The sequence below is a fragment of the Streptomyces lunaelactis genome (assembly GCF_003054555.1).
In the GTDB taxonomy this organism is placed as follows: domain Bacteria; phylum Actinomycetota; class Actinomycetes; order Streptomycetales; family Streptomycetaceae; genus Streptomyces; species Streptomyces lunaelactis.
This window is the reverse complement of the sequence record NZ_CP026304.1, coordinates 3,021,674-3,137,016: the sequence shown is the minus strand read 5'-3', so window position 1 is coordinate 3,137,016 and position 115,343 is coordinate 3,021,674. Positions and strand designations below refer to the sequence as shown.

Here is a 115,343-nt window from a genome sequence, read left to right as displayed (position 1 = left end):
TTCCGCGGTGGTGCCGTCGACGCCCGGGCCATCAGCTCCGCGCCGATCGTCGCGATGCCCCCTGGCGGCGGCGCCTCCGTGCCCATCGCCAGCCGGCCCGCCCGCGCCCCCGCCTCGTACAGCGGCAGTCGTACGGTCGTCAGCGCGGGCACCACGTCCACCGAGAACGGCAGGTCGTCGAAGCCGGCCACCGAGATGTCCTCAGGGATGCGCAGGCCCTGGTCGCGCAGGGCCGCGCAGGCGCCCAGCGCGACGGTGTCGTTGGCGGCCACGATCGCCGTCAACTCCGGGTCCCGGCGCAGCAGTTCGAGCGTCGCGTCGTAGCCGGAGCGGCGGGCGTACGGGCCGTGCACGGTCAGCCGGTCCTGCCCCTCGTCCAGCCCCGCGGCGGCCAGCGCGGACCGGTGGCCCTCCAACCGGTGCCGGGTCGTGGTGCGCTCCACGGGCCCCGCGACATATCCGATCCTGCGGTGCCCGAGGGCGAGCAGATGCTCGGTGAGCCGCCGCCCGCCGCCCCGGTTGTCGAAGGCGAGCGCGGCGACGATGGCGTCGTTCCCGGACAGTGGCGGCCGTCCGCACAGCACCACCCGGGTCCCCGCGTCCGCGAGCTTCGCCAGCTTCGAGGTCATCGCCGCGATGTGGTCCGGGTCCTCCAGTGCGCCGCCGGTCAGCACGACGGCCGCGGCCCGCTGCCGCTGGAGCAGGGTGAGATAGGTCAGTTCGCGCTCCGGCGAGCCTCCGGTGTTGCAGACGACGGCGAGCTTCTCGCCGCCCGCGCGCCCGGCCCCCTCCTGTCCGCCGATCTCGGTCTGGGCGGCCCCGGCCATGATCCCGAAGAAGGGGTCGGCGATGTCGTTGACGAGGATGCCGACCAGGTCGGAGGTGGCGGCGGCGAGCGAGCTGGCCGGGCCGTTCAGTACGTAGTCGAGGTCGTCGACGGCGCGCAGCACGCGTTCCCGCGTCGATGCCGCGACCGGATAGTTGCCGTTGAGCACACGGGAGACGGTGGCCGGGGACACCCGGGCGCGCGCCGCCACATCCGCCAGGGTGACTGTCATCGCTTTCCTCCACGGGAGATGGAACCGGGCCCTTGTCCGGGCCACTGTCGGCAGGCTAGCTTTCCTACCGTGTAGAAAGCGCTTGCTGCGGTCATAACGAGGGAACTCGGGACCATCGAGGGACATGGGGGCAACTTCGTGACACGCAGGACAGTGCGGATCGCCATGAACGGCGTCACCGGCCGGATGGGATACCGCCAGCATCTGGTGCGTTCCCTCCTCGCGATCCGCGAACAGGGCGGCCTCGACCTCGGCGACGGCGACGTCCTGTGGCCCGAGCCGGTCCTCGTCGGACGCCGCGAGCACGCCCTGCGCGAGATCGCCGAACGGCACGGCCTGGAACACTGGTCGACCGGCCTGGACGCGGTGCTCGCCGACGACGGCGTCGACATCTACTTCGACGCGCAGGTCACCTCCGCCCGCGTCACGGCGATCAAGCAGGCAATCGCGGCGGGCAAGCACATCTACACCGAGAAGCCGACCGCGACCGACCTCGCGGAAGCCCTGGAACTGGCCCGCCTCGCCGACACCGCCGGCATCAGGCACGGCGTCGTCCAGGACAAGATCTTCCTGCCGGGCCTGCTGAAGCTGAAGCGTCTCGTCGACGGCGGATTCTTCGGCGAAATCCTCTCCGTACGAGGGGAGTTCGGCTATTGGGTCTTCGAGGGCGACTGGCAGGAGGCGCAGCGCCCGAGCTGGAACTCCCGTGCCGAGGACGGCGGCGGCATCGTCGTCGACATGTTCCCGCACTGGGAGTACGTACTTCACGAGCTGTTCGGGCGGGTGACGAGCGTGACGGCGCAGGTCGCCACGCACATCCCGCAGCGCTGGGACGAGCGCGGCAAGCCGTACGCGGCGACCGCGGACGACTCCGCGTACGGCATCTTCCAGCTGGAGGGCGGGGCCGTCGCCCAGATCAACTCCTCCTGGGCGGTACGGGTGATGCGCGACGAACTCGTGGAGTTCCAGGTCGACGGCACCCACGGTTCGGCGGTCGCGGGGCTGCGCCGCTGCCGCGTCCAGCACCGTTCCGCCACTCCGAAGCCGGTGTGGAACCCGGACCTGCCCGCGACGGAGTCCTTCCGCGAGCAGTGGCAGGAGGTGCCGGACAACGGGGAGTTCGAGAACGGCTTCAAGGCGCAGTGGGAGCTGTTCCTGCGCCATGTCGCGCTCGGGGAGCCCTACCACTGGAACCTGCTGGCGGGGGCGCGCGGTGTGCAGCTCGCGGAGCTGGGACTGAGGTCGTCGGCGGAGGGCCGGCGGTTCGAGGTACCGGAGCTGTCGCTGTGACGATCCGACTGGTGGGTGTGGGCGGGGAGCTGTACGACTACGCACCGCGCGCGGAGCCCGCCCGCTTCGTGGCCGGCGGTTCGGGGCCGGCCTCCTTGGCCTCCCGTACGGTCTTCTCGGCGGCGCACGTCGTGGCCGATCCCTACGCCGATGCGGCGTGGGACTCGCCCGCCGCCGTCGACTGGGACGCCACGCTCGCCTTCCGCCGCCATCTGTGGTCGCACGGTCTCGGCGTCGCCGAGGCGATGGACACCGCGCAGCGGGGGATGGGCCTGGAGTGGCCGGCCGCGGCGGAGCTGATCCGGCGCTCGGCGGCCGAGGCGAAGGCGGTGGGGGGCGCGATCGCGTGCGGTGCCGGCACCGACCAACTCGGGCCCGGCGGCGGCTCGCTGGCCGAGGTGCGCGGTGCGTACGAGGAGCAGCTGGCGTGGGTCGAGGAGAGCGGCTCCCAGGCGATCCTGATGGCGTCGCGGGCGCTGACCTCCGCTGCGCGGGGAGCTGAGGACTACCTCTCGGTCTACTCCCATCTGCTGCGGCAGGCCTCGGAACCGGTGATCCTGCACTGGCTGGGCCCGATGTTCGACCCGGCGCTGGAGGGCTACTGGGGCTCCGCCGATCTGGACGCGGCCACGTCCGTCCTCCTCGACGTCATCGCCGCGCATCCCGGCAAGGTCGACGGCATCAAGATCTCGCTGCTGGACGCCCAGCGCGAGATCGACCTGCGCCGCCGGCTCCCGGAGGGCGTGCGGTGCTACACCGGCGACGACTTCAACTACCCGGAACTGATCGCGGGCGACGAGCGGGGCTTCAGCCACGCGCTGCTCGGGATCTTCGACCCGCTCGGCCCGACGGCGGCGGAGGCTGTACGGGTGCTGGACACGGGTGATGTGTCCGGGTTCCGGAAACTCCTCGACCCGACGGTCGAGCTGGCCCGGCATCTGTTCCGGCCGCCGACGCGCTTCTACAAGACGGGTGTGGTGCTGCTCGCGTGGCTGGCGGGGCACCAGTCGCACTTCACGATGGTGGGCGGCCTGCAGTCGGCGCGGTCGCTGCCGCATCTGTGCCGGGCGTACGAACTGGCGGACGGGCTCGGCCTGTTCCCGGATCCGGCGCTCGCGGAGGCACGTATGAAGGCCCTTCTCGCGGTGCATGGAGTCGTCCAGTGACTGATCTGACCCGCTTCAGCATCAACCAGATGACGGTGAAGCAGCTCACGCTGCCCGAACTCGTCGAGGCGTGCGGGGAGCTCGGCATCCCCGGCGTCGGCCTGTGGCGCGAACCGGTGCGGGCGTACGGGGTGGAGGCGGCGGCGAAGCTCGTACGGGAGGCGGGGCTGGCGGTCACGAGCCTGTGCCGGGGCGGCTTCCTGACGGCGATCGACACGGCGGAGCGGGCGCGGGCCCTGGACGACAACCGCGCGGCGATCGACGAGGCGGCGACGCTCGGTACGGACACGCTGGTCCTGGTCTCGGGCGGCCTCCCGCCGGGCAGCCGGGACCTGACGGCGGCGCGGTCACGCATCGGGGACGCGCTGGCGGTCCTGGCACCGTACGCGGGGGAGCGGGGCGTGAGGCTGGCGATCGAACCGCTGCACCCGATGTACGCGGCGGACCGGTGCGTGGTCTCGACGCTGACGCAGGCGCTGGACCTGGCGGAGGCGTTCCCGGCATCGCAGGTGGGCGTGGTGGTGGACACGTACCACATCTGGTGGGACGACAGGGCCCCGGAGGCTGTGTCGAGGGCGGGCGCGGCGGGCCGTATCCAGGCGTTCCAACTGGCGGACTGGACGACGCCCTTGCCGGCGGGAGTCCTGAACGGCCGGGGCCAGATCGGTGACGGTTCGATCGACATGAGGGAGTGGCGGCAGCGGGTGGACGCGGCGGGTACGGCGGCGCGATCGAGGTGGAGCTGTTCAACGAGGTGCTGTGGGGCGGGAGGGGGTGGAGGTACTGCGGGAGACGGTGGGGCGGTACCTGGACTTCGTGTTCCGATGAGACAACGGCTGCCCCGGCGGCGAACGCCGACCGCCGACGAAACCGCTTCAGCGGCCGGCCGGCCGGCCGGCATGCTGGGGGCACACCGCTGCCGACCGGGGTCCGGCGTCCGGCGTCCTAAAGTTTGGTGATGTCCAGCTCCTTGATGGTCCGCTCGGCGACCTCTCGGCCCCGCACTGTCAGATCGCCCTTGCCCGGGTACAGCACCGTCAGTTTGTACATGTCCCCGGAGTCGGTCTTGTAGTAGAAGATGCGGAACTCGCGCGGGGCGGGGTTGTCGCTGTCCGAGGTGTCGAGGTAGGTGCCCGAGTTCGTGGCGGCCTTCTTCCCCTTGTATGCGACGTCCGCCTTCGTCTGCATCTTCAGCCCGGAGCCGGAGCCGATGTCGAGTTTGGTGCTGCCGCTCTCGCGGTACGTCTCGGCGTCGTCATACGCCTCCGCAGCTGCCGAGCCGGCAATCCCAATCGGGTCGTCCTTGCGGATCAGATCCAGCCGGATCCAGACGGCGCCGCTCGGGTCCTCGTACCGGATCCACTCCTCGTTGCTGGTGGACTCCGCCGGCTGCCACCGCTTGTAGGCGTCGGGTACCGACAGCGTCGCGCCGAGCTGCTTCTCCGTCGCCTGCTTCCACTTGTCGCCCTGATCGGTGTCCGCCGCGAACGGGTTCGTCAGGACGAGGGCCATGGCGACGAACGCGGCGACCACCGCGCCGCCCGCGCCGAGCAGCGTCCTACGGCTCAGGGTCACGCCCTGTCGGCCACCTTCGCCCGACGACGGGGAGTGCACCACCGTCGGCGCAGGCGGCGGGGGCGCGGCGGCCTCCTCCAGAAGCAGGCGAACCCGGTCCGCGGACAACCGCTGGGACGGGTCCTTGAGGAGCAGGCCGTTGATGGCCTGAGCGAGCGGGCCTTGGGCGGCCGCCGGCGCAGCCGGGGTGGTGTTGAGAACGGCTTGCAGGGTTGCAGGGGTGTTGCCCCGTCGGAACGGGGACACGCCCTCCGTCGCCGCGTACAGCACCACGCCGAGCGACCAGAGATCGCTGGCCGGTCCGGGGCGCTGGCCCAGCACCCGCTCCGGCGCGATGAACTCCGGTGATCCGACGAAGCCGCCGGTGTCGGTCAGACTGGTCTCGCCCTCGATCTGGGCGATGCCGAAGTCGGCGAGGACCACGCGGTCGTGATGCCCGAGCAGGACGTTGTCAGGCTTGACGTCGCGATGCAGGATGCCGCCCTGATGGGCAGCCTCCAGGGCGCCGAGCACCTGCAGGCCGATTCGAGCGGCCTCGCGCGTGCCCAGCGTGCCCTCCTGAAGGACAGCTCCGAGCGAGTGGCCCCGCAGCAGCTCCATCACGATCCAGGGCTGACCGTCCTCGACAGCCACGTCGTGCACGTTGACCACCGCGGGGTGGTCGAGCCGCGCTGCGGCCCGTGCCTCGCGGCGCATCCGCTCGAAGGCGTTGGCACGTTCGCGCTCGGGAAGGTGGTCGGGGATCCGGGGCTCCTTGACGGCCACCTCGCGGCCGACCGTCTCGTCCTCGGCTCGCCACACGGTTCCCATGCCGCCGTGGCCCAGCTTGGCCAGCAGCCGGTATCGTCCGGCGATCAGCCGCCCCACACCGGGGTCCGAAGCGTCCACCTGCGGCTGCGCTGCCTGTTGCGTCGGCGCGGCGTACGGCGCGCCGGTCTGCGGAGCGCCTCGCTGTGGCAGACGGTGCGGCGCGTCGGGGTCAGGGTGGGGTGCGTCGGGCTGAGGCGGCCGGAGTATGAAGCTCGTCGGCTCACCGTTCCCGTGAGGGGATCCCCCGTAATTACTCATGCTGCTTGTCTATCGCGGATGGCAGCGCCAATTCCACTCCGGTCACGGGCGGTGACGCGAGGCCCCGCCGCGGATGGTTTCCGTGAACTCCTCGACTCGACGGTCGATCTCTCGCGCCGATCGGCTTCATCGAGCACTGCGCCTCGGAGGGACCAGGGATACGCCGCGGGTGGGGTAACAACCGCCGCCCCGCACCTACTTCTTCGCGCCGCCGCCCAGTACGTCCCCCAACCCACCCTGACACGGCCGTGACCGTCGTCTCGACGACACTCGTCGCGCCGGCCGCATTCGTCCCCAGCAACCCCGCGATCTCCTCGAACTTCTCGTCACCGAGCTCGTTCAGGACGTCCGTCTGCAAAGATTCATCGCTCATGGTCCGAAACGCTACGACTGCCCCGCTTCGTCGGCATTCCGAGATTCCGGAAAATAACTGCCCGCAGTCGTACAACCCTTTCCGCGTGACGCGGGTCGTACCTGTCATCAAGGCTCCCGGGGAGGGATCTGGGGGGATCGGGGAGCCCTTGACGGAGGGGGAGTGCGAGGGGCCCGGTCGTGAGACCGGGCCCCCTTGACTGTCCGGGGCTGTCCGGCCGCCTCTCCGGCCGACCATCCCAAACGGGGCTCCCCGCCGGCTCCGGCACGGAGTTGTCCACAGGCTGCCCGCATTGTCGGACCCCGGCGATAACGTCGGGTCATGTCCAGTCCGGTCGTATTCCAACCCGCCGTGCTCGAAGGCGTACTCGAGCGGATCACCTACGCCAACGAGGAGAACGGCTACACGGTCGCCCGCGTCGACACCGGGCGCGGCGGCGGTGACCTGCTCACCGTCGTCGGCTCGCTGCTCGGCGCGCAGCCGGGCGAGTCCCTGCGTATGGAGGGCCGCTGGGCCTCCCACCCCCAGTACGGCAAGCAGTTCACCGTCGAGAACTACACGACCGTCCTGCCGGCCACCATCCAGGGCATACGCCGCTATCTCGGCTCGGGCCTCATCAAGGGCATCGGCCCCCGTATCGCCGAGCGCATCGTCGAGCACTTCGGCATCGACACCCTCGACATCATCGAGCAGCAGCCGAAGAAGCTCATCGAGGTGCCCGGACTCGGCCCGAAGCGGACGAAGCTGATCGGCGCCGCCTGGGAGGAGCAGAAGGCCATCAAGGAGGTCATGATCTTCCTCCAGGGCGTCGGCGTCTCGACATCCATCGCGGTGCGTATCTACAAGAAGTACGAGGACGCCTCGATCTCGGTCGTGAAGAACCAGCCCTACCGCCTCGCCGCCGACGTCTGGGGCATCGGATTCCTCACCGCCGACAAGATCGCCCAGGCCGTCGGCATCCCGCACGACAGCCCGGAGCGGGTCAAGGCCGGGCTGCAGTACGCCCTTTCGCAATCCACCGACCAGGGGCACTGCTTCCTGCCCGAGGAACAGTTGATCAGCGACGGGGTGAAGCTGCTCCAGGTGGACACCGGCCTTGTCATCGAGTGCCTCGCCGAGCTCGCGGGCGATGCGGAGGGGGTCGTACGGGAGTCGGTGCCGGCGCCGGACGGCGGTGAGCCGGTGACCGCGGTCTATCTGGTGCCCTTCCACCGGGCCGAGATCTCCCTCGCCGCCCAGTTGCGGCGACTGCTGGGAGCCGCGGAGGACCGGATGCCGGGCTTCCAGGACGTCGTCTGGGACAAGGCGCTGGCCTGGCTCGCCGAGCGTACGGGCGCGGCGCTGGCGCCCGAGCAGGAGGCGGCGGTCCGGCTCGCGCTGACGGAGAAGGTCGCGGTCCTGACCGGCGGTCCGGGCTGCGGCAAGTCGTTCACGGTCCGCTCCATCGTGGAGCTGGCCCGCGCCAAGAAGGCGAAGGTGGTGCTGGCCGCCCCCACCGGGCGCGCGGCCAAGAGGCTCGCCGAGTTGACCGGAGCCGAGGCGTCCACCGTGCACCGGCTGCTGGAGCTCAAGCCCGGCGGGGACGCGGCGTACGACCGGGACCGCCCGCTCGACGCGGACCTGGTCGTCGTCGACGAGGCGTCCATGCTCGATCTGCTCCTCGCCAACAAGCTGGTCAAGGCTGTGGCCCCCGGCGCCCACCTGCTGCTGGTGGGAGACGTGGACCAGTTGCCGAGCGTCGGCGCCGGCGAGGTGCTGCGGGACCTGCTCGCGGACGACGGCCCGGTGCCGAACGTCCGGCTGACCCGGATCTTCCGGCAGGCCCAGCAGTCCGGTGTCGTCACCAACGCCCACCGCATCAACTCCGGGGTACAGCCCATCACTTCGGGCCTCTCCGACTTCTTTCTCTTCGTGGAGGAGGAGACGGAGGATGCCGGAAAGCTCACCGTTGACGTGGCGGCCCGCCGAATTCCGGCCCGATTCGGCCTGGATCCGCGGCGCGATGTGCAGGTGCTCGCGCCCATGCACCGTGGCCCGGCCGGAGCGGGGACGCTCAACGGACTGCTCCAGCAGGCGATTACGCCCGCGCGGCCCGATGTTCCCGAGAAGCGTCTCGGCGGCCGTGTCTTCCGCGTCGGCGACAAGGTCACCCAGATTCGCAACAATTACGAGAAGGGGAAGAACGGCGTCTTCAACGGCACGGTCGGCGTGGTCACCTCGCTCCAGCTGGACGATCAGCGGCTGACGGTGCTGACGGACGAGGACGAGGAGGTTCCGTACGACTTCGACGAGCTGGACGAGCTGGCCCATGCGTACGCCGTGACCATTCACCGCTCACAGGGCAGCGAGTACCCGGCGGTGGTGATCCCGGTCACGACAGGAGCCTGGATGATGCTCCAGCGGAACCTCCTCTACACGGCGGTCACCCGGGCCAAGAAGCTCGTCGTGCTGGTCGGCTCCCGTAAGGCGATAGGACAGGCAGTGCGCACTGTTTCCGCAGGCAGGCGCTTCACCGCGCTCGACCACCGGCTGACCGGCTGACCGGCGGCTGAGCGTGCGGTGCTCCGCCGCCCGGGCGTGACATCTGGGGTCCGTGGCGCGGCAAACGCCCCCCCGAGTTCCGGAGGCAGGGCGAAGGGGGCAAGATGAGCAGGTTGGCGGCACTCAGTGCCGCCAATAGGCCCAATGGTCGACCCCGAGTGCACTCTCCTGAGCCAAATGGGGGATGGTAGAGACAGTCAGGGCACCTCGAAGAAGAGGCACTACGTCGGTGAGGGATGACGTGAGCGACAACTCTGTAGTACTGCGGTACGCGGACGGTGAATACACCTACCCGGTGGTCGACAGCACCGTCGGTGACAAGGGCTTCGACATCGGGAAGCTCCGAGCCAATACCGGTCTGGTCACCCTGGACAGCGGATACGGCAATACCGCCGCCTATAAATCCGCGATCACCTACCTCGACGGCGAGCGGGGCATCCTGCGCTACCGCGGCTACCCGATCGAGCAGCTGGCCGAGCGGTCCACCTTCCTCGAGGTGGCGTACCTGCTGATCAACGGCGAGCTGCCGACGGTCGACGAGCTGGCGTCCTTCCGGGGCGAGATCACCCAGCACACGCTGCTGCACGAGGACGTCAAGCGGTTCTTCGGCGGATTCCCGCGCGACGCCCACCCGATGGCGATGCTGTCCTCCGTGGTCAGCGCGCTGTCGACGTTCTACCAGGACAGCCACAACCCGTTCGACGAGAAGCAGCGTCACCTTTCCACGGTCCGGCTGCTGGCCAAGCTGCCGACGATCGCGGCGTACGCGTACAAGAAGTCGATCGGCCACCCCTTCGTCTACCCGCGCAACGACCTCGGGTACGTGGAGAACTTCCTGCGGATGACCTTCTCGGTCCCCGCCCAGGAGTACGACCTGGACCCGGTCGTGGTCGCCGCGCTCGAGAAGCTGCTGATCCTGCACGCGGACCACGAGCAGAACTGTTCGACCTCCACCGTGCGTCTGGTCGGCTCCTCCCAGGCGAACATGTTCGCCTCGATCTCCGCCGGCATCAGCGCCCTGTGGGGCCCGCTGCACGGTGGCGCCAACCAATCGGTGCTGGAGATGCTCGAGGGCATCCAGGCCAACGGCGGCGATGTCGACTCCTTCATCCGCAAGGTGAAGAACAAGGAGGACGGCGTCCGTCTGATGGGCTTCGGCCACCGCGTCTACAAGAGCTTCGACCCCCGGGCGAAGATCATCAAGGACGCGGCGCACGATGTCCTCTCGGCGCTCGGCAAGTCCGACGAGCTGCTCGACATCGCGCTCAAGCTGGAGGAGCACGCGCTGTCCGACGACTATTTCGTCTCGCGCAACCTCTACCCGAACGTGGACTTCTACACCGGCCTGATCTACCGGGCCATGGGCTTCCCGACAGAGATGTTCACCGTGCTCTTCGCGATCGGCCGGCTGCCCGGCTGGATCGCCCAGTGGCACGAGATGATCAAGGAGCCGGGTTCCCGCATCGGCCGCCCGCGCCAGATCTACACCGGCGAGGTCCTGCGCGACTTCGTCCCGGTCGAGGCCCGCTGACACCGCGTCCGCGGCGGCCGGCGGGAGTACGGCACCAAGAGCCGGCCCTGCCCCGCTGAACGCCGCCGCGCAGAACGCGGAAAGCGCCCCGCTGCCGATCCCCCCACGGGTCGGCGGGCGGGGCGCTTCCCATATCCCCGGAGCGGATTCCCCCCACGGGATCCGGCCGGGCGTCTACTGGCCGCAGAAGCTACTCCGCGGTCTGCCGGGGTACGCACGCACGGGAGGGCCGCTCAAAGCTCCCCGGGCACGTGCCCCGGCCAACGCTTGCCTGGGACGTCCCCCAAGACATCCCATGAACGTCCCCCAAGACGTTCTCGGCATCGCCCATTCAGACTCGCGAGGAGCCGGAATGGTTACCCCTAAATATCTGTGATCTAGGTCTCCTTGTGAAGGTCTTGTGACCTACTTGTAGTCACCTGAAGGAGCGGAGCCGCAGGCTGTTGGTCACCACAAATACGGACGAAAAGGCCATCGCAAATCCGGCGATCATGGGGTTGAGCAGGCCTGATGCCGCCAGCGGCAGCGCGGCAATGTTGTAGGCAAAGGCCCAGAAAAGATTGCCCTTGATCGTGCCAAGGGTCCGCCGGGAGAGACGGATCGCGTCCGCCGCGACCCGCAGATCTCCGCGTACGAGGGTGAGGTCGCCGGCCTCGATCGCCGCGTCCGTGCCCGTGCCCATCGCCAGGCCCAGATCGGCGGTGGCGAGGGCGGCAGCGTCGTTCACGCCGTCGCCGACCATGGCGACCCTGCGGCCCTCGGCCTGAAGGCGCCTGACCACATCGACCTTGTCCTCGGGCATGACCTCGGCGTACACCTCGTCGATGCCGACCTCGGCCGCGACCGAGTCGGCCACCGCTCTGTTGTCGCCGGTCAGCAGAACCGGAGTGAGGCCGAGGGCGCGCAGGCTCGCGACCGCCTCTGCGCTGGTCTCCTTGACCGCGTCGGCGACGGTGAGGACGCCGAGCGCCTTTCCGTCGCCGGCCGCGAAGACCGCCGTACATCCCGCAGGGACGGCGGCGACGAGCTCGCGGGGCAGCTCCACACCCGCGTCTGTGAGCAGCTGCGCCCGGCCGACCAGCACCTGGTGCCCTTCGACGACACCGCGTACGCCGAGGCCGGGCACGTTCTCGAAGGCCTCGGGGACGGGGAGCGTGCCGACGCGTTCTTCGGCGCCCGCCGCGACGGCGCGGGCGATCGGGTGCTCCGAGGCGTGCTCCAATGCGCCCGCGAAGCGCAGCAGCTCGTGCTCCTCGGCGGTTTCGGCGGCGTACACGCCCTGAAGGCGCATCCGGCCGGTGGTGACCGTCCCCGTCTTGTCCAGGACGACGGTGTCGACCTTGCGGGTGGACTCCAGCACCTCCGGACCCTTGATGAGGATGCCGAGCTGGGCGCCGCGTCCCGTGCCGACCATGAGGGCGGTCGGGGTGGCCAGGCCCAGGGCGCAGGGGCAGGCGATGATCAGTACGGCGACGGCGGCGGTGAAGGCCGCGGTCGCGTCGTCCGTGACCAGCAGCCAGGTCACCAGCGTGCCGAGCGCGATCACCAGGACGACGGGCACGAAGACGGCGGAGATCCGGTCGGCGAGACGCTGGACCTCGGCCTTGCCGTTCTGGGCGTCCTCGACCAGCCGCGCCATCCGGGCGAGCTGGGTGTCGGCGCCGATCCGGGTGGCTTCGACGACGAGGCGGCCCGCGGTGTTGACGCAGCCGCCGGTGACCGGGTCGCCCGCCCGGACGTCGACCGGTACGGATTCGCCGGTGAGCATGGAGGCGTCGACGGCGGACGTGCCCTCGACGACCGTGCCGTCGGTGGCGATCTTCTCGCCGGGGCGTACGACGAAGCGGTCACCGACGACGAGCCGGGAGACCGGAACGCGTATCTCCGTACCGCCGCGCAGCACGGCGACGTCCTTGGCGCCCAGCTCCAGCAGGGCGCGCAGGGCCGCGCCGGCCTTCCGCTTGGAGCGCGCCTCCAGGTAGCGGCCGAGGAGTATGAAGGTGACCACACCCGCTGCGACCTCGAGATAGATGGTCGAGGCGCCGTCGGTACGGGAGACGGTGGGATCGAAGCCGTGACGCATATCAGGCATGCCCGCATCCCCGAGGAACAGCGCCCACAGCGACCAGCCGAAGGCGGCGAGCGTGCCGACCGAGACAAGGGTGTCCATGGTGGCGGCGCCGTGCCGCAGGTTGGTCCAGGCGGCCCGGTGGAAGGGCAGGGCGCCCCAGACGACGACCGGTGCGGCGAGGGTGAGGGAGAGCCACTGCCAGTTGTCGAACTGCAGGGCGGGGACCATCGCCATCAGCAGGACGGGCGCGGCGAGTACGGCGGAGACGATGACGCGCCGGCGCAGCGAGGCGGACTCGGCGTCGGCCTGCGGGGCGGAGGCCGTGGCAGGGGCCTCGTCGAGGTCGGGCTCGGGCTCGGGCGGCGGGGGCTGCTCGGCCGAGTAGCCGGTCTTGACGACGGTGGCGATGAGATCGGCGACCTCGACCCCGTGCGGGTAGGAGATCTTCGCCTTCTCGGTCGCGTAGTTGACCGCGGCGCTGACCCCGTCCATGCGATTGAGCTTCTTCTCGACGCGAGCGGCGCAGGAGGCGCAGGTCATCCCGCTGATGGTGAGCTCGACTTGGGACGTGTCCACTGTCGGATCCACTTTCGGAACTCCAGAAAACGGGGCCGGGCCGTACAGAACCGGTATCGGACCGGTTGGGTACGGCCCGGCGTGAGGGCCTTTCGGGGCAGGGCGGGCGGGGCCGAGTGCGCAGGCCCGGTGGTCGGGCGGTGTGCTCGGCCCGGGTGCTCAGGCCTGGGCCCGGCCGACCAGCTCGAACCCGGCCTCGTCGACGGCCTCGCGCACCGCGGTCTCCTCCAGCGGGGCGTCGGAGATCACGGCCACCTGGCCGGTGGAGGCGACGGCCTTCACCGAGGTGACGCCCGGCAGCCCGGAGATCTCGCTGGAGACGGCGCCTTCGCAGTGACCGCAGGTCATGCCGGTGACCTCGTAGACGGCTCTGACGCCGCCGATCCGCACGGTCTCGGTCTTCGTCTCGGCGGTCATGGGCGTTCTCCTCTTCGAGGTTCAACACGTACGAGGGTCATGGTGTACCGGAGGGTCATGGGAACGCGGTGGCTTCCCGACCCTCACTCACACTATACCCCTAGGGGGTAATGCGATCCTCGTTCAGGACCCCAGCCCGCCGCGTGCCGAAAAGGGTGGGCCCCGCACCGGAGCGGCCGGAGCGGCCGGAGCGGCCGGAGCGGTGCGGGGCCCGGCGGGCTTCGGTCCTGGCGGCGCTCACTCCCTGCGGCCCCTGTTTCCGGGGCGATTGGCCACCCACACGCGGATCGTGTCCGCGTACCAGTAGGGCTTGCCGGACTCCACATGGTCGGGCGGCGGGAGAAGGCCGTGCTTGCGGTACGAGCGGACCGTGTCCGGCTGCACCCGGATGTGCGCGGCGATTTCCTTGTAGGACCAGAGCTTTCTGTCCGTCATGGGTGTCCTCCCTGCGCGCGCGGCAGGGGCGGCGCGGGGGGCCGTCGGGGGAGCTGCTGCGGACGCTGGCGATCACTGAGCCTGTGCTCCCTTGAACGACGCCGAGTGGGCGCAGGGGTGGGGCTGTTGATCGTCTGTGACGGAAGACCCGCGTAATGGAGACATGCGTGACGAGAAGGCGACAACCGTGACAGAAGTGATGCGTGCGCTTCAGGCGCCACAAGAGCGCAGGAAACCCCGTGTCCGCTGCGCGATCGGGAAGGGTTTGTCGGGCGGGCACGGGTACATGTCCTGCTCGACGATGGCGAAGAGTTCGACGTCGAGCGCCTGGGCTGCGGCCAGTACGGGCTCCAGCGCGGGCACGCCGGCCGGCGGCTCGCACATCACGCCCCGGCCGACCGCCGGCCCGAACGGCACCTCGTCCGCGACCACTTCCGCCAGGATCTCCGGGTCCACCTGCTTGAGATGGAGATAGCCGATCCGCTCCCCGTAGGTCTCGATCAGCTTGACGCTGTCACCGCCGCAGTAGGCGTAGTGGCCGGTGTCCAGGCAGAGCGAGACCAGGTCCGGATCGGTGGCGTCGAGGAAACGGCTGACGTTCTCCTCGCTGTCGATATGGGTGTCGGCGTGCGGATGGACGACGATCTTCAGCCCGTGGCGCTCGCGCACCTCGCGGCCGAGCCGTTCGGTCTGTGCGGCGAGATCGCGCCACTGCGCGGGGGTGAGGGTGCTGTCCTCCAGCACCCGGCCGGTCTTGTCGTCGCGCCAGAAGGAGGGGATGACGACCAGGTGTTCCGCGCCCATGGCCCGGGTGAGTGCCGCGATGTCCGAGACATGCGCCCAGGTCTTCTCCCATACGGCGGGCCCGTGGTGCAGCCCGGTGAAGACCGTCCCGGCCGAGACCTTCAGCCCGCGCCGGGAGGTCTCCTCGGTGAGGCGGGCGGGGTCGCTCGGGAGATAGCCGTACGGGCCGAGCTCGATCCACTCGTATCCGGCGCCGGCGACCTCGTCGAGGAAACGCTGCCAGGGGACCTGCTGGGGATCGTCGGGGAACCACACCCCCCAGGAGTCGGGGGCCGAGCCGACCCGGATGCGGTTCAGGGTGGGGACGGAGGAGGTCATGCGGAGCAGCTTTCCGGCCACCGAAGAAGGGTGTCAAGCCTTCGTCCGAATGTCAGGACAAAATGTTGACAGGGTTCAGCAAGGAGCACTAGACCTGGGGACAGCCGGGCTCGAACCGAAGGGACGCGTATGCCTCAGCCGTACGACGTGATCACGATGGGCCGGATCGGGGTGGACCTCTATCCGCTGCGGACCGGGGTCCCGCTGGCACAGGTCGACACGTTCGGGAAGTTCCTCGGCGGCTCCGCCACGAACGTCGCGGTCGGGGCCGCCCGGCTGGGCCGGCGGACGGCGGTGATCACCCGCACCGGCAAGGACGCCTTCGGCGACTATCTCCACCAGGCGCTGGGGGAGTTCGGCGTCGACGACCGCTGGGTGACGCCGGTGGCCGCGTATCCGACCCCGGTCACCTTCTGCGAGATCTTCCCTCCGGACCACTTCCCGCTCTACTTCTACCGGCGGCCGAAGGCCCCCGATCTCGAGATCCATGAGCACGAGCTGGATCTCGCGGCGATCCGCGGGGCGCGGGTCTTCTGGATGACCGGTACGGGCCTGTGCGCGGAGCCCAGCCGCGGCGCGACGCTGGCCGCCCTCGCCCACCGGGACCGGTCCGGCATCACCGTCTTCGACCTCGACTGGCGGCCGATGTTCTGGAGCGATCCCGGCGAGGCACGGCCGTACTACGCCGAGGCGCTGGCGCATGCCACGGTCGCCGTCGGCAATCTCGAGGAGTGCGAGATCGCCACCGGTGAGCGGGATCCGTACGCGGCCGCGCGTGCGCTCCTCGCCGCCGGGGTCGAGCTCGCCGTCGTCAAGCAGGGCCCCAAGGGTGTCCTCGCCCTCCACCGGGACGGGACTCGGGCCGAGGTCCCGCCCGTACCCGTCGAGGTGGTCAACGGGCTGGGCGCGGGCGATGCGTTCGGTGGGGCGCTCTGTCACGGGCTGCTGGCGGGCTGGGAGTTGGAGCGCGTCATGCGGTACGCGAACGCGGCCGGAGCCATCGTCGCCGCCCGCCTCGCCTGCTCCACCGCGATGCCGTACGCGACGGAGGTCGACCAGGTCCTCGCGGGCGACCCCGTCCCGCCCGGCGCCCCTCCGCCCGCCGACGCGCCGCCCGTCCCCTCGGCGCCCTCCCGTCCCGCCCGGAGCCGCCTCGTGAGCCGCGTCGACATCGCCGAGCTCGTCGGGATCCGCACCCGGCACCCCGAGGCCGTCGCCGAGGCGGCCACCCGGCGGCGCAGGCGGCCCCGGCTCATCGGCGAGAGCGGCCGGCTGATGATCATCGCTGCCGACCACCCCGCCCGCGGCGCCCTCGCCGTCGGCGACCGCCCACTCGCCATGGCCAACCGCCTCGACCTGCTGGAGCGGCTCTGCCTCGCCCTCTCCCGCCCCGGCGTCGACGGCGTCCTCGCCACCGCCGACATCCTCGACGACCTGCTCCTCCTCGGCGCTCTCGAGGACAAGGTCGTCATGGGCTCCATGAACCGCGGCGGCCTCTCGGGCGCGGCCTTCGAGCTCGACGACCGGTTCACCGGTCACCGCGCCCAGGACCTGGACCGGCTCGGTTTCGACGCGGGCAAGCTGCTGCTCCGTATCGACTACCAGGACCCGGCGTCGCTCGACACCCTGCACGCCACCGCCCGTGCCGTCGACGAGATGGCGGAGCGTCAGCTTCCGGTCTTCGTCGAGCCGTTCATCTGTTACCGGGTCGACGGCATACTCCGCAACGATCTCAGCGCCGAGGCCGTCACCCGGTCGATCGCCATCGCCTCCGGACTGGCCGGCACCTCCGCGTACACCTGGCTGAAGGTCCCCGTGACCGACGACCCCGACGACATGGCGGCCGTGATGGAGACCTCGACGCTGCCGGCGGTCCTGCTCGGCGGCGAGATCGGCGACGACCAGGACGGCGCGTACGAGAAATGGCGTGGTGCCCTGCAACTGCCCACCGTCCAGGGACTGGTGGTGGGACGCTCGCTGCTCTATCCGGTCGACGGAGACGTCGCGGGGGCGGTCGATACGGCCGTCGGACTGCTGTAGGGGGTACGGAGACGTCATGAGCGACCACGACGAGCAGAAGCGGTACCTGCCGGCGGGCAGCACGGCCGACGGGCCGTACACCCTCCGGATCGACCCCGAACAGGCCGGCTGGGGGCACTCCGGTCTGCGCGTGCTGGAGCTGGAGCCCGGCGGCTCACACTCCCTCGCCGCCGGGGACAGTGAGTGGATCGTGCTGCCGCTCAGCGGCGGCTGCACGGTGCACACCCAAGGCGAGACCTTTGAACTGCGGGGCAGAGAAAGCGTGTTCAGCGGAGTGAGCGACTTCGTCTATGTGCCGCGCGATGCCCATGCACAGATCGCCTCCGGCGCGGGAGGCCGCTTCGCCCTGGCAGGAGCGAAGTGCGAGCGCCGACTCCCCGCTCGCTACGGCCCCGCGCCGGAGGTCCCCCTCGAGCTGCGCGGCTCGGGCAACTGCTCGCGCCAGGTGAACAACTTCGCCGCGGCCGACACCTTCGCCTGCGACAGGCTCATCGCTGTCGAGGTGCTCACCCCCGGCGGCAACTGGTCCTCCTACCCGCCGCACAAGCACGACGAGCACCGCCCCGGCATCGAGTCCGAGCTCGAGGAGATCTACTACTTCGAGATCGACCGCGGCGGGATGGGCTACCACCGGGTCTCCCCGTCGAGGCCCGGCGGTACGGACGTACTCGCCGAGGTCCGTACGGGTGACGCCGTCCTGATCCCCGACGGCTGGCACGGCCCGTCGATCGCAGCGCCCGGCCGGGACATGTACTACCTCAATGTCATGGCGGGCCCTGGCGCCACCCGGGAGTGGCTGATCAGCGACCACCCCGACCACGGCTGGATCCGCGACACCTGGCCGGAGCAGCCCGTCGACCCCCGACTGCCCCTGTACAAGGCCGAGGAGGGCCAGCAATGAGTTCGGATACGAGTACACGCCGGCTCACCGTCGCCCAGGCGCTCGTCGCCTTCCTCGCCCGCCAGTACACGGAGCGCGACGGCCACCGCCACCGCCTGATCAACGCCACCTGGGGCATCTTCGGCCACGGCAATGTGGCCGGACTCGGCCAGGCGCTCCTCGAGTCCGGCACGGCCGGCACATCTGCGACGTCCGACACGTCCGCCACCGGCATGCCGTACTTCCAGGGCCGCAACGAGCAGGCCATGGTGCACGCCGCCGTCGGCTACGCCCGCCAGTCCCGGCGGCTCTCCGCCCAGGCCGTCACCACCTCCATCGGTCCCGGCGCCACCAACCTCGTCACCGGCGCCGCCCTCGCCACCATCAACCGGCTGCCCGTTCTGCTGCTGCCCGGCGACGTCTTCGCGACCCGCCCCGCCGACCCGGTCCTCCAGCAGCTCGAAGTCCCGTACGCGGGCGATGTGTCGGTCAACGACGCCCTGCGCCCCGTCTCCCGCTACTTCGACCGCGTCACCCGCCCCGAGGCGCTCATCCCGGCCGCCCTGCAGGCGATGCGCGTGCTCTCCGACCCCGCGGCGACCGGCGCGGTCACGCTGGCGCTTCCGCAGGATGTGCAGGCCGAGGCGTACGACTGGCCGGAGGCGTTCTTCGCCGAGCGCGTCTGGCAAGTGCGCCGCCCGCGGCCCGACCTGGACGCCCTGGACGCGGCGCGCCGGGCGCTGACCGCGGCCCGCCGCCCCCTGATCGTGGCAGGCGGAGGCGTCCACCACAGTGAGGCCGAGGAGGCGCTGCGGGCCTTCGCCGACGCGACGGGCATCCCCGTCGCCTCCACCCAGGCCGGCAAGGGCTCGCTGCCCCACGACCACCCCTGCGATGTCGGCGGCATCGGCCACACCGGCACGGCGACCGCCGATGAACTGGCCCGTACGGCCGATCTGGTGATCGGCGTCGGCACCCGCTGGTCCGACTTCACCACCGCTTCCGCGACCCTCTTCCAGAACCCCGCCGTCCGCTTCCTGAACCTCAACATCACCGCCTTCGACGCCCACAAGATGGCGGGTCTCTCCCTGGTCGCGGACGCCCGTGCCGCCCTCGGTGAGCTGGCCGGGGCGCTGGGCACGCGCTTCCGCGTCGAGCCCGCGTACGCGACGGAGTACGGGGACGACAAGGAGCGCTGGGAGCACCGCGTGGACGCCGCGTTCGAGGCGGATGACCAGGACACCCGCCCCACCCAGCCCCAGGTGCTCGGCGCACTCGACACTCTGGTCACGGGGGACGACATCGTGATCAACGCCGCGGGCTCGCTCCCCGGCGACCTGCACAAGTTGTGGCGGGCGCGTTCCGCCGACCAGTACCACGTCGAGTACGGCTACTCCTGCATGGGATACGAGATCCCGGCGGCCATCGGCGTGGCGATGGCCGCTCCGGGCCGGCCCGTCTGGGCCCTCGTCGGCGACGGTACATACTTGATGAATCCCACCGAAATCGTCACGGCTGTCCAGGAGAACATCCCCATCAAGGTTGTCATCCTGCAGAACCACGGATACGCGTCGATCGGCGGCCTCTCCGAGTCGGTGGGCGCCGAGCGCTTTGGCACCGCCTACCGCCACCGGGCCCCGGACCGTACCTACACCGGCGCACCGCTCCCCGTGGACCTGGCCGCCAACGCAGCCTCCCTCGGGATGCGCGTGATCCGTGCCAAGACGGTGCGTGACCTGCGCGAAGCGCTCGCCGAGGCGCGTGGGGCGGACGTTCCCACATGTGTCTACGTCGAGACCGAAACGGCAGACACTGTGTCGGGCGCGCCTCCGGCGCAGGCGTGGTGGGATGTTCCGGTGGCCGAGACCGCGACCCGCCCGTCGGCGGTCAAGGCCCGGGAGGAGTACGACCGGCAAGTCGCCGCCCGACGCCGCCATCTGTAGAAGGAGCACGAAATGAAGACCGTCAACCACTGGATCGGTGGCAAGACCGTCGAGGGCGCTTCCGGCAACTGGGGCCCGGTCACCGACCCCGCGACCGGCGCCGTCACCACCCAGGTCGCGCTGGCCTCGGTGGAGGAGGTCGACACGGCCGTCGCGGCGGCGCAGGCGGCGTACGAGACATGGGGCACGTCCTCGCTCGCGCAGCGCACCTCGATCCTCTTCCGCTACCGCGCGCTGCTCGACGCGCACCGTGACGACATCGCCGCGCTGATCACCGCCGAGCACGGCAAGGTCCACTCCGACGCGCTCGGCGAGGTCGCCCGCGGCCTGGAGATCGTGGAGCTGGCCTGCGGCATCACGACCCAGCTCAAGGGCGAGCTGTCCACCCAGGTCTCCAGCCGGGTCGACGTCTCCTCGATCCGCCAGTCGCTCGGCGTGGTCGCCGGCATCACGCCGTTCAACTTCCCGGCGATGGTGCCGATGTGGATGTTCCCGCTGGCGATCGCCTGCGGAAACACCTTCGTACTCAAGCCCAGCGAGAAGGACCCCTCGGCGGCCAACCTCCTCGCGGAGCTGGCCTCGGAGGCCGGGCTGCCCGACGGTGTGCTCAATGTCGTCCACGGCGACAAGGTCGCGGTCGACGCGCTGCTGGCCCACCCGGACGTGACCGCGATCTCCTTCGTCGGCTCGACCCCGATCGCCCGCTACATCCACACCACCGCCTCCGCCAACCACAAGCGGGTCCAGGCGCTCGGCGGTGCGAAGAACCACATGCTGGTCCTCCCGGACGCGGACCTGGACGCGGCGGCGGACGCCGCGGTCTCGGCGGCGTACGGCTCGGCCGGCGAGCGCTGCATGGCCATCTCCGCGGTCGTCGCGGTCAGTTCCATCGCCGACGAGCTGGTCCAGAAGATCCGCGAGCGCGCCGAGAAGATCAAGATCGGCCCCGGCAACGACCCGGAGTCCGAGATGGGCCCGCTGATCACGGCCGCGCACCGGGACAAGGTCGCCTCCTACGTCACGGGCGCGGCGGCCCAGGGCGCGGAGGTCGTCCTGGACGGCACCGGGCACACGGTCGACGGCTTCGAGGACGGCCACTGGATCGGCCTGTCGCTCCTCGACCGCGTCTCGACCGACTCGGACGCCTACCGCGACGAGATCTTCGGTCCGGTGCTGTGCGTGCTGCGCGCGGAGACGTACGAGGAGGGCGTGGCGCTGATCAACGCGTCCCCCTTCGGCAACGGCACCGCGATCTTCACCCGCGACGGCGGCGCGGCGCGCCGCTTCCAGCTGGAGATCCAGGCGGGCATGGTCGGCGTGAACGTCCCGATCCCGGTGCCGGTGGGCTACCACTCCTTCGGCGGCTGGAAGGACTCGCTCTTCGGCGACCACCACATCTACGGCAACGACGGCGTGCACTTCTACACCCGCGGCAAGGTGGTCACGACCCGCTGGCCGGACCCGTCGGACGCGCCGACGGGCGTGGACCTGGGCTTCCCGCGCAACCACTGACGCCCCGGCGGAACACCCCTGGCCCGTAGTGACTCATCGTCCTTACGGGCCAGGGGTGTTCAGTACCGCTCGTCCAACGCGAGTACAAGAACCCGCAGTTCACGCCCGGCCCGTCGGGGCAGCGCCCGCATGGCGCCCTCGAGATTCTCGCGCGCCCGGATCGGATCCCCGCAGCACAGCCACTCGGTGCAGCCGGGATAACGGGGGTCCCAGAGCCGGTGGTTCGGCTCGTGAACGAAGCTCCGCCAGCGCCGCAGCGATTCGCTCACGGCGCCCGGCCAGAGGTAGTTACGGGTCTCCTCGACCCGGACGATCTCGTACAGAGTCCGTCGCGAGAGCCCGTGGATCGGATCCAGCTCGTTCTTCCGGCACCTGTGCCACACCGCGAGCCCGGCGCGTACCTGCCCGGGCCGCCTACGCGGCATGACCCCCAGGGTTGTTCATCGTCATGCGCGCGATGCTGTCACGCCCGTCCGGCCCGGACCAGTGGATTTCGGCCCCGTAGGGGAACCGGCTCCTGCCCGAGGAGCGCCCGTACCCGGCTGGGCTGGAGCTCCTCGGGCAGTTGCTCGGCCAGAACTCGGCTAGAACAGCGAGTACAGCAGCTTGTTCGGGGAACCCGTCCGCGGGTCCAGGACCTTGCCGTTCGTCGCGCCGTTCACGATCGCATCCCTGACCTGCGCCGGGGTCGCCGTCGCATGCGTCGCCAGATACAGCGCCGCGACGCCCGCCGTGTGCGGCGTGGCCATCGACGTGCCCGAGATCGTGTTCGTCGCCGTGTCGCTGTCCTTCCACGACGACGTGATGTTCACGCCCGGCGCGAACAGATCCAGGCACGTCCCGTAGTTGGAGAACGACGCCCGCCGGTCCGCGCTGTCCGTCGCGCCGACCGTGATCGCCTCGGGGACGCGGGCCGGCGAGTAGTTGCACGCGTTCGCCGGAAGCCCGAGGATCGGGAGCCCGTTGCCCGCCGCGATGGCGTAACTGACGCCCGAAGCAACGGACTTCTTCACCGCGCTGTCCAGGGACGTGTTCGCGCTGCCGCCCAGGCTCATGTTCGCCACGGCCGGCTTCTTCGCGTTGGCCGTCACCCAGTCGATGCCCGCGATGACCCCCGCCGTCGTCCCCGAGCCCTGGCAGTCCAGGACGCGTACGGCCACGAGCTTGACGGCCTTGGCGACGCCGTACGTCCTGCCGCCGACCGTGCCCGCGACGTGCGTGCCGTGGCCGTTGCAGTCCTGGCCGTTCTGGCCGCCGCCCACCGTGTCCGTGCCGACGCTCGCGCGGCCGCCGAACTCGCTGTGGGAGGTGCGGATTCCGGTGTCGATGATGTACGCGTTCACATTCGACGCGGACGTGTTGTGCGTGTAGGTCTTCGACAGCGGCAGAGCCCGCTGGTCGATGCGGTCGATGCCCCAGGTGGCGTTGGCCTGGGTGTCGTTGAGGCGGACGATGGCGTTCTGCTCGACATACGCCACCCGAGGATCGGCGGCGAGCCTGGCCGCCTTCGCTCCGGACATCGACGCGGAGAAGCCCTTGAGTGCGCTGCGGTAGGTATGGCCCGGCGTGACGCCCAGATCGGCGGCGCGCGTCGTGCCGTCCTTGAGGACGACAATCCAGCTGTTCTGTACGGCAGTTGCAGTGGGAGCGAGACGGAGATCGCCGAGGGACGCGCTCTGCGCGGTGGGGGAGGCGGCGAACTGGAGACCGGCGGCAAGGGCGACTGCGGGTATCAGCGCCCCGAAGCGTCGGGCAGTGGTTCTCATCTCGTGCACCTACCTTTCGTTGACCGTTGACGGACAAGTACGGGCGGCATGGTGTCAGGAGCTGCATATGCGCTGACCAGGGTCTCGTGACGTGACCTGCGACACAGGACAGCATCCCCATTGACTGCATGACGGATCCACACATTGTGAACACGCATCAGGCCGCGGCTCGGAACGGCTACGAGGGTCCACTGGGCCGACCATCACCGACCATCAGATCCGTTACGACGCCCTCAACGACCCCGCCAACACACCCTAGGACGCCGGGAACTCCCAGGTGAGCATCGCGAACACCCCGTCGTCCTTCGCCCCCGCCGACCGGTACGTCGCCAGCGCCGGACCGTTGTCCGTGTCCACACCCACCCACATGTCGTAACAGCCCCGCTCCCGCGCCACCTCGATCAGCGCCTCGGTCAGCGCCCGCCCGATGCCCCGCCTGCGGTACGCCTCGTCCACCGACAGCTCGTACAGACACATCTCCGTGCCCTTGTCGGGGTGGAGCATCTCGATGCCCGAGACCATCCCGGCCGGCGCCCCGTCGACGTAAGCGATCAGCATCAGATGCCCGGACGCGGCGAGAAAACGCTCTGCCCACTCCGCCCGCGCCGGGGCGTCGTAGAGATGCTCGGCCGCGATGAGCTCGGCCACGGTCGTCGCGCGCCGGATGTCCATGCGGATCCCTTCCCACGGGGGGTGCGTACACGGGGGCCGCATACCGCGTCTGGTGTACGGCGACCGTACTCCGTACTACTTGCGGAGGCTCGTGAGCTCCGCCTGGCGGCAGCCGAGACAGCACAGGGGAGCCGATTAGGGTTTCAAGCATGCAGATCCGACTTCCCCGGCCGCGCGGCCGATGGCTGACAGGCGTCGCCGCCTTCGCCGTCCTCGCCGGCGCCGGTACCTGGACCGCGGTCGCCGACGACCGCGCACCGGCTGTGCACCGTGAGGACCGGGTGCAGGTGATGCCCGGGGCGAAGATCGACACCTCGTACTTCACGACGGGCGGCAAGGAACGCCGGCCCGCCGTGCTCCTCGGGCACGGCTTCGGCGGCAGCAAGGACGATGTCCGCGCGCAGGCCGAGAAGCTGGCGCGCGACGGATACGCCGTGCTGACCTGGTCGGCACGCGGGTTCGGCACGTCCACCGGCCGGATCGGGCTCAACGACGCGGACTTCGAGGTCAAGGACGTCTCGCGGCTGATCGACTGGCTGGCGAAGCGGCCGGAGGTCCAGCTGGACGCGGACGGCGATCCGCGCGTCGGTGTCACCGGCGCCTCGTACGGCGGGGCGATCTCGCTGCTCGCGGCCGGCTACGACCAGCGGGTCGACGCGATCGCACCCCAGATCACCTACTGGAACCTGGCCGACGCGCTCTTCCCGGACGGCGTGTTCAAGAAACTGTGGGCCGGGATCTTCTTCTCGACAGGCTCGGTGTCCCCGACGGGTCCCCCGGCCGGGACGGGCACCGAGGCCCCGGCCGAGGAGCCCGCCCCCGACGCCCCGGCCGGCCAGGCGGCGCCCGGCGACGCGGCCAAGACGGGCGCGGCCAAGACCGACGCGGCAAAGGCGGTGGGCGCCTCCGGCCCGGCGAACCCCGGCGGCTGCGGACGCTTCGAGCCCGCGCTGTGCGCCATGTACGAGCGCGTCGCCGTCGCCGGAAAGCCCGACGCCGCCGCCCGTACGCTCCTGGAAGCCCGCAGCCCCTCCGCCGTCGGCGACCGCATCAAGGTGCCCGCGCTCATCGTGCAGGGCCAGGCCGACTCGCTCTTCCCGCTCTCGCACGCCGACGCCATGGCCAAGAAGATCAGCGCCAACGGCGCGCCCGTCTCGGTCGACTGGATCGCGGGCGGACACGACGGCGGCGACCGCGAGACCGGCCGCATCGAGGGCCGTATCGGCGACTGGTTCGACCGGTACCTCAAGCAGGACAAGGGCGCGGACACCGGACCCGCCTTCCGCGTCAGCCGGACCGGAGGAGTCGACTCCACCGACGGCCAGGCCCTGCTGCGCGGCGCGACCGGCGACACCTACCCGGGTCTCGAGAGCGGCACGCAACCGGTCACACTCACCGGCCGCGAGCAGACCTTCGCCAATCCGGCCGGCGCCAGCCCGCCCAACATCTCCGCGGTCCCCGGCCTGGGCGGCGGACTCGGTCAGCTCTCCTCCCTCGGCGTCGGACTCTCGCTCGACTTCCCCGGCCAGTACGCCCGCTTCGACTCCGCGCCGCTCGCCGGGTCGCTGCGGATCACCGGCTCGCCGACCGTCAAGGTCAAGGTGACCTCGAACAGCGGCGACGCCGTCCTCTTCGGGAAGGTGTACGACGTCGGGCCCGACGGCCGTCAGCAGGTACTCCCCTCCCAGCTCGTCGCCCCCGTACGCGTCGAGGGCGCCGAGCAGGGCAAGGCCGTCGAGCTGACCCTGCCGGCCGTCGACCACGCGGTCGACGCCGGACACCGGCTGCGCCTGGTCCTGTCCGCGACCGACCTGGCCTACGCGTCGCCGGCCGCCCCCGCCACGTACAGCGTCGAACTCCTCGACGCCGGCGCACTCGCCGTGCCCACCGCGCCCGACGTGAAGACCCAGGCAACGGGACTGCCCTGGTGGACCTGGGCGCTCCCGGCCGCGGGCGCACTCCTGGCGGCGGCCCTGCTGATCACCGCCCGCCGACGGGTGGCCGCCCCGGCGCCCGACCCCGAGCTCGCCGACGTGCCCCTGGAGATCACCGGGCTCACCAAGAAGTACGCCAAGTCCGCCGACCGGTACGCCGTACAGGAGCTGTCCTTCCGCGTCGAGAAGGGCCAGGTGCTCGGCCTCCTCGGACCCAACGGCGCGGGCAAGACCACCACCCTGCGCATGCTGATGGGGCTCATCCGGCCCGACGACGGCGAGATCCGCGTCTTCGGCCACGCCATCAGGCCCGGCGCGCCCGTCCTCTCCCGGGTCGGCGCCTTCGTCGAGGGCGCGGGCTTCCTGCCGCATCTGTCGGGACGCGACAACCTGGAGCTGTACTGGCGGGCCACCGGCCGCCCCGCGAGCGACGCGCACATCGAGGAGGCCCTGGAGATCGCCGGCCTCGGCGACGCCCTCGCCCGCGCCGTACGCACCTACTCGCAGGGCATGCGGCAGCGACTCGCCATCGCCCAGGCCATGCTCGGCATGCCGGATCTGCTCATCCTCGACGAGCCGACGAACGGTCTCGACCCGCCCCAGATCCGCGAGATGCGGGACGTGATGATCCGGTACGCGGCCGCGGGCCGGACCGTCATCGTCTCCAGTCACCTCCTCTCGGAGGTCGAGCAGTCCTGCACCCACCTGGTGGTCATGGACCACGGGCGGCTGGTGCAGGCAGGACCGGTCGCGGAGATCACCGGCGAGAGCGACACCCTGCTCGTCACCACCGCCGAGGAGGTGCCGGAGCCGTTGATCGAGAAGATCGCGGCGCTGCCGGGGATCGGCTCCGCTTCCCGTACGGACGACGGTCTGCTCGTACGCCTCGACGGAGCCACGGCGACCGCGATGATCGCCGAACTCGTCCGCCTGGACGTGCCGTTGACGGGCGTCGGCCCGCACCGCCGTCTCGAGGACGCCTTCCTCACCCTGATCGGAGGTCCCGCATGAGCACGCTGGTCGAGTCCGCCCCGGGCTACCGGGCGCGGCACACACTGCCGCTGCGCGTCGAGGCGGTACGCCAGCTGAAGCGCAGGCGGACGCTGGTGATGGCGGGGATCCTCGCCGCGCTGCCCTTCGTGCTGATCATCGCCTTCGCGATCGGCGGCACCCCGGGCGGCGACGACGGCGGCGGCGGCCGGGTGAACCTGATGGACACGGCCACCGCGTCGGGTGCCAACTTCGCCGCCACCTGCCTCTTTGTCTCGGCGGGCTTCCTGCTGGTGGTGCCGGTGGCGCTGTTCTGCGGGGACACCGTGGCCTCGGAGGCGAGCTGGGCCTCCCTTCGCTATCTGCTCGCCGCACCCGTCCCGCGCTCCCGGCTGCTGTGGTCCAAGCTGGCGGTGGCGCTCGGATTCAGCGCGGCGGCGATGCTGCTGCTGCCACTGGTCGCACTGGCGGCCGGCACGGCGGCGTACGGCTGGGGCCCGCTGGAGCTGCCCACGGGCGGCTCCCTGGCCGCCGGCGACACGGTGTCGCGGCTGGCGCTCGTCGTGGCGTTCATCTTTGTCTCCCAACTGGTCACCGCAGGGCTCGCGTTCTGGCTCTCCACCAAGACCGACGCCCCGCTGGGCGCGGTCGGCGGCGCGGTCGGCCTGACGATCATCGGCAATGTGCTGGACGCGGTCACCGCGCTCGGCTCCTGGCGGGATGTGCTGCCCGCGCACTGGCAGTTCGCCTGGATCGATGCGCTGCAGCCACAACTGGAGTGGAACGGCATGGTGAAGGGCGCGGCGGTCTCGGTGACGTACGCCCTGGTGCTGTTCGCGCTGGCCTTCCGGAACTTCTCCCGCAAGGACATCGTGTCCTAGTTAGCGGGCCGGGCGGGAGCGCGTCTGCTGTCGTCCTGGGCGGTGTCCTTGTCGCGTCACACCGCCCTGCGCGCCCTGCTGCGCATCCCTTGCCCCGGCCGAGGGTGCCCCGCGTACTCGGCGTCGACGACTTCGCCCTGAGGCTGCTCATTTGCATAGGTACAGGTACTCATGGGCTGTGTGTTGCTGGTGCGATGTAGTGTTCTTGGCTGGTGTGATCCGCAGGGGTGAACGGGGGCTACGCATGGCGTGGGACGAGTGGGAACAGATCAAAGCCGATGTGACCGATCGGCAGTCCGCAGCGATGCAGCTCAACCACGTTCCGGTTGAGCCCAGCTCCGGGCCCAGCGCCGTGACAGGCGGCCTGAAGTCCAGCAAGAAGGCGTGGGCCACGGCCGGCGAAGGGGTGGGCTCCCTTCGCCAGAGCATCGGCGCCGGGCTGACCAAACTGGAGGACGGCCAGGCAGGTCTCGGCGCAACCACGGGTTGTCTGAGCGCGGCCGCGCAGAAAGACGTGTACGACTCCTGGAAGAAGTACGCCGAAAGCGTCAGCGAGCGGTGCGGCTCACTCCAGAGCATCCTGGAGCAAGTGGGCCGCGACCTGTTGACGTCCGATGAGGCGGTCAAGGGCGAGATGGGCAAGCTGAACCTCAAGTACGCGGACACGGACGCCGTCGGCGGCCAGGCGAAGGGCCGGTGACGGACGGGATGGACTACGCCACCCTCAAGGCCTTCAAGCCCTCCGAGTACGAGGACGCCGCCGACGGATACCGCTCCATGGGCAACGTGGCCCAGGCAGCCAAGGATCGCGTCGAGAACACCGTGGCCGCAGGGATGCGCAAGACGTTGCAGGGTGACGCAGCGGAGGCGGCACAGAAGCAGCTTCAAGCCCTGACGAAGAACTTCCACTACATCCAGACCGAATGCGGCGTGATCAGCACGGCCCTCAACGGGTTCGCCTACGACATGGCGGCCGCCAAGCGGAAGCTGGACACGGCGATCGGGGACGCCCAGGGCTGCACGGTGAACCCGGACGGCTCGGTCACGTTTCCGGCGGGTCAGAAGCCAGGCGACGAGAAGGTCGCTGACGGCGGCACGGTGACGGGGAGTGCCGGAGGCAGCCCGACTTCCGATGCCGTGGAGCGCCAGGCGGCGAACATCCACCCGAACCCGAACTACGGCAAGGCGATGGGGTACGCGAACCGGATCGCCGACGCGGTGAGGGAAGCCACGGACGCGGACACGAAGTGGGCGCCGAAAATACAGGCCCTCAAGGCCGATGACGACCTGACAGTGTCCGCCCGGGACTGGACGGACGTCACGTCGGACACGGGGGGCGTACGCGACGCGGCCGATGCCTACCTCGACACGATCAAGCCACCGCCCAAGAACGATTTGCCCCAGGACAACGCCAACTGGTGGAACGGCCTCTCCGAGGAGCAGCGCGCAGCCTACGTCTCCATGCACCCCGCGAGCATCGGAGCGCTCGACGGCCTTCCCTCCGCCGTACGCGACGACGCGAACCGGATGGTGCTCGCCGAGGCCCGAGGTGCCGCGCAGGTCGAATACGACACGTGGCTCAAGAAGCATCCGGAGCCCACGCGGCACACGGACTACATCAACCCCATGACCGGCACCATCATGAAGGGCGTCAAGGTCGACAGCGTGGCGTGGAAGGAATGGGAAGAAGCACGGAAGAGCGCCCACAAATCCATCGACGGCATGGACGCGATCCAGAACCGCTTCGACCAGACCGGCACGAAAGGACTGCCCGAGGCGTATCTGCTGGGCTTCAGCACCGAGGGCGACGGGCGCGCGATCCTCGCCAACGGAAACCCGGACACCGCGGATCACCAGTCGGTCTACGTGCCGGGTACGACGGCGGAGCTCGGAAAGATCGAGGGCGACATCAACCGCTCGGTCAATGTGTGGAGATCGGCCGACGACAATGCCGATGGTGAGTCCGTCTCCTCCATCACCTGGCTCGGATACGACGCACCTGATTCCGTACCCAAGGACGCCCCGTTCGAGCACTACGCGTACGACGGCGCACCGGCGCTCAACCGGTTCCTGGACGGCCTGGAAACGTCACACACCGGCGATACGGCACCGCACCGTACCGTGATCAGCCATTCGTACGGGACGACCCTGGTCGGCGCAGCGGCCCAGGCAGGGGACCTCAACGCCGATGACGTCGTCTTCGCGGGCAGCCCCGGTGTCAAGGTGTCGGGTGCCGAGGAGATGGATGTCCCCAAGGGGCATGTGTGGAACGAGGAAGCCGAGGGGGACGTGGTCCCGGATCTCGGCCGCTATGGACACGGCGGGGACGGCTTCAGAATTCCCAGCGATGAGCAATTCGGTGCCAACCAGATGACCACGGACACTGAAGGCCACAGCGGTTACTGGGATGAGGGGTCGACAAGTCTGGAGAATCAGGCCCTGGTGGTTGTGGGGAAGGGGGAGGACGTGGCCTTGAAGCCGCCGCCCAACCCATTGACGAGTGAAGAAGTACTGCGTTCGAAGTAGGAGAGCTCAGACGTGAAGACCAGAATGCGTGCCTCCGTGCTCGCCGTACCCCTTGTACTCACTATCCTGACCGGATGTGGCATGACTGACGACAAGAGCGATGGCGTACCGTTCGCCGGCACGAGCACCTCGCTTGACGCCGCCGACACGATGGAAAGGGTCTCCAGCGAAATCTACGATCTGCTGGGCGTGAAGGGAAAGGCGTCAGATAGCCTTCCGGGAGTGATGGACTGCTCAGGCAAGGACACAAAGACATACTTCCGCATCTTCCATCCGTGGAGCTTCACCCCTGCCTCGGCGAGCGACCTCGACGAAGCGATGGAGCGACTCAAGGGAGAACTGCCCAAGCACGGGTGGGAGATCGTCGAATACGGACCGAATACCAGCAAGAACAAAAACATCACCCTGACCGCCGACAACGACAAGAAGAAGGTCAGCGTCAAGGTCACCAAAATGGCCAAGAATGACCCGCCGAAGCTGAGCCTGAACCTGGTGTCCGGTTGCTACAAGGTTCCGGACGGCGAAGAGGTCGAACGCTTCTGAGGATCGGACGGCTATTCATGGGCGCGTGGCCCTGGCACTCATTTGAGTGAGGGGCGTGCCCGATCATCGGCCCGGGCGGTTAGGGCAGCGACTCGATCAATTGTCGAGTCAGGCATGGTGTCGCCACCATCGCTGTCACGAATGTCGTCGATTTGGTGCGAAACGCGATCATGGGCGCCGAGGTGACTCTCGACAACGTGACCAGCGTTCTCCAGCCGACCCGGTCGGACAGCATCGCCCGCCTCTGCTCGGCTCAAGTCACGGCTGCAGGGCGGGCGTCGCCTTTCCCGGGCTACTCCTAACCAGGCCTTGTCTGACAAATCCCGCCTGGCGCACGCCAACTCCCACCCGCCGTTGCCACATTGAGATTCATCCGCAACGACTTCGTCTGCTCCTTCGGGCTGTCTCGCACGTCACATTCACAAGTGCTGACGATCCAGGGAGCCCAGATGAAGCTCGGCGCACGGACATACAGGGGAGTGGCGGCCGCGATGCTGGCCGGCGGCATGTTGCTGACCGCGGGCTGCGGGGCGGGTGCTCAGGCCGACCGGACCTCTGGCAGGGAGCGGGCGAACGACGGCGCGAACCCCGCTCCCCTCGCGCCCGACGGCGGAGGGGGCGCGCCCGCGCAGGGGGTTGACGGCGGGTCGGAGGGGCAGCGGAAGGGGGACGCGCTCCAGGACTCCAAGCCCGCGGCCGACTATCTGTCGACCTTCGCGCTCGACGTGGACACCGCCTCGTACGGCTATGCCCGCCGGACGCTGGAGGACGGACAGCGGCCGCAGGCGAGTGACATACGGCCCGAGGAGTTCATCAACAGCTTCCGTCAGGACTATCCGAGGCCGAAGAGCGACGGCTTCTCCGTGACGGTCGACGGCGCCCGCCCCCGGAGCGCGGAGGGCGAGATCAGCAGCGAGAGCGCGGGGGAGGGGAGCGGCGAGGACTGGTCGCTGGTACGGGTCGGACTCTCCACCCGCCCCACCGACCGCAAGGGCGAACGGCCGCCCGCCGCGCTCACCTTCGTGATCGACATCTCCGGTTCCATGGCCGAGCCCGGCCGGCTCGACCTGGTCAAGGAGTCGCTGGGCATCCTCACCGACCAACTGCGCGACGACGACTCGATCGCTCTGGTCACCTTCAGCGACAAGGCCGAGACCCGGCTGCCGATGACCCGGGTCGCCGACAGCCGCGACCGTATCCACACGGTGATCGACAGCCTCGAGCCGACCGATTCCACCAACGTCGAGGCGGGGGTGCGGACCGGCTACGACGAGGCGGTCGAGGGCCGTAGGCGCGGCGCTACCAACCGCGTCGTCCTCCTCTCCGACGCCCTCGCCAACACAGGCGAGACCAAGGCCGACGCGATCCTCGACCGGATCGACGACGCCCGCCGCGAGTACGGCATCACGCTCTTCGGTGTCGGCGTCGGCAGTGAGTACGGCGATGCGCTGATGGAGCGGCTCGCCGACAAGGGCGACGGCCACACCACGTATGTGTCCACCAGCGAGCAGGCCAGGAAGGTCTTCTGCGACCAACTGCCCGCCCATGTCGAGCTGCGCGCGCGGGACGCGAAGGCGCAGGTGGCCTTCGACCCGAAGACGGTCAAGCAGTTCCGGCTCATCGGGTACGAGAACCGCGCGGTCGCGGACGAGGACTTCCGCAACGACCGTGTGGACGGCGGCGAGATCGGCCCGGGGCACACGGTCACGGCGCTGTATGCCGTACGGCTCCGGGAAGGCGCGAGCGGGCATCTCGCGACGGCGACCGTGCGCTGGCTCGACCCGGGGACGCGCGCGCCGCACGAGCAGACGGGCTCGATCGAGGCGGACGCGGTCGACGGCGCGCTGTGGGACGGCGCGTCCAAGCGGCTCCAGGTCACGGCGGTCGCCGCGTACTTCGCGGAGTCGCTGCGGGGCGGCTCGATGCCGGGAGCACCGGGGCTCGGTGAGCTCGCAAAGCGGGCGAGGAACCTGGCGGAGTCGACGGAGGACAGCGCGGTGCGCGAGCTGGCGGACGCGATCGTTCAGGCGCAGCGGCTGCGGGACTGAGCTGTGCCGGGCGGGTGACGCGGCCGAGGCCGAGCGGTACCCGGGGCGGGCACCGCGGGTCGAGGGTGGGATCGCTCAGCCGGGCGACTTTCCCGCCGCGAGGCGGCTGCGCCGCCCGCCCCGTCACGCCATGATGTGCGCCATGGCCACCCTTCTCCTCGCCCTAGCCGTCATCTTCACGGGTCTGTACGCGGGCATGATGCTGATCTTCCAGACCGGCATCATGCCCGGGCTGGCCCGGCTGCCGGACGAACACTTCGTACCGGCCATGACCCGCATCAACGAGACCGTGCCGCGCCCACTCTTCGTCACGGTCTTCCTCGGGCTCATGGCGTTCCCCGCCGCGGCCCTCGCCGTCCCTGTGGACGGCCGCACCGACACCCAGCGCTGGCTGCTCATCGCGGGCCTGGTCTGCGCGGTCGTCAACAACCTCATCACCATCGCCGGCAACATCCCGCTGAACAACGCCCTCGCCGCTGCCGATTCGGCCTCCCCGGCCGTCCCCGCCAGCGAGGTCCGCGCGGCCTTCGAGTCCCCCTGGAACCGCCTCCACCTGATCCGCACCCTGTTCATCATCGCCTCGTTCGCTCTGGTGGTCAGCGCCGCGCTGTAGTCACCGCGAGCAGTCCAGGGGGCGGCGACATGTCTCGGCCATCGACGTATCCGCCGGATGTTGGGCGCGCGACACCGGGATGCCGTGAACTGGGGGCAGGTTCCCGGGAAGCCCTCCCGCCCGCACCGCGCTCGCGTTGCGTGACGTACCCCTGACGAAGGACGGCCCAGAGCGTGGCCATGCCCGAGACCCTCCCCCTGCGACGGCAGCCGCCGACCCGTTTGCGGCGGCTTCCCGTCCGGCAGATCATCTGCCTCGTCCCGTTCGCTCTGGTCGCCCTGTGGGCCGCCAACAACTGGTCGCTCGTGGCCTCCGGCGTCAGCCGCCTCGGCGGCGCCGACATCGGCTGGCTGCTCATGGGGGCCGCCACCACCGGCATGTGCTGGGTCGCGGCGTCCTGCGTACGGCAGGGGACCGTCGTGGAACGGCTGCCCGTCGCGCGGCTGCTGGCCTCGCAGTTCGCCGCCGGCGCCGCCAACCACCTGCTCCCGGCGGGACTCGGAGCGCATGTGGTCACGCTCCGCTTCATGCGGGGCTGCGGCATACCGCTGGACCGCTCGACGGCCGCGCTCGCCCTGTACTCGCTCGTCGAGGCGGTCGCCAGGATCGGACTGCTGCTGGCTCTGGTGCTGGCCTTTCCCGACGCGCTGCGGCTGAACGAACTCGTGCCGCCGGGGCGCGCCGTCCTGACGGCCCTCGTCGTGACGGTCGCCGTGATCGCCGTGGCGGCGATCACGCTGGCCGCCATCCCGCGGCTGCGCCGTTTCATCGCCGGCTTCCTGCGCACCGCGCTGACCGACGCACGCGCCCTGCACAAGAGGCCCTCCCGGGCGCTTGCCCTGTGGGGCGGCGCGCTGGCCTTCCCGCTCCTGCAGGCGGGAGTGCTGGTCTGTGTCGCGCTCGCGCTCGGGCTGCCGGTCTGGTGGCCGCACATCGTGGTCGCGTACCTCGCGGCGAGCATCGCGGCCGGGTTCATTCCGGCTCCGGGCGGCATCGGCTCGGTCGAGCCGGCCCTGGCCGTCGCGCTCGTCATGGTGGGCGCGCCGCTCGTCGTCGCCACCGCCACGGTGCTCGGCTTCCGCTTCCTCACCGTATGGCTGCCGCTGCTGCCCGGGGTGGCGGTACTGGCCGCGCTGGTGCGGTGGCGGGTGCTCTGAGACCGGCCCCACCAGGACGGATCCCGCCGCTTACGCCCGTGCTGCGGCGTCCTCGCTTGAGTTTCCGCGGTCTCTCTTTGTGTGTCGTCGAGGCGGCCGCCCATTGAAGTAAGATTCAATCTACGTAAGAATTCATCTACGTTAATTGGCCGGAGAGTGCTTCGTGGAGTTCCAAGGCCGGGCTGGGGATCTTGAGCTGCTCGCTGAGCAGTACCGGAGCGTCGCAGAAAGTGGTGGAGCCACTCGGGGGCGGGCCGTGATCATGACGGGTCGGCGTCGGGTGGGGAAGTCTCGGCTGGTTCAGGAGTTCTGCGACCGCTCGGGGCTGCCGTACGTGGTGTTCCAGGCCACCCGGGGGCGAAACCCGGTGGCAGAGCGCGCCGACTTCACCGCGGCCCTGGCGCAGTCGGCGCTGCCGGGTGCGGAGCTGGTCGCCGGCCTCCAGCCGCAGGACTGGAATCAGGCCCTGCGGTCGCTGGCACTCGCGGTCCCGGACGACGCGCCCAGCATCGCGGTGATTGACGAGGTGCCCTGGCTGGTCGAGCAGGATCAGGAATTCGAGGGCGCACTCCAGACCGTCTGGGACCGCCATCTGTCTTCCAAGCCGGTGTTCCTGTTGCTGGTCGGCAGCGATATGTCGGTAATGGAGGCATTGCAGTCGTACGGTAGACCGTTCTTCGGGCGGGCGGCGAAGATGACCATCCAGCCTCTGAATCTGGCCGATGTGCAGGCCATGACTGCGCTCGATGCGGCAGATGCCGTGGACGCCCAGCTGATCACCGGCGGATTCCCGGAGATCGTGCAGTCATGGCGGCCCGGGATGAGCCGGACGGACTTCCTGCAGACGTCGTTCGCCAATCCTCTCTCGCCCCTGCTGGTGGCCGGCGAGCTGTCCCTGCTGGGCGAGTTCCCTGAAGCCTCGCACTCCCGGGCGGTCCTGGAATCAGTCGGCAGCGGTGAGCGTACGTTCAGCGCGATCGCCGCCCAGGCCGGCGGGGCCGCCGCACTGCCGTCCGGCACGCTCTCCCCGCTGCTGACCACGCTGCAGGCCAAGCGAGTCCTGGCCGCTGATCTTCCCCTGTCCGTCAAACCGGACAGCAAGAACAAGCGCTACCGGATCGCCGACCCGTATCTGCGGTTCTGGCTGGCATTCCTGCAACGCGCGATCCCACTCATCGAGCGTGGCCGCGGCGACCTGGCGCTGGAACGCATCGAGCGGTCCTGGACCACCTGGCGTGGTCGAGCAGTCGAGCCGCTGATCCGCGAGTCCTTGCTGCGCCTGCTGCCCGATGACGATTGGCCCGAGACCGAGGCAGTCGGCGGCTGGTGGAACCGGCAGAACAACCCCGAGATCGACCTCATCGGCGCAGACCGTGAGCCGGTGGCGCGGCAGGTGCACTTCGTCGGATCAATCAAGTGGCTGGAGACCCAGCCTTTCGGTCGTCATGAGTACGACGCCCTGGTACGCGACATGCTCGCCGTCCCCGGCGCCGAACCCGACACCCCGCTGGTCGCGGTCTCCCGCTCCGGGGTGGCTGAGGGTCTGCCGCTGGCGGCGCACTGGGGGCCGGAGGACCTCGTACGGGCGTGGCAGCCGCGGTAGTCGCGGTGCCCGAGGTCCCTCACCTCGCGCCTGTCAGGGCAGTCCGCCGCTTACGCCCCCGCTGCGGCTTCCTCGTCAAAGTGTCCCTGACCTGCAATGCCGGCGAGTTAATGCATTGGTGCAGGTCAGGCTGGGTGCTTGGCAACTTTGAGCGTGTAGCTGACGTTACTGGGAGTGCGGGGCTGGTCCCGTTTTCTGACCTCGAAGGTGTTCTTGGTCGGCTTCTTGATGCGCTGGCACTGCCGGTTGCGCCGGGCCGGAAGGAGCGCGGCCGGCAGTTCGGCCACGGCCTCGCGGCGTGCGGTGCTCAGCGTGGTGACGTCGGCTGCGGCCTGGGCGGCGGCGGCCAGCCGGGCGAGCTGCACCGTGACGGTGAAGGAGATCCGGTCGGGATCGATCGCGCCGTTTTCTGCCGCGCGGATCTGCAATGCGCGGCCTGCCGGGCTGCGGTGACGGCGAGGTCGGGGGCGCGCGTCCCGGGGGGTGCGACGGTGGCGGCCAGCTGCTCGCTCCTGGCAGCCTCGTCCTGGCGGTAGAGGCCCTGGTCTATCGCGGTCCGGGTGCTGACCCGCGGGGGGAGACGCACTCCGGTGCCCGCGATGTAGACATTGTCCCAACGCATCGGAATTCTTCCCTTTCGTTACTGCCATGAGCTATCTACGGCATGGCAGTTGTGTGGCTATTTCGGCTCCCGTCACTGTCCCGCCAGCGGGACACCGGCGGGAGGAGGCAGCACCGGCAGCACCGAGTGGCCGCTGTGACGGGTGTGACGGGTGTGGCGGTGGTGACTGTTGAGGCCCCGACCAGCCCATTTTGATCGCGTTCAGCTGCCATCAAGACCGCTGTGCGAGTCTCCGACTCAAGGCGCAATGCGAAGTAAGGCGGTTGCAATGTCTGAGCTCATGCAGCGAGCTATGGTCGCTCCGGTGGCGGTTAAAGGGCGGGAAAAGCCCGAAAACATGGCCACCTGCGGGCAGGCGATGAAGCGGCGCACTTCCCTGTCCATCCCCCCTGGTATTCCGATCGGCGCTTGGCGCAATCTCGGCCAGCACATCCACTCCATCTCCAGCTCTTCGGCATGGTGGCTGGGGGACTGGCTGCTGTACGGGCAGGAGGAATACCCCAGCCGTTACAAGCACGCCGTGGCACAGACTTCGCTGGATTACCAGACGCTGCGGAATTACGCATGGGTCGCCCGGCGCTTCGAATCGCCGCAGCGGGTCTCGGGGCTGAGCTTCCAGCACCATGCGGAGGTGGCGGGACTCGCCGCCGATGAACGGTCCGGCCTGCTGAAGCGGGCCCTCGAACTCGGCTGGTCGCGCAACGAGTTGCGGCGGCAGGTCAAGGCGCGCAAGGAGCTCGCCGGGGTCGCCGACGGGAAGGTTCCCGCGCGGCTGAAGATGCGGCCGAACGACGATCAGCGTCAGCGCTGGCAGGAGGCGGCCGAGCACGAAGCAGTGGATCTGCTGGCGTGGATCACGAAGATTCTCGACGACGTTTCGTAGCCCCGGTGGTCGGGGTGCGGCTGAACTGAGCACTCCGGAAACCGAAGTGCTGTGTGCGGAGGAAGAGACGAGATGCGGGTCCAGGGAACAACGGAAACGAAGCCACCGCCGTCGGCGCTGGCCTCTCGTACCTCGGCAGCACACGTCCGGTCGCCGCTGCACCGGGTGGACCGCCGGGCCGTCCTCTGGTGGACGCTGCGGGCGCTGATCGGCGCGGCCCTCACGCTGGGGGCGCTGGGGGCGACGTATCTGTGGTGGGAGGAGTCCAGGACCTGGGTCGGGCCCGTGCTGATCGTGGCGGCGGCCGGGTTCCTGCTGACGCTGGCGCTCATGCCGGGCTGGCGGTACCGGGTCCACCGCTGGGAGTGCACGGAGAACGCCGTGTACGAACTCAAGGGCTGGCTGGTGCGGGAATGGCGGATCATCCCCGTCTCGCGCATCCAGAGCGTCGACATGGTGCGCGGCCCGTTGCAGCTCATGCTCGGTCTGGGCACCCTCCGGGTGATCACCGCTTCGCCGGAGGGCCGGATCAAGATCGTGGGCCTGGACGCGGACGTGGTGGCGAAGGAAGCGGCGGCGCTGACCGAGCTGACGCAGCAGAGTCCCGGGGACGCGACGTGAGTGCTGTGGATACCGCTGTTGGCGTCGTGCCGGCCGGGACGACGCCGCCCGGCGAGGACGCGTCCGAAGCTCCCTGGGAACGGCTGCATCCCAGGCTGATCTGGGTCAACCTGGCGCGCTTCGCGCTGTCCCTGGTGCCGACCCTGCTGTCGTTCTTCGTCTTCAAGACCGGCTCCGACCTGCTGGACAACTGGCCTGCCCTGATCATGACCGGGTTCGGCATCGCCGTCAGCGTCGGCGACGTCGTGCGCTGGCTGCGGACCCGGTACAGGGTCACCGAAGGGCTGGTGGAGATACGTACCGGACGCCTGGTGCGCGTCTACCGGCAGATCCCCCGGGACCGCATCCGGGCTGTCGACGTCAAGTCCCGGCTCCGGCACCGGTTCGCAGGGCTGCGCATCGTCTACATCAGCTCGGGCCGGAGCAAGCCCGCGGTCAAGCTCGACGCCGTCTCCAAGCAGATGGCGCTGACGCTTCAACGCGAGCTGATGCACGGCAACCGCGCGGCGGCCGAGGGGGAGGAAGGGGAGGAGGTCGCGGCGCCGAAGGAGACGCCGATCGCGGAGTTCCGCTGGCGGTGGCTCTTCTACCACGTCCTCAACTTCACCTGCGTGCTCGTCGGCGGCCTGCTGCTTTGGAGCCTCCACTCGATGCTGCTGATCGTCGGCCTCGACCTGGTCGGCTCCCTCAACGACCTGCGCAACTGGTTCGCACCGGACGGTGGCACCGCCGTCGCCTGGCTGTACTGGGGAGTTGTGGTCACGCTGCTCGGGTACGGCGCGCTGGCCGGCGGCTTCGTCATGGAGAACTGGGGGTTCCGGCTCGTTCGCGTACGCAAGGAGGACGGCACCGCCCTCCTCACCCGGCGCGGGCTGTTCTCGACCCGCGAGGTGCACCGGGACGACCGGCGGATGCGCGGCATCCAGATCAGCGAGCCGCTCCTGACGCGCTGGATCGGCCTCACCGAGACGACGGTCCTGTCGACCGGGCTGGCCATCATCTCCTTCAGCGGCGACCCGGCGACCAGCATCCTGCCGCGCGCACCCCTCTCGGAGGCCCGCCGGGTGGCCGCCCTGGTGCTGTCGGGACCGGTACGTCCCTTGGAGGCGCCGCTGCGACGGCACCCCCGTACGGCACTGGCCCGACGGCTGCTGTGGGCCCTGGTGACGCCGGTCGTCGTGGCCGGACTGCTGGTGTGGCTGTGGGCGACGGACGTGGTTCCGGGGTGGGTTCCGGCGGTGGTGGGGCCTGTGCTGTTCGCGGTGGCCGTGCCGCTGGCGGTGGTGGCGTACCGGGCGCTGGGGCACACCCTCGTGGACAACTACCTGGTGCTGCGGTGCGGGCTCTCGCGGCGCGTCACGGCGGCGTTGCGGACGGAGGCGGTCATCGGCGTGAAGGTGCGGCAGTCGCTGTTCCAGCGGCGGCTGGGACTGCTGACGGCGGGGCTCTCGACCGCGGCCGGCGAACGGTACTACCAGGCCCCTGACATGAGCGTCGACCAGTTCCTGGTATTCGCGACGGAAGCGGCTCCCGGGCTGCTGGAAGAATTCCTGGTCGAGCCAGAAATCGACGCCCAGCAGCTCCCCGCGCCCAGTCCGCATGCGTAATCATCGTGGCATCACTCTGAAGGCAGAAATTTCACATGCGCCCCGGCGAAAGGCGCCCGGCTTCTCTTGTCGGCAAGCCTTTGTTTGCAAGTGATTGCAAGCCTTTTGTCGGAGCGAATTTCTGGGAGTTGCAGTTTATGTGGGAAATAAAACTGGCCGACGGTTTCACCGTCAGCGCACTCGGTCTCGGTTGCAGTTCGATGTCCCATGGTTACGGTCCTGGCGACCGGGACGACGAGGAGTCAGCCAAAGTTCTCCACCGGGCGGTCGACCTGGGCATCACGCTCTTCGACACGGCAGACGTGTACGGGCCGTTCACCAACGAGGAACTGCTCGGCCGCACCCTTGAGCCGTACCGCGACCGCATCCGGTTCGCCACCAAGTGCGGCCTGATCGCCCGGCCGGACGGCAACCTGACCCGCAACGGCAGGCCCGAGCACCTCAGGGCCGCCTGCGAGGCGTCGCTGCGCAGGCTCCGTACGGACGCCATCGACCTCTACCAGCTGCACCGCATCGACCCCGACGTACCGCTGGCCGAGACCTGGGGCGCGCTGGGGGAACTGGTCACCGAGGGCAAGGTCCGCGCACTGGGGATCTCGCACGCCACCACGGCCGAACTCGACCTGGTGCACCGGGTCTTCCCGCTGACCACCGCACAGTACGAACTGTCCGTGTGGGCACCGGAGAACGGGGCGGAGGTCCTCCCCTGGTGCCGTGCCCACGGCGTGGGGTTCCTCGCCTTCGCCCCCATCGGGCGCGGATTCCTGTCGGGCAAGGTGTCCCACGACAGCCTCTACACCGGCGACTCGCGCAACCGCGACCCCCGCTTCGACCTGGACGCCATGCAGGCCAACGAGGTCATCCTCGCCGGACTGCGCGACGTCTGCGCCCGGCACGGCGGGGCCGTCACACCCTCCCAGGTGGCCATCGCGTGGGTGCTCGCACAGGGGCCCGACGTGGTGCCCATACCCGGGACCAGACGGCTGCGGTGGCTGGAGGAGAACGCCGCTGCGGCCGAACTGCGCCTGACGGAAGAGGACATGCAACAGCTAGACCGGCTGCCGTCGGCGATCGGCGAAATGCGCTGGGACGCCGTACGGCCGGACGGGGCCGACCTGAGCCGGACGGCCAGGACCACACAGGACTGACCGGACGGCCAGGCCAACACAGGACCGATTGGACCATTCACCGTGCTCTTTCCTCACACCAGGTCGCGACGGCTGGAGCTCCGTCCTGCGTCCGCCGACGACCGGTCGGAGTTCGTACGCACCCTGCTGCGGACCGGGATCGAGAGCGTCACCCCGGCGCGCGCCCGGGCCACGCTCGACTCCAGCGCCGCCTTCCTCGTCGCACTGCGGTCGAGCGGTGACGTCGTGGGGTTCTCCACCCTGCACGGGCTCGACCCCGCGGGGCACCTGCGGTCCGGGCTCTACCTCGATCCGGAGCGTGCCAAGTACGGGGTCGGGGCGGAGGGCATGTACCTGACGACCAACTACGCGTTCGCGGCGTTCCCCGTCGACAAGCTGCTGGGGCAGACCACCGAGGCGACCTTCGGGTCCATCGGCGTCACCAACGACGACGAGGCGAAGGGCGTGCTCGACGAGCACCTCTACTTCCAGGGCCGGCACTGGAACCTGCACAACTTCGAGGTCACCCGCAGCGAGTGGAACGTCCTCGTCGACGGCCGCCTCGGCAACGTGCTCGGCGAGGGCCTGAGCTGGCGGCACGACCCCAACAGGACGCCGCAGCGCGCTGTTTGACGCGCTCGAAGCCCTCACAACCACCACCACCGCAGCGAAGGGGGACCAGTGCCAGGTCCTGGAACGGACAACCTGATCACCGTGCTCGGTGCGTCGGGTCTGCTGGGCACCGCCGTCAGCAGGCAGCTCGCGAGCAGACCCGGACGGCTGCGGCTCGTGGGCCGCAGGCCGGTGACCGTACCCGAGCAGCCCGTCGCCGACGTCGAGGAACTGACCCTCGACCTGACCAGGCCCGGTGCCGTCGCGGAGGCGGTCGCCGGATCCGACGCTGTCGTCCACCTGGTGGCGCACACCGGGGGCCCCGGCACCTGGCGGGTCGCCGACGGGGACACCCTCGCCGAGCGCGTCAACCTCGGCCTGGTGCACGACGTGCTCGACGCGGTCAGGGCCGGTCGTACGGCGCCGCAGCCCGCCCTGCTGTTCGCGGGCTCCGTCTCGCAGGCGGCCCGGATGCCGGCGACGGGTGCCGGGGACACCCCTCCCGACCAGCCGCCCACCGCGTACGACCGCCACAAGCTCGCCGCCGAGCGGGCCATCGAGGCGGCCACTGCCGAGGGCATCGTCCGCGGCAGCACCCTGCGCCTGTCGACCCTCTACAGCCAGGGCACCGACAGCACCGACCTGGACCGGGGCGTGGTGTCGAGCATGATGCGGCGCGCCTTCGCCGGCGAGCCGCTCACGCTGTGGAACGGCGGCCGGGCCAAGCGGGACTTCCTCGGCGTGGACGACGCCGCCGCCGCTTTCACCGCTGCGCTGGACGGGCTGGATGCGGTCAGCGGGCGGCACTGGGACATCGGCACCGGTGAACGCACCAGCGTCGCCGAGCTGTTTACGTACATCGCCGAGACGGTGGCCAGGCACACCGGGAAGCCGCAGGTCGCGGTCGAGGAGACCGACCCGGCCGAGTACGCGATGCCGACCGACGAGATCGACTTCGTTCTCACCGAGTCCGGATTCCGGCAGGCGACGGGCTGGCGCGCCCAAGTGCCGCTGAGTGAAGGCCTGGACGGGCTGGCCGCCGCCGTGGCACACCAGCTGCCGGGCGCGGCGCGGCAGTTGCCGGGTACCGGGAACAGGGTCTAGGGGGCCGTACGGCATGCGAGTTCTGTTTACGACCACACCGGACAAGAGCCTCTTCCAGCAGATGGTGCCGCTGGCCTGGGCGCTGCGCACCGCCGGTCACGAGGTGCGGGTGGCCTGCCAGCCCTCGTTCGCCGACACCGTCACCCAGGCCGGCCTCACCGCCGTACCGGTGGGCAACGAGCGGTCCGTCTGGCGGCTGCCGCAGCTCACCCCGGAGCACACCGAGGCCGAACGCGACGGCCTCGGCTTCCCGTACAACGCCGCGGAGCGCGCACCGGAGGACCTGGACTGGACCACCATGCTGGAGGGCTATCAGCGCGTCGTCGGCCGGTGGCACAAGAGCGACAACTTCCCCGTGACCGCCGACCTGGTGGCCTTCTCCCGCGCCTGGCAGCCGGACCTGATCCTCTGGGAGCCGCTCTGCTACGCGGGTGCCATCGCAGCCAAGGCGTGCGGCGCCGCGCACGCACGGCTGCTCTGGAGCATCGACGTGCTCGGGCTGACCCGGGCCCGCTTCCTCGACCTCAAGCGGCAGCAGCCCCAGAGCGAGCAGGCCGATCCGCTCGCCGACTGGCTGGGCGGCTACGCCCGCAAGTACGGCGGCGAGTTCAGCGAGGACATGACGACCGGGCAGTTCAGCATCGACCAGTTCCCCTCCTCGCTGCGGATGACCGCCCCCGGCCACCGCTACATTCCGATGCGGTACGTGCCGTACGGCGGGCCGGTGTCGGTCCCGGCGTGGCTGCGGGAGCCGCCGACCAAACCCCGGGTCGCCCTGACTTTGGGTATCGCGGCGACGAACCGGTTCGCCGGTCATGTCGCCAACGTGCCCGACATCCTGGACTCGTTGGCGGATCTTGACATCGAGGTCGTCGCCACCCTCGCGCAGTCGGAGCAGGACAAGCTGACCCGGATACCCGACAACGTCCGGGTGGTCAGTTACGTACCGCTGCACGCCCTCGTCCAGACCTGCGACGCGGTCATCAACCACGCAGGGCCCGGCACCTTCCTCACCACGGCGATCAGCGCCGTGCCGCAGGTCGCGGTGCCGTGGGACTTCGACGAACCGGAGCTGGCCAGGCGGGCGGCGGCACAGGGCAGCGTCGTGGCGCTGCGGGCCGACCGCGCGACCGGGGAAGCGGTGCGCGAGGCCCTGCTGAAGGTGCTGTGCGAGCCGGGATACCGGACGGCTGCGGCCCAACTGGGCGCGCAGTTCCACGCGTTGCCGACGCCGAACGAGCTCGTGGTCCGGCTGGAGGAGCTGACGGAGAAGTACCGGACGCCGGAGAGCGCAGGCTTCCCGTCCTCGGTGGGTGCGGATCTGCTGTCGCTCGCGGGGGCGGGCCTCCCGTCGGGTGCGGGCCTCCCGGAGTCCGAGGCTGCGGGCTTCGCGGAGGCCGAGGGTGCCGACTTCGTGCCGGCCGCCGGTGTGGGGTCCTGATGCGGGTGCTGTTCGCGGTGAACCCGCACAAGAGCATCTTTCAGTATCTGGTGCCGATGGCGTGGGCGTTGCGTACGGCAGGTCATGAGGTACGGGTGGCCAGCCAGCCGTCGTTCGCCGACACCATCACCCGGGCCGGGCTGACCGCCGTGTCCGTCGGACGGGACCACGTCAGGCTCCTCGCGGGCCGTACCGTCGCCGACGAGTCCGCCGCCCGGGGGCGTGCCGGGATCGAGGCTCCGTACGACGCGTTCGACGACCCGGCGAAGGCAAACTGGGAGTACCTGTCCACCGGCATGGCCGAGACCGTCCGGGCACGGCACCACCTGTCGAACTTCCCGATCGTCAAGGACCTGGTGGAGTTCGCGCGGCAGTGGAAGCCCGACCTGGTGGTGTGGGATCCGCTGACGTACGCGGGTCCGATCGCGGCGAAGGCGTGCGGCGCGGCCCACACCCGGCTGCTGTTCGGGATCGATGTCTTCGGCGGCGTACGGGACGTGTACCTACGGCTCAAGGAGCAGCAGCCGGAGGGCGAGCGGGTCGATCCCCTCGCCGACTGGCTGGGGGGCTATGCGCGCAAGTACGGCGGCGAGTTCACCGAGGACATGGCGTCGGGGCACTTCACCGTCGACCAGTTTCCGCGCAGCCTCCAGGCGGTGGCTCCGGGGGTGTCGTACGAGCGGATGCAGTACGTCGGTTACGGCGGGCCGGCGGTGGTTCCGGGATGGCTGTGGAAGGAGCCGGAGCGGCCCCGGGTGGCGCTGACGATGGGGCTGAGCGCGACGGACGTGTTCAGCGGCTACACCATCGATACGCAGGAGGTGCTGGATTCGCTGGCGGATCTGGACATCGAGCTGGTCGCGACCATTGCGGATTCCGAGAAGGCCAAGTTGCGCCGGATACCGGACAACGCGCGGCTGGTGCCCTTCGTACCCATGCACGTTCTCGCGGAGCGGTGCAGTGCGGTGATCCACCATGCGGGGGCGGCGACCCTCGCCACGTTCGCACGGCATCCGGTGCCGCACCTCTCGCTGCACTACCACTTCGATCAGCCCTTCCTGGCAAAGAAGTTGACGGCCCACGGCGCGGGCTTGGATCTGCACACCAGTGAGGTGACGGGCCCGTTGCTGCGGGACCGGCTCCAGCGTCTGCTGACCGAGCCGTCGTTCGCGGCGCGGGCGGCGGACCTGCGCGACGAGATGTTGGCGTTGCCCACTCCCAACCAACTGGTGCCCCGCCTCGAAGAGTTGACCGACCTCCACCGCACCGCCGGCTGACCGAGGGAACACGACACACCATGCGAGTTCTGTTCACCACCTATCCGGAGCGCACGCACTTCCTGCTGATGGTGCCGCTGGCCTGGGCGCTGCGCACGGCGGGCCACGAGGTGCGGTTCGCCAGCCAGCCCAAGTTCGCCGACACGATCACCCAGGCCGGACTGACCGCCGTACCCGTCGGAAGCAACCGGGACCTGTGGCAGATCCTGTCCCGGGATCCGGGCTGGCTCGGCCCGATGGAGCAGGGCGGCATGCCGATGCCGTACGACGTGACCGGCCGGGAGCCCGAGGACATCTCCTGGGAGTACCTCAGCGAGGGTTTCACCCGGCAGGTCAGGCGCTGGCACATGGCCAGCAACCTGCCGATGGTTGCCGACCTGGTCGCCTTCGCGCAGGCGTGGAAGCCGGACCTGGTGATCTGGGACCCCCTCACCTACGCCGGATCGGTCGCCGCGAAGGCGTGCGGCGCCGCGCACGCCCGGCTGCTGTTCGGCACCGACATGTACGGGGTGACCCGCGACCACTTCCTGCGCCTCGCCTCCGACCAGCCCGAGGAGGACCGCATCGACCCGATGCGGGAGTGGCTGGAGGGGCACGCCGTGAAGTACGGGGCCACCTTCGACGAGACCATGATCACCGGCCAGGTCACCATCGACCTCGTCCCCGAATCCTTGCAGCAGCGCGCCAACCGCACCTACCTCCCCCTGCGGTACGTCCCCTACGGCGGCCCCGCCACCGTCCCCGCCTGGCTGCGTACCAAGCCCGCCAAACCGCGGGTGGCCCTCACCCTCGGGCTGAGCACCACCGGGCACGGCGGGGAGTACGCCGCCGGGGTCCAGGACATCCTCGACGGGCTTGCCGACCTGGACATCGAGGTCGTCGCCACCATCGCCGAGTCCGAGCAGACCAAGCTCACGCGCATCCCGGACAACGCCCGCGTCGTGTCCTTCGCACCGCTGGACGCGCTGGCCGCCACCTGCGACGCCGTGATCCACCACGCGGGATACGGAACCCTCGCCACCACCGCGCTGCGCGGGCTGCCGCACCTGATGCTGCCCTGGGACAACGACGGCCCGGCCCTCGCCGAAGCCGTCAGCGTGACCGGGGCGGGACTGGTGCTCAACCCGAAGGAGACCACCGGCGAAGCAGTCCGCGACGCCGTGCTGCGGCTGCTGTCGGAACCGGGCTTCCGCAAGGGCGCCGAGGCGCTCCGGGGCACCCTCCTGGACATGCCCACGCCCAACCAGCTGGTGCCCGAACTGGAGCAGTTCGTGGCCTCGCACCAGAAGACCCAGACCCAGACCCAGAAGACAGGGGAGTAACGGACCGTGCGAGTCCTCTTCGTCGCCAACCCCGAGAAGGCACACGTGCTCGCCATGGTGCCGCTGGCCTGGGCGCTGCGCACCGCCGGTCACGAGGTGCGGTTCGCCAGCACCCCCTGGTTCGCCGACACCCTCACCCAGGCGGGCCTCACCGCGGTCCCGGTCGGCCGGGACTCCGACCTGTGGGACCAGCTCCGCCGCGCCATGCCCAATGGGGAGTACCGGCCGGAATTCGGCCTTCCGGCGCCCTACGACGTCGTACAGGACCCGGAAAGGGTCGACTGGGCGCAGCTGCGCGACGGCTACGACCACATCGTGCAGTCGTGGCACCGGCCGGCCTGCTTCCCGATGATCAGCGCGCTGGTGGAGTTCGCGAGGGCGTGGCAGCCGGACCTCGTGCTGTGGGAGCCGCTGGCGTTCGGCGGGCCGGTGGCCGCCAAGGCGTGCGGCGCCGCGCACGGCAGGCTGCTGTGGAGTTACGACGCCTTCGGCGAGACCCGCGAGCACTTCCTGCGGTTGAAGGAACAGCAGCCGGAGGGGGAGCGTTCGGATCCGCTTGCCGAGTGGCTGGGCGGCTATGCGCGCAAGTACGGGGGGGAGTTCAGCGAGGACATGACCACCGGGCAGTTCACCGTCGACCAGCTCCCGGCGTCGCTCTCCGGGGAGAGCGCGCTGCCCAAGGTGCGCATGCGGTTCGAACCGTACGGTGGCCCCGCCGTGGTGCCCCGCTGGCTGTGGTCCGCGCCCGCGCGTGCCCGCGTCGCGCTCACCATGGGGGTGAGCGCCACCGACCACGGCGCCGGATACACGATCAGCATCCAGGACGTCCTGGACTCCCTGGCCGACCTGGACATCGAGGTCGTCGCCACCATCGCGGAGTCCGAGCAGGCCAAGCTCCAACGGGTCCCGGACAATGCCCGGTTGGTGAGTTACGTACCGCTCCAGGCGCTCGCGGCGACCTGCGACGCGGTCATCCACCACGCGGGCTTCGGCACCTTCCTGACGATGGCCCGCCACCATCCCGTGCCGCAACTCCTGCTGCCCTGGGACTTCGACGGTCCCGTGCTCGCGCGCAAGGCGCAGGAGCAGGGCGGCTCGCTTGTCGTACGGGCCGACAGGGCGACCGGCGCTTCGGTGCGGGAGGGCGTGCTGAGGCTGCTGTCCGAGCCGGCGTTCCGGGAACGGGCTGCGGCGCTGCGCGAGGAGATCGAGTCAACTCCCGGTCCGCACCAGGTGGTTGAGCAGCTGGAAGAACTCGTGGCCGCGCGCCGCGTCGCCGCCTGACCCTGAAACCCCACCCCACCCCCACCCCCACCACCGGCAAGAAAGGAAAGCGCTGTGCGCATCCTGTTCACCGTCAACCCAGGGACGAGCATCTTCCAGGCCATGGTCCCGCTGGCGTGGGCGCTGCGTACGGCGGGCCACGAGGTGCGGTTCGCCAGCAGGCCCGGGTTCGCCGACGAGATCACCCGGGCGGGCCTGACCGCAGTGCAGGCCGGACGGGACTTCGACCTCGGACGGGTCCTGGAGGCGGCGGGCGAGAACCTGTTCGAGGCCGCCAGGTCCGGTCTGCCCGCCCCCTGGGACGTCGCGCACGCACCGGAGAAGGCGACCTGGGACCACATGCTCAAGGGGTACGAGCAGACCGTCCAGGATGTCGAGAAGCCGGAGAACTTCCCGATCATCGGGGGGCTCGTGGAGTTCGCCCGGCAGTGGAAGCCCGACCTGGTGATCTGGGAGCCGCTGTCCAGCGCGGGCGCCATCGCGGCCAAGGCCTGCGGCGCCGCGCACGCCCGCATCCTGTGGGGCATCGACGTCTTCGGGGTGGCCCGCGAGCACTTCCTGCGGCTGAAGGAGCAGCAGCCGGTGGAGGAGCGGTCGGATCCGCTCGCCGAGTGGCTGGGCGGCTATGCGCGCAAGTACGGCGGCGAGTTCAGCGAGGACATGACCACCGGGCACTTCACCATCGACCAGTTCCCCCGCACCCTCCAGGCTGAGGCGCCGGGGCTCGACTACGAGCGCATGCAGTACATCCCGTACAACGGCCCCTCCGTCGTCCCCGACTGGCTGTGGCAGAAGCCGACGCGGCCCCGTGTCGCACTGACGCTGGGGCTCACGGCGACCGACATCTTTGACGGCTACACCGTCAACACCCAGGAACTCCTTGACGAGTTGGGCGGTCTCGACATAGAAGTCGTCGCCACCATCGCGGACTCCGAGAAGGCCAAGCTGCGCCGGATACCGGACAACGCCCGGCTGATCCCGTTCGTGCCGCTGCACGTCCTCGCGCCCACCTGCGACGTGGTCATCCACCACGCGGGCCCCGGCACGCTGGCCACCGTGGCGCGGTACGGGGTCCCGCAGGTGGCCATTCCGTACAGCTTCGACGAACCGCTCTTTGCGCAGAAACTCGCGGACGCCGGCGCCGCCGTGTGGATACCGAACAGCGAGGCCACCGGGAGCGCCATCCGGGACCAGGTGCTCAAGCTGCTCCAGGACCCTTCGTACGCGGAGGGGGCGGCGCGGCTGCGCGACGACATCGAGGCGCTGCCGACACCGAATGAACTGGTGCCCAGGCTGGAGGAGTTGACGGCCAAGTACCGGTCTCCGATGGGTGTGGGTGCCTGATGCGGGTGCTGTTTGCGGTGAATCCGCACAAGAGTGTCTTTCAGTATCTGGTGCCGATGGCGTGGGCGTTGCGTACGGCAGGTCATGAGGTACGGGTGGCGAGCCAGTCGTCGTTCGCCGAGACCATCACCCGGGCCGGGCTGACCGCCGTGCCCGTCGGCAGGCGCCGCGACCTCAACAGGCCCCTGGAGATGCTCGATTCGCAGGTGATCGCCGACTCGCGCAAGGGCCTTCCCCAGCCCTGGGACGTGGCGGACGACCTCTCCCTCGCCACCTGGGAACACCTCCTGGAGGGCTTCACACTGGCCACGGACTCCTGGCGGGAGGAGAACTTCCCGCTCGTCAACGACCTGGTGGAGTTCGCGCGGCAGTGGAAGCCGGACCTGGTGGTGTGGGACCCGTGGACGTACGCGGGTCCGATCGCGGCGAAGGCGTGCGGCGCGGCCAGTGCCAGGATATTGTTCGGGGCGGACGTCTTCGGGGTGGCCCGTGCGCACGTCCTGCGGTTGAAGGAGCAGCAGCCGGTGGGGGAGCGGGCGGATCCGCTGGCGCAGTGGCTGGGGGGCTATGCGCGCAAGTACGGCGGCGAGTTCACCGAGGACATGGCGTCGGGGCACTTCACCGTCGACCAGTTTCCGCGCAGCCTCCAGGCGGTGGCTCCGGGGGTGTCGTACGAGCGGATGCAGTACGTCGGTTACGGCGGGCCGGCGGTGGTTCCGGGATGGCTGTGGAAGGAGCCGGCGGCCCGGTGGCGCTGACGATGGGGCTGAGCGCGACGGACGTGTTCAGCGGCTACACCATCGATACGCAGGAGGTGCTGGATTCGCTGGCGGATCTGGACATCGAGCTGGTCGCGACCATTGCGGATTCCGAGAAGGCCAAGTTGCGCCGGATACCGGACAACGCGCGGCTGGTGCCCTTCGTACCCATGCACGTTCTCGCGGAGCGGTGCAGTGCGGTGATCCACCATGCGGGGGCGGCGACCCTCGCCACGTTCGCACGGCATCCGGTGCCGCACCTCTCGCTGCACTACCACTTCGATCAGCCCTTCCTGGCAAAGAAGTTGACGGCCCACGGCGCGGGCTTGGATCTGCACACCAGTGAGGTGACGGGCCCGTTGCTGCGGGACCGGCTCCAGCGTCTGCTGACCGAGCCGTCGTTCGCGGCGCGGGCGGCGGACCTGCGCGACGAGATGTTGGCGTTGCCCACTCCCAACCAACTGGTGCCCCGCCTCGAAGAGTTGACCGACCTCCACCGCACCGCCGGCTGACCGAGGGAACACGACACACCATGCGAGTTCTGTTCACCACCACCCCCGAGAAGACCATCTTCATGAGCATGGTGCCGCTGGCCTGGGCGCTGCGCACAGCGGGCCACGAGGTGCGGTTCGCCAGCCAGCCCAAGTTCGCCGACACCATTACTCAGGCCGGGCTGACCGCCGTACCCGTGGGCCGCGACAGCGACCTGTTCCGGGTGGCGCGGACGACCCCCGAGCTGCTGGAGGAGGCCCGCGCCGGGCTGCACTCGCCCTGGGACGTCGCGCAGGACCCGTCGAAGGCCGTCTGGGAGCCCATGCGGACCGGGTACTGGGACGCCGTCGAGGAGGGGCACAAGCCGGAGAACTTCCCGATGGTGGCCTCCCTGGTGGAGTTCGCGCGGCAGTGGAAGCCCGACCTGGTGGTGTGGGATCCGCTGACGTACGCGGGTCCGATCGCGGCGAAGGCGTGCGGCGCCGCTCACGCCCGGCTGCTGTTCGGGGTGGATGTCTTCGGGGTGGCCCGCGAGCACTTCCTGCGGCTGAAGGAGCAGCAGCCTCAGGCGGAGCGTTCGGATCCGCTTGCTGACTGGCTGGGCGGATATGCGCGCAAGTACGGCGGTGAGTACACCGAGGACATGGCGTCGGGGCACTTCACCATCGACCAGTTCCCGCGCAGCCTCCAGCTGGAGGCTGAGGGGCTGCACTACGAGCGGATGCGGTACGTCCCCTACAACGGCGCTGCTGTGGTGCCCGGTTGGCTCTGGAAGAAGCCCGCGAAGCCGCGGGTGGCACTCACCATGGGGATGAGCGCCACCGACCTGTTCAGCGGCTACACCTTCGGCCTCCAGGACGTACTGGACTCCCTGGCCGACCTGGACATCGAGGTCGTGGCCACCGTCGCGGACAGCGCGCGGGCCGCTCTCCGCGAAGTACCGGACAATGCCCGCCTCGTGCCGTACGTGGCGCTGCACGCACTGGCGCCGACCTGCGACGCGGTCATCCACCACGCGGGCCCCGGCACACTGGCCACCGTCGCCCGGCACGGGGTTCCCCAACTCTCCCTGCCCTACAGCTTCGACGAGCCGCTCTTCGCGTCCGCCCTCACCGCGTACGGCGCGGGGCTGCACATCGAACCGGAGGCGACCAGTGGCGGTGCGGTCCGGGCGCAGGTGCTGCGGCTGCTCGGCGAACCCCGCTTCAGGGCCGGTGCGGAGAAGCTGCGCGACGAGTTCGCGGCGCTGCCTTCGCCCAATGAACTCGTACCGAGAATAGGTGATTTGACGGCCCGTCACAAAGGTGGTGGCTGACCCCGTGTTCGTACGGAAGTGCGGAGAATGTGCTGATGGGGCCGCTTGCGGCGTGGGCTGCCGGCCGTTGGAGGATGATAAAGAAAGTGTGCGTGAAGTCGCCCTTCGAGTAAGGTCAACAAGGACTGCTGGACATGACTATCCGGAAGTCGCTCGCACTCGGCTGCTCATCGACGCGGGCGTGCAAGGTGCGGCTGGTGCCAGCAACCGGGGGCCTCCGATGGCCAATTGTGTGCGGATGGCCACGGCGGCTTTCCGTACGGCAGGCCACAACCCCCCACGAGCGAACGGATGGATTGATCCACCTTGAAGGAAGAGCAGAACGCGAGATTGGACGAGCCCAGTGTCCTGGGCCAGTCGAATCGGGAGACGGTGCTGGCCGGCGCCGCCTTCCTGGTGCTGGGTGCCGGACTCGGATGGCTCGTCAAGATCGCAGCAAAATGGATGGTCTCCCTGCCCTGGGCGCCGATGCAGGGGCCCGCGGAGCTGGTGACCTCGTTCCCCGAGCCCGGACTCACGATCGGAATCGCCTGCCTCGGCGGTCTGATCGGGCTCGGCCTGGTGCTCTACGGGCGCTACGAGGACCTCTCCGTCACGGTGGCGGCCGACAGTGTCACGCTCACCCGTAAGGGACAGTCGTGGCAGGTTCCCGGCTCCGGCATCGCCCTGGTCTTCATGGACGACAAGCAGTTCGTCCTGCTCGGCCACGACGGGGGCGAACTGGCCCGGGAGAAGTGCGACGTGGACAGCAAGCGGGTCGTCGCCGCCGCCAAGGGGCATGGTTACGCGTGGGCGGAGAAGGACCCGTACAAGGACGCGTTCCGCAGGTGGGTCTCCGGCATGGCCGGCATTCCCGAAGGTGCGAATGCACTCCTCAAGGCGCGGTCTGTCGCGCTGGAGAAGGGATCCGACCACGAGCAGCTGCGCGAACTGAGCGCAGACCTGGGCAAGTTGGGGATCGTCGTGCGCGACGAGAAGAAGAAGCAGTACTTCCGGATGTCAAACGCCACTTCCTGACAGCCGAGTTGGTGGAGGGCGGGTATTTCCCAGGGCCCGTCGGAGGAATCCGGCGGGCCCTGTCGCAATAGCTTGAACATGCTTGAACACGACGCGGGGGTGTCACGTGTTGAATGCTTCGTTGGACGTTTCGTTGGATGTTTCTCTTCTCGGGTCTGTGGTGGCGACCAGAGGTGATCACCGGATCGAGCTCGGATCGCCGACCCAGAGAACGGTGTTCGCCGTGCTGGCCGCGAACGAGAACCGTGTGGTCAGTAGGCACGAACTAGTACGTGCGGTCTGGGGTTCGGACGCCTCCGAGACCGTGATGAACAGTGTGTATACGTACATCGCCAGGCTCCGTAAGTGCCTGGAGCCCAGCCGGGCCCGGTTCACGCAGCCCGAGGTGCTGGTTTCGGACAGTCTCGGATACATGCTCAGCGTCCCTGCGGAGCGTGTCGACACACGGCGGTTCAGTACGGCCCTGAGCGCGGCCCGTCGGCTGCGCGCCGACAACGACACCGAACGGGCCGCCGCCAAGCTGGAGGAAGGCCTCGCGCTGTGGCGCGGCACGCCGTACGCCGGCACGGTGGGCACCTTCGTGGCGTCCGAGCGCATCCGGCTCGCGGAGACCCGGCTGCTGGCGATAGAGGACCACGCCGAACTGCTCCTGGAACTCAACCGTCCCGCGCACGCGATCGGTGAACTGTCCGCGCTTGTCCACCGCTACCCGCTGCGCGAGCGGCTGCGGCTGCTGCTGATGCGCTGCCACGTCGAGCTCGGCCAGCACGCCGACGCCATCGGCGAGTACCACGCGCTGCGCACCAGGCTCGCGGAGGATCAGGGCATCGAACCCGGTGAAAGCCTACGGGAGTTGTACGAGCAGGTGCTGCAGGCCGGCCGCCCGAGCACACCGCGGCCGGCGCGGCGGGAGAGCGCTGCCGCAGCTCCCCGGGCGGACAAGGGAGACGGGGGGCGCCGGGCCGACGGGGCCGCGAACATCTTCGTGCCGTCGCAGCGGACCGCATCAACGGTGCGTCAACTGCCGCGATCGACTGGCTGGTTCATCGGGCGTACGGCCGAACTGGGCTGTCTGGAAGCGATGGTGGCTCAGGCCGACGAGGCCGGCGAATCCGCGCTGCTGCTGCTCACCGGTAGTCCGGGAGTGGGCAAGACGACACTGGCCACGCAGTTCGCCCGTACCCTGGCGGGCCGGTTCGCCGACAGTCAGTACCACCTGGATCTACGCGCGTTCTCAGCCAGCAGCGCACCGCGCAGCGCGTCCTTCGCACTGCGGCGGCTGAACGCCACGCTCGGCGGCCGGCCCGCGGCGCCGGGCCTCGACTCCGAGACCGAGTACCGCAGCCGGGTCGCGGACCGCGAAATGCTGCTGATCCTGGACAATGCGACCTCCGTCGAGCAGGTCAGGCCCCTGCTGCCCGGAACCCCCGCCAGCCTGGTGATCGTCACCAGCCGTTGGGGCCTGTCCGGGCTCATCGCGCAGGACGGCGCGCGCCGCTTCGTGGTGGAGCCCCTGAACCGGGCGGACGCACTCCTGCTGTTCACCGGGATCGTGGGCGAATCCCTGGTGGCGCGGCACCGCGACGAGGTCGAGCACCTCATCGAGGCGTGCGAGGGACTGCCGCTGGCCCTGCGCATCGCGGCGACGCAGATCAAGATCTCCCCGTTTCCCCGGGGGGCCGTCGAACGCCTCCGCACCGACGACCTGAGCACGGCCCTCGCCCTGCCCGGCGACGCGAACTCCACGCTGAGCACCGTCTTCGGCTGGTCGTACTCAGGGCTCCCCGCCGAGGCCGCGCTGATGTACCGGACGCTGGGCCACCGCCCCTCGCCCGAGATCAGTCTGACCGCTGCCGCGACACTGAGCGGCATGGGTGCGGCGGACAGCCGCAGGGCGCTGGATGTACTCGTCGACGCGAGCCTCCTGCGCGAAGTGGCCCCGGACCGCTTCCGGATGGGCGCCCTCCTGCACGCACACGCACGCCGGGTGGCGGAGGCGGCCACCGGGAACGTCCAGGGGCGGTCGGCGGGTGCCGGTGGGGGAGTGTCCCCGGGGTAGTGTCCGCCGTAAGGGCATCCGCCGTGCAGGCAATCGGCGGAGGGCGTCCGGCGGAGGAGCGTCCGGCGGGGATCGGCCCGCCGGACGCTCCCTCAGCGCTGAGCGCTTTGGCGTGACGCGTTCGGCACAGGCCGCGCGGCGGGTTCCTCACCGCTCGCAGTCCGGGCCGGTTCGGTGGTCCTGTCGTCCGGTTCCGCGGTACCGGCCGGCTTTCCGTCGGTGCCGCCGTCGGGGCCACCCGCAGGGCTGCCCAGGCGTGGCATGACGATGCCGGTCAGGGCCGTGGTCAGTACCGCCAGGAGTACCAGCATCGTGAAGCAGGCCGTGTTGATGAGGCCCGCCTCGTAACCGATCTTGGCGACGATCAGTTCCGTGACCCCCCGGCAGTTCATGAGGATGCCGAGCTGGAGCGACTCCCGCGCCGGGAGCCCCGCCAGCCGGGCCGCGCCGCCCGCGCCCAGCAGCTTGGCGAGCTGGGCGACCACCAGCATCAGCGCGAACACGCCCCAGATCGCCGGGTCGGAGCCGAAGACGCCGACGGACGTCTGGAGGCCGATGCCGGCGAAGAACAGCGGCAGCAGGATGAGCAGGGTGAAGCTCCGCAGCTGCGTGGTGATCCGGTCGATCACCGGTTCGTTCCGCGGCACCACGGTGCCGAACAGGAAGGCGCCGATGACCGGGTGGAGGTGCATCACCTGGGTGAGGATCGCGTAGCAGACGGCACCGATGACCAGCACGATCGTGAGCGCCCGCATCGACAGCCTCGGCACCAGCAGGACGAGCAGCGGACGTACGCCCAGGAAGGTCAGCACGCCCAGCGCGCAGACCCAGCCACCGGTCCGCAGGAGCTGCCCGGGGTCCTCGGAGCCGGTGAGCACCACCGTCAGCGCGAGCCAGGCGAGGCCGTCGCCCATGGCGGCACAGGTCATCGCCAGGCTGCCGACCGGGGTGCGGTCCATTGTGAGGTCGACCAGGATGCGGGCGAGTACGGGTACGGCCGTGATGGCCAGCGCCAGGCCGACAAAGAGGGCGTACTGCGTCGTGGTCGCCTTCTCGCCGATCAGCATCGGTGCGAAGAAGAGCGCGAACGCCGCACCGCACACGAAGGGCAGCGCCGTGCCGCCGACGAGCGTGGCGCCCAGCGGGCCCTGGTTGCGCAGCCGGCCCGTACGGACCTCGCAGCCGATCAGGAACATGAAGATGATCAGGCCGAGCTGGGCGACCTTGTCGAGGTTGTCCAGTACGCCGGGCGGGAAGAGCTGGGCGCTGGCCTCCGGCCACAGCAGGCCGAGCGCCGAGGGGCCCAGCGCCAGGCCGCCGAGTATCTCCCCGAGCACCGGCGGCTGCCCGATCCGGTTCATCAGCCCGCCCAGGCAGTGGCTGACGAACAGGATCACGGCGACGGTGAGCAGGAAGCGGGTGAGCGGATTGGCCCACAGAGTCCCCTCGCCGCCCTCGAACAGCCCGGTGAGACCGAGGAAGAGACCACAGCCGGCGAGCACGCACAGACTGACCCACAGCCGCCGGGCGGTGTACGACCGGTCCGCAACCGGCGCGGAGGCCGCCTCGGCCACGGTGTCCGCCTCGGGCACGGTCATCGGCTGCCCGCCTCTGCGCCCCTGACCTCCGCGGCCTCGGTGGGGTGCAGGCCGAGGAAGCCCCGCCTGCCGTACAGGAGCGGCCGGCCCACCCCGTTCTCCACGCTCATGACCCGCCCGAAGACGGCCACGTGGTCACCGATCACCACGGTCTCGGCGATCTCGCACTCGGCGACGGCGTACGCGTCGTCGTGCAGCCAGGGCAGCCCGTACGTCGGTGTGGGGCGCCAGGCGGTCCGCTCGAACCGGTCGGGCCGGGTCGAGGCGAACACGCTGGCGGTGCCCGTGCCGCCCTGGTGCAGCAGATTTACGGCGAAGGTGCCCTGGGCCCGCAGCGCGGCCAGGGTGCCGCTGCGGGACTCCAGGCAGACCTGGAGCGTGGGCGGGGAGAGGGTGACGCTCGTCAGCGAACTGCACGTCAGGCCGTGCGGTCGGCCCGAGGGGTCGACGGCGGTGACGATCGAGACGCCCGTGAAGTACGAACTCATGAAGTCACGGAAGGCGAGCGAGGTCCCTCCGTTCTCCTCGGCCCCCGGTTCGGCTCCGGGGCCGCGGAGGACCGCGGTCCCGGTCCTGTCGCCGTTCACGTGCCGCATTTCAGTCTCCACAAGTCTTCTCTCCCCGCCGTCGATTCCCCTGATCCGACTGGATGTTGTGCTGCCCCGCTACGAGATGCGGACGTCGGGCACGTAGAGGATCCACTTGCCTCCCGCGTCCCGGAACGCCTGCTCCTTGGCCATGATTTCCTCGGCGTGGTTCCACGCGAACAGCAGCGCGTAGTCCGGGTAGTCGGCCGCGAAGTCCTTGGGCGTCCGCACCGGGATGTGGGTGCCCGGGGTGACCCGGCCCTGCTTCGCCGGCGTCGTGTCGCAGACGTAAGAGACGAGGTCGGGAGTGATGCCGCAGAGGTTGGTGACCGTGGCGCTCTTGGCCGTCGCGCCGTAGCCGACGACCGTCTTGCCCTCGTCCTTGAGGCGGCGCAGCAGCGCCGTCAGGTCCTCGCGGATCCGGGTGACGTTGTTGCCGAACTCCTGGAGCGTGGCCAGCTCGCCGAGCGCGCCCTTCTCCTCGGAGGCCAGCAGCCCGGCAACGGCCTCGGAGGGCTTGCGCTCACCGGCCGGTGCGAGGGTGTAGCGGACCTCGCCGCCGTGCACGGTGAGGCGCTCCACGTCGACCAGTTCGAGGCCGCTGCGACGCGCCATCTCGCCCACCGAGCGGGCCGTGAAGAAGAAGAAGTGCTCGTCGTAGACCTGGTCGAAGGAGGTGCGCTCGACGATGTCACCGAGGTACGGGTCCTCGAACACAAAGACACCGGTCGGCTTCAGCAGTGCGCGCACCCCGGCCAGGATCGAGTCCATGTACGGGATGTGGCATAGGGTGTTGGCCGCGTAGATGACGTCGGCCCGGCCGTCCTCGGCCGCGATCTCCAGGGCCGTCGCCTCCTCGAAGAAGGACTTGCGGACCCGGATGCCCTTGGCGGCGGCCAGATCGGCGACGCCACCGGACGGCTCGACGCCCAGGTGCCGGACGCCGGCCTCGGCCACGGCCTTGAGCATCACCCCGTCGTTGCAGCCCAGTTCGACCACGAAGGGGTCATCGGACGTCAGCTCGGTCGCGAGGAGCTGCTTGGCGAGACCCTCGAAGTGGTCACGCATGAACGAGGAACCGGAGGAGACATACGGGTACTCCTCGTGGAACATGCGGTCCCGGGGCACCTCCTCCATGAGCTGGACCATGGTGCAGCCGCTGCACAGACCCACCGCGAGCCGGAAGAAGAACTCCGACCCGTGGTCGGCGTCGGGCGCGGGGAAAGCGTCGGACAACGGCTGCTGACCGAAGTCGAAGAACTCATTGACCTGGTCACCGCAAATGCGGCACTGCGAGGTGCTCGGCATGGAATCTCCTGAATGGCGCGGATGAATGGCGCGGACGCCGGTCCGCGGATAAGCCGTCGGGAAATCCGCCTGTTTTGACACGCGGGCCACTCCAAAGCGGATGGGCTAAATTCTTTGCCGAAGTGGCGTCCCGGGGGAAGTGCGCGAATTCGAATTCTGTCCCGCTGGCGGGACAACCGCCGCAAGGGTTCCGCAAGAGGCCGTCAGGTCTTGACTCGTGCCGGAAAAGCCCAGATACGGTAATCGAAAACCATTGGTTCACATGACAGGGGCGACAAGCGCATGGGGGAACCGCACGTCAAGGGAATCCTCTCGGCCGTCGGGGGTACGCCTCTGGTCGAGCTGGAGAAACTGGCGGCAAATTTCGACTTCCGGGTCTTCGCGAAGGTCGAGCGCTTCAACCCGGGCGGCAGCATCAAGGACCGCCCGGCGCTCAACATGCTGCTGGCGAAGGTGCGCGCCGGAGAGCTGGTGCCCGGCAGGCACACCGTCATCGAGTCCAGCTCCGGGAATCTCGCCGTCGGCCTCGCACAGGTCTGCTGCTACTTCGGGCTGCGCTTCGTGTGCGTCGTCGACGCACGCACGACCGAGCAGAACCTCGCGGTGCTGCGCGCGTACGGCGCCGAGGTCGAGGTCGTCACGGAACCTGACCCGGCCTCGGGCGAGTACCTCCCCCAACGGCTGTACAGGGTCGCCCAGTTGGCGGCCGGGACGCCGTACTCGTACGTGCCCGACCAGTACGCCAACCCGCGCAACACCGAAGCTCACCTGACGACGATGCGAGAGATAGACCAGGCCCTCGACGGCCGGGTCGACTACGTCTTCTGCGCCGCCGGCACCACCGGGACACTGGGGGGCTGCGCGGCGTACGTGCGCCAGCGCGGCCTGCGCACCAGCGTCGTCGCCGTCGACGCGGTGGGCAGCGTGCTGTTCGACTCGCCCGTCTCGTGCTCCCGGCTCATCCCGGGGCACGGCACCTCCGTGACGCCCTCGCTGTTCGATCCCACGGCGGCCGACCACGTGGTGCACGTCACCGACCTGGAGGCGGTCGTCGGCTGCCGCCGGCTGGTGCGCCGCGAGGCGCTGCTCGCCGGAGGCTCGTCGGGTGCGCTGGTCGCGGCCCTGGAGAAGATGGCGCCCGCCGTCAAGGCCGGGTCCACCGTCGTGCTGGTCCTCCCGGACGGCGGCGACCGCTATCTCGACACCGTCTATTCCGACACCTGGGTACGCCGCCACTTCGGCGAGGTCTCGCACCTGTGGGCGGAGCCCGTGGGACCGCCGTACGGCAGCAGCCCCGAACCCTCCAGCATTACTGACATCCCCGACATTCCCGACGCCAAGGAGACCATTTCGTGCTGATCATCGGACACCGTGACGTACGCCACGTCCTGGAGGGCCAGGAGGACGCGGTCCTCGCGCTGGTGGGCGACACCTACCGGCTCCACGAGGCGGGGAGGACCGCTGTGCCGCACTCGGTCTTCCTGCGGTTCCCCGACAGCCCCCGGGACCGCATCATCGGCCTGCCCGCGTACGCCGGCGGGGAGCAGCCGGCGGCGGGCATGAAATGGATCGCGAGCTTCCCCGGGAACGTGGCCCGGGGCAAGGAGCGGGCCAGCGCGGCGATCCTGCTCAACTCCATGGAGGACGGCGGCCCGCGGGCCTGTGTCGAGGCGTCCGTGATCTCCGCACGGCGCACCGCCGCCTCGGCGGCCCTCGCCGCCGTACAGCTGGTGACCGAGCCCGAGCCGTACGGCATCGCGCTCGTCGGCTGCGGGCCGATCAACCGCGAGGTGCTGCGCTTCGTGAAGGCGGCCCTGCCGTCGATCCGCGAGGTGGTCGTCTTCGACCTGGACGCCGACCGCGCGGCGGACTTCGCGGCGCGTGCGGGGGAGGGGCATCCGGACCTGAGGTTCGTGCTGACGGAGAGTGCTCAAGACGCGCTGGGTGCACACCAGTTGGTGTCCCTGGCCACCACGGCGGGCGAGCCCCACATGGACCTGTCGGCGTGTGCGCCGGGCGCCACGGTGCTGCACGTCTCGCTGCGCGACCTGACGGTCGACGCGATACTCGGGGCCCAGAACGTCGTCGATGACGCCGACCACGTGTGCCGCGAGCGCACCTCGCTGCACCTCGCCGAACAGGCCACCGGTGGGCGGGAGTTCATCGACGCGAGCATCGGGGAGCTGCTGTCCGGGGAGTCCGGCTTCCGGCGGGATCCGGAGCGGGTCGCGGTCTTCTCCCCGTTCGGGCTCGGCGTGCTGGACATCGCGCTGTCCCAGTGGGTGTACAACGCGTGCGAGCGCGAGGAGTTCGGGGTTCGGGTGGAGGGCTTCCTGCCGTAACTCTTCAACTTCCGTCACGCGAAAGCCTCCGGGACCCTCCCTCTTCAGGTGGTCCGGGAGGCTTCTGCGTTGCGCGGGTGTTCAGATCGCCGTGTGGTACGCGACCCGCTGGATCTGCTGGATCAGGGCCGCCTGCCGCAGCGTGCCCTCCTGGTGCTCCCGTACGCACCGCTCGCCCAGGACCGCCTGCACAAAGGTGTCGACGATGTTGGCGAACTGGTCGTCGGCCGGCAGCGTCCGCTCCTCGCTGTGGTCCTGCCGTTCGATCCGCAGCACCGGCTGGTACGTCGGCGGCGGGGTGAAGGCGCGGTCCAAGGTGAGCCGTCCCGTACTGGCGGACAGGCTGTAGCTGTTGCCGTAACTGTGCTCCATGCCGAAGGTGAGCTGGGCGGGGATGCCGTCGGGCGTGCACAGCAGCACGCTGCCGGACATCGCGACCCGGTGCTCCTCGTGGTGGCGGAACACGGCGCCCACCACCCGCAGTTCCGAGCCGAGGAAGTACTGCGCGGCGCGCACGGGGTAGCCGCCGAAGTCCAGGAACGGGCCGCCCCCGACCTCGCTCTGGTACCGGATGTCACCGGCCGGCTTGGGCGGGATCGTGAACGTACTGGAAAATCCGCGCAGTTCGCCGATCGCGCCGTCGGCGAGGGTCCTGCGCACCGCCTCGTGCTGGGAGTGGTGCAGGAACATGTAGTTCTCCAGCAGCACAAGACCGCTGGCGCGGGCCAGTTCCACCAGCCGGACGGTCTCGGCGTGGCTGCCGGTCATCGGCTTCTCGACCAGGACGTGCTTGCCCGCCCGCAGCGCCCTCTCCACCCACTCGGCGTGCAGCAGGCCGGGCAGCGGGATGTACAGCGCGTCGAGACCGTCCTGGTCGAGGAGGCTCTCGTAACCCTCCAGGGGGACGCCGCCGAAGCGGTCGGTGAACTCCACGGCGGAGCTCTTGCTGCGGCTGGCTATCGCCGCGATCTCCACCGCCGGGTTGCCCGCCATGGCCGGAAGGGTGCGCCTCCAGGCGATGTCGGCGCACCCCATGACGCCGATGCGCAGTCTGTCGCGCGTTTCTTGGGCGCGCGTTTCTTGGGCGCGCGTATCTACGGACATGGAAGAACTCCGCTCAGCAACATGGGACGGTGGGCGACGGCCGGCCCTCCGCGGGGCAGGGGATCAGAGGCCGGCCGGGCGCTTCGCCAGTGCCGCGTAGTGGGCGAGGCAGTCCTCGTAGGACGGCAGCATGCCGAGGGCCTGCGCCTCGGACAGGGTGGGCGCCGTGGCGTCCTTCTCGGACATGACCGGCGGCTCCGCGAGGTTCCAGGGGATGCCGATGTCCGGGTCGAGGGGGTTGACCTCGATCATCGTCCCGGGGACGTAGGCCTCCGAGCAGAGGTAGTTCATGCATGCGTCGTCCGTGAGGGTCAGGAAGGCATGGCCGATGCCGTCGGCCAGGTACACCGCCATGCCGGACTCCTCGTCCTGCGGCGTCACGTCGTACATGCCGAAGGTGGGGGAGCCGACCCGCAGGTCCACCGCCACGTCAAGCACGGCGCCGCGCACACAGGTGACCAGCTTGGCCTGGCCCGGCGGCAGCGAGGTGCTGTGGATGCCGCGGACCGTGTTGCGGCGGCTGAGCGAGTAGTTCGCCTGCCCCACGACAAAGGGGTAGCCGACGATGTCGGTGAGGACCTCGGCCCGGAACGCCTCGAAGAACCAACCGCGCTTGTCCGGGTACTTGTTCGGGGCGATGCGGTACGCATCCCGAATGTTCATCTCGGTGACGTGTGCTGCCTCAAACATTCCGACCAGCTTCCGAAAGTGATGGCGTACGACGTGAGGGGGTGAGAGGCGCTGGTACTGGTATCAGCGCAGGCTGTACAGGCAGGTGAGCAGGGACCGGGCCTCGACGTTCAGGTAGTGGCCGTGCCACAGCAGGTCCATCAGCTGACGCACCGTCACCCACCGGAATTCTGGCGGCACATCGAGGGGGAAGTCCTCCTGTGCCTCCAGGATCTGGTAGCGCGTCAGTGCGTTGTAGAACCGGCCGCCCTCCTCCGAGAGCACCTGGTCGTACCGGGAGGTGACCGCACCGGCCCGCAGCACGTCCCGCAGGAAGGGCTCGGACACGTCGTCCAGGTCCTGCCCCGGGAGCAGGTGCACGGTGGGGGCCATCTCCACCTGGTCCATCAGCCCGTACTCGGGCCGGGCCCGCACCAGCAGGTGCAGCACCCCGTCGATGGGACGGGTCAGGAACGCGGCATGCGCCTGGCCGTACGGGTGCAGCAGCGGCTGGGTCCAGCCGGCGACCTCGCGGGTGTTGGCCGCGACCTCCACCGCGATGATGCGGAAGTCCTTGCCGCCGCCGCCGGCTTCGGCGATCTCCCGGTCGTTGCGGGTCCAGCCCGCCACCTCGTTCATGGGGACCAGTCGCGCCGACCACTCGCACCGGGTCTTGGCCTCGGTGAACCAGCTCAGGATCTCGCGCTGGGTGTGCAGCGCGTGCCCGCCGCCGGTCCCGCCGCCGTCCGCCGTTTCATCCTTGTACGAGCGGACCAGCGCCGCACCGAAGGCGTCGACCGGAGCGGTCTCAGCCTTGTCGGGCAGCGCGAAGGACATGCAGGAGAGCACCGTCCGCGCGTCCATGTTGAGCAGGTTGTCCCGCTGGGTCAGCTCGCGGACCTGGGCGAGCGTGAGCCAGACGAAGTTGTCGGCCAGCGGCACGTCGCCGGTGGCCAGGACGACCATGTTCCGGTTGCGCTTGCGCCAGAACCAGGCGCCCTGCTCCGACTGGAGCACGTCCACCAGCACCTGGTCCCGGTCGGGCCCGACGAACCGCTCCAGGTAGCGGGTCACCTTGCCCTTGTGGACCTGGGTGTAGTTGCTGCGGGTGGCCTGCACGGTGGGCGACAGCTGGATGGTGTTGACGTTCCCTGGCTCCATCTTCGCCTGCATCAGGCAGTGCAGGACCCCGTTGAACTCCTTGACGACGATCCCCAGGATCCCGATCTCGGGCTGGTGGATGATCGGCTGCGACCGGACGTCCCGGCTGCCCTCGCGGGCCCGCAGACCCTCGACGGTGAAGAACCGGCCGCTGTCGTGGCCCAGGTTTCCCGTCCTCGGGTCGAACGCCCAGGAGTCCAGGCGGTCGAAGGCAATGCGCTCCACCGAGAATCCGCCCGAGCGCAGCCTCTCGTCCCACCACCGGTGGAACTCTGCCGAGGAGGTCAGGGAAGGTCCGTCGGCCTCCCGGCGTGCGGCGGCGTACCCGTGCGGGCCGGGCTCCACGACGTGTGTCACTTGGGTCAGAGCCTTCCCGCGACGTCGAGCAGCTTCTCGATGACCCGTTCCTGGTCGGTGTCGGTCAGCGAGGGGTACATGGGCAGCGAGAAGATCTCCTCGGCCAGCCTGCTGGTGACCGGAAGGTCGTCCTTCGCGTAGCCGAGGTGGCTGAAGCCGGACTGGGTGTGCACCGGCCAGGGGTAGCTGATGTTGAGCACGATGTCGTGCCTCTTCAGCTCCTCGATGATCTGGTCCCGGCGGGGGTGGCGCACCACGTACACGTAGTAGACGTGGTCGTTGCCGGGTGCGAGGACCGGGGTCACGATGCCCGAGCCGGCGAGGGCCTCCTCGTAGCGGGCGGCGATGGCCCTGCGGCAGGCCAGGTACTCGTCGAGGCGGGTCAGCTTGCGGCGCAGGATCTCCGCCTGCACCTCGTCGAGCCGGCTGTTGTGACCGGGCGTCTCGATGACGTAGTACCGGTCCTCCATGCCGTAGAAGCGCAGCCGTCGCAGCCGGGCGTCCACCTCGGCGTCGTTGGTCACGGTGGCGCCGCCGTCGCCGTACGCCCCGAGCACCTTGGTCGGGTAGAAGGAGAACGCGGCGGCCTTGCCCATGGACCCGGCGATCCGGCCGTGGTGGCGGGCGCCGTGCGCCTGCGCGCAGTCCTCCAGGATCACCAGGTCGTGCTCGGCGGCCAGGGCCTCCAGCGGTGCCATGTCGACGCACTGGCCGTACAGGTGGACCGGCAGCAGGCACTTGGTGCGCGGCGTGATGGCCGCGGCGACCTGGCTGACGTCCATCAGGTACGTGTCGGAGTCGATGTCGACGAACACCGGCTTCGCACCGATGGCGTCGATCGCGATGACGGTCGGCGCGGCGGTGTTGGAGACGGTGATCACCTCGTCCCCGGGGCCGACGCCCAGGGCGCGCAGGCCGAGCACGATGGCGTTCGTGCCGTTGTCGACGCCGACGCAGTGGGCCACGCCGTGGTAGTCGGCGAATTCCTGCTCGAAGCCGCGGACGCTCTTTCCGAGCACCAGCTGCCCCGAGCTGAAGACCGCGTCCACGGCTTCGAGGATCTCCGAGCGTTCCTTCTCGTACTCCGGCAAGTACCCCCACACATGCTGGGTCATCGCGCCTCCTGGTTCTTGTCGGTTTCTGGTGGATCTTCTGGCGGGTGGTTCAGACGATCTTCTGGATCAGCTCGACGCCGAGCGTGTCCCAGTCGGCGCGGTGAAAGGCGAGGACATGGACGTCCCACAACCGGCCGTGGAAATAGGTGTGTTCGGGCAGTACGGTCTCGTGCCGGAACAGCGGGTCGTACGCTTGGCCGAAGCCGACGGGCGAGGTGTCCGGAGAGTTCAGATGAACGTAGATCTTCCGGGTGCGCCACATCGAGAAGGCGAAGTTGGCCGTCAACGCGTGGGTTTCGGCGGCGAATTCGACTGCCGTGTCCGAGGCGAGACGGACGTCCATACGGAGATGCCCGGCGGCCGTGAGCGACGTGAGCGTGCTCATCCCGACGACTTCCCCGGTCTCCGTGCTCTCCACGAGGAAACAGGCGGAGAGCCGGTCGCCGAACGATTTCACGTAATCGTCGATCAGCGGAAGTCCTGGAGCGCCGAGGCGGAAGAGTATCTCGTACGCCTGAGTGGCGTCCTCGGCACCTGCGGCACGCAGCACGACCCGCTTGGATTTAGTGTGAGGGAAAAGCAATTCGGTCTCTTCCTTTCGCTTCCGTGCATTGGATTTCCACTCCGCAGACCGTCGGACAGATAACGGGTGCGGGGCAAGACCCGGGGCCCGGAACTCGGCGCCGGAAGGGCTTTTGGCCTGGCGGAGGCCCCTGTGCCGCCCCGTGTTCCGTCCCGCCGGCGGGACAGCCGGAGCGGTGATCTTGACCCTGTGCCGAGCCTGTGGTTACGGTCTGGATTCACCTCCGCATGTTTTACGCAGCGAATGCCGTGCTGCCCTCTTGAGAATTCCTTATTCCCGCGCGGTGTGCTGCCTTGTTGGCTTGTTGAAGAGAGGTTTCGTGGATATCTGGACGCCGTCCGCTCCGCTGTCCGAGCTGATCGCCGAACAGGCCCTGCGCACGCCCGAGGCGGTCGCGGTCGAGGATGCGGGCGCGGGCGGGTCCGGAGCGCGCCTCAACTACGCGCAACTGGAGTGCCGCGCCGAGGAGTTGGCGCACCGGCTGTGCGCGCTCGGTGCGGGACCCGGCCGGCGGGTCGGCGTGTGCCTGCGCCGCTCCACCGACCTGGTGGCCGTACTCCTGGCGGTGTGGAAGACGGGCGCGGCCTACGTACCGCTGGACCCGGAGCACCCGGCGCAGCGGCTCTCCTGGATCCTCGACGACACCGGGGTCACCGCCGTGGTCACGGAACGCGCCTCGCGCGGGGTGCTGCCCGAACTCGCTGACGTACGAACGCTGTTGGTGGACGGGAACGCGGCGGCCTTCGAGGGTGCGGCAGAAGCGCGCGAGCCCGTGCGTGCCGACTTCGCCGCGCACGCCGACGACGCCGCGTACGTACTGCACACCTCGGGATCCACCGGACGCCCCAAGGGTGTGGTGGTCACGCACGCGGGTATCGCCAACCGGGTGCGGTGGCTGGCCGAACGGCACGGTCTCGGCCTCGGCGACCGGGTGCTCCAGAAGACCACGATCGGCTTCGACGCCGCAGGACTCGAACTCTTCGCACCGCTGCTGAGCGGCGCCACCGTCGTGCTCGCACCGGAGGGCGCCGAACGCGACCCCGCGGTGATGCTGGAGACGGTCGCCGCACAGCGGATCACCGTCCTCCAGGCGGTCCCCTCGGTGCTGCGCGCGCTGGCCGGCGCCCCCGGCTGGGACCGCTGCGGCGCGCTGCGGCTGCTGTTCAGCGCGGGCGAGCCGCTGCATGCCGAGCTGTGCCACCAACTCCTCGCGCTGGTACCGCAGGTGGAGATCTGGAACACCTACGGGCCCACCGAATGCTCCGTGGACATCACCGAGCACCGCTTCGACCCGGCGCAGACCCGGGGCCCGGTGCCCGTCGGCGCCCCCATCGGCGGCCTGCGCTGCCTGGTGCTCGACGCGCAAGGCGAGGTCGTACCGCCGGGTGGCGAGGGCGAGTTGTACGCGGCCGGCGCCGGTGTGGCGCAGGGGTACCTGGGTCGTCCGGGGGCCACTGCGGAGCGCTTTGTTCCGGATCCGGGCGGGCCGCCGGGGTCGCGGGCCTACCGCACCGGCGACCGGGTGCGGCTCACCGCCGACGGCGTACTGGAGTACCGGGGCCGCCTGGACCAGCAGCTCAAGGTCAACGGCGTACGGATCGAACCTGACGAGGTCGAGGCTGCTCTGCGCACGCACCCCAGGGTGGACGACGCCGTCGCCGGCGCGGTCCCCGACGGTGTCGGCGGGCAGCGCCTCGTGGCGTGGGTCCAGGTGCGCGGAACCGCCCCGGCCGCTGCCGAACTACGCGTGTTCCTGGGTGAGGTGCTGCCCCGGCCGCTGGTGCCCGCCGTGTTTGTGCCGCTCGCGGCGTTCCCCCGTACCCCCAGCGGCAAGACCGACCGTGCGGCGCTCCCGGCGCCCGGCACGGGCGGGAGGTGGCGGGCGGGAGGTGGCGGGCGGGAGGTGGCGGGCGGGGAGGTGGTGGACGGGGGCTTCGTGCAGCTGCGCAGCGCGGACGAGAAGGCCGTGGCCGGGGTCTGGGCCGACCTGCTGTCCCTGCCGCTCTCCTCGCTCGGCGCGCACGACGACTTCTTCGCACGGGGCGGCTCGTCCCTGCTGCTGGCTCAACTGGCCTCACGGCTGCATGAGTTGGGTGCACCGGTGGGGCCGCGCGACCTGTTCACCGCGGCGACCGTGGAGACCCAGGCGGCGCTGGTCGCTGCGGCGCGGGCGGGTGGCCGAGAGGCTGCGCCCGTGGTCGCGTACGACCCGGTCGTCCCCGTACCGCGGGCCGAAGAGGGACTTCCCCTGTCGCACGGACAGCAGGGGTTGTGGCTCATGGAGCAGATGCGGCCCGGCAGCCCCGAGTGGGTGTCCCCGCAGTGGGTGCGGCTGCCCGCCGCATGGAGCGAGCCGACCGTGCGGGAGGCGCTGGGGCGGCTCGCCGACCGGCACGAGATCCTGCGCACGCGTTACGAACTGGCCGCCGACGGACCGGTGCAGCTCGCACAGGAGCCGGGCGGACCCGTTCCGCTGAGGGTGGCGGAGGTCGCGGACGGGGCGGGGATGAACGCACTGGCCCGGGAGGAGCTGGCCACCGGCTTCGACCTGGAGGAGGGGCCGGTCTGGCGTGCCGTGCTGATCCCGGGCGGCGCATCGGTGGGGGAGCTGGACGCCGACCATCTGCTGTTGCTGACGATCCATCACATCGCCTCCGACGGCTGGTCGTCCGTCCTCCTGGAACGCGACCTGTATGTACTCGGCGGTGCGCTGCACGCGGATGAGGAGGCCGAACTGCCTCTGGTACCCGTGCAGTTCGCCGACCACGCCGCCTGGCAGCACCGTACGGACCCGGCGAACGCCGAAGGCGAACTCGCGCACTGGCGCTCCGTCCTCGACGGCATCACCCCGCTGGAACTGCCCGCCGACCGACCCCGGCCCGCCGAACGGGACGGCGTCGGCGGCATGGTCACCCATGCCGTGCCCGCCGCGCTCGCCGAGTCCCTCACCGCCCTCGGCCGCTCGCGCGGCGCCACGCTCCACCAGACCCTGCTGACCGCGTTCTCCGTACTGCTGACCCGCCTGACCGGACGTACGGACTTCACCGTCGGCATGCCGACGGCCGGGCGGCACAGGCCCGAAGTCGCCCAGACCGTCGGCTTCTTCCTCAACACCCTCGTCCTGCGCTGCCGCACGGACGCCGACGGCACGGTCCTCGACGCACTGGACTCGGTGCGCGACACCGTCCTCGACGCCTTCGCGCACCAGGAACTGCCCTTCGACCGGCTGGTGCAGGAGCTGGAGCCCGAGCGCGACCTCTCCCGCACGCCCCTCTACCAGGTGGTGTTCGACTTCCACGAGGAGGGACGCACCGCGACGGCCGTCCCCGAGGCGGCTCTCGGCGCGCTCAAGGAGGGCTGGCGCTCGGCGCGCACCGACCTGTCGCTCGTGGTGCAGCACCAGGCCGACGGCTCGCTGCAAGGCTCCGCGCACTACGCGTCCGCGCTGTTCGACGAGGCGACCGTCCAGGGGTTCCTGACCTGCTGGGTACACCTCCTTGAGTCCTTCACCGAGGACCCCACGGCTGCTCTCGCCACCGTCGAACTGCTCCCCCCGGACGAGCACGCCCGGCTCGTCGCCCTCGGAGCGCCCGACGAGACCGACAGCTCCGTCGACGAGTGCACCTACACCGCCTTCGAGGAGCAGGTGCGCCGCACGCCCGACGTCGTCGCCCTGACGTGCGGCGGGCAGGAGTGGACGTACGCGGACCTGGAGGCGCGGGCCGCGTCCTTCGCGTACGAGCTGAGGGCAGCCGGCGCGGGCCCCGAGCGGACCGTCGCCGTCCTGCTGCCGCGCTCGGCCGACCTCGTCGCCGCACTGTTCGGCGTGTGGCGCTCAGGCGCCGCGTGCGTGCCGCTCGACGGGGGCTCGCCGGACGAGCGCATCGCGCACATCATGTCCGACGCGCGCGTCACCGCCGTCCTCACCGACGAGCTGGGCGCAAAGCGCCTGGAGCCGTTCCAGCAGGGCGAGTTCGTGATCACCGATGCGATACGGGGTGACGCGTCGCGCGCCGCAGCTACCGCCGGCGCCGACCGCGACCCCGGCCGGCTCGCGTACCTGATCTACACCTCCGGGACCACCGGACGCCCCAAGGGTGCGGCAGTCGAGCACCGGGCGCTTGTCCGGGCGCTGCGCGCCGGCGGTGCGCACCTGCGGTTCGGCGAGGGCGGCGACGACGCATGGCTCGCCACCGCGCCGGTCACCTTCGACATCGCCTTCACCGAACTGGTCATGCCGTTGCTCGCGGGCGGACGCATCGTCCTGGCCAGGGACGAGGAGACCACCGACGCGCCCGCCCTGCTCGGCCTGATCGACCGGCACGCCGTCACCCACCTCCAGGTCGGGTACCCGCAGTGGCGGATGCTCATCGACGCCGGGCTCGGCGACCGGCCGCTGATCGGCCAGACCGGCGGCGAGCCCTGCCCGCCCGCGCTCGCCCGCGACCTGGCGGGCCGGCTGAAGCGGTTCGTCAACGAGTACGGGCTCACCGAGACCACCATCGCGGCCACCCGCTGGGAGGCCGACACCACGGCGGACGCCGTCGCCGTCGGCCGCCCCTACCCGCACGTCACCACCCATGTCCTGGACCCGCTGCTGCGGCCGGTGCCGCTGGGCACCGTGGGCGAGCTGTGCATCGGCGGCAACGGCCTGTTCCGGGGGTACGCGGGCAGCCCCGGGCAGACCGCCGGGCGCCTGGTGCCCGACCCGTACGGCCCGTCCGGCTCCCGGCTGTTCATGACCGGCGACCTGGCCAGGATGGCAGGCGACGGCACGCTGCACTTCGTGGGCCGTGCCGACGGGCAGGTCAAGATCCGGGGCAGGAGGGTGGAGACCGGCGAGGTGCAGGCGGTGCTCGCCGAACACCCCGCCGTCGGCGAGGCGGTGGTCGTACCGCGCGGCCGGGGCGACGGGGCCCGTCTTGTCGCCTACTGCGTACCCGCCACCGGACAACAACTCCCCTACCTGGGCGACCTGTTGGACCACTGCGCACGGTCGCTCCCCGACCACATGCTGCCCACCTACATCGTCCCCATCGAGAAACTGCCGCTCACCCGGCACCGCAAGGTGGACATCGCCGCACTCCCCGACCCCGGCCGCACCGCCGAGGGCGGCGACGAGTCCTACGTCGCACCCGAGGGGCAGCTGGAGGAGAACCTCGCCCGCATCTGGGCCGACGTACTGGCGGAACCGGGCGGCGCGACGCCGCGCGTCGGCGCCCGGACGGGGTTCTTCCGGATCGGTGGCGACTCGCTGCGGGCGGCGCGCGTCATCGCCCGGGTCCGGGAGGAGTACGACATCAGGCTGGCGGCCCGGACACTGTTCGACCAGCCCACCGTCGCGGGCCTCGCCCGCGCCGTCGAAGAGGCCGTGCTCGCGCAGATCGCAGAGCTGACCGACGCAGAACTGGCAGACGCACACAGGGAGTTCAACTCGTGACCAGACCGCAGGGGGGCGCCTCCAACGCAGCCGCACCCGACGCATCCGCCGCGCCCGATGCCGCAGCGCTTCGTGCGGAGCTGTTGCGGCGTCGGCTTTCGGGGGCGGGGGCGGGGGCGGGGGCGGCCCGGCCCGGCAGGGGCATACCCCGGGTGCGGCGTGGGGAGTCGCTTGCGCTGTCGTCCGGGCAGCGGCAGTTCTGGTTTCTGCATCAGCTTGCGCCGGAGGCTCCGGAGTATGTGTTGCCGATGGCCTACCGGCTGCGGGGGTCGCTGGCGGAGCAGGCGTTGCGCGAGGCGTTCGATCTGCTGGCCGGGCGGCACGAGATTCTGCGCACCCGTTACGTACTGGAGGGCGCCGAGCCCCGCCAGATCATCGACCCGCCGGGACCGGCCGGCCTCGTCCGGGCCAACCGTGGCGGGCTCGGTGCCCAGGAGCGCGAGGCGGAGGCGGAGCGCTGCCTGAAGGATGCCGCGCTGCGTCCGCTCGATCTGGCGCAGGAGCCGCCGATGCGGGTCCACCTGACCCGGTTCGCCGACGACGACCATCTGCTGGTCGTCGTGCTGCACCACATCGTGTGCGACGCCGCGACCCGGCTCCTGCTGCTCGCCGAACTGTCAGAGCTGTACGCGGCATGTGCGGAGGGACGTACGCCACGGCTGGCGGCCGAACCCGTGCAGTTCGCGGACTACGCGGCCTGGCTCAACGCACGCCAGGACGGCCCCGAGGTGCGCGAGGACTCCGAGTGGTGGCTGCGGCAGCTCGCCGGGATCACCCCGCTCGACCTCCCCACCGACCGCCCCCGCGGCGCCGTCAGGTCGTGGGCGGGCGACACGGAGACGTTCACCGTGCCCCAGCCGGTGGCCGTACGGCTGCGCGCCCTGGCCCAGGAGCACGGGGCCTCGCTGTTCATGGTCACGCTCACCGCGTTCCAGGCGCTGCTCGCCCGGCACACCGGCGGGCGCGACATCGCCGTGGGCACCGCCGTCTCCGCCCGTACCCGCAGCGAGCTGGTCACCATGGCGGGCTACGCGTTCAACACCCTTGTGATGCGGGCCCGTTGGGACGGCGATCCTTCTTTCGGGCAGCTGCTCGCGGCCAACCGCGACACCGTGCTCGCCTCCCTCGACCACGCCTCGGCCCCCTTCGACCGGCTCGCCGAGTCCCTGGAGCTGGAGCGCGACCTGTCCACCACCCCCGTCTACCAGGTGATGTTCGACCTGGCCGAGGCGGCTGGCGGCGCCGCCGAGCCGCTGCGGCTGCCGGGTGTCGCGGTGAGCGCCGTCGACGTGCCACAGGGCGTCGCGCGCTTCGACCTCACCGTTCACCTTGAGGAGCGGCCCGACGGCTCCCTCCACGGCGCCCTCGAATACGCGACCGCGCTCTTCGACCCCGCCACCGCCAAGCGCCTCACCGGGCAGTACGCGCGCCTGCTCGACGCCGCGTCCGCCGCGCCCGGGGAGCCCGTCGCCGCGCTCGACATCTTCGACCCCGACGAACGCACCCTGCTGCTGGCCGGCCGCACCGACCCGGTCGGCACCCGCACGCCCCTCGACGCCGGCGCCCTGCGCCCCGTACACGAGACCATCACCAGCCAGGCCGCCACGACCCCCGACGCCGTGGCCGTCTTCCACGGCGACCGCGAAGTCACGTACCGCGAACTCGACTCGTACGCCGGCAAGATGGGACACCTGCTGCGGGAGCTGGGCGCCGGACCCGAGCAGAGCGTCGCCGTGCTGCTCGACATCGGCCCCGAGGTGGTCTCCACCCTGCTGGGCATCTGGCGGACCGGCGGCGCGTACGTGCCGCTCGACCCGGGATACCCCGACGACCGCCTCGCCTACATGGTCGCCGACACCGGGGCCCAGATCATCGTCACCGAACGGCGCTACGCGGACCGCCTCGCGGGCCTCGGCGTGCGGCTCGTCGTCGTCGACGACCCGCAGGACCGGGCCGTCCTCCAGCGCTGCCCGAGCACCCCGCTCGTACCGCCGCCCGGCGGATACGACCTCGACCACCTCGCGTACGTCATCTACACCTCCGGCTCCACCGGCCGCCCCAAGGGCGTGCTGGTCTCGCACCGGGGGCTCGCCAACTACCTCGGCTGGACCGTCGACGCCTACGCGAGCGCGGGGACGGGCGGCGCCCCGTTCTTCTCCTCGCTCGCCTTCGACCTCGGCGTACCGGACCTCTACACCCCGCTGATGACCGGCCAGCCGGTCCATCTGCTCTGCCAGGACGCCGACGTCACCGAGCTCGGCCGGCTGCTCACGCTGCGCGCCCCGTACGCCTTCGTGAAGCTCACCCCCGGCCATCTCGACCTGCTCACCCAGCAGTTGACGGACGAGGAGACCGCCTCCCTCGCCGGAGTCGTGATCGCCGCGGGGGACTCCTTCACCGGACGGCTCGCCAACCGCTGGCTGCGCAAGGCAGGCCCCGGCGGCACCCGGCTCGCCGCCGAGTACGGGCCCACCGAGATCACCGTCGGCAACTCCGCCTACTTCCTCGAAGGCCCCCAGGACGCCGAACTGGTCTCCATCGGCCGCGCCATCCCGCACACCACCATGCGTGTCCTCGACGAGGGCCTGCGTCCGGTGCCCGTCGGCGGCATCGGCGAGGTCTGCGTCAGCGGCATCGGACTCGCCCGCGGCTACGCCCGCCGCCCCGCACAGACCGCCGAGCGCTTTCTGCCCGACCCGTACGGGAAACCGGGGGAGCGGCTCTACCGCACCGGCGACCTGGCACGCGTACTGCCGGACGGGAACCTGGACTTCGTCTCGCGCGCCGACCACCAGGTCAAGCTGCGCGGCTACCGCATCGAACCGGGTGAGATCGAGACCGCGCTCATCGCGCTGCCGGGTGTCGGCGAGGCGGTGGCGCTCGTACGGGAGGACTCGCGGGGCGACCGGCGGCTGGTCGCGTATCTGGTGCCCGGCCAAGGGACGGGGGAGGAAGGGGATGCGGACCCGCTCGCGCCCGAACTGCTCCGCGAGCGCCTGGAGACCGTACTGCCCGACTACATGATCCCCTCCGCCTTCGTCACGCTCGACGCCCTGCCACTGACCGCGAACGGCAAGCTCGACCGTGCGGCGCTGCCGGTGCCCGGACGGGACGCCGCCGCCGTCGGCGAACACATCGCGCCGAGCACCGACGAGGAGCGGGCGATGGCCGCCGTCTGGTGTGGGGTGCTGGGCCTGGACCGGGTCGGTGTGCACGACAACTTCTTCGACCTGGGCGGCGACTCCATGCGCGCCGTCGCGCTCGCCGGTGCGCTCCGCGAGAAGGGGCTGCCCGTCGCGGTGCGCGACATCTTCGAGCATCGCACCGTGGCCGGCCTGTGCCGGGTGCTGAGCCGGGGCGGGGGCGGCGGCGGCGAACGGTTCACCCCCGTCGAGCCGTTCGCGCTCATCTCGGAGTGGGACCGGGACGCGCTCCCGGCGGACGCCGTCGACGCCTATCCGCTCTCGCGGACCCAGGCGGGCATGTTCATCGAGATGTACTCCGACGCTGAGCACCGCTACCACAACATCACCTCCTTCCGGATACGCGACGACCTGCCCTTCGACCCGGCCGCCTTCCAGCAGGCCGCCGACCTGGTGGTCGCACGGCACGAGGTGATGCGCACCTCCTTCGTGTTCACCGGCTACTCCCGGCCGCTCCAGATCGTCCACGCGGCGGCCTCCATGCCCTGCCTCCACGACGACCTGCGCCACCTCCCGGAGCCCCAACGCTGGCCCGCGCTCACCGAGTTCGCCGACCGCGACCGGATGCGACTGCTTGACGTGGGCCGCGCACCGCTGATGCGGATGGCCACCCACGTACTGGACGACGAGGGCTGGTGGCTGTCCATCACCGAGGGCCACCCGGCCATCGAGGGCTGGAGCTACCACAACCAGCTCATGGAGATGCTGAACGCCTACCGGCGAATCCGGGACGGCCAGGAACCCGACCCCGCACCGCCCCGACTCGCCCTGCGCTACGCCGACTTCATCGCCGCCGAACTCCGCTCCCTGGGCAGCACCGAGGACCGGACCTACTGGCGCACCCTCGTCGACGCCCACGAGAAGTTCCGGGTGCCGCCCGGCTGGGCGGGCGAGCGGGAGGAACAGGAGGAGTCGGACGGCCGCTACCGCATCGACATCCCCCTGTACGACCTGGAGCCCGGCCTGCGCGCCCTCGCCACCCGCACCGAAGTCCCGTACAAGAGCGTGCTGCACGCCGCCCACAGCAAGGTGCTCAGCCTGCTCACCCGGCAGCGCACCTTCCGCGGCGGCATGGTCATCGACGCCCGCCCCGAGGTGCGGGGCGCCGACCGGGTCTCCGGGATGTACCTCAACTCGGTGCCCTTCCCGTACGAGCGGACCGCCCGCACCTGGGGCGACCTGGCCCGCCAGGTCTTCGACACCGAGGTCGGCCTGTGGCCGCACCGGCGCTTCCCGATGCCCGCGATGCGGCAGGAGGGCGGCGAACGCCACCTGGTGGACGTGCTGTTCCACTACCTGGACTTCTACCAGGTCGACGCGGGTCTCGTGGACAGCGCCGCATCCCGCGACGTCAGCCCCAACGAGTTCCCCCTCGTCGTCGGTACGCCCACCACCGGCCTGCTCAGCATCGCCTCCCGCACCCGCGTCCTGGACAGGGACCGGGCGCAGCGCCTGGCCCGCCTCTACCGCGCGGTGCTCGCCGACATGGCGGCCACCGGACCCGAAGGGGACGCCACCCTCGGCTACCCGGAGGCCGGTGAACGCGGCATCGACGTGCTCGCACACCCCGGCACGCCCCGGCCGCTCGACACCCTCGCGGCCTTCGAGGAACAGGTCCGTCGCACCCCCGGGTCGACCGCCGTCGTCATGGGCGCCGCCCAGCTCACGTACGCCGAACTCGACGCCCGCGCCAACCGGCTCGCCCGGCGCCTGCAAACGCTGGGCGCCGGACCCGAGGCCTGCGTCGGCGTCCTGCTCGACCGCAGCCCGGCCCTCGTCGTCGCGCTGCTCGCCGTCTGGAAGTCCGGCGCCGCCTACGTTCCCGTCGACCCGTGCACGCCCGACGCGCAGCTGCACACCCTGCTGGGCGGTGCGGACTGCCGGATCGTCGTCACCGACACCGGGTACCGGCGACGCGTCGCACCCTTCACGGCGCTCGTCGTGGACGCCCCCGGGGAGCACGAGGCGCAGCGGGCACTGCCCTGTACGCCGCCCGTGCGGCTCGACGACCAGGACCGGCTCGCCTACGTACTGCACACCTCCGGATCCACCGGGCGGCCCAAGGGCGTCGCGGTCAGCCACCGGGCGCTCGGCCACTACCTGGACTGGGCGGTGGGCAACTACTTCACGGAGCCGTCTGGAGGTGCGCCGTTCTTCACCTCGGTCGGCGCCGACCTGGGCGTACCCGCCCTCTTCGGACCGCTGCTGACCGGGCGGACCGTACACCTGCTGCCGCAGCGCTGCGAGCCGGCCGAGTTCGGCGAACTGCTGTCCGCCGGGGCTCCGTACGCCTTCGTGGGACTGACGCCGGGCCACCTGGCACTGCTGGAGGAACAGCTCGACGACAAGGAACTCGCCGCGCTGGCACCGCTGTTGGTCAGCGCCGGCGAGGCGCTGCCCTCGTCGCAGGCCGAGCGGGTCGCCGTACGGGTGGCAGCGGCCGGGCGGACACTGCGGCTGGTGGCCGAGTACGGGCCGACCGAGGCGACGGTGGCGGCCTCCGCCTACCGCACCGACGGCCTCGCCGTGCGCGACCTGGTGCCGATGGGGCGGGCGCTGCCCGGCACGACGCTGCGGGTCCTGGACGAACACCTGTCGCCGGTCCCCGACGGCGCCGTCGGCGAGGTCCACATCGGCGGCCCCGGGCTCGCCCGCGGCTACGCCCGGCGTCCTGGGCACACCGCGGAACGGTTCCTGCCCGACCCGTACGGTCCGCCCGGCTCCCGGCTCTACCGCACCGGCGACCTGGCACGCGTACTGCCGGGCGGCGAGCTGGAGTTCGCGGGGCGCACCGACCGGCAGCTCAAGGTGCGCGGCCACCGGGTCGAGCCCGCCGAGACCGAGGCCGCGCTGCTGGCCGACCCGAGGGTGCGCGAGGCGCTCGTCGTCGCCGTGCCCCGCGACGTGGGCGGCAGCACGACCGCGGTGTGGGTGGTACCGGCCGAGGGGGCTGTGGGCGTGACGGGTACGGCGCTGCGCAGGGCGCTGCGTGAGGTGCTGCCCGAGCCGCTGGTCCCCGCCACGTACCGGATCGTCACGGCACTGCCGCTGACCGAGAACGGCAAGTACGACCGCCGGGCCATGGCCCGGGACAGCGCCGAGCGCCCCGCCGGGGGCACGTCCCCCGCGTACACCGCGCCGCGCACCACGACCGAGCGCCGCCTCGCCGAGGTGTGGAAGCAGGTGCTCGGCCTCCAACGGGTCGGTGTCCACGACCGGTTCCGCGACCTGGGCGGCGACTCGCTGCTTTCGCTGTCCGTGCTGGCCGCCTCCCGGTCGGCCGGCCTGGCGCTGGATCTGAGCACGATCCTGCGGCACTCCACCGTGGCAGCGCTCGCCGCAGCCCACGACACCGCGAAGGAAAGCTGATCACCATGCGGGAATCTTCCGAAAGCCAGGCCTCCGTGAGCCGGTCCTCCGTCCGCCACTTCATCTCGCTGGACGACCTCACCGACGAAGAACTGCACGCGGTCGCCGAACGCGGCGCCGAGTTCGCCGACCGCGCCGCCGGGGCCGAACGCCCCCTGGACGGCTGTGTGGCGGGCATCTACTTCGCCAAGACGTCCACCCGTACCCGTACGGCGTTCTCCGCCGGCGCGCAGCGGCTCGGCGCCTCAATCGTGGCGTACGGCCCCGGCGACCTCCAGACCAACACCGGGGAGACCAGCGAGGACACCGGCCGGGTGTTCTCGCGGATGCTCGACGTGCTGGTCGCCAGGACGGCGGGACCCCAGGCGGAGATGCGGGCCTGGGCGCGCCAGGACCGCATGTCGGTGATCAACGCGATGAGCGCCGAGGAACACCCCACCCAGGCCATCGCCGACCTGGTCACGCTGCTGGGGCAGTTCGGGCGGGTGAAGGGGCTGCGCGTCCTGTACCTGGGCGAGGGCAACAACACGGCCGTCGCCCTCGCCCTGGCGCTGAGCCGCTACCCCGGTGTGGAGCTGGAGTTGCGCACACCGCGCGGGTACGGGCTGGCGGCCGACGTACTGGAGTCGGCGTCGAAGCACGCGGCGCGCTGCGGGGCCTCCGTACGCGAGTCGCACGACCTGGACGACCTGCCACGCGACGTGGACGCCATCTACACGACGCGCTGGCAGACCACCGGCACGACGAAGCCGGACGCCGACTGGCGGGAGCGGTTCGCCCCGTTCCAGGTCGGGGCCCGGCTGTGGGAGACCAGCCCGGACGCGGTGTTCCTGCACGACCTGCCCGCCCACCGGGGCGACGAGGTGACCGCCGAGGTCCTGGACGGGCCGCGGAGTATCGCGTTCGCGCAGGCCGAGAACAAGATGCACAGCGCGATGGCGGTACTGGAGTGGTGCCGAGGGGGAGTTGCATAACTGAACGACGGGCGGCCTGTGGGGAGTTGTCCCACGGGCCGCCCGCCGTCGCCAGTCGCTGATCAGCGCAGTACGGCCCCGCCGCCCTCCGAGTCGGGGCGTATCCGCCGGCGGTCCAGGGCGGCGTACACCCGGTGCAGCCAGCGGTCGGTGCCGTCGAAGCGCGGGGTGAACGACGTCCGGCCGTGCACAGTCAGCCTGTTGTCGACCACGGCCAGGTCACCGGCGCCCAAGTCGTGTGGGTGGGCGATCCGTTCGAAGATCTCGCGCAGCTCCTCCATGGCCCGGCGGGCCCCGTCGTCGAGCGGGTGCGTGGCGGCGAAGTCGACGGTCACATCGGGGTCCGCCGGGTCGCCGCGCAGCACCGGGTGGACCGGAGTGACCCCGCCGAGGTCACCGAACGACGGCGGCGGCTCCGTCATGAAGCGGTCCTCGGACAGCACCCGGCGGGCCTCCGAGGTCAGCAGCGGCAGCGCCCGCCGCACCGACGAGGTGCACAGCCGTGCGTCGCCCGTCGGGTCGGCCCGTACACACATCAGCCCCACGTAGTGCGGGCGGTTGGGGTGGAAGGCGTTCTCGGTGTGCATGTGCAGGGCGACCGAGCCGGCGTTGCTCTGCTGCTTCTCGTGCCCCGGTACCGGTACGACGTCCTGGACCAGGGCGCCGGACTTCTCGCTCCGGAAGGCGATCACCTCGCCGAGCTGAAGCATCACGGCGGTGACGGCCGAACTCGCGACCGTCGCCGTCCGCCGCACGGACCCCGGACGTACGGGCGTGCTGGGCAGGTCGTCCTCGACAGGCAGGTTACGGATCAGCAGCAGCCCATCGGGGCCCGCGTCGTGCCTGAACTCCCGCAATTCCTGCCGCAGTTCGCGGGGCAGCCGCTGGGAAGCGGCACGTGCCGCGGTCAGCCAGCCGGGGCCGTCGATGAGGCCGCCCGCGGTGCGGGCGAGTTCGTCGGCCACCGCGCGCACCTGGTCGTGCTGCGCGCCGGTGAGCGACACAGTCGATTCGACGAGTGCCGATTCGACGAGCGGCGGGGAGGAAGTGGTGTCCGTCATGTTCACATGCCTTCTCGTGATAGCCGGGAAAAGGGAATGAGTTTGTCAATTCCGCGTGCACGCAAGGGGACTTAGCCTCTTTCGACGCTAGCGAGCCGCTGTTTCATGGTCAATCCACGTCAATCCGCAGAATCTCCCGCACCTCGGATTCCTGTCCCGCCAGCGGGACACAGGACTCGGGAAACATGCCTTCCGCCGTCGATGACGGGGCTGCCACACTCGCTGAATACCGCTCCATTGACGAACGAACGGGGAGAACGTGAAGGGAATTGTTCTTGCCGGTGGCAGGGGTACCCGCATGTACCCGTCCACCCTGACGACTTCGAAGCAATTGCTCGCGGTCTACGACAAACCGATGATCTATCACCCGCTCTCGGTGCTGATGCTGGCCGGGATCCGGGAGATCCTGGTGATCTCGACGCCCGAGAGCATCGTGGCGCTGCGCGCCCTCCTCAAGGACGGGGCGCACCTGGGCCTCGACATCACGTACGCGGTTCAGGACGAACCGCGCGGCATAGCTGAGTCGTTCGTCATCGGGGCCGACCACATCGGCGACAGCCCGGTGGCGCTGATCCTCGGCGACAACGTCTTCCACGGCGCCGGCTTCCCGAAGATCCTGCGCACGGCCCGCGACGAGCTCGACGGGTGCACGCTCTTCGGCTATCCGGTGTCCGACCCCGAGCGGTACGGAATCGGCGAGACGGACGCCCAGGGAAATCTGGTCTCCCTGGAGGAAAAGCCGCTGAAGCCGCGTTCCGACAACGCGATCACAGGGCTTTACTTCTACGAGTCCGACGTGGTGGAGATTGCCCGCGACCTGACTCCGTCGGAACGCGGCGAGTTGGAGATCACGGACGTCAACCAGGTCTATCTGAAAAACGGCAGGGCCCGGCTGATCCGGCTGGGACGCGGCCACACCTGGCTCGACGCCGGCACCCATGAATCGCTCCTCGACGCCAGCCAATATGTGCACGTCATCGAGAAGCGCCAGGGCGTCCGGGTGGCCTGCGTCGAAGAAATCGCCCTGCGCATGGGATACATCGACGCGGACCACTGCTACGAACTCGGCACCCGCATGCGGAATTCCGAGTACGGCCAGTACCTCATGCAGGTCGCGCAGACCATCGCCTGACCGAACACGGAGTACGTATGGGTTTCCAGGAGCTGACGCCGAAGGAACTGCTCGGTGCGGGACACGCCGCACCGGAGATCAACGACACGGCATGGCACGTGAGGTGGGACGCACCGGACGCGCCCGACGCGTCCGAGGTGCTGGCCGCGCTGCCGCCCGAGGTGGAGTTCCACACCTCGGGCAGCACCGGCCCCAGCCGCTGCTGGCAGCGCACCCGCGAGTACGCCTGGTCGGAGGCCGGGATGCTCGCGGGGTTCGTCTCCGCGGGCGTGCACGGGCCGCCGGGCGCCGTGGTCGCCTTCGCGCCGCCGCTGCACGTCTACGGCGCGCTGGCGACGTACCTCATGCCCGCCAGGCTGGGTGTGCCCGTCTGGTACCGCAAGAGCTACGTGGGAGCGATGCCGGAGGTCGGCCACGGCCACACAGTGGTGGTGGCCACCCCGTGGATCTTCTCGCTGCTGCTGCGGAACATCGACTGGGTACGTTCCCTGGGCCACCTCACCGTCCTCTACAGCAGCGCCATGCTGCCCGGCGACGCCCACACACTCCTGGAGCAGGCGGGCTCCGGCCGGGTGACCCTCGTCGAACTGCTCGGCTCCACGGAGACGGGCGGTATCGCCACCCGTCGCTGGAGCGGCGGCGAGCCGCCCGCCTGGACCCTCTTCCCTGACGTTTCGTACGGTACGGAGTCCCCCTCCGCCGGGACCGCCCAAGACACCGAATCCGCGGCGGAGTTGGTCATCCGCAGCCCCCGCCTCGGCCACCAGCCAGGACAGCCCCGCCCCGCCGACTGGCGCACCGGCGACCTCGTCGAGCCCGTGGACGCCCGCACCTTCCGCCTCGTCGGCCGCGTCGGCCGCCTGGTCAAGGTGAACGGGCGCCGCATCAACCTCGACGAGACCGAACACGTACTGCGTACCGCGATCGACTGCGAGGACCTCGCGCTCGTCGCGGTCGGCGACCCGATGACCGGCGAGCAGATCGACCTCCACGTCGTATCAACACCCGGTACCGACCTGTCCGAGGTGCCCGCCCTGCTGGGCGTGCGCCCCCGGAAGGTGCACAAGGTGCCCCGCATCAACCGGTCCAAGACCGGCAAGCTCCTGCACCACCAGAAGACCCCCGTCACAGAGCCAGTCACACAGCCCAGGAGAGAATCGTGACACTGATCAACGAGCCGCTGCCGGAGAAGATCAGCCCCCTCGACGACGCCGACATCGCCCGGATGCAGACGAGCGCGGCCACGATCGACAGCCACCTGGCGAGCGGCCGGCCGGTCTACGGCCTGACCCTGGGCTTCGGCCCGCTGGTCACCTTCGAGGCGGACTCCGAGGACGAGCAGGGCAATTCGCTCATATCCCACCTCGGTACGGCCCAGGGCAGGCCGCTCGACCCCGAGGCCGGCCGCCTGGTCGTCTGGCTGCGGCTCAACAGCATGCGCAAGGGCTTCTCGGCGGTCTCGCCCGAGTTCTGGCAGCGGCTGGCCGACCTGTGGAACGCTGGCTTCACCCCGGCGATCCCGCGCGACGGCACGGTCAGCGCGAGCGGCGACCTCCAGCCGCTGGCGCACGCGGCCCTCGCGTTCGCGGGCCACGGCGAGGCGTGGGTACGCGGCGAGGGCGGCCAGTGGTCCCTCGCCCCGGCCCGCGAGGTGCTCGCAGGACTGGGCTCCGAGCCCCTGGAGTGGCCGGTCCGCGAGGCCCTCGCATTTGTCAACGGCACGGGCGTCTGCCTCGCCGTCTCGCTCCTCAACCAGCGCTCCGCCGTCCGCCTGGTGCGCGCGATCAGCTCCCTCACCGCCCGGCTCACCGATCTGCTCGGCGGGAACCCGGAGCACTTCGAGGAGGGCGTCGGCCAGGCCCGCGGCCAGGTCGGCCAGCTCAAGGTGGCCCGCTGGCTGCGGGCCGAACTGCCCGCCGGTCACGCCAGGGAGGAGCGCCGCCCGCTCCAGGAGCCGTACAGCCTGCGCTGTGCCCCCCAGGTGCTCGGCGCCGTACTCGACCAGCTCGACATGGCGGGCGACGTACTGACCCGGGAGTCGGAGGGCTGCACCGACAACCCGCTGACCTACGAGGGCAAGGTGCTGCACGGCGGCAACTTCCACGCCATGCCCGTCGGCTTCGCCTCCGAGCAGACCGGCCTCGCCCTGCACAGCGCCGCCTTCCTGGCGGAGCGTCAGCTCGGCGTCGTACTCAACCCCACCACCAACGGCGACCTGCCCATCATGCTCACCCCCCGGGCCGGCCGCGGCGCCGGTCTTGCCGGTGTGCAGATCAGCGCCACCTCCTTCATCTCCCGCATCCGCCAGCTCGTCACCCCGGCGTCCCTGACGATGCTGCCGACCAACGGCTGGAACCAGGACCACGTGCCGATGGCCCTCAACAGCGCCAACGGCGTCGGCGAGGCACTGGAACTGGCCTGGCTGACCGTGGGTTCCCTCGCGCTCGCCACCGCCCAGCTCGCCGCCATCACCGGACGCGCCGGCCAGGCCACCGGCGTGTGGGCCCAACTCGCCGAGATCTCCCCGGCGTTGGAGGCCGACCGCCCCATGGCGATCGAGGTGCGCCGCGCCGCCGAGCTGCTGCGCTCCCACGCCGACACCCTGCTCACCGATGGCTCCTGAGACATCGGGGAAGAAGGGGAGAACCAGAGGAAACCGGAGACCACGTGATGAACCGTTGGGGGATCATCCTCCCGCTGCCCGGCGTACCGCTGCTGGAACACCAGTCGCTCGTACGCAGGCTGCCCGACCTGGGCTACACCGATGTCTGGACCGCCGAGACCGCGGGCACCGACGCGTTCACGCCCCTGGTGCTGGCCTCGCAGTGGTCGGACGGGCTGCGGCTCGGCACCGCCATCGTCCCGGTGTTCACCCGTGGTCCCGGACTCCTGGCGATGACCGCGGCGACGGTCGCCGACAGCGCCCCCGGCCGGTTCGTCCTCGGCGTCGGCGCCTCCTCCCCGACCATCGTGGAGAAGTGGAACGCCATCGAGCACCGCGAGCCGTTCGGCAGGACGCGCGACACCCTGCGCTTCCTGCGGACCGCCTTCACCGGTAAGGCGGTGACCGAGGACTACCCGACGTTCTCGGTGCAGGGGTTCAAGCTCGACCGCCCCCCGGCGGTACCGCCGCCGGTGCTGCTCGCCGCGCTGCGGCCGGGGATGCTGCGGCTCGCCGCCGCCGAGGCGGACGGGGCGATCACCAACTGGGTGGCGCCCGGCGACGTACCGAAGATCAGGGCCGTGATCGGTACGGAACCCGAACTCGTCGCCCCGATCTTCGTGTGCCCCACCGAGGACGCCGCCGAGGCCCGCTCCGTGGGCCGGATGCTGATCGGCACCTATCTGAACGTGCCCGCCTACCGCAAGTTCCAGGACTGGCTCGGCCGGTCGGAGGCGCTCGCCGCCATGCACCGCTCGCGCGAGGCGGGCGAACACTGGTGGCGGGCCGGGCAGGCCATCCCGGACGCGGTCATCGACGAACTCATCGTGCACGGCTCCCCGGAGGAGTGCCGCGCCCGCCTCGCCTCGTACCACGCGGCCGGGCTCAACACCCCGCTGATCACGCTGCTTCCCGTCGCCGGCGGCGATCCCGTCAAGCACGTCGAAGCACTCGCACCGGGCCGGGCCTGACCCCGTGCTCTCCCGCGTCCTGCCGTCCGGTGTCGCCGTCGCAGAGTCCTACGCCGACCTGCCGGAGGCACAGCTCCACCCTGCGGAGCGCGGCCTCGCCGTCACCTTCCGCGCGGGGCGGCGGGCCGAGTTCGCCACCGTGCGGCACTGCGCCCGCCGGGCGGGCCGGAGCCTCGGCCTGCCCCCGTTCCCGCTGCTGCCGGGGGACATGGGCGCACCGCTGTGGCCGGCGGGCGTGGTCGGCAGCATGACGCACTGCCGCGGCTACCGGGGCGCCGCCGTGGCGAACGCCGCCGACGTCCGCGCACTGGGCATCGACGCCGAACCCCATCTCCCGCTGCCCGACGGCATGTTGGAGCGGATTGCGCTGCCCGAGGAGCTCCGGCACCAGGAGGCGCTGCGCTCCTGGGACCAGACCGTCAGCTGGGACCGGCTGCTGTTCTGCGTCAAGGAGGCCGTCTACAAGGTGTGGTCGCCGCTGACCGGCCACTGGCTCGGCTTCCACGAGACGTCGGTGCTCATCCAGCGCTCGCCGCCCGTCTTCACCGCCCGCCTGCTCAGGGCCGCACCCGACGGCTGCGACGTGCCCTCGGTGCTCGGCGGGCGCTGGCTCGCCGAGGACAGCCTGCTGCTCGCCGCCATCGCCGTACGCCACTGATCAGGACCTCCGCCGCCCCATTCTCCGTAACCCGCAAGGTAGGTAGAACGACGCATGACGACTCGCATACTCGTGACCGGCGGCGCCGGCTTCATCGGTTCCCACTACGTGCGCACACTGCTCGGCCCCGACGGCCCCGGCGACGTGTCCGTGACGGTGCTCGACAGCCTCACCTACGCGGGCAACCCGGCCAACCTGGACGAGGTGCGCGCACACCCCGGCTTTGCCTTCGTCGAGGGCGACATCTGCGACACCGCCACCGTCACCCGGCTCGTCCAGGAGCACGACGAGGTGGTGCACTTCGCCGCCGAGTCCCACGTGGACCGCTCGATCGACGGGGGAACGGAGTTCATCCGCACCAACGTCGTCGGCACCCACACCCTCGTCGACGCCGCGTACCGCGCGGGCATCAAGACGTTTGTGCAGATCTCCACCGACGAGGTGTACGGATCCATCGACTCCGGATCCTGGCCCGAGACGCACCCGCTGCGCCCCAGCTCCCCGTACTCGTCCTCCAAGGCCGCCGGTGACCTGGTGGCGCTCTCGTACCACCACACGCACGGCCTGGACGTACGGCTGACCCGCTGCTCCAACAACTACGGGCACCACCACTTCCCGGAGAAGCTCATCCCGCTGTTCGTCACCAACCTGCTGGACGGCGAGAAGGTGCCGCTGTACGGCGACGGCGGCAACGTACGCGACTGGCTGCACATCGACGACCACGTCCAGGGCATCGAGCTGGTGCGCACCAAGGGCCGCGCGGGCGAGACGTACAACATCGGCGGCGGCACCGAACTCTCCAACGACGAACTGACCCGCCTCCTCCTCAAGGAGTGCGACGCGGACTGGGACGCCAGCGTCCTGTACGTCGCGGACCGCAAGGGCCACGACCGCCGCTACTCCGTGGACTGCACCAAGATCCGCCAGGAACTGGGGTACGAGCCCCGCGTCTCCGTCGAGGACGGCCTGGCCAGGACCGTGCAGTGGTACCGCGACCACCGCGACTGGTGGCAGCCGCTGAAGCAGCGGGCCGCGCTGTGACCGAGACGGTGACCGGCCCCTGGCTGGTGACCGGCGCGCGCGGCATGCTCGGCCGTGGCGTGCTCGCCGCGCTGGCGGCCGACGGCGTGCCCGCGCTGGCGGCAGGCAGGGACGAACTGGACCTCACCGACCGCGCGTCCGTGCACGGGTACGTCATGACGCACCGCCCCGCCGTCGTCGTCAACTGCGCCGCCTGGACGGCCGTCGACGACGCCGAGTCCCGGGAACCGGAGGCCCTCGCGGTCAACGGCACCGGGGCCGGACTGCTGGCCCAGGCGTGCGGGGCGGCGGGGGCTCTGCTGCTGCACGTGTCCACTGACTACGTCTTCGGCGGGGACGGCAGGCTGCCGTACGCCGAGGACGCCCCGCCGGAACCCAGGACCGCGTACGGCCGCACCAAGCTCGCCGGGGAACTGGCGGTACGGGCCACGCTGCCGGACACCGGCTACGTGGTCCGCACGGCGTGGCTCTACGGCGCCGGGGGCAAGAACTTCGTGGCCACCCTGCTCCGGCTGGAGCGCGAGCGCGAGACACTGGACGTCGTCAACGACCAGTGGGGGCAGCCCACGTGGGCAGCCGACCTCGCCGGACACCTGGTCCTGCTGGGCCGTGCGGCACTCGCCGGCACCGCCCCCGCAGGCGTCTACCACGGCACCTCGGGCGGGCGGACCACCTGGTGCGCCTTCGCCCAGGAGATCTTCCGGCTGGCCGGCGCCGACCCGGCCCGGGTGCGCCCCACGACCAGCGCCGCATACCCGACCGTCGCGCACCGGCCCGCCTACAGCGTCCTCGGGCACGACCGCTGGCGCGCCGCGGGCATCGAGCCGATACGGGACTGGCGTACCGCGCTGGCCGCAGCGCTGCCGAGCACGACGAACATGACGCATGTCCCCGCATGACCGAAGTCCCCACTACCCGCGAGGAGTCACCCTCCCCATGCGACCACTGTCGATAGAAGGCGCATGGCTCCACGAGCCGAAGGTCTTCCCGGACGAGCGCGGCGACTTCCACGAGTGGTTCCGCAGCGGCGAGTTCAGCGAAGCCACCGGGCAGGAGCTGAACCTCGCCCAGGCCAACCTCTCCGTATCCCGGCGCGGCGCGCTGCGCGGCGTGCACTTCGCCGACGTACCGCCGGGCCAGGCGAAGTACATCAAGTGTGTGCGCGGCGCGGTGCTGGACGTCGTCGTCGACGTACGGGCGGGATCGCCGACGTTCGGCCGGTGGGAGAGCAAGCGGCTGGACGACACGAGTCACCGGGCCGTCTTCCTCTCCGAGGGGCTGGGGCACGGCTTCATCGCCCTGACCGAGGAGGCGACCGTCGTCTACCTGTGTTCGGAGGGGTACGCCCCGGGCCGGGAGCACGGCATCGACCCGCTGGATCCGGCACTGGGCATCGACTGGCTGGCGGACGTGACGCCACTGCTGTCGGAGAAGGACGCGAAGGCCCCCACGCTCGCCGAGCGGGAGCGGGACGGGTCCCTGCCCTCGTACGCACAGTGCCGGGCCTACCGCTCACGCCTGAACCCCGCATAACCGCACTACTGAACCGCCGAAGGGCCGGGAGAGGCGAAGCGTCTCTCCCGGCCCTCACTCACGTCTCAGCCCCGGCGCGGGAAGAGATCGGGACGGGTCCACCCGTCGAGGTCGTACTCGGACATGCACTGCTCGGCGAAGCCCTTGAGCGCATCGGCCTGCCCGTTGGCCTGGTAGGCCATCAGGGTCTGGACGCGGATGCCCTCGTGGTCGCCGCCGTAGTTGCGCTCGTACAGCTCGTGCCGGGCGCCGAACTCGCTGCCGACCGCGTCCCAGAGCAGCTTGAGCAGCTGCACCCGGTCGACGGCCTCGATGCCGTGCGAACCCCGCAGATACTTGTCCAGGTACGGACGGATCTCGGGGTTCTTCCAGTCGCTGGCATGCGAGTTGAGATAGATGAGGCCGCTGCCGACGCTCTGCTGGATGATCTCGCGGATGCGCGGGTAGCCGACGCCCATGAACGTCCGGTACGCCAGCCCGTACCGCAGATTGGGCTGTACGGAACCGCTCGACCAGTCCGTCGCCGAGGCGGCCATCGAGTCGGAGAGACCCCAGAAGAGGTCCCGCCAGTTGAGCACCTCGCCGACCTGCGCCTGCACCCCGCGGAAGCCCGAAGTGCCCGTCGCCTCAACGGCCTTGAGGAGACAACCGGCGATGAAGTCCAGCTTGACGGCCAGGCGCGCACACCCGTGGAAGGTGAAGCGCTCCAGGAACCCGGACTTCGACGCGAAGGAGTTGGCCGCCATCGCGTCGTACATGAAGACGTTCTCCCACGGCACGAGCACCCGGTCGAGAACGATGATCGCGTCGTTCTCGTCCAGCCGGCTGGACAGCGGCCGGTCGAACGGGGTGCCCAGGGCGGCGGCCTGCATCTCGTAGGAGGTGCGGCAGATCAGCTTCAGGCCGCGGCTGTTCATCGGCACCGTGAAGGTGAGGCCGTACTCCTTCTTGCGCAGCGGGGCGCCCATGTGCGCGATGAGGTTGGCGTTGGTGAGCGCCGAGCCCGTCGCGACCACCTTGGCGCCGCTGACGACAAGACCCGCGTCGGTCTCCTCCTCCACGTGGACGGACACGTCGGCGACCCGGTCGGCCGCGCGGTCGCGGTCGATGGGCGGGTTGACGATCGCGTGGTTGAAGTAGAGGACCCGTTCCTGGGCCTTCTTGTACCACTGGCGGGCGTTGTCGGCGTACGGGCCGTAGAACTCGGCGTGCGCGTCGAGCGTGCCGAAGAACGCCGCCTTGTAGTCGGGGGTCCGGCCCATCCAGCCGTACACGAGGCGCTGCCACGAGACGATCGCGTCGCGCGCCGTGTACAGGTCCCGCTTGCTGCGGGCGGTCTTGAAGAACGGATGGGTGAAGCCGCCGTTGCCGGTGTCCGTCGGCACGGCGAGGGTGCCCCGGGCCTCCGGTGCGTGCATCGCGTCGTAGAGCTGGGCGATGGAGCGCGCGCTGTTGCGGAAGGCGGGGTGCTCGGTGACGTCGGCGACGCGCTCGCCCTGGATGTAGATCTCCCGGCCGTCGCGCAGGGAGTCGAGGTATTCGTCACCCGTCATCGGGCGGACGTTGTTCAGCGTGCGGGCGGGAGCTCCCGCAGGAGATCCGGCGGGGGATCCCAGGGGGGAGGCCGGTATGACGGGAGAGGTCGTTGCGGAGGTCGCCGGCAATTGTCTTCCCTGTCTTTCGTCGGGGGACACGTCAGGCCGGGGGGCGGTCGCAGCGTGCGACCACCCCCGGCCAGCACGCGGGGTATCAGGAGTTGTGCAGGTGGCGCAGATAGTCGTAGGCGCTCGGCAGGGACTCCACGAGCTCCTTCTGACGGGCCTTGACCTGCTTGAAGAGGGGCAGCGCCCCGGCGACCGACTCCGGCTTGTGGGCGAGGGACGGCAGCGGCGCGTCCGGCTCCAGGCCGAGGCCGGCGAAGATGCAGTAGTAGCTGCCGTTGGTCCAGAAGTTGCGGAACTCCGCCTCGAAGTTGCCGTAGTACGTCGACTCGTCGGAGATCGGCGGGTTGATCGGCAGCCCCGCCTTGTACGCGGCGATCTTGTCCTTGATGTTCTGGGTGAGCTCAAGTTCCTTGTTGGCCCGCCAGAACGGAGTGTCGGTCCGCGGCGCGTAGTAGAAGTGCGCCTGGAGGAAGTCCCGGGTGTCGTCGAACATCAACTCGATCTCGCGGTTGAAGCTGTCGACGAGACCCTGGTTGAAGGTGCGGTCCGGGAAGTGCTTGGCCAGCTGGTAGATGGCGGCGCTGGTGAAGTAGATGCCCGTGGACTCCAGCGGCTCCAGGAAGCAGGACGAGAGCCCGATGCTCACCACGTTGTTCACCCAGGCGCGGCGGTTGCGGCCGACGCGGAAGCGGACGTGGTTGAACTCGGTCTGCTCCGGGTCGAGCCCCCACATCTTGCAGAACTCCTCCGTCGCCTCCTCCTGGGAGGTGAACTGGCTGGAGTACACGTAGCCGGAGCCGAACCGGCCCAGCATCGGGATCTTCCAGGACCAGCCGGAGGACATGGCGATGGCCGAGGTGTACGGCTCCACGCCGTTCTTCTCGTCGTCGTGCGGGATCTGCGTGGCCACCGCGCTGTCGCACAGCAGGTGGTCGCTCATGTCGATGAACGGCTCTTCGAGCGCCTTGTTGATCAGCAGCCCGCGGAAGCCGGAGCAGTCCACGAACAGATCCGCGTCCAGGACCAGCCCGCCCTTGGTGTGCAGCGCGGTGACGTATCCCCGCTCGTCCTGCTCCACCCGGACCATCTCGTCCTGCACATGGTTGACGCCCTGCTTCTTGGTGGCGAAGCGCGACAGGAAGTCGGCAACAAGCTGCGCGTCGAAGTGCCACGCGTAACGGGTGGCGGCCTCTCCGTCCAGCGAGCGCGGCGCCTTCATGGCGTCCATCACCGGCGGTTCCGGGAAGCACGCGTAGTCGAACGGCTCGGTCGTCTCGCCCTCGTACTTGCGCTTGTACCAGTAGTGCGACAGCGGCGTCTGATCGTGATCGGGCAGCAGCCCGAACGGGTGGTAGAAGTGGTCGGGTCCGTCGTCGGCGAGGGCGCGGGGAGTGGGCTCACCGGCGCCCGGGGTACGCCAGTTGACGAAGCGCACGGCCATCTTGAAGCTCGCGTTGCACTCCCGCATCCACTCCTCCTCGGCGATGCCGAGGTAGTCGAAGAACGAGCGCTGGAGGTTGGGGACGGTCGCCTCGCCCACACCGATGCGCGGAATCGACGGGGCTTCGAGAACCGTGATGTCCACGGTGCCCTGAAGGGCCTTCCCGAGGTAGGAGGCGGTCATCCAGCCCGCCGTGCCGCCACCGAGAATGACGATCTTCCGAATGTGCGTGCTGTCGCTCTTCACGGGCAGGCCCTTCAAGGTTGGCGCCAGGGGAAGAAGCCATCGTGCAAAGAGGGTCCATACGGCTGCTATACGAATCCGGCGCGGCACCGATAGGAATTCGGTAGAGCCCCTTCGCAAGCTGACCGCGCTACGCACCGCGCACGCGGTGCGACGTACGGAAGGGCGCCGGGATGGGCGACTGGATCACTGGCTGGCCCACGGGAGGGAGTGCCGGCGACAGCAGTGCGGACCCGCTCCCCGTGCTGCTCTGCCTGCCACCGGCGGGCGCCGGCTGCCACCAGTTCCGTACCTGGCAGCAACGCCTGTCCGGTACCGCCCGGGTGCTCGGCGTCCAGCTGCCGGGCCGCGAGGACAGGTGGCACGAGCCGCTTCCCGACACTGTCGAGGAGGTGGTGGAGGCGGTCGCCGCCGAGCTTGGTACCGCCGTCGGCCCCGGGGTGCCCCTGGTCGTCTACGGGCACAGCTTCGGCGGGCTGCTCGGGTACGAAGTGGCCCGCCTGAGCACTGGCACTCCGTACGCCCTGGTCGTCAGCGGCTGCCCGGCTCCGGGGAGTTGGGGCGTCGGCGGACGGCGCGGCGCGGGCGCGGGCTCGGGCTCGGGCTCGGGAGAGGTGGACGACGCCGAACTGGAACGGCTGCTGGACACCGGCGACCTCGACCCCGGCCTCTTCGACGAGGACAGCCACACCCTCATGATCGAGATGCTCCGCAAGGACGCCGGGCTCTCCCGCACCTACACGCCCCGGGCACAGCCGCCGCTCCAACTGCCGCTGTACGTCTGGGGCGCCGACGACGACGAGACCGTACGCCCGGAGGAACTCGACGCCTGGCGGGCGGTGACCGAGGGGCCCTTCCACCGGCACCGGATCCCCGGCGGCCACAACGCGGTGCTGCACCGCCCCGACCCGCTGCTCGCCCAGCTGGCGGGGCTGCTGGACGACGCCCGTCAGTCACGTAACGCCATCGACGCAGGAGCCTGACATGCATATTGATCTCCTCGACCCGGCGCCCTTCGCACGGGGCGACTTCTGGGAGACCTTCACCTGGCTACGGGCCAACGACCCGGTGCACCGCCACCCGGAACCCGAAGGCGAAGGCTTCTGGGCGCTCACCAAGCACCGGGACATCACCCGCGTCTACGCCGACACCGAGACCTTCAGCTCGGCCTCCGGCATGAACCTGGGCAGCCACCCCTCGGCCGTCGCCGCCGTCGCGCAGCGCATGCTCATCGTCTCCGACGCCCCCCAGCACACCCGCCTCAAGCGCGCCCTGCACCAGGCGGTCGGCCCGCAGCGCATGCCGTACATCGAGGAACTGGTCGAGAAGGTCGTCGCGGAACTGGCCGAAGAGGCCCTGGAACGCGGTGAGTTCGACTTCATCGATATCGCCAAGCAGCTCCCCAACCGGGTGGTGTGCGCCCTCATGGGCATCCCGACCAGGGACTGGTCCTGGATCGGCGAACTCACCACGGACGCCTTCGAGTCCGAGGACGAGCGGGAGCGCAGCAACGCCAACTCGGAGATCTTCCTGTACTTCATGGAGCTGCTGAGCGAGCGCAGGGCCCGCCCGGGCGACGACCTCATCAGCCACATCGCCCACGACACCCAGGTGGACGAGGGCGGCGGCGAGCACCGGCCGCTCACCGACGAGGAGATCGTCTTCAACCTGAGCGGAATCCTCTCCGGCGCCAACGAGACCACCCGCTACTCGGCGGCCGGCGCCATCCACCAGTTCGCCCGCAACCACGACCAGTGGCGGCTCCTCCAGGGCCGTGGCCCCGAGGGCATCGCCCCGGCGGTGGAGGAGATCCTGCGCTGGACCACCCCCGGGGTGCACGCCATGCGCACCGTCACCCGCGACACCGAGATCAACGGGGTGCCGATCGCCAAGGGCGAACGGGTCACGCTGTGGAACATCTCGGCCAACCGCGACGAGGACCTGTTCACCGACCCGCACACCTTCCAGGTGGCCCGCAAACCCAACCGGCACATCGCCTTCGGCCACGGCCGGCACCTCTGCCTCGGCGCCCATATGGCCCGGTTCGAACTGGCCGCGCTGCTGCGGGCGTTGACCGGCGTCCTGGACGGCTTCGAGGCGACGGGCCCCGCGCTCTACAACTCCTCCAACTTCACCTGGGGCATCAAGAGCCTCCCGGTGCGACTGCTGCGCAGCCGTACCGCGTAGGCCGTATTTCTGACCTCCCCCCCGACCAGGCCAAGGATCGAATCATGCGCATTCTGTTCACCTGCTATCCGGAACGCACGCACTTCCTGCTGATGGCCCCGCTGGCCTGGGCGCTGCGCTCCGCAGGCCACGACGTACGGGTGGCCTGCCAGCCGAAGATGACCGCCGCCATCAACCAGGCGGGCCTCACCGCCGTCCCCGTGGGCAGCGACCGGGACCTGTGGCAGGTCCACGGCCGCCTCGACAACGAGGGCGCGCGGAAGGCCCCCGGCCTGCTCTCGCCGTACGACGCGATGGAGAAGAGCCCCGAGGACATCGACCTGGAGACGCTGCGCGACGGCTACCGGGTGAGGGTCGCCAGCACACACAAGATGACCAACGCGCCGCTGACCGCGGCACTCGTCGAGTACGCCCGCCAGTGGCGCCCCGAACTGGTCGTCTGGGAACCCATGACCTACGCGGGCGCGATAGCGGCCCAGGCGGTCGGGGCCGCGCACTGCCGCCTGCTGGTCGGCGCCGACGTGTACGGCGTCACGCGCGCGCACTTCAACCGGCTGGCGGCTGATGCCGCCGACGGTGGCAGCGACCCGCTGGGGGAGTGGCTCGGCGGCTACGCCCGCCAGTACGGCGGCGAGTTCACCGAAGAGCTGGTGACAGGCCAGTTCAGCATCGACCTGCTGCCGCCCTCGCTCCAGGTGCACGCCCCGGGCCTCGACTACCGGCCGATGCGCTTCACCCCGTACGGCGGCCCCGCCGTCGTACCGCGCTGGCTGTGGGAGCCCCCGACCCGTCCTCGGGTGGCCCTCACCCTGGGGCTCACGGTCACCGACCACGCCATCGGATTCCCCATCGACGTCGAGGAGATCCTCGAAGCGGTGGCGGACCTGGACATCGAGCTGGTGGCAACCGTCGGCGAGGCCGCCCAGCGGAAGCTGAAGCGGGTGCCCGACAACGCCCGCCTGGTGTCGTACGTCCCCATGCAGGCCCTGCTGCCGACCTGCTCGGCCGTCATCCACCACGCGGGCGTCGGCACACTGTCGACGGCGGCGTTCTACGGAGTGCCGCAGCTCGCGCTGCCCTGGGACGTCGACCAGCCGATGCTGTCCGAGCGGCTCGCCGCACAGGGCGCCGGGCTCACCACGCACTCCGCGAAGGCCACCGGCCAGATCGTCCGAGAGAGCCTCCAACGGCTACTGGACGAGCGGACGTTCCGAGACCGGGCGAAGGACCTGCGCTCGGAAATCCTCGCCATGCCGCACGCCGGCGACCTCGTACCCGAGCTGGAGAACATGGCAGCCGCCGCGCTGCGGTGAACGGCGCGGCGGCTCGGGCCCGGCGGTGGAAAGGCTGCGTCTGTCAGCGGCCGGGCAGCTCCGCCTCGATGAGGTCGGCGGCCCGCCGGGTGCCCCCCTCGGCCGCCATCTCCCGCCGGGCCAGGGCGCATTGCTCGGCAGTGCTCGGGTCGTCGAGCAGTTCGAGCACCGTTTTGCGCAGGGTCTGCGCGGTGGCCTCTTCCTTCGTCAGACGACGGGCGACCCCCAGCCGCTCCAGCATCCTGGCATTCGTGAACTGGTCGGCGGCCTGAGGTACGGCGACCATCGGCACCCCGCAGGCAAGTCCGTCGTGCGCACTGGAGGCACCCGCATGGGTGATGAAGGCATCGGTCTGCTCCAGCACCCTCAACTGGGGGAACCACTCGCACAGTTCGACGTTCTCTGGTATGGGGCCGAGCGCATCGGTGTCGAGGCTCTTGCCGACCTGGAGCACCACGTGCCAGCCCGGCAGATCGCCGAAGGCGGCCAGGCACTCCCGGTAGAACTCGGGGGCATGGGTGTAGATCGTGCCGAGGGAGATGAGCACGACCCGCTCCGCGTCCGCCGGCCGCTGCCAGTCGCCGTGCCGGGTGCTCCTACCGCGGCACGGCCCGGTGAAGTCGTAGACGGAACTGTCCACCAGGTCGGGGTGCGGCTGGAGCGACTTCGAGATCAGCGCGATGCAACGCCGTGGGCGGCGCGCACCGCGCTGCCGGCCGAGCCCCAACTGGTTGACGGCCAGCCAGCGATCGGCCGCGCTCTCCTCAACGTCCACGTCACCGTCCCAGCCCACGGCGGTCGGGCTGAGCTGCACATCGGGCACCTGCCAGCGATCGGCCAGGACACGCGCCGCGTAGGCCACCGGGTCGTACAGGATCAGATCGGGCCGGTCGTGCTCGTACGCGCGCAGGAGTTGCGGGAGCACCCGGCCGGAATCCGCGAGGAACTGCCGCAGATGGTCGAGCATGTCGGTGCCCCAGGCGCCCGGTTCGTCGCGCGGCGGAAGCGAGGAGGTGTAGATCCTGGGTTCCGCGCCGGTCGATGCGACGAGTTCGGCGAATGCCTCGGGAATGGAATACGTGACGCGATGGCCCCGGTCGACGAGCTCCCGAATTACCTCGATGTTCGGCTGGACATGGCCGTGCGTCCCCACGCTGAACATTGCTATGTGCGATGAATTCATATGCCGAAGAATAGAGGCTCAAGCACAAAAAGTGATGCGTGCTCCGCCCAATCGGGAGCACGCATCACTTCCTGTTTTACACCCTGCTTCAGACCCCCGCGGATTCCATCCGCCGGCGCAGGCTGAGCGGGCGCATGTCGGTCCACACCTCGTCGATACGGGCCAGGCACTCCTCGCGGCTGCCCCGGCCCCCCTCTGCGTACCAGCCGTCCGGAAGCGTACGTTCCGCCCACCAGATCGAGTACTGCTGCTCGTCGTTGACGACCACCAGGTACGAGCCGTCCGCAGCGCTGCCGTCGCTCATGAGCCATCCCCCGCGAGGCGCTCCTTCACGGCGGCGGTGAGTGCGGCGGACGCGTCCTTGCGGTCCGCGAGCTCCTCGATGAGCTCGGCGAGCTCACGGAACGTCCGCCCGTCGAAGCCCTCCAGCTCTTCGAGGACCTTGACGTCGAGCGAGTTCTCCAGGTCGAGCACCACCTGGACCATGGAGAAGGAATCCAGGTCGCGCAGTTCCTCGGGCTCCGGAATGTCGGGCTGCTCGGCACAAATGGTGGCTGCCGTCCTGCGGATCAGCTCCGTGAACTCCTCGATGAAAAGCGGGTCGCTGATTGTCTTCGTCTCAATTTCCGACATGAGTTTCCAGGGCTCCTTCGTCGCCGATTCATCTCCGACCGTAACGCCCGATTCGCCACCGGAGCAATGGAACGGATATCGACTGTCGGCTTCCGGTGAAATGCCGAAATGCTTTACGCGGCCTCGTCCTGGCGCAGGATGTGTGCTGCGGCGTCGTCGAGCATGGACATCGCCCAGGACTGGAGGTCCTGTTCGGCAGCCGAAGCCGCCTGGCTCCAGCGCGTCCGCCGCTCCTGCGGCAGGTTCAGATGGATGTCCACCCGGGCCTCGACGGCTGCGGGCTCCTCGCCCTGCCGGGCAGCCCTGACCCGGTTGCGCAGGAAGCTCTTGGACCAGTTGAGCCGCTCGGCCCGGTCCATCCAGTACTCCTGCTCGGCCTCGGGCAGGCTGGCCAGCTCCGCGTGGTGCTGGAAGCTCAGCGTGGCCCTGCGCCGGCGTGGTGCGTAACGCCGGGAGACCCAGGCGTAGTTGCGGAGCGTCTGGTAGTCGAGCAGCGTCTCCTCCACCGCCCGCCGGTAGCGGTCCGGGTAGGTGGAACGCCCGTACGCCAGCCAGTCGCCCAGCCACCAGGAGGTGGAGTCGGCAGCGCCGAAGATCTTCCTGCCGATGTCCTGCCACTCCTCCAGGGGAATGGAGGGCGGCAGCTGAAGGGCCGTGCCCTCGGCAACAGGTGTTTGCTGGGCAGGCGTTTGCTGGGCAGGTGAAGCGGGTCTCTGTGAAGTGGTGTGCATGCGCTGTCGTGAATCCGACATGCCGATTCCCCCGTGGATGGTTTGCGGTGGTGCGGGACGTGCGTGGGCGGACCTGGACCGTGGCGGTAGGCCACTGCGTCAACGGCCCACTCGAACAGATGATTCCCCTTGGTCGAGCACCCGGTCCATGCCCGGACGGCATCCATACGGCATCCCGTTGTCCCGCCAGCGGGACAACCCGAGCCCCCCCGGGGCCAGTCCGTCGGCGCGGCCAACTGCCGTACGACGCCCAGAAGTTCGCCCCACGGTCGGGAAATGCGGAATCGGCGGCCCCGGCCCGGCAGTTGTCCGTGTTAGCTTCCACCGTGATTCGAAAAGCAGGGAGGCATGAATAGGGACGGGGGGCTTCATGGAATTCCGAATTCTCGGCCGGGTCGAGGCGCGTCACGAAGGACGACGTATTCATTTGTCCGGAGTAAAGCAACGGACAGTGCTCGCAGCATTGTTGCTCGCTCGCGGCGAAGTGGTGTCGGACCGGAAACTCAGCCTTTTGCTGTGGGGATGGGATCCGCCCGCAACGGTGAGCGCCCAGCTCTACACCCATGTCTCCCGGATCCGCCGGCTATTGGGCGACCCGGTGTCCCTCACCCGGGTGTCTCCCGGCTACGCCCTTGACATCGGCGGGAGTTCCCTCGACGTCGACGCGTACGAACGGGTGAACACCGCGGGCTGCGAGGCGCTGGCCGAGGGTGACGCGGGCACGGCAAGCCTGCTGCTGCGCGAGGCCCTCTCCCAGTGGCACGGGACGCCTCTCGCCAACGTGACGGAGCAGCTCGCGGACGCGGAGGCGCCCCGCCTCGTGGAGAGCCGCCTGACCACACTCGAAAACCGGATCGACGCAGACCTCGAACGCGGCACGCACCAGCAGCTCGTCGCCGAACTGACCGGCTTGGTCCGCGAGTTCCCGCTGCGCGAGCGCCTGCGCGGACAGCTGATGACCGCACTGGCGGGCACCGGCCGCAAGGGCGAGTCCCTGCGCCTGTACGAACAGGGGCGCCGCCTCCTTGTCGAGGAGCTGGGCGTCGACCCCGGCGAGACCCTCAACGCGGTGTACCAGTCCGTGCTCGACGACCGGGTCCGCGGCGCGGACACCCGGACGGCAGCAGCCGTGCCGCTGATGCTGCCCCCCGACATCGCGGACTTCACCGGACGCGAGGTCCAGCACGCCCTGATCCACGAGGAGTTGACCTGCGACCGGAACCCGGTCGCAGGTGCCTGGCGGCCAAGGCGCACCGTGATCCTGGGCATGCCGGGCGTGGGCAAAACAGCCCTTGCGGTACGCGCGGCCCACGCCGCCCGGGGCCACTTCCCGGACGGCCAGCTGTTCGCCCGCCTGCGCGCCGAGGACGGCAGCACCAGGCCCCCCGACGAGGTGCTCACGGTGCTGCTCCGCGCCCTCGGCCACCCCGACCGGGAGCTCTCAGGGCTCGGCCTGACCGCCCTGACCAGCCGCTACCGCCAGGCCCTCGCCGGCCGCCGACTGCTCGTACTCCTAGACGACGTGGCCGGAGACACGCAGCTCGCGCCGCTCCTCCCCAACACCCCGGAGTCCGCGGTGATGGTGACCTCGCGGACGCCGCTGCCCTCCGTCGCCGGAGCCCGCATCACCGTGCTGGAGCCACTGGGCGAGAGCGCGGCACTGGAACTCCTCGCGGCGACCGCGGGTGAGGCCCGTATCGCAGGCGTGGAGGAAGAGGCCCGCGCCGTACTCGCACACTGCGCCGGCCTCCCGCTGGCCATCCGCGTCGTGGGCACCCGCATTGCCTGCCGGGCCTACTGGCAACCGGAGTTGCTCGCCCACCGCCTCGCGGACCCCGGCCGACGCCTCGACGTACTGCGCTTCGGCAATCTCGACGTCGGGGCGCGCCTGCTGTCGGCCCGCAACAACCTGGCCCCCGACACGGCCGCGGCCCTGGACCGCCTCGCCCTGCTCGCCGCCCCGGAGGTCGACACCGAGGGCGCCGCCACGGCACTCGTCGTACCCCGCGCGGAGGCCGAACGGCTGCTGGAGGCACTGGTCGACGCCGGAATGCTGCAAATCCGCAGACCCGGCCGCCGTACCGGCGCCACGTACGTCCTCCACCCCCTGGTACGCCTGTCGGTGAGCTCCGCCGCCGGCATACCAACCTCCTGAACACGCAATGAAGGGCGGTCACATGAAGGTCCTGATCTCGGGCGGCGCCGGCTATATCGGCAGCAGCGTCGCGTCGTACTGCCTCGATTCCGGAATCACCCCCGTCGTCCTCGACAACCTGGTGACCGGACGGCGCGAATTCACCACCGGCCGCATCTTCTACGAAGGTGACATCGCCGACGGCGAACTCGTCGACCGCATATACGCCGACCACCCCGACATCCACGCGGTAATTCACTGCGCGGCACTCATCGTCGTCCCCGACTCGGTCAACGACCCCGTCGGCTACTACCGTTCCAACGTCACCAAAACCCTCGAATTCCTCTCCCACCTCCTGCACAACGGTTGCGAGCGGCTGATCTTCAGCTCCTCCGCCTCGGTCTACCGCGCAGGCGACGACTTCACCGTCGACGAGGAGTCCACCGTCGACCCGAAGAGCCCGTACGCGCGTTCCAAGGCGATCTGCGAAGACATCATGCGGGACATCTCAACAGTGACCCCACTCCGCACCCTCTCCCTGCGCTACTTCAACCCCCTCGGCGCCGACCCGCAGTTGCGCACCGGAACCCAGCTCCCGAGAACGCGCCAGGTCGTAGGAAAACTGATCGAGGCGTACGAAACCGGGTCGCCCTTCCGGATCGCGGGCGACGGCTTCCCGACCCGCGACGGCTCCGGCATCCGCGACTACCTCCACGTATGGGACCTGGCCGCGGCCCACGTCGCGGCCCTCCGCCACTACGACCGGGCGATGCCTTCCGGAGCACGCTCCACCGTGATCAACCTCGGCACCGGCACCGGCACCACAGTCTTCGAACTACTGGCCGCCTTCAATCAGGTCGCCGACACCCCCATCACGTCCGTCGTGGCACCGCCCCGCCCCGGCGACGCACCGGGCGCGTTCACCCGTACGGACAGGGCAGCCCGACTGCTCGGCTGGCGCGCCGAGCGAACCCTCACCGACGGGCTCCGCGACGCCCTCGCCTGGGCCGCGGTCTGGGACGAACGCCTGCCCGAGCCCGACCCTGCACGGTTGCGATCATCGACACCATGACCGACACGGACAACGCCTCGCCCCCGCCGCCACCGGGCGGCGGACGATGGGGCCCTGACCCCGTCGTGTTTTTCAGCTACCGCACCGTCGACGGACCAGACGGCGACGCGCTGCAGGAGCGCCAGACCCAAGCCGTCCTCAACGCCTTGCGATGGCTCGCCGAACACCCGGAGGCAGCCCCTGGCGGCTCGATGACGATGACCGAACGTAATTGAAGGACAGCCAATCGCAGCGACCGGTCACGCGAGACGGTCGAACAACCAGCCACGTTCTGTGGGCCCCCGCGGGACTCGAACCTGCGGCTTCCCGATGGAGGCCACGGACGCCGCGAAGTACTGCTTCTACCTGCGGTTTTCTGGATAACCCGCATGAAATTTCCTGGTATCGCCAGGATCGCTGCTTCCCAGGGGCGCACACATGGGCACCTCGAAAACAAGCCGCAAAAGTCGCTGACCTGCGGCGATACCCAGTCAAGGGTGACCGCAGGTTGGTGCCCCCGGCAGGACTCGAACCTGCGGCCAAGCGCTTAGAAGGCGCCTGCTCTATCCACTGAGCTACGGGGGCCGGATCGTGGCCTCGGTGGCCTGGAGCCACTGGTGGGTCGTGCGTGACCTTGCCGGGGACAAGGATAGGGCTCCGATCGCCTTGACCCGGTTGCTTCACCTGCGTGGCACGATGTGGAGGTTCAGTGAAGCGAACCGATAATCGCAGGCAGGTGCGATTCCCGCACCGCTTTTGACGTCTCACGTCACGGGTGTTGTGCACTCGTTATGCCTGCGCCCCACTCGTCCCGTCTGCCCCGTCTGTCCGATCGGCGCGCAGAGAGTTCCATACGCTTCAAAAAGCCGCCAAAATTGGGCATTCTTCGCATGTGGCGACCTTGGATGCACGGCCTCAGCTGATCGACGCACTTTCCGCCCTCCGCGACCGTGTCGCCGCCGTGCGTCTTCCTCTCCCTCTTCCCGGCGCTTCGCGCGCCCGGCAGACGCGCGCGGAGCTGCTCGCACAGCTCGACGACTATCTCGTGCCCCGCCTCAAGGAGCCCGAAGCCCCTCTCCTCGCGGTCGTCGGCGGGTCCACCGGGGCCGGCAAGTCGACCCTCGTCAACTCCCTTGTGGGGCGGCGGGTCAGCGAGGCGGGGGTGCTGCGGCCCACCACGCGGACGCCCGTGCTGGTGTGCCATCCCGACGACCATCACTGGTTCGCCGGAATGCGTGTGCTGCCCCAGCTCACCCGCGTATGGCTGCCCCATCAGGACGAGACCGACGGGGCCCGGGACGGCGCGCGCGAGGCGGATGAGGAGAACTCGCTGCGGGTCGAGACCGCCGCCACCCTGCCCCGCGGGCTCGCGCTCCTCGACGCCCCCGACATCGACTCGCTCGTCGTCGAGAACCGGCTGCTGGCCGCCGAGTTGATCTGCGCCGCCGATGTGTGGGTCATGGTGACGACCGCCTCGCGGTACGCCGACGCCGTGCCGTGGCATCTGCTGCGTACCGCGAAGGAGTACCAGGCCACGCTGGTGACGGTGCTCGACCGGGTGCCGCACCAGGTCCTCGCCGACGTCTCGCGGCAGTACGCGGCCCTGCTGACCAAGGCCGGGCTCGGCGACGTGCCCCGCTTCACCATCCCCGAGCTGCCCGAGTCGGCGGGCGGCGGCAACGGTCTGCTGCCCACCACCGCCGTCGCGCCCCTCTTCACCTGGCTGGCCCACCGGGCGCAGGACGCGGCGGCCAGACAGCAGGCCGTGGGGCGTACCGCGGTCGGCGTGCTCGACTCGCTCAACGCCCGGATGCCGGAGCTCGCGAGCGCCGTGGCAGCGCAGTACGCCGCTGCCGTACGGCTCACGGGCGCGGTCGAGGACGCGTACGGGAAGGAGCGCGAGCGGGTTCGCCAGCGGCTCCAGGCCGGCGCGGTGCTCGCCGGCGACGCGCGGACCCGCTGGCGCGGCTATCCGCGCGACAGCTCGGCAGGTGAGCTGCTCGACTCCCTCGTCGCCAGCCTGTGCTGGCTGCTGCAGTGCGCCGTCGCCGCCGCCGACGAGCGGGTCCAGGAGGCCTGGCGGCGCGAGCCGGCCGCGGGCGCCGTCGTCGTCCAGGGGCGCCTGGACCTGGAGGCGGGGGAGCGGATCGGGATCGCCGTACGCCGCTGGCGGCGGGTCCTGGAGGAGCTGGCCGAGGAAGAGGTACGCCGGCTGGAACTGAACGCCGCGCCCGACCCCGAGACGGTGGCCGCGCTTCTGGCGGCCTCGCTGATGGGCGGGCGCCGGGCCCGCAGCGCGGGGGAGAGGCTCGCCGAGCGGATCGGGGCCAAGGGCGCGCTGCGGCTGCGTGACAAGGGCGGCGAGCTGGTGGCGACGTACATCGACGACGTACTGCACAGCGAACGCGACCGCCGTCTCGCGCCCCTCGACGCACTCGACGTGAGCCCCGAGCCGCAGGCCGAGTTGATCGCCGCGCTGTCCGTACTGCAGAAGGAGAGGTGACCGCGGTGACCGCCATCACTGACGACCAGACCGACGGCCAGAACGACGCCGACGGCCAGAACGACGTCGACGGCCAGAACGACGTCGACGGCCAGAACGACGTCGACGGCCAGAGCAACGCCGTAGGCCAGAACGCAGGCGACGAGAACGCAGGCGACCAGAAGGTTGCCGGCGACCGCTGGGACGACGGGCTGATCGCCCGGCGGGCCGGCGGACGGACGGAGGGGGCCGAGAGCGAGCCCGGGGACGACCTCCCTGCCGAGGAGCATGTGCCGATCGGCGGTGCGTACGTGGGGCCGCTGCGGGTCCGGCTCGACGCCCTGCGCGAGCTGATCGGGCTGTCGAGGACCCGGCTGGACGGGAAGACCCTCGCGGAGGCGGGCCGGGTGCTCGACGAGGCCGCCGCCCGGCAGCGGCTCTCCTCGCGGCACACCGTCGTCGCCATCGCGGGCGCGACGGGGAGCGGGAAGTCGACGCTCTTCAACGCACTCGCCCAGGTGCCGATCTCGGAGACCGGGCTGCGCAGGCCCACCACAGCCGCGCCCATCGCCTGCACCTGGTCGGAGGGCGCGGCCGGTCTCCTCGACCGGCTCGCCATCCCCCCGCGGCTGCGGCGCAGGCCGCTCGCGGGCGGCGACGAGGAACTGTCCGGGCTCGTACTGGTCGACCTTCCCGACCATGACTCGGCGATGGTCAGACACCGGGAGCAGGTGGACCGGGTGCTTGCATTGGTGGACGCGGTGATCTGGGTCGTCGACCCGGAGAAGTACGCGGACGCGGCCCTGCACGAGCGCTATCTGCGGCCGCTCGCCGGGCACGCGGAGATCACCTTCGTGGTGCTCAACCAGGTCGACCGGCTGCCGGGCGAGGCCGCCGACCAGGTGCTCGACGATCTGCGCCGGCTCCTCGACGAGGACGGCATGGCGCTCGGCGAACACGGAGAGCCCGGCGCCACGGTGCTCGCGCTCTCGGCGCTCACCGGGGACGGCGTGGGTGAACTGCGGGAGCTGATCGGGACGTTCGTGCAGGAGCGGGACGCCGCGGCGCGCCGGCTGTCCGCCGATGTGGACGCGGCCGCCGCGAAGCTCCGTCCGGTGTACCTGGCCGGCGGCCGTACCGGTCTCGGCGAGCGCTCGCGCGATGACTTCTCCGCGCGGCTGGCGGAGGCGGTCGGTGCGAAAGCCGCCGGTGAGGCGGCGGAGCGCGAGTGGCGCAGGAACGCGGGGCGGGCGTGCGGGACGCCGTGGCTGCGGCTGTGGCGCTGGTACGAGCGGGCGAGGACGCCGGGGAGCGGTGTGCCCGAGGCCGCAGCTCCGGTGGAGGACGAGCTCACTGCACGCCAGCGGGTCGAGCAGGCGGTGCGTACGGTCGCGGACGAGGCGGCGCTCGGGCTGCCCACGCCGTGGGCACAGGCGGTGCGCGAGGCGGCGGTGCGCGGGGCCGAGGGGCTGCCGGAGGCGCTGGACGAACTGGCGGTCCGCGAGGCGGAGGCGATGAGCGGGCGGCCGCTGCGGCCCGCGTGGTGGCCGGCCGCGGTGCTGGCGCAGGCGTCGATGACGCTGCTTCAGATCTACGGCGGGCTCTGGCTGATGGGCCAGATCATCGGCCTGCTGGAGCCCGGTCTGGTGGCGCCGGTGCTGGTGATGCTCGCGGGGATCGTGGGCGGGCCGCTGGTGGAGTGGGCGTGCGCGGCGGCCGCGCGAGGGCCTGCGCGGCGGTACGGGCAGGACGCGCGGCGGCGGCTGCAGGAAGCGGCCGCGGGGTGCGGACGGGCGAAGGTGCTCGATCCGATCGCGGCGGAACTCATGCGGTACCGGGAGGTACGGGAGCGGTACGCGACCGTCTCGGGCTCGGGGAAGTAGGGCGTGGGAACGGGCGCCCGCGGCGGGCATCGGGTGCGGCGGCGGGTGACGGAGTTGTCCACAACGGCGAGGTAGTCCACAGGCGTCGGCGGGATCTTCCCGTCCGGTCCAGCATGGAGATCGGCCGGTAGGGACCGGTCCATGCAACCGGACGGGGAGGTGGCCGTCATGAACGACACCATGGTGACGGTGGTGGGCAATGTCGCCACGAATGTGGAGTACCGGGAATCGGCGACGGGAGGGGTGGCGCGATTCCGCGTCGCTGTGACGCCGAGGCGGTGGGACCGGCAGAGCGAGAGCTGGTCCGACGGGCACACCAGCTTCTACACGGTCTTCGCCTGGCGGACGCTCGCGGTGAATCTGGCCGGGTCCGTCTCCGTGGGTGAACCTCTGCTCGTCCATGGGCGGTTGAAGGTGCGTGAGGAGGCGCGGGAGGGGAAGCACAGGACGTTCGTGGACATTGAGGCGGTGGCGGTGGGACACGACCTGACGCGCGGGACATCGGCATTCCGTCGCGTGGTGAAAGCGGAACCGAATCTGACGGAGCGTCCGCAGGGGGTGCAGGCGCCGACACCCGTGTCCTGACCTGGAGTTGTGGAGATTTGTCGATTCAGAACCGGTGAAACGACGCTGGTGGGGCCCGGGCGGTCGGCGCCGATAACGATTCCGAGTCGGAATGGTTGTCAGACGGTAGGACGGGGGACTGGGGTGCGCGGCATCCCTAGGATTTCGGCGTACTCACGGGGCACTTGAGTCTGCATACGAGGCACTCCCCGCACGCGTCACACGCGAACCAACCGCGTCACCCGCGAAAAGGGCCTCGTTCGGAGGGGAATTCTGTGTTTGCTGTTTTCTCTGCGTCATCTGTACGCAGGCGGGGCGCGGCTCGTCGCCTTACTGCCGCGGCTGTGATGTCGGGCCTCCTCGCGACCGGCGTCATAGCCGGCGCGGGTCCGGCCACCGCCGACGACGGCGTTCAGCACCAGGGTGGCGCGGTCGCCACTCTCGACGGGCTGAAGACGTACGACCGGGCCGTGCTTCACACGAACGGCAAGAATCACGAAATCCCCGCCGGGGTGTTCGAGATGACCGTCGACGGCGGCGGACGGCTGAAGACGTACTGCATCGACATCAACAACCCGACCCAGGACCAGGCGAAGTACCTGGAGACCCCCTGGAACCAGACGTCGCTGGGCGGCAACAAGGACGCGGGCAAGATCCGCTGGATCCTGCAGCACTCCTACCCCCAGGTCGACGACCTGGCGGCGCTGGCCAAGGACGCGGGCACCGGGCCCCTCTCCGAGAGGACCGCGGCGGCCGGCACCCAGGTGGCCATCTGGCGCTACTCGGACAACGCCGAGGTGGACGCACTCGACCCGGAGGCTGAGAAGCTCGCGGACTGGCTGCAGAAGAGCGCCCAGGACGTCGAGGAGCCCAAGGCCTCGCTCAGCCTGGAGCCGAACGCGGTCTCCGGCAAGGCGGGCGGCCGGCTCGGCCCCGTCACGGTCCGCACCGACGCCGGCCAGGTCACGGTGACCCCGCCGGCCGACGCCGCCGCCAGCGGCATCAAGATCACCGATGCGGCCGGCAAGCCCGTCACCTCCGCGGCCAACGGCAGCCAGCTGTACTTCGACGTCCCGGCCGGCGCCGCCGACGGTTCGGCCACGCTGAGCACACAGGCCACCACCTCCGTGCCGGTGGGCCGCGCGTTCGCCGGGGTGACCAAGAGCCAGACCCAGATCCTGGCCGGCTCCAGCGAGTCCACGGTCTCGGCGAACGCCACCGCCACCTGGGCCAAGGCGGGCGCGATACCGGCGGTCTCGGCCAAGAAGAACTGCGCCAAGGGCGGCGTCGACATCACCGCCACCAACAAGGGCGACGCTCCGTTCACCTTCGAGCTGGCGGGCCTGGGGCACTCCATCCCGGCCGGCGAGTCCAAGACCGTCACCATCCCGGTCGCCGAGGACCAGGCGTACGACTTCACCATCACCGGGCCCGACGGGTTCAAGAAGAACTTCAAGGGCGTGCTGGACTGCAAGACCACCGGCACCCCGGCCCCGGGCACGGACACCCCCTCGTCCCAGCCCAGCCCGGCCTCGGCCGGCGGCACCTCCTCGGGTCCCGAGGGCGACCTCGCCGAGACCGGTGGCTCCAGCGCCACCCCGATGATCGCGGGCATCGCCATCGCGCTGGTCGTGATCGGCGGCGGCGCGGTCTTCTTCCTCCGCCGGAAGAAGACGGCGGGCGCCGCGGAGTAAGCAGGCAGAGCAGAGTAAGCAGGCATGAGCGCAACGTGACGCTGCGCTGACGACGGCCCCGGTACGCACTCGCGCACCGGGGCCGCCGGCGTCACGGGCCATGTCCTGAAAGGGCCGGTGCGCCCGAGGCGTGGACAGCTGGTTTCCATCGGGGTATGGACGACTGGCAAGATGGGGTGTATCTCTGCCCACCCACTTCTGGCCGGACGGTTTCTCTTGGCTGAGTACATCTACACGATGCGCAAGACGCGCAAGGCGCACGGCGACAAGGTCATCCTCGATGACGTGACGCTGAGCTTCCTGCCCGGTGCGAAGATCGGTGTGGTCGGCCCCAACGGCGCCGGTAAGTCCACCGTGCTGAAGATCATGGCCGGCCTTGAGCAGCCGTCCAACGGTGACGCCTTCCTCTCGCCCGGATACACCGTCGGCATCCTCATGCAGGAGCCCCAGCTCGACGAGTCCAAGACGGTGCTGGAGAACGTCCAGGACGGCGCGGCCGAGATCATGGGCAAGCTCCAGCGCTTCAACGAGGTCGCCGAGCTGATGGCGACCGACTACTCCGACGCGCTGCTCGACGAGATGGGCAAGCTCCAGGAGGACCTCGACCACGCAGGCGCCTGGGACCTCGACGCCCAGCTCGAGCAGGCCATGGACGCGCTGGGCTGCCCGCCCGGCGACTGGCCGGTCACCACCCTCTCCGGTGGCGAGAAGCGCCGTGTCGCGCTCTGCAAGCTGCTGATCGAGGCCCCCGACCTGCTGCTCCTCGACGAGCCCACCAACCACCTCGACGCCGAGTCGGTGAACTGGCTGGAGCAGCACCTCTCGAAGTACGCGGGCGCCGTTGTCGCCGTCACTCACGACCGGTACTTCCTGAACAACGTCGCCGAGTGGATTCTCGAGCTCGACCGCGGGCGCGCGCACCCGTACGAGGGCAACTACTCGACGTACCTGGAGAAGAAGGCCACCCGCCTCAAGGTCGAGGGCCGCAAGGACGAGAAGCGCGCCAAGCGCCTCAAGGAAGAGCTGGAGTGGGTCCGCTCCAACGCCAAGGGCCGCCAGACCAAGTCCAAGGCGCGTCTCGCCCGTTACGAGGAGATGGCCGCCGAGGCGGACAAGATGCGGAAGCTGGACTTCGAGGAGATCCAGATCCCGCCGGGCCCCCGCCTGGGCTCCATCGTCGTCGAGGTCAACAACCTCTCGAAGGCCTTCGGTGACAAGCTCCTCATCGATGACCTGTCGTTCACGCTGCCGCGCAACGGCATCGTCGGCGTCATCGGTCCGAACGGCGCGGGCAAGACCACGCTGTTCAAGATGATCCAGGGCCTGGAGACCCCCGACTCCGGCGAGATCAAGGTCGGCGACACCGTCAAGATCTCCTACGTCGACCAGAGCCGCGCCAACATCGACCCCAAGAAGTCCTTGTGGGCCGTCGTCTCGGACGAGCTCGACTACATCAACGTCGGCCATGTCGAGATGCCGTCGCGGGCGTACGTCTCCGCCTTCGGTTTCAAGGGCCCGGACCAGCAGAAGCCGGCCGGAGTCCTCTCCGGCGGTGAGCGCAACCGCCTCAACCTGGCGCTCACCCTCAAGGAGGGCGGCAACCTGCTGCTCCTCGACGAGCCGACCAACGACCTCGACGTCGAGACCCTGGGCTCGCTCGAGAACGCGCTGCTGGAGTTCCCCGGTGCGGCCGTGGTCATCTCCCACGACCGCTGGTTCCTGGACAGGGTCGCCACGCACATCCTGGCGTACGAGGGCGAGTCCAGGTGGTACTGGTTCGAGGGCAACTTCGAGTCGTACGAGAAGAACAAGGTCGAGCGCCTCGGCGCGGACGCGGCCCGTCCGCACCGTGCCACCTACAAGAAGCTCACCCGGGGCTGAGTCGCACATGGCCCGCCACATCTACCGCTGCCCCCTCCGCTGGTCGGACATGGACGCCTTCGGGCATGTCAACAACGTCGTCTTCCTGAGGTATCTGGAAGAGGCGCGCATCGACTTCATGTTCCGGCTGGCGCCGGGGGACGGCTCCCCGTCGTTCGCCGGCGGGTCCGTCGTGGCCCGGCACGAGATCGACTACAAGCGGCCGCTGGTCCACCGGCACGAGCCGGTGATCATCGAGTCGTGGGTGACGAAGATAGGCGCGGCGTCGCTGACCATCGCGTACGAGGTCAAGGACGTCGAAGGCCCCTCTTCGCAGGTCTATGTGCGGGCCTCGACGATCGTCGTGCCCTACGACCTGAGCGCCGAGCGTCCGCGCCGGATCAGCGCGGAGGAGAAGTCCTTCCTCCAGGAGTTCCTGGACGACGCCGGCGAGGGTGCTCTCGCAGCATGACCGTGCCCGTGCGCAGTCTGCACTTCGCCGACGCGAGGGAGGCGGAGGATCTCGCCGCCTTCCTCGCCCGGCTGATCCACTACGACCGCGCCGCCGCGGTCAGGCTTCAGGCCTGGGGTGGCGCGCTCGCTGTCTTCGGGCGGCCGCCGTCCTTCGAGGTGCTCGCGATCCGTACGGCACGGCTCGGCGACCCCGTCGAGCTGGATGTCACCGTCTCCGCGGGTGAGCTCCTTGAATCCCTCGAAGGTGCCGGGTTCACCGTCCCCGCCGCTGTCACCGGCCCGCCGTGGGCCGGTCTGCTGCCGCCGCGCGGCGGTTGGCGGGAGCTGTCCGGGCTCCCCGAGGAGACCGCGATGCGCGGCGCGGTCGCCGCCGCCGTCGCCGAATTCCGTACCCGCGATGAGCAGTTGCCCGCCGAGCGCCGCACCCGCGCCGAGCGGGACCGGATCGGGCGGGATATCTGGTCGCGCACCGTGGGTGGCACCGGTCTGCCGCTGCGTGCCGTGCACGCCGCCCAGTCGCTCGGGTTTCTCCGTCCCGGAGTCCCGGTCGCGCTGCTGTCCGCGGGCTCCTGGCTCAGACTGCGTACGCCCTTCGGGTCGATCGCCGTACGAACGAATGGTCTCGGCGGACTGAGTGTGACCCCCACCCGGCCGGGTTAGCCCATCCCCCAGCCGCCTTCCACGCGTGGGTGACCGAGCGGGTCGGTTCCTAGGCCCTGTCAGGGACCTGGCTCTTCGCCGCGTCGTCACCCGAGGTGTTGTCCGCGTGGTCGTCCGGCCATACCCCGATGTGGTCCTGCTCCAGCTCCAGCGCCACCCGGTGCTCCATGCCCAGCGCCGCGGTGTACTCGGCGGGCAGCTGGAGCCGGCCGGCCCGGTCCAGCATCGCGTACTCCCGTGCCACCACCGACTCCTGGCCCGTCGCCGCGTCGACCTCGGTGCGGCGCAGCACCTCGGAGGAGGTGCGGCCGTCGCGGATGGCGACCGTACGCCGCACCTCGCCCGCGACCGCCTGGTCGTGGGTGACGATCACGATGGTCGTGCCCAGCTCCTCGTTGGCCCGGCGGAAGGCGGCGAAGACCTGCTCGCCGGTGGCCGAGTCCAGCTCGCCGGTCGGCTCGTCGGCGAGGAGTACGGAGGGGGAGTTGGCGAGGGCGACGGCGATCGCGACCCGCTGCTGCTGGCCGCCCGACAGCTGCCGCGGGCGGCGGTCGCGGCAGTCGGCGACGCCGAGCATGGACAGCAGCGAATCGGCGCGCTCGGCCTTCTTCTTGGTACGGCCGCGCAGCTGCATGGGCAGCGCGACGTTCTGGGCGGCCGTCAGATAGGGGAGGAGGTTGCGTGCGGTCTGCTGCCGGACGAAGCCGACGACGTCCCGGCGGTAGCGCAGGCGGGACTTCGCGTCCATGCCGAGGAGGTCGTGGCCCGCGACCTTGGCGGCGCCCGCGGTGGGGACGTCCAGGCCGGCGAGGATGTTCATCAGGGTCGACTTGCCGCTGCCGGACGCGCCGACCAGAGCCATCAACTCGCCCTCCTTGACGAGGAGATCGAGCCCTTGCAAGGCCTGCACCTCCACTCCGGCGGTGGTGAAGATACGGACCAGGCGGTCGCAGGTGATGAGCGCGTCGTGCCCGTACGAGGGGCGGCCGCGGTGTGCCGTGGCCCGCTGTTCCAGCTCCGCCAGGGTCGTGTCGGTCATCGTGCGTCTCCTGCCTTGAGTTCATGGACGGATCCCCGGCGGCCCGCCCACCACGCCTGCGCCGCCGCCACGGCGCCCGCGAGCACGATCACACCGGCCGCGGGCAGCCCCAGCGACCAGGGGTCGGCCCGCAGCGGCGCGCCGTCGACAACGGCGAAGCCGGGTGCGGCCGCCAGCGCCAGCCGCGCGAGGTCGACGCCGGGTGCGAGCAGCACGATCGTCGCCCACCCGACCAGCGAACCGCCGACGGCGGCCGGCAGCGCCTGCGGAAGCGCTTCGAGCCCGAGCAACTGCCGCCCCTGCCGAGGCGTGAGCCCCATGGTGCGCAGCCGGGCGAGCAGGGTCGCCCGCTCCGGTGCGGCCCCCAGGACGGAGAGCAGCAGGGCCAGTACGGCATAGCCCGCACCGGCCGCGATGGCGGCGCCGTAGATCCGCTCGGCGCCCTCCTGCATCGGCGAATCGACGAACGCGGCGCGCACCTCGGTCCGCAGGGTGACGGCGATGTCCCTGCCCGCAGCGTGGACGGCGGCACGCAGCCGCGCGCCGTCCACGGAGGAGCCGGTGACGAGCAGCTCGGTGGCCGGGGCCCGGCTGAGACCCGCGCTGTCCACGAGCAGGAAGTCGCCGCTCGGCACGGCGGGAGTGATGTCGCGTACGGCTACGACGCGCACGGTGACGTCGCCCGCGGGGGACTCGATCCGCCGGGGCCCGCTGCCGAGCCGTGCGGCGACGGCGGGGGACGCGACGGCGGGCAACGGCCCGGCGCACCGTTTCGCGCACGCCAACTCCCCTGCCCTCAGCGCCCCGAGGCCCGTCCGCTCCGTCAGGCGTGCGTACGCCCCCGGGTCAACCCCCACCAGCCGTACTCCCTTCGCCTCCGCCGGGTCACGGTCGCCGTTCGGCAGGGACACCCGGTCCGCGAAGTGGACCGGAGCCACCTCCCGTACGCCTTCCGCATCGCGCACGGCCTCGATCGCCCCCGCCGGCAGGCCCAACGAGGTTGCCGGTGCCGTCACCCTGGCGTCCGCCCCGGTGGTCAGGAGCGCCGCCCGTTCCCGGGCGCCCGAGACGCCCGCCAGGACCGAGCCGCCGAAGCTCGCCGTCGTCAGGGCGACGAGCACGGCCAGCAGTGGCAGTGTTCCCGTGGCCGACGAGCGGCCCGCGCGGGCCAGGGACAGGAAGCCGACCGCGCCCCGCAGCCGACCTGCCGCGCGGGACGCCCAGCGCAGGGGCAGCGGGTAGAGCCGTACCAGCAGCAGCGCCGCGATCAGCCCCACCAGCACCGGTGCGGAGCTCACCAGGAAGTCGGTACTCCCGCTGCCCGTGCCACGTCGCCGCAACGCGGTCACCGCGCCCACCGCCAGCACCAACAGGGTCAGTTCGGCGACGGTGCGGCGGCGCGACGGCCGGAATTCAACAAGATCGTCGCGGCCCCCGTACGCCTGCGGTCTGCGGTGCAGCACCACCGCGCGGACCGGCAGCGCGGCGCAGGCCGGCAGCGCCACGGCCGCCGCGCCCGCCAGCGAGGGCAGCAGCCGGCCGTCCGGCACCGCCAGCCGGGCCGCGAGCAGTCCGAGCGCCGCGGCCGGGACCGCCACCACCGCCGTCTCCGCGAACAGCCGTCCGCCGATGCCGCGCAGCGATCCGCCGCGCGAGCGCAGCAGCCCCAGCTCGGCCCGGCGGCGCGCGGCGACCAGCCCGCCCGCCATCGCCAGCACCACCGCGACGACCGCCCCGATCCCGAACGCGGCGACCGCCACCACGGGCGTGATCGCGGAACGCATCGAGGCGTACGAGCCGAGGACGGTCTCCAGGTCGGTACGGAACGCGGCGTTGGTGCCGGCCGCAGCCCGCAGCGACAGCAGTCCGGGGCCGCCGGAGAGGGACGCGATCCGGTCCTTGAGCGGGTCCGCGTCGGACGCCGTCAGCCGGCCGGGGTCGGGCGCGATGCGCCAGTAGTACTCCGGTTCGCCCTTGACGCCGAGCAGCACGGGCGCCGCGTCCGGGGGCAGCAGCAGCGCTGCCAGCCAGTAGCGCTCCAGCGGGTCACCCCCCGGCTCGGCCTCCAGGGCGGGCGTACGCAGCAGCGGCTCGGTGGACCAGTAACCGCCGTGCGGACGCAGCGGTTCGACGATCCCGGTGATCCGTACGGCCAGCGGCCCGCGCGTCTGCCCCGGCACATGGAGCACCGAACCGACCTTGATCCGCAGGGACTCGGCGGTCTGCGCCGTGACGGCCGCCTCCACCTGCGCGGTCTGCGAGGTCACCGCCTCCCGCGCCACGGGGAGCCTGCCCGCGCGCAGCGTCGCGTGCCGGTCCAGCTCCGCCTGCGCGGCCATCCGGAACTTCGGCGGCAGCCCGCGGGTCGGCCGCGCCAACCAGGGATCGTCCACCGCCACCGCCACGGTGGTCCGCACCCCGTACGAGGACTCGGCGGTGTCGGCCCGCACCGGCTCCGGCAGCCGCTCCAGCATGCCCCGGTAGGACGAGGTCAGCGAGTCGGCGCGCATCTGCTTCTCGCGGGCCGACTGCGGTTTCTCGAGCCCCGGCGGCGGGCCCGTCACCTCCAGCACGCTGCTGCGCGCGGCGGCGCTGCGGATGTCATGACGCAGCCCGGCCGTCTCGTACGCCTCGACTCCGCGCGGGAAGAGAGCGGCGAGGAATGCGGTCAGCGCCACCAGCAGCGCCAGCGCGCAGGCCGTACCGGGAGCGGTACGCAGCCGGGTACGTACCCAGGGAGCAACGGCGGCAACGGTTCGCGAGCGCATGTCAGTTGTCTCCCTGGTGGCGCAGACCGACCGCCGGATCCGCGCGCCGCAGCGCGATGGCCGCGACGGTCAGCAGCGGCAGCGCCGCCACCCCGGCGAGCAGCGCGGCGACCTGCCCGGCCGGCAGCTCCACCAGCACCGGCGGCACCGGCCGCGCGGCCTGACCTGTCAGGACGACGAGCGGCACGACGGCCCGGGTGAGTACGGCTCCGAGTGCCAGGCCGACGAGCAGTCCGATGCCCACGAGCAGCCCCTGCTCGGCGGCGATCAGCCGGGCGAGGCGCCGGCGCGGTGCGCCCAGCGCCCGCAGCACGGCGAACTCCGCCGTCCGTTCACGCAGCGACCCGGCCGCGCTCACCGCGAAGCCGACCGCCGCCAGCGCCGCGGCGGCCACCGCCACGGCCGTCAGCGCGGACTGCGATCCGCTGCCCAGCGGATCGCTCAGCAGCTCGTCGGCGGCCTCGTCGCGCACCAGCACCTGCGCCGGGTCGACGTCGGGGCGGGCGCGCAGGGCGGCCGCGACCTCACCCGCCCGGCCCGGATCGGCGCTGATCAGCCACTCGTTGGGGGTGACCGCGGCCCCTGCGCGATGGGCGAGGACCTGATTGACGGCGCGCAGATCGAGCAGCAGCGCGTCGCCCGTCGCGTTCGACGACGCCCCGGGCGTCTCGGCGCCGGTGGCCGGTATCGCCCGTACCGCCTTCACGATCCGTACGTCGAGCGACTCCCCCGCCAGCGTGACCACGATGCGGTCCCCGGTCTTCGCCCCGGCCGCCCGCAGAAACCCGTCCGTCGCCACGGCGGTCGGCTCGGGGGCCCTCGGAAGCTTCGCGGTGACCCGGACGCTGATGTCGACCGCCGACCGGGACCCGTCCGGGTCGGCGAGGCCCGCCCCGGTGTCGTATCCGACGGACAGCGGCGTACGGGCGGAGGCGGCGGGCGAGAGACCGACGGGCCCGACTTCCGGCTCGGTGCCGGTCGTGACGAGCTCTCCCTGCCAGCCGAACCCGGCGGGCACGGCCACTGGCTGCTCGGCGCCGCGCTCGTCGAAGGACCGCAGCCCACCGACGCTGAGGCGGTGCGACTCGGCGCTCTTGACGGGCTGTTGGGTGTCCAGCCGGATGGCCGTCAGGGCGAGCGGACCGGCCGGAGTGCCGCGTCCCCCGCCCGCGGCGGCGAGGTCCAGGGTGAGGAGTCTGCCGCGGCCGTCGGCAGGCAGTTCGCCGAGGACGATCCGGTAGGAGAGCCCGTAACG

General features: G+C 70.4%; 87 protein-coding genes, 1 tRNA gene and 4 pseudogenes (2 of these 92 running past the window's edge). 63 read left to right on the top strand and 29 right to left on the bottom strand.

What is annotated here, in order from left to right:
- Positions 1–1,058, bottom strand: the 5' portion of a protein-coding gene (locus SLUN_RS14090) for a LacI family DNA-binding transcriptional regulator (RefSeq protein ID WP_108148817.1). It extends 7 nt beyond the left edge of the window; the window shows 1,058 of its 1,065 coding nt (coding positions 1–1,058); the start codon lies at positions 1,056–1,058; its stop codon lies off the left edge, out of view.
- A 138-nt stretch (positions 1,059–1,196) separates the two neighbouring features.
- Here SLUN_RS14090 and SLUN_RS14085 point away from each other — a divergent pair, with 138 nt between their 5' ends.
- The 3 genes and pseudogenes from SLUN_RS14085 to SLUN_RS14075 all read left to right on the top strand — a co-directional run bounded on the left by SLUN_RS14085 (position 1,197) and on the right by SLUN_RS14075 (position 4,342).
- Positions 1,197–2,348: a Gfo/Idh/MocA family protein gene (locus SLUN_RS14085; protein WP_108148816.1), complete on the top strand. Its 1,152-nt coding sequence runs from the start codon at positions 1,197–1,199 to the stop codon at positions 2,346–2,348.
- Positions 2,345–3,514 carry a dihydrodipicolinate synthase family protein gene (locus SLUN_RS14080; RefSeq protein WP_108148815.1) on the top strand — a complete coding sequence of 390 codons (1,170 nt, stop codon included), beginning with the start codon at positions 2,345–2,347 and terminating at the stop codon, positions 3,512–3,514. Before SLUN_RS14085 ends, SLUN_RS14080 begins: the two co-directional genes overlap by 4 nt.
- Positions 3,511–4,342, top strand: a pseudogene (locus SLUN_RS14075) (sugar phosphate isomerase/epimerase family protein). The gene SLUN_RS14080 and the pseudogene SLUN_RS14075 overlap by 4 nt, the downstream one beginning before the upstream one ends.
- A 117-nt stretch (positions 4,343–4,459) precedes the next feature.
- On the opposite strand, the gene SLUN_RS14070 reads toward SLUN_RS14075, so the two are convergent.
- On the bottom strand, positions 4,460–6,157 hold the full coding sequence (locus tag SLUN_RS14070; RefSeq protein WP_108148814.1) for a serine/threonine-protein kinase: 1,698 nt from the start codon (positions 6,155–6,157) through the stop codon (positions 4,460–4,462).
- A gap of 694 nt (positions 6,158–6,851) precedes the next feature.
- Here SLUN_RS14070 and recD2 point away from each other — a divergent pair.
- Both recD2 and SLUN_RS14060 read left to right on the top strand, forming a co-directional pair.
- Positions 6,852–9,071 carry an SF1B family DNA helicase RecD2 gene (gene recD2, locus SLUN_RS14065; RefSeq protein ID WP_108148813.1) on the top strand — a complete coding sequence of 740 codons (2,220 nt, stop codon included), beginning with the start codon at positions 6,852–6,854 and terminating at the stop codon, positions 9,069–9,071.
- Positions 9,072–9,312: 241 nt separating this feature from the next.
- A complete protein-coding gene (locus tag SLUN_RS14060) occupies positions 9,313–10,602 on the top strand; it encodes a citrate synthase (RefSeq protein ID WP_108148812.1) in 1,290 nt (429 codons plus the stop codon).
- Between the two features lie 415 nt (positions 10,603–11,017).
- On the opposite strand, the gene SLUN_RS14055 is transcribed toward SLUN_RS14060, so the two are convergent.
- The 4 genes from SLUN_RS14055 to SLUN_RS14040 form a co-directional block, all read right to left on the bottom strand.
- Positions 11,018–13,213, bottom strand: coding sequence for a heavy metal translocating P-type ATPase (locus SLUN_RS14055; RefSeq protein ID WP_108154736.1), 2,196 nt, complete (start codon positions 13,211–13,213; stop codon positions 11,018–11,020).
- 195 nt (positions 13,214–13,408) lie between these two features.
- Complete coding sequence (locus SLUN_RS14050; RefSeq protein WP_108148811.1) at positions 13,409–13,666, bottom strand: heavy-metal-associated domain-containing protein; 258 nt, start codon at positions 13,664–13,666, stop codon at positions 13,409–13,411.
- A gap of 237 nt (positions 13,667–13,903) precedes the next feature.
- Positions 13,904–14,101, bottom strand: a complete 198-nt coding sequence (locus SLUN_RS14045; protein ID WP_108148810.1) for a helix-turn-helix transcriptional regulator — start codon at positions 14,099–14,101, stop codon at positions 13,904–13,906.
- Between the two features lie 210 nt (positions 14,102–14,311).
- On the bottom strand, positions 14,312–15,223 hold the full coding sequence (locus SLUN_RS14040; protein WP_108148809.1) for a sugar phosphate isomerase/epimerase family protein: 912 nt from the start codon (positions 15,221–15,223) through the stop codon (positions 14,312–14,314).
- A 129-nt stretch (positions 15,224–15,352) separates the two neighbouring features.
- Between SLUN_RS14040 and iolC the strand changes: the two are divergent.
- From iolC to mmsA, 5 genes and pseudogenes are all read left to right on the top strand, one after another.
- Positions 15,353–16,291, top strand: a pseudogene (iolC, locus tag SLUN_RS14035) (5-dehydro-2-deoxygluconokinase); the annotation flags it as partial.
- 207 nt (positions 16,292–16,498) lie between these two features.
- Positions 16,499–17,263 (top strand): Cgl0159 family (beta/alpha)8-fold protein, encoded by a 765-nt coding sequence (locus tag SLUN_RS42330; protein WP_108148808.1) that lies wholly within the window; start codon positions 16,499–16,501, stop codon positions 17,261–17,263.
- Positions 17,264–17,279: 16 nt separating this feature from the next.
- The gene (gene iolB, locus SLUN_RS14025) at positions 17,280–18,164 is read left to right on the top strand and encodes a 5-deoxy-glucuronate isomerase (protein WP_108148807.1); all 885 of its coding nucleotides are present in this window, start codon (positions 17,280–17,282) and stop codon (positions 18,162–18,164) included.
- On the top strand, positions 18,161–20,086 hold the full coding sequence (iolD, locus tag SLUN_RS14020; RefSeq protein ID WP_108148806.1) for a 3D-(3,5/4)-trihydroxycyclohexane-1,2-dione acylhydrolase (decyclizing): 1,926 nt from the start codon (positions 18,161–18,163) through the stop codon (positions 20,084–20,086). Before iolB ends, iolD begins: the two co-directional genes overlap by 4 nt.
- A gap of 12 nt (positions 20,087–20,098) precedes the next feature.
- On the top strand, positions 20,099–21,598 hold the full coding sequence (gene mmsA, locus SLUN_RS14015) for a CoA-acylating methylmalonate-semialdehyde dehydrogenase (RefSeq protein ID WP_108148805.1): 1,500 nt from the start codon (positions 20,099–20,101) through the stop codon (positions 21,596–21,598).
- A gap of 59 nt (positions 21,599–21,657) precedes the next feature.
- On the opposite strand, the gene SLUN_RS14010 is transcribed toward mmsA, so the two are convergent.
- From SLUN_RS14010 to SLUN_RS14000, 3 genes are all read right to left on the bottom strand, one after another.
- Positions 21,658–22,023, bottom strand: a complete 366-nt coding sequence (locus SLUN_RS14010) for a hypothetical protein (protein ID WP_254710093.1) — start codon at positions 22,021–22,023, stop codon at positions 21,658–21,660.
- 159 nt (positions 22,024–22,182) lie between these two features.
- Positions 22,183–23,373, bottom strand: a complete 1,191-nt coding sequence (locus SLUN_RS14005) for a S8 family peptidase (protein WP_108148804.1) — start codon at positions 23,371–23,373, stop codon at positions 22,183–22,185.
- Between the two features lie 246 nt (positions 23,374–23,619).
- A complete protein-coding gene (locus SLUN_RS14000; protein WP_108148803.1) occupies positions 23,620–24,036 on the bottom strand; it encodes a GNAT family N-acetyltransferase in 417 nt (138 codons plus the stop codon).
- A 149-nt stretch (positions 24,037–24,185) separates the two neighbouring features.
- On the opposite strand from SLUN_RS14000, the gene SLUN_RS13995 reads away from it, so the two are divergent.
- The 9 genes from SLUN_RS13995 to SLUN_RS13955 all read left to right on the top strand — a co-directional run bounded on the left by SLUN_RS13995 (position 24,186) and on the right by SLUN_RS13955 (position 36,331).
- Positions 24,186–26,981 carry an alpha/beta fold hydrolase gene (locus SLUN_RS13995; protein WP_108148802.1) on the top strand — a complete coding sequence of 932 codons (2,796 nt, stop codon included), beginning with the start codon at positions 24,186–24,188 and terminating at the stop codon, positions 26,979–26,981.
- Entirely contained in the window at positions 26,978–27,841 is an 864-nt protein-coding gene (locus SLUN_RS13990) for an ABC transporter permease (RefSeq protein ID WP_108148801.1), read from the top strand. The genes SLUN_RS13995 and SLUN_RS13990 overlap by 4 nt, the downstream gene beginning before the upstream one ends.
- Positions 27,842–28,085: 244 nt before the next feature.
- Positions 28,086–28,541, top strand: coding sequence for a hypothetical protein (locus SLUN_RS13985; protein ID WP_108148800.1), 456 nt, complete (start codon positions 28,086–28,088; stop codon positions 28,539–28,541).
- Positions 28,542–28,549: 8 nt separating this feature from the next.
- Entirely contained in the window at positions 28,550–30,367 is a 1,818-nt protein-coding gene (locus SLUN_RS13980) for an alpha/beta hydrolase (RefSeq protein WP_108154734.1), read from the top strand.
- A gap of 81 nt (positions 30,368–30,448) precedes the next feature.
- Positions 30,449–30,910, top strand: a complete 462-nt coding sequence (locus SLUN_RS13975; protein ID WP_257153722.1) for a hypothetical protein — start codon at positions 30,449–30,451, stop codon at positions 30,908–30,910.
- A 449-nt stretch (positions 30,911–31,359) separates the two neighbouring features.
- Positions 31,360–32,958 (top strand): vWA domain-containing protein, encoded by a 1,599-nt coding sequence (locus SLUN_RS13970; protein ID WP_108148798.1) that lies wholly within the window; start codon positions 31,360–31,362, stop codon positions 32,956–32,958.
- Positions 32,959–33,100: 142 nt separating this feature from the next.
- A complete protein-coding gene (locus SLUN_RS13965) occupies positions 33,101–33,571 on the top strand; it encodes an anthrone oxygenase family protein (RefSeq protein WP_108148797.1) in 471 nt (156 codons plus the stop codon).
- A 179-nt stretch (positions 33,572–33,750) separates the two neighbouring features.
- The gene (locus SLUN_RS13960) at positions 33,751–34,728 is read left to right on the top strand and encodes a lysylphosphatidylglycerol synthase transmembrane domain-containing protein (protein WP_108154733.1); all 978 of its coding nucleotides are present in this window, start codon (positions 33,751–33,753) and stop codon (positions 34,726–34,728) included.
- 163 nt (positions 34,729–34,891) lie between these two features.
- The gene (locus SLUN_RS13955; RefSeq protein WP_108148796.1) at positions 34,892–36,331 is read left to right on the top strand and encodes an ATP-binding protein; all 1,440 of its coding nucleotides are present in this window, start codon (positions 34,892–34,894) and stop codon (positions 36,329–36,331) included.
- A 125-nt stretch (positions 36,332–36,456) separates the two neighbouring features.
- Here SLUN_RS13955 and SLUN_RS13950 read toward each other — a convergent pair whose 3' ends face one another.
- Entirely contained in the window at positions 36,457–36,759 is a 303-nt protein-coding gene (locus SLUN_RS13950) for a hypothetical protein (protein ID WP_108148795.1), read from the bottom strand.
- 462 nt (positions 36,760–37,221) lie between these two features.
- Between SLUN_RS13950 and SLUN_RS13945 the strand changes: the two genes are divergently transcribed.
- The 16 genes from SLUN_RS13945 to SLUN_RS13875 all read left to right on the top strand — a co-directional run bounded on the left by SLUN_RS13945 (position 37,222) and on the right by SLUN_RS13875 (position 55,216).
- A complete protein-coding gene (locus tag SLUN_RS13945) occupies positions 37,222–37,836 on the top strand; it encodes an LmbU family transcriptional regulator (RefSeq protein ID WP_254706703.1) in 615 nt (204 codons plus the stop codon).
- Positions 37,837–37,908: 72 nt separating this feature from the next.
- Entirely contained in the window at positions 37,909–38,457 is a 549-nt protein-coding gene (locus tag SLUN_RS13940; protein ID WP_108148794.1) for a PH domain-containing protein, read from the top strand.
- Entirely contained in the window at positions 38,454–40,064 is a 1,611-nt protein-coding gene (locus SLUN_RS13935) for a PH domain-containing protein (RefSeq protein WP_159100250.1), read from the top strand. The genes SLUN_RS13940 and SLUN_RS13935 overlap by 4 nt, the downstream gene beginning before the upstream one ends.
- A 137-nt stretch (positions 40,065–40,201) precedes the next feature.
- On the top strand, positions 40,202–41,212 hold the full coding sequence (locus tag SLUN_RS13930; RefSeq protein ID WP_108148792.1) for an aldo/keto reductase: 1,011 nt from the start codon (positions 40,202–40,204) through the stop codon (positions 41,210–41,212).
- 42 nt (positions 41,213–41,254) lie between these two features.
- Positions 41,255–41,824, top strand: coding sequence for a GNAT family N-acetyltransferase (locus SLUN_RS13925; RefSeq protein WP_108148791.1), 570 nt, complete (start codon positions 41,255–41,257; stop codon positions 41,822–41,824).
- A 48-nt stretch (positions 41,825–41,872) separates the two neighbouring features.
- A complete protein-coding gene (locus SLUN_RS13920) occupies positions 41,873–42,907 on the top strand; it encodes an NAD-dependent epimerase/dehydratase family protein (RefSeq protein WP_218929499.1) in 1,035 nt (344 codons plus the stop codon).
- A 13-nt stretch (positions 42,908–42,920) separates the two neighbouring features.
- Entirely contained in the window at positions 42,921–44,348 is a 1,428-nt protein-coding gene (locus SLUN_RS13915; RefSeq protein WP_108148790.1) for an activator-dependent family glycosyltransferase, read from the top strand.
- Positions 44,348–45,625: an activator-dependent family glycosyltransferase gene (locus SLUN_RS13910; RefSeq protein WP_108148789.1), complete on the top strand. Its 1,278-nt coding sequence runs from the start codon at positions 44,348–44,350 to the stop codon at positions 45,623–45,625. The genes SLUN_RS13915 and SLUN_RS13910 overlap by 1 nt, the downstream gene beginning before the upstream one ends.
- Positions 45,626–45,645: 20 nt before the next feature.
- On the top strand, positions 45,646–46,947 hold the full coding sequence (locus tag SLUN_RS13905; RefSeq protein WP_108148788.1) for an activator-dependent family glycosyltransferase: 1,302 nt from the start codon (positions 45,646–45,648) through the stop codon (positions 46,945–46,947).
- A gap of 6 nt (positions 46,948–46,953) precedes the next feature.
- Positions 46,954–48,231, top strand: coding sequence for an activator-dependent family glycosyltransferase (locus SLUN_RS13900; protein ID WP_108148787.1), 1,278 nt, complete (start codon positions 46,954–46,956; stop codon positions 48,229–48,231).
- A gap of 54 nt (positions 48,232–48,285) precedes the next feature.
- Entirely contained in the window at positions 48,286–49,575 is a 1,290-nt protein-coding gene (locus tag SLUN_RS13895) for an activator-dependent family glycosyltransferase (protein WP_108148786.1), read from the top strand.
- Positions 49,575–50,333: a glycosyltransferase family protein gene (locus tag SLUN_RS40470; RefSeq protein ID WP_218929498.1), complete on the top strand. Its 759-nt coding sequence runs from the start codon at positions 49,575–49,577 to the stop codon at positions 50,331–50,333. Before SLUN_RS13895 ends, SLUN_RS40470 begins: the two co-directional genes overlap by 1 nt.
- Entirely contained in the window at positions 50,324–50,845 is a 522-nt protein-coding gene (locus SLUN_RS40465) for a glycosyltransferase (protein ID WP_218929497.1), read from the top strand. Before SLUN_RS40470 ends, SLUN_RS40465 begins: the two co-directional genes overlap by 10 nt.
- Positions 50,846–50,865: 20 nt before the next feature.
- A complete protein-coding gene (locus SLUN_RS13885) occupies positions 50,866–52,140 on the top strand; it encodes an activator-dependent family glycosyltransferase (protein WP_108148785.1) in 1,275 nt (424 codons plus the stop codon).
- A gap of 330 nt (positions 52,141–52,470) precedes the next feature.
- Complete coding sequence (locus tag SLUN_RS13880; RefSeq protein WP_108148784.1) at positions 52,471–53,157, top strand: YqeB family protein; 687 nt, start codon at positions 52,471–52,473, stop codon at positions 53,155–53,157.
- Between the two features lie 157 nt (positions 53,158–53,314).
- Positions 53,315–55,216 (top strand): AfsR/SARP family transcriptional regulator, encoded by a 1,902-nt coding sequence (locus SLUN_RS13875; RefSeq protein WP_159100249.1) that lies wholly within the window; start codon positions 53,315–53,317, stop codon positions 55,214–55,216.
- Between the two features lie 92 nt (positions 55,217–55,308).
- On the opposite strand, the gene SLUN_RS13870 is transcribed toward SLUN_RS13875, so the two are convergent.
- The 3 genes from SLUN_RS13870 to SLUN_RS13860 form a co-directional block, all read right to left on the bottom strand.
- Positions 55,309–56,814: a cation:proton antiporter gene (locus tag SLUN_RS13870; RefSeq protein WP_108148782.1), complete on the bottom strand. Its 1,506-nt coding sequence runs from the start codon at positions 56,812–56,814 to the stop codon at positions 55,309–55,311.
- Positions 56,811–57,410 (bottom strand): flavin reductase family protein, encoded by a 600-nt coding sequence (locus tag SLUN_RS13865; RefSeq protein ID WP_108148781.1) that lies wholly within the window; start codon positions 57,408–57,410, stop codon positions 56,811–56,813. The genes SLUN_RS13870 and SLUN_RS13865 overlap by 4 nt, the downstream gene beginning before the upstream one ends.
- A 69-nt stretch (positions 57,411–57,479) precedes the next feature.
- Positions 57,480–58,709 (bottom strand): class I SAM-dependent methyltransferase, encoded by a 1,230-nt coding sequence (locus tag SLUN_RS13860; RefSeq protein ID WP_108148780.1) that lies wholly within the window; start codon positions 58,707–58,709, stop codon positions 57,480–57,482.
- A 282-nt stretch (positions 58,710–58,991) separates the two neighbouring features.
- Between SLUN_RS13860 and sbnA the strand changes: the two genes are divergently transcribed.
- Both sbnA and sbnB read left to right on the top strand, forming a co-directional pair.
- A complete protein-coding gene (sbnA, locus tag SLUN_RS13855) occupies positions 58,992–60,068 on the top strand; it encodes a 2,3-diaminopropionate biosynthesis protein SbnA (protein WP_108148779.1) in 1,077 nt (358 codons plus the stop codon).
- The gene (gene sbnB / locus SLUN_RS13850) at positions 60,062–61,051 is read left to right on the top strand and encodes a 2,3-diaminopropionate biosynthesis protein SbnB (protein WP_108148778.1); all 990 of its coding nucleotides are present in this window, start codon (positions 60,062–60,064) and stop codon (positions 61,049–61,051) included. Before sbnA ends, sbnB begins: the two co-directional genes overlap by 7 nt.
- 81 nt (positions 61,052–61,132) lie before the next feature.
- Here sbnB and SLUN_RS13845 read toward each other — a convergent pair whose 3' ends face one another.
- From SLUN_RS13845 to SLUN_RS13825, 5 genes are all read right to left on the bottom strand, one after another.
- Positions 61,133–62,155: a Gfo/Idh/MocA family protein gene (locus SLUN_RS13845; RefSeq protein ID WP_108148777.1), complete on the bottom strand. Its 1,023-nt coding sequence runs from the start codon at positions 62,153–62,155 to the stop codon at positions 61,133–61,135.
- 63 nt (positions 62,156–62,218) lie between these two features.
- The gene (locus SLUN_RS13840; protein ID WP_246339700.1) at positions 62,219–62,845 is read right to left on the bottom strand and encodes a dTDP-4-dehydrorhamnose 3,5-epimerase family protein; all 627 of its coding nucleotides are present in this window, start codon (positions 62,843–62,845) and stop codon (positions 62,219–62,221) included.
- Between the two features lie 63 nt (positions 62,846–62,908).
- Entirely contained in the window at positions 62,909–64,342 is a 1,434-nt protein-coding gene (locus SLUN_RS13835; protein ID WP_218929496.1) for an NDP-hexose 2,3-dehydratase family protein, read from the bottom strand.
- A gap of 5 nt (positions 64,343–64,347) precedes the next feature.
- Complete coding sequence (locus tag SLUN_RS13830; protein ID WP_108148776.1) at positions 64,348–65,457, bottom strand: DegT/DnrJ/EryC1/StrS family aminotransferase; 1,110 nt, start codon at positions 65,455–65,457, stop codon at positions 64,348–64,350.
- 49 nt (positions 65,458–65,506) lie between these two features.
- Positions 65,507–66,040, bottom strand: coding sequence for a GNAT family N-acetyltransferase (locus SLUN_RS13825; RefSeq protein WP_159100248.1), 534 nt, complete (start codon positions 66,038–66,040; stop codon positions 65,507–65,509).
- Between the two features lie 319 nt (positions 66,041–66,359).
- On the opposite strand from SLUN_RS13825, the gene SLUN_RS13820 reads away from it, so the two are divergent.
- The 5 genes and pseudogenes from SLUN_RS13820 (at position 66,360) to SLUN_RS13810 (ending at position 79,026) form a co-directional block, all read left to right on the top strand.
- Positions 66,360–71,480 (top strand): non-ribosomal peptide synthetase, encoded by a 5,121-nt coding sequence (locus SLUN_RS13820; RefSeq protein WP_159100247.1) that lies wholly within the window; start codon positions 66,360–66,362, stop codon positions 71,478–71,480.
- Positions 71,477–72,931: pseudogene (locus tag SLUN_RS42600) on the top strand (condensation domain-containing protein); the annotation flags it as partial. The gene SLUN_RS13820 and the pseudogene SLUN_RS42600, both read left to right, overlap by 4 nt.
- A gap of 168 nt (positions 72,932–73,099) precedes the next feature.
- Positions 73,100–74,299, top strand: a pseudogene (locus SLUN_RS42595) (amino acid adenylation domain-containing protein); the annotation flags it as partial.
- A gap of 54 nt (positions 74,300–74,353) precedes the next feature.
- Complete coding sequence (locus SLUN_RS42590) at positions 74,354–78,052, top strand: non-ribosomal peptide synthetase (protein ID WP_442759042.1); 3,699 nt, start codon at positions 74,354–74,356, stop codon at positions 78,050–78,052.
- Between the two features lie 5 nt (positions 78,053–78,057).
- Positions 78,058–79,026, top strand: coding sequence for an ornithine carbamoyltransferase (locus SLUN_RS13810; protein ID WP_108148772.1), 969 nt, complete (start codon positions 78,058–78,060; stop codon positions 79,024–79,026).
- 62 nt (positions 79,027–79,088) lie between these two features.
- Here SLUN_RS13810 and SLUN_RS13805 read toward each other — a convergent pair whose 3' ends face one another.
- Entirely contained in the window at positions 79,089–80,087 is a 999-nt protein-coding gene (locus SLUN_RS13805) for a TauD/TfdA family dioxygenase (protein ID WP_108154728.1), read from the bottom strand.
- A 259-nt stretch (positions 80,088–80,346) separates the two neighbouring features.
- On the opposite strand from SLUN_RS13805, the gene rfbA reads away from it, so the two are divergent.
- From rfbA to rfbC, 8 genes are read left to right on the top strand one after another with little or no spacing between them, the layout of a single operon-like run.
- Positions 80,347–81,219: a glucose-1-phosphate thymidylyltransferase RfbA gene (gene rfbA / locus SLUN_RS13800; RefSeq protein WP_108148771.1), complete on the top strand. Its 873-nt coding sequence runs from the start codon at positions 80,347–80,349 to the stop codon at positions 81,217–81,219.
- Between the two features lie 17 nt (positions 81,220–81,236).
- Positions 81,237–82,382 (top strand): AMP-binding protein, encoded by a 1,146-nt coding sequence (locus SLUN_RS13795; protein WP_108148770.1) that lies wholly within the window; start codon positions 81,237–81,239, stop codon positions 82,380–82,382.
- Positions 82,379–83,842 carry an aromatic amino acid ammonia-lyase gene (locus tag SLUN_RS13790; protein WP_218929495.1) on the top strand — a complete coding sequence of 488 codons (1,464 nt, stop codon included), beginning with the start codon at positions 82,379–82,381 and terminating at the stop codon, positions 83,840–83,842. Before SLUN_RS13795 ends, SLUN_RS13790 begins: the two co-directional genes overlap by 4 nt.
- A 47-nt stretch (positions 83,843–83,889) precedes the next feature.
- Positions 83,890–84,852: an LLM class F420-dependent oxidoreductase gene (locus SLUN_RS13785; protein WP_108148769.1), complete on the top strand. Its 963-nt coding sequence runs from the start codon at positions 83,890–83,892 to the stop codon at positions 84,850–84,852.
- A gap of 4 nt (positions 84,853–84,856) precedes the next feature.
- Positions 84,857–85,510: a 4'-phosphopantetheinyl transferase family protein gene (locus SLUN_RS13780; protein ID WP_108148768.1), complete on the top strand. Its 654-nt coding sequence runs from the start codon at positions 84,857–84,859 to the stop codon at positions 85,508–85,510.
- A 54-nt stretch (positions 85,511–85,564) separates the two neighbouring features.
- Complete coding sequence (gene rfbB, locus SLUN_RS13775) at positions 85,565–86,551, top strand: dTDP-glucose 4,6-dehydratase (protein ID WP_108148767.1); 987 nt, start codon at positions 85,565–85,567, stop codon at positions 86,549–86,551.
- On the top strand, positions 86,548–87,450 hold the full coding sequence (rfbD, locus tag SLUN_RS13770; protein ID WP_257153721.1) for a dTDP-4-dehydrorhamnose reductase: 903 nt from the start codon (positions 86,548–86,550) through the stop codon (positions 87,448–87,450). Before rfbB ends, rfbD begins: the two co-directional genes overlap by 4 nt.
- Before the next feature lie 37 nt (positions 87,451–87,487).
- Positions 87,488–88,084: a dTDP-4-dehydrorhamnose 3,5-epimerase gene (gene rfbC / locus SLUN_RS13765; RefSeq protein ID WP_108148766.1), complete on the top strand. Its 597-nt coding sequence runs from the start codon at positions 87,488–87,490 to the stop codon at positions 88,082–88,084.
- A 65-nt stretch (positions 88,085–88,149) separates the two neighbouring features.
- On the opposite strand, the gene SLUN_RS13760 is transcribed toward rfbC, so the two are convergent.
- Positions 88,150–89,637, bottom strand: coding sequence for a 4-hydroxyphenylacetate 3-hydroxylase N-terminal domain-containing protein (locus SLUN_RS13760; protein ID WP_108148765.1), 1,488 nt, complete (start codon positions 89,635–89,637; stop codon positions 88,150–88,152).
- A 196-nt stretch (positions 89,638–89,833) separates the two neighbouring features.
- The gene (locus SLUN_RS13755) at positions 89,834–91,435 is read right to left on the bottom strand and encodes a tryptophan halogenase family protein (protein WP_257153720.1); all 1,602 of its coding nucleotides are present in this window, start codon (positions 91,433–91,435) and stop codon (positions 89,834–89,836) included.
- Positions 91,436–91,605: 170 nt separating this feature from the next.
- On the opposite strand from SLUN_RS13755, the gene SLUN_RS13750 reads away from it, so the two are divergent.
- Genes SLUN_RS13750 through SLUN_RS13740 form a run of 3 tightly spaced genes read left to right on the top strand, consistent with a single transcriptional unit; the run spans position 91,606 to position 94,932 of the window.
- The gene (locus tag SLUN_RS13750; protein WP_108148764.1) at positions 91,606–92,415 is read left to right on the top strand and encodes a thioesterase II family protein; all 810 of its coding nucleotides are present in this window, start codon (positions 91,606–91,608) and stop codon (positions 92,413–92,415) included.
- 1 nt (position 92,416) lies between these two features.
- A complete protein-coding gene (locus SLUN_RS13745) occupies positions 92,417–93,619 on the top strand; it encodes a cytochrome P450 (RefSeq protein ID WP_108148763.1) in 1,203 nt (400 codons plus the stop codon).
- Between the two features lie 44 nt (positions 93,620–93,663).
- A complete protein-coding gene (locus SLUN_RS13740; protein ID WP_108148762.1) occupies positions 93,664–94,932 on the top strand; it encodes an activator-dependent family glycosyltransferase in 1,269 nt (422 codons plus the stop codon).
- Positions 94,933–94,975: 43 nt separating this feature from the next.
- Here SLUN_RS13740 and SLUN_RS13735 read toward each other — a convergent pair whose 3' ends face one another.
- The 4 genes from SLUN_RS13735 to SLUN_RS13720 form a co-directional block, all read right to left on the bottom strand.
- Positions 94,976–96,115: a macrolide family glycosyltransferase gene (locus tag SLUN_RS13735; RefSeq protein WP_108148761.1), complete on the bottom strand. Its 1,140-nt coding sequence runs from the start codon at positions 96,113–96,115 to the stop codon at positions 94,976–94,978.
- Between the two features lie 88 nt (positions 96,116–96,203).
- The gene (locus tag SLUN_RS13730; protein WP_108148760.1) at positions 96,204–96,419 is read right to left on the bottom strand and encodes an MbtH family protein; all 216 of its coding nucleotides are present in this window, start codon (positions 96,417–96,419) and stop codon (positions 96,204–96,206) included.
- On the bottom strand, positions 96,416–96,748 hold the full coding sequence (locus SLUN_RS13725) for a hypothetical protein (RefSeq protein ID WP_108148759.1): 333 nt from the start codon (positions 96,746–96,748) through the stop codon (positions 96,416–96,418). The genes SLUN_RS13730 and SLUN_RS13725 overlap by 4 nt, the downstream gene beginning before the upstream one ends.
- A gap of 113 nt (positions 96,749–96,861) precedes the next feature.
- On the bottom strand, positions 96,862–97,500 hold the full coding sequence (locus SLUN_RS13720; RefSeq protein WP_217505185.1) for an LmbU family transcriptional regulator: 639 nt from the start codon (positions 97,498–97,500) through the stop codon (positions 96,862–96,864).
- Between the two features lie 349 nt (positions 97,501–97,849).
- Between SLUN_RS13720 and SLUN_RS13715 the strand changes: the two genes are divergently transcribed.
- Genes SLUN_RS13715 through SLUN_RS39440 form a run of 3 tightly spaced genes read left to right on the top strand, consistent with a single transcriptional unit; the run spans position 97,850 to position 100,900 of the window.
- The gene (locus SLUN_RS13715; protein WP_108148758.1) at positions 97,850–99,634 is read left to right on the top strand and encodes an AfsR/SARP family transcriptional regulator; all 1,785 of its coding nucleotides are present in this window, start codon (positions 97,850–97,852) and stop codon (positions 99,632–99,634) included.
- 22 nt (positions 99,635–99,656) lie between these two features.
- Entirely contained in the window at positions 99,657–100,685 is a 1,029-nt protein-coding gene (gene galE, locus SLUN_RS13710) for a UDP-glucose 4-epimerase GalE (RefSeq protein WP_108148757.1), read from the top strand.
- Positions 100,682–100,900 (top strand): hypothetical protein, encoded by a 219-nt coding sequence (locus SLUN_RS39440; RefSeq protein WP_159100245.1) that lies wholly within the window; start codon positions 100,682–100,684, stop codon positions 100,898–100,900. Before galE ends, SLUN_RS39440 begins: the two co-directional genes overlap by 4 nt.
- A 273-nt stretch (positions 100,901–101,173) precedes the next feature.
- Here SLUN_RS39440 and SLUN_RS13705 read toward each other — a convergent pair.
- A tRNA-Arg gene (locus tag SLUN_RS13705) sits at positions 101,174–101,249 on the bottom strand.
- 316 nt (positions 101,250–101,565) lie between these two features.
- On the opposite strand from SLUN_RS13705, the gene SLUN_RS13700 reads away from it, so the two are divergent.
- The 7 genes from SLUN_RS13700 to SLUN_RS13665 all read left to right on the top strand — a co-directional run bounded on the left by SLUN_RS13700 (position 101,566) and on the right by SLUN_RS13665 (position 110,281).
- Positions 101,566–103,167, top strand: coding sequence for a dynamin family protein (locus tag SLUN_RS13700; RefSeq protein WP_108148756.1), 1,602 nt, complete (start codon positions 101,566–101,568; stop codon positions 103,165–103,167).
- A gap of 191 nt (positions 103,168–103,358) precedes the next feature.
- Positions 103,359–105,029: a YfjP family GTPase gene (locus SLUN_RS13690; RefSeq protein ID WP_108154723.1), complete on the top strand. Its 1,671-nt coding sequence runs from the start codon at positions 103,359–103,361 to the stop codon at positions 105,027–105,029.
- Between the two features lie 168 nt (positions 105,030–105,197).
- Positions 105,198–105,614, top strand: a complete 417-nt coding sequence (locus SLUN_RS13685; protein WP_108154722.1) for a single-stranded DNA-binding protein — start codon at positions 105,198–105,200, stop codon at positions 105,612–105,614.
- 326 nt (positions 105,615–105,940) lie between these two features.
- Positions 105,941–107,287: an LAETG motif-containing sortase-dependent surface protein gene (locus SLUN_RS13680; RefSeq protein ID WP_108154721.1), complete on the top strand. Its 1,347-nt coding sequence runs from the start codon at positions 105,941–105,943 to the stop codon at positions 107,285–107,287.
- A gap of 216 nt (positions 107,288–107,503) precedes the next feature.
- Positions 107,504–109,168, top strand: a complete 1,665-nt coding sequence (ettA, locus tag SLUN_RS13675; RefSeq protein ID WP_108148755.1) for an energy-dependent translational throttle protein EttA — start codon at positions 107,504–107,506, stop codon at positions 109,166–109,168.
- 7 nt (positions 109,169–109,175) lie between these two features.
- Entirely contained in the window at positions 109,176–109,619 is a 444-nt protein-coding gene (locus SLUN_RS13670) for an acyl-CoA thioesterase (RefSeq protein ID WP_108148754.1), read from the top strand.
- Positions 109,616–110,281 (top strand): DUF8010 domain-containing protein, encoded by a 666-nt coding sequence (locus SLUN_RS13665; protein ID WP_108148753.1) that lies wholly within the window; start codon positions 109,616–109,618, stop codon positions 110,279–110,281. The genes SLUN_RS13670 and SLUN_RS13665 overlap by 4 nt, the downstream gene beginning before the upstream one ends.
- 49 nt (positions 110,282–110,330) lie before the next feature.
- Here the strand turns inward: SLUN_RS13665 and SLUN_RS13660 are convergent, their stop codons facing one another.
- The 3 genes in view from SLUN_RS13660 to SLUN_RS13650 are tightly spaced (at most 1 nt apart) and all read right to left on the bottom strand, a layout consistent with a single transcriptional unit that may run on beyond the window.
- A complete protein-coding gene (locus SLUN_RS13660) occupies positions 110,331–111,320 on the bottom strand; it encodes an ABC transporter ATP-binding protein (protein ID WP_108148752.1) in 990 nt (329 codons plus the stop codon).
- Positions 111,317–114,088 carry an FtsX-like permease family protein gene (locus tag SLUN_RS13655; RefSeq protein WP_108148751.1) on the bottom strand — a complete coding sequence of 924 codons (2,772 nt, stop codon included), beginning with the start codon at positions 114,086–114,088 and terminating at the stop codon, positions 111,317–111,319. The genes SLUN_RS13660 and SLUN_RS13655 overlap by 4 nt, the downstream gene beginning before the upstream one ends.
- Before the next feature lies 1 nt (position 114,089).
- Positions 114,090–115,343, bottom strand: partial view of an FtsX-like permease family protein gene (locus SLUN_RS13650; RefSeq protein WP_108148750.1) — the end only. Its footprint extends 2,073 nt past the window's final position; only the last 1,254 of its 3,327 coding nucleotides appear in the window; its start codon lies off the right edge, out of view; its stop codon occupies positions 114,090–114,092.

Bases quoted from the DNA above. Each gene is read 5' to 3' on its own strand.
- SLUN_RS13945 (WP_254706703.1), top strand. From the start codon at position 37,222: ATGTCTGAGCTCATGCAGCGAGCTATGGTCGCTCCGGTGGCGGTTAAA.
- SLUN_RS13785 (WP_108148769.1), top strand. From the start codon at position 83,890: ATGAACCGTTGGGGGATCATCCTCCCGCTGCCCGGCGTACCGCTGCTG.
- SLUN_RS13735 (WP_108148761.1), bottom strand. From the start codon at position 96,115: ATGAATTCATCGCACATAGCAATGTTCAGCGTGGGGACGCACGGCCAT.
- SLUN_RS13915 (WP_108148790.1), top strand. From the start codon at position 42,921: ATGCGAGTTCTGTTTACGACCACACCGGACAAGAGCCTCTTCCAGCAG.
- SLUN_RS13720 (WP_217505185.1), bottom strand. From the start codon at position 97,500: ATGTCGGATTCACGACAGCGCATGCACACCACTTCACAGAGACCCGCT.
- SLUN_RS13870 (WP_108148782.1), bottom strand. From the start codon at position 56,814: ATGACCGTGCCCGAGGCGGACACCGTGGCCGAGGCGGCCTCCGCGCCG.
- SLUN_RS13845 (WP_108148777.1), bottom strand. From the start codon at position 62,155: ATGTCCGTAGATACGCGCGCCCAAGAAACGCGCGCCCAAGAAACGCGC.
- SLUN_RS13930 (WP_108148792.1), top strand. From the start codon at position 40,202: ATGTGGGAAATAAAACTGGCCGACGGTTTCACCGTCAGCGCACTCGGT.
- iolD (WP_108148806.1), top strand. From the start codon at position 18,161: ATGAGTTCGGATACGAGTACACGCCGGCTCACCGTCGCCCAGGCGCTC.
- SLUN_RS14070 (WP_108148814.1), bottom strand. From the start codon at position 6,157: ATGAGTAATTACGGGGGATCCCCTCACGGGAACGGTGAGCCGACGAGC.
- SLUN_RS40470 (WP_218929498.1), top strand. From the start codon at position 49,575: ATGCGGGTGCTGTTTGCGGTGAATCCGCACAAGAGTGTCTTTCAGTAT.
- SLUN_RS13840 (WP_246339700.1), bottom strand. From the start codon at position 62,845: ATGTTTGAGGCAGCACACGTCACCGAGATGAACATTCGGGATGCGTAC.
- SLUN_RS13725 (WP_108148759.1), bottom strand. From the start codon at position 96,748: ATGTCGGAAATTGAGACGAAGACAATCAGCGACCCGCTTTTCATCGAG.
- SLUN_RS13715 (WP_108148758.1), top strand. From the start codon at position 97,850: ATGGAATTCCGAATTCTCGGCCGGGTCGAGGCGCGTCACGAAGGACGA.
- SLUN_RS13970 (WP_108148798.1), top strand. From the start codon at position 31,360: ATGAAGCTCGGCGCACGGACATACAGGGGAGTGGCGGCCGCGATGCTG.
- SLUN_RS13985 (WP_108148800.1), top strand. From the start codon at position 28,086: ATGGCGTGGGACGAGTGGGAACAGATCAAAGCCGATGTGACCGATCGG.
- SLUN_RS13745 (WP_108148763.1), top strand. From the start codon at position 92,417: ATGCATATTGATCTCCTCGACCCGGCGCCCTTCGCACGGGGCGACTTC.
- SLUN_RS13905 (WP_108148788.1), top strand. From the start codon at position 45,646: ATGCGAGTTCTGTTCACCACCTATCCGGAGCGCACGCACTTCCTGCTG.
- iolB (WP_108148807.1), top strand. From the start codon at position 17,280: ATGAGCGACCACGACGAGCAGAAGCGGTACCTGCCGGCGGGCAGCACG.
- SLUN_RS14000 (WP_108148803.1), bottom strand. From the start codon at position 24,036: ATGGACATCCGGCGCGCGACGACCGTGGCCGAGCTCATCGCGGCCGAG.
- SLUN_RS14010 (WP_254710093.1), bottom strand. From the start codon at position 22,023: ATGCCGCGTAGGCGGCCCGGGCAGGTACGCGCCGGGCTCGCGGTGTGG.
- SLUN_RS42330 (WP_108148808.1), top strand. From the start codon at position 16,499: ATGATCATCGCTGCCGACCACCCCGCCCGCGGCGCCCTCGCCGTCGGC.
- SLUN_RS13885 (WP_108148785.1), top strand. From the start codon at position 50,866: ATGCGAGTTCTGTTCACCACCACCCCCGAGAAGACCATCTTCATGAGC.
- SLUN_RS14055 (WP_108154736.1), bottom strand. From the start codon at position 13,213: ATGACCTGCGCCTCCTGCGCCGCTCGCGTCGAGAAGAAGCTCAATCGC.
- SLUN_RS13965 (WP_108148797.1), top strand. From the start codon at position 33,101: ATGGCCACCCTTCTCCTCGCCCTAGCCGTCATCTTCACGGGTCTGTAC.
- mmsA (WP_108148805.1), top strand. From the start codon at position 20,099: ATGAAGACCGTCAACCACTGGATCGGTGGCAAGACCGTCGAGGGCGCT.
- SLUN_RS39440 (WP_159100245.1), top strand. From the start codon at position 100,682: ATGACCGACACGGACAACGCCTCGCCCCCGCCGCCACCGGGCGGCGGA.
- SLUN_RS14045 (WP_108148810.1), bottom strand. From the start codon at position 14,101: ATGACGGACAGAAAGCTCTGGTCCTACAAGGAAATCGCCGCGCACATC.
- SLUN_RS13655 (WP_108148751.1), bottom strand. From the start codon at position 114,088: ATGCGCTCGCGAACCGTTGCCGCCGTTGCTCCCTGGGTACGTACCCGG.
- SLUN_RS13795 (WP_108148770.1), top strand. From the start codon at position 81,237: ATGGGTTTCCAGGAGCTGACGCCGAAGGAACTGCTCGGTGCGGGACAC.
- SLUN_RS13940 (WP_108148794.1), top strand. From the start codon at position 37,909: ATGCGGGTCCAGGGAACAACGGAAACGAAGCCACCGCCGTCGGCGCTG.
- rfbB (WP_108148767.1), top strand. From the start codon at position 85,565: ATGACGACTCGCATACTCGTGACCGGCGGCGCCGGCTTCATCGGTTCC.
- SLUN_RS13995 (WP_108148802.1), top strand. From the start codon at position 24,186: ATGCAGATCCGACTTCCCCGGCCGCGCGGCCGATGGCTGACAGGCGTC.
- SLUN_RS13960 (WP_108154733.1), top strand. From the start codon at position 33,751: ATGCCCGAGACCCTCCCCCTGCGACGGCAGCCGCCGACCCGTTTGCGG.
- SLUN_RS13975 (WP_257153722.1), top strand. From the start codon at position 30,449: ATGACTGACGACAAGAGCGATGGCGTACCGTTCGCCGGCACGAGCACC.
- rfbC (WP_108148766.1), top strand. From the start codon at position 87,488: ATGCGACCACTGTCGATAGAAGGCGCATGGCTCCACGAGCCGAAGGTC.
- SLUN_RS13680 (WP_108154721.1), top strand. From the start codon at position 105,941: ATGTCGGGCCTCCTCGCGACCGGCGTCATAGCCGGCGCGGGTCCGGCC.
- SLUN_RS13830 (WP_108148776.1), bottom strand. From the start codon at position 65,457: ATGACCCAGCATGTGTGGGGGTACTTGCCGGAGTACGAGAAGGAACGC.
- SLUN_RS13730 (WP_108148760.1), bottom strand. From the start codon at position 96,419: ATGAGCGACGGCAGCGCTGCGGACGGCTCGTACCTGGTGGTCGTCAAC.
- SLUN_RS13865 (WP_108148781.1), bottom strand. From the start codon at position 57,410: ATGCGGCACGTGAACGGCGACAGGACCGGGACCGCGGTCCTCCGCGGC.
- SLUN_RS13910 (WP_108148789.1), top strand. From the start codon at position 44,348: ATGCGGGTGCTGTTCGCGGTGAACCCGCACAAGAGCATCTTTCAGTAT.
- SLUN_RS13810 (WP_108148772.1), top strand. From the start codon at position 78,058: ATGCGGGAATCTTCCGAAAGCCAGGCCTCCGTGAGCCGGTCCTCCGTC.
- SLUN_RS13685 (WP_108154722.1), top strand. From the start codon at position 105,198: ATGAACGACACCATGGTGACGGTGGTGGGCAATGTCGCCACGAATGTG.
- sbnA (WP_108148779.1), top strand. From the start codon at position 58,992: ATGGGGGAACCGCACGTCAAGGGAATCCTCTCGGCCGTCGGGGGTACG.
- SLUN_RS13740 (WP_108148762.1), top strand. From the start codon at position 93,664: ATGCGCATTCTGTTCACCTGCTATCCGGAACGCACGCACTTCCTGCTG.
- SLUN_RS13750 (WP_108148764.1), top strand. From the start codon at position 91,606: ATGGGCGACTGGATCACTGGCTGGCCCACGGGAGGGAGTGCCGGCGAC.
- SLUN_RS13860 (WP_108148780.1), bottom strand. From the start codon at position 58,709: ATGCCGAGCACCTCGCAGTGCCGCATTTGCGGTGACCAGGTCAATGAG.
- SLUN_RS14040 (WP_108148809.1), bottom strand. From the start codon at position 15,223: ATGACCTCCTCCGTCCCCACCCTGAACCGCATCCGGGTCGGCTCGGCC.
- SLUN_RS13760 (WP_108148765.1), bottom strand. From the start codon at position 89,637: ATGACGGGTGACGAATACCTCGACTCCCTGCGCGACGGCCGGGAGATC.
- SLUN_RS13980 (WP_108154734.1), top strand. From the start codon at position 28,550: ATGGACTACGCCACCCTCAAGGCCTTCAAGCCCTCCGAGTACGAGGAC.
- SLUN_RS13805 (WP_108154728.1), bottom strand. From the start codon at position 80,087: ATGACGGACACCACTTCCTCCCCGCCGCTCGTCGAATCGGCACTCGTC.
- galE (WP_108148757.1), top strand. From the start codon at position 99,657: ATGAAGGTCCTGATCTCGGGCGGCGCCGGCTATATCGGCAGCAGCGTC.
- SLUN_RS13660 (WP_108148752.1), bottom strand. From the start codon at position 111,320: ATGACCGACACGACCCTGGCGGAGCTGGAACAGCGGGCCACGGCACAC.
- SLUN_RS14050 (WP_108148811.1), bottom strand. From the start codon at position 13,666: ATGACCGCCGAGACGAAGACCGAGACCGTGCGGATCGGCGGCGTCAGA.
- SLUN_RS13990 (WP_108148801.1), top strand. From the start codon at position 26,978: ATGAGCACGCTGGTCGAGTCCGCCCCGGGCTACCGGGCGCGGCACACA.
- SLUN_RS13665 (WP_108148753.1), top strand. From the start codon at position 109,616: ATGACCGTGCCCGTGCGCAGTCTGCACTTCGCCGACGCGAGGGAGGCG.
- recD2 (WP_108148813.1), top strand. From the start codon at position 6,852: ATGTCCAGTCCGGTCGTATTCCAACCCGCCGTGCTCGAAGGCGTACTC.
- SLUN_RS13670 (WP_108148754.1), top strand. From the start codon at position 109,176: ATGGCCCGCCACATCTACCGCTGCCCCCTCCGCTGGTCGGACATGGAC.